The sequence below is a fragment of the Psychrobacter sp. W2-37-MNA-CIBAN-0211 genome, from assembly GCF_040309405.1.
Classification (GTDB): domain Bacteria; phylum Pseudomonadota; class Gammaproteobacteria; order Pseudomonadales; family Moraxellaceae; genus Psychrobacter; species Psychrobacter glaciei.
Genome location: NZ_JBEOOU010000005.1, coordinates 57,672 through 173,014, shown reverse-complemented (window position 1 = coordinate 173,014; position 115,343 = coordinate 57,672). Strand labels below are relative to the sequence as shown.

82 protein-coding genes, 1 tRNA gene and 2 pseudogenes (2 of these 85 cut by a window edge) are annotated in these 115,343 nt (G+C 42.6%); 54 read left to right on the top strand and 31 right to left on the bottom strand.

The window, feature by feature from the left end; genetic code table 11:
• The 4 genes from AAEY72_RS07605 to AAEY72_RS07590 form a co-directional block, all read right to left on the bottom strand.
• A protein-coding gene (locus AAEY72_RS07605; RefSeq protein ID WP_352310088.1) for an esterase/lipase family protein crosses the window boundary here: on the bottom strand, positions 1–2,467 show its 5' portion. Its footprint begins 8 nt before the window's first position; 2,467 of the gene's 2,475 nt are visible here — the first part of the coding sequence; the start codon lies at positions 2,465–2,467; the stop codon falls past the left edge of the window.
• Between the two features lie 542 nt (positions 2,468–3,009).
• Positions 3,010–4,143: a hypothetical protein gene (locus AAEY72_RS07600; protein WP_352310087.1), complete on the bottom strand. Its 1,134-nt coding sequence runs from the start codon at positions 4,141–4,143 to the stop codon at positions 3,010–3,012.
• A gap of 220 nt (positions 4,144–4,363) precedes the next feature.
• Complete coding sequence (coq7, locus tag AAEY72_RS07595; protein ID WP_026037258.1) at positions 4,364–5,002, bottom strand: 2-polyprenyl-3-methyl-6-methoxy-1,4-benzoquinone monooxygenase; 639 nt, start codon at positions 5,000–5,002, stop codon at positions 4,364–4,366.
• A gap of 196 nt (positions 5,003–5,198) precedes the next feature.
• Positions 5,199–6,539: an MFS transporter gene (locus tag AAEY72_RS07590; protein WP_352310086.1), complete on the bottom strand. Its 1,341-nt coding sequence runs from the start codon at positions 6,537–6,539 to the stop codon at positions 5,199–5,201.
• A 481-nt stretch (positions 6,540–7,020) separates the two neighbouring features.
• On the opposite strand from AAEY72_RS07590, the gene AAEY72_RS07585 reads away from it, so the two are divergent.
• Entirely contained in the window at positions 7,021–10,650 is a 3,630-nt protein-coding gene (locus tag AAEY72_RS07585) for an autotransporter assembly complex protein TamA (protein WP_352310085.1), read from the top strand.
• Between the two features lie 61 nt (positions 10,651–10,711).
• Positions 10,712–15,706: a translocation/assembly module TamB domain-containing protein gene (locus AAEY72_RS07580; protein ID WP_352310102.1), complete on the top strand. Its 4,995-nt coding sequence runs from the start codon at positions 10,712–10,714 to the stop codon at positions 15,704–15,706.
• A gap of 149 nt (positions 15,707–15,855) precedes the next feature.
• Here the strand turns inward: AAEY72_RS07580 and hemP are convergent, their stop codons facing one another.
• Positions 15,856–16,014, bottom strand: coding sequence for a hemin uptake protein HemP (hemP, locus tag AAEY72_RS07575; RefSeq protein WP_227672156.1), 159 nt, complete (start codon positions 16,012–16,014; stop codon positions 15,856–15,858).
• 273 nt (positions 16,015–16,287) lie between these two features.
• Here hemP and AAEY72_RS07570 point away from each other — a divergent pair, with 273 nt between their 5' ends.
• The 19 genes and pseudogenes from AAEY72_RS07570 to AAEY72_RS07480 all read left to right on the top strand — a co-directional run bounded on the left by AAEY72_RS07570 (position 16,288) and on the right by AAEY72_RS07480 (position 40,084).
• The gene (locus tag AAEY72_RS07570) at positions 16,288–17,370 is read left to right on the top strand and encodes an NUDIX domain-containing protein (protein WP_201590981.1); all 1,083 of its coding nucleotides are present in this window, start codon (positions 16,288–16,290) and stop codon (positions 17,368–17,370) included.
• A gap of 455 nt (positions 17,371–17,825) precedes the next feature.
• A complete protein-coding gene (locus AAEY72_RS07565; RefSeq protein WP_352310084.1) occupies positions 17,826–19,064 on the top strand; it encodes a lipocalin family protein in 1,239 nt (412 codons plus the stop codon).
• Between the two features lie 275 nt (positions 19,065–19,339).
• The gene (locus AAEY72_RS07560) at positions 19,340–20,782 is read left to right on the top strand and encodes a glyceraldehyde-3-phosphate dehydrogenase (RefSeq protein WP_352310083.1); all 1,443 of its coding nucleotides are present in this window, start codon (positions 19,340–19,342) and stop codon (positions 20,780–20,782) included.
• A gap of 312 nt (positions 20,783–21,094) precedes the next feature.
• Positions 21,095–22,306, top strand: coding sequence for an Obg family GTPase CgtA (gene cgtA / locus AAEY72_RS07555; RefSeq protein WP_010200157.1), 1,212 nt, complete (start codon positions 21,095–21,097; stop codon positions 22,304–22,306).
• 83 nt (positions 22,307–22,389) lie between these two features.
• Positions 22,390–23,562, top strand: coding sequence for a glutamate 5-kinase (gene proB, locus AAEY72_RS07550; RefSeq protein ID WP_201590950.1), 1,173 nt, complete (start codon positions 22,390–22,392; stop codon positions 23,560–23,562).
• Positions 23,563–24,027: 465 nt separating this feature from the next.
• Positions 24,028–25,164, top strand: a complete 1,137-nt coding sequence (hemE, locus tag AAEY72_RS07545; protein WP_352310082.1) for a uroporphyrinogen decarboxylase — start codon at positions 24,028–24,030, stop codon at positions 25,162–25,164.
• Positions 25,165–25,315: 151 nt separating this feature from the next.
• Positions 25,316–26,383 (top strand): N-acetyl-gamma-glutamyl-phosphate reductase, encoded by a 1,068-nt coding sequence (gene argC, locus AAEY72_RS07540; protein ID WP_352310081.1) that lies wholly within the window; start codon positions 25,316–25,318, stop codon positions 26,381–26,383.
• 174 nt (positions 26,384–26,557) lie between these two features.
• Positions 26,558–27,433 (top strand): hypothetical protein, encoded by an 876-nt coding sequence (locus AAEY72_RS07535; protein ID WP_201590941.1) that lies wholly within the window; start codon positions 26,558–26,560, stop codon positions 27,431–27,433.
• 199 nt (positions 27,434–27,632) lie between these two features.
• A complete protein-coding gene (locus tag AAEY72_RS07530) occupies positions 27,633–28,028 on the top strand; it encodes an ATP-dependent Clp protease adaptor ClpS (RefSeq protein WP_240215470.1) in 396 nt (131 codons plus the stop codon).
• A gap of 682 nt (positions 28,029–28,710) precedes the next feature.
• A pseudogene (locus AAEY72_RS07525) lies at positions 28,711–31,132 on the top strand (AAA family ATPase); the annotation flags it as partial.
• Positions 31,133–31,584: 452 nt separating this feature from the next.
• Positions 31,585–32,322, top strand: a complete 738-nt coding sequence (locus tag AAEY72_RS07520; protein WP_010200131.1) for a uracil-DNA glycosylase — start codon at positions 31,585–31,587, stop codon at positions 32,320–32,322.
• 15 nt (positions 32,323–32,337) lie between these two features.
• Entirely contained in the window at positions 32,338–32,916 is a 579-nt protein-coding gene (tadA, locus tag AAEY72_RS07515) for a tRNA adenosine(34) deaminase TadA (protein ID WP_352310080.1), read from the top strand.
• A 493-nt stretch (positions 32,917–33,409) separates the two neighbouring features.
• Entirely contained in the window at positions 33,410–34,162 is a 753-nt protein-coding gene (gene cmk, locus AAEY72_RS07510) for a (d)CMP kinase (protein ID WP_352310079.1), read from the top strand.
• 288 nt (positions 34,163–34,450) lie between these two features.
• On the top strand, positions 34,451–36,139 hold the full coding sequence (gene rpsA, locus AAEY72_RS07505; protein WP_189580689.1) for a 30S ribosomal protein S1: 1,689 nt from the start codon (positions 34,451–34,453) through the stop codon (positions 36,137–36,139).
• Positions 36,140–36,474: 335 nt separating this feature from the next.
• Positions 36,475–36,780 carry an integration host factor subunit beta gene (locus tag AAEY72_RS07500; protein WP_010200120.1) on the top strand — a complete coding sequence of 102 codons (306 nt, stop codon included), beginning with the start codon at positions 36,475–36,477 and terminating at the stop codon, positions 36,778–36,780.
• Positions 36,781–36,881: 101 nt separating this feature from the next.
• Positions 36,882–37,286, top strand: a complete 405-nt coding sequence (locus AAEY72_RS07495) for a lipopolysaccharide assembly protein LapA domain-containing protein (protein WP_352310078.1) — start codon at positions 36,882–36,884, stop codon at positions 37,284–37,286.
• Between the two features lie 72 nt (positions 37,287–37,358).
• On the top strand, positions 37,359–38,057 hold the full coding sequence (pyrF, locus tag AAEY72_RS07490; protein ID WP_352310077.1) for an orotidine-5'-phosphate decarboxylase: 699 nt from the start codon (positions 37,359–37,361) through the stop codon (positions 38,055–38,057).
• Positions 38,058–38,282: 225 nt separating this feature from the next.
• Positions 38,283–39,080, top strand: a complete 798-nt coding sequence (locus AAEY72_RS07485; protein WP_352310076.1) for a metallophosphoesterase — start codon at positions 38,283–38,285, stop codon at positions 39,078–39,080.
• A gap of 167 nt (positions 39,081–39,247) precedes the next feature.
• On the top strand, positions 39,248–40,084 hold the full coding sequence (locus AAEY72_RS07480; RefSeq protein WP_352310075.1) for a histidine phosphatase family protein: 837 nt from the start codon (positions 39,248–39,250) through the stop codon (positions 40,082–40,084).
• Positions 40,085–40,165: 81 nt separating this feature from the next.
• Here AAEY72_RS07480 and AAEY72_RS07475 read toward each other — a convergent pair whose 3' ends face one another.
• Both AAEY72_RS07475 and rpsT read right to left on the bottom strand, forming a co-directional pair.
• On the bottom strand, positions 40,166–41,308 hold the full coding sequence (locus AAEY72_RS07475; RefSeq protein ID WP_352310101.1) for an FAD binding domain-containing protein: 1,143 nt from the start codon (positions 41,306–41,308) through the stop codon (positions 40,166–40,168).
• A 122-nt stretch (positions 41,309–41,430) separates the two neighbouring features.
• Entirely contained in the window at positions 41,431–41,697 is a 267-nt protein-coding gene (gene rpsT / locus AAEY72_RS07470; protein ID WP_010200097.1) for a 30S ribosomal protein S20, read from the bottom strand.
• Between the two features lie 467 nt (positions 41,698–42,164).
• Between rpsT and AAEY72_RS07465 the strand changes: the two genes are divergently transcribed.
• The 4 genes from AAEY72_RS07465 (at position 42,165) to AAEY72_RS07450 (ending at position 48,182) form a co-directional block, all read left to right on the top strand.
• Entirely contained in the window at positions 42,165–42,866 is a 702-nt protein-coding gene (locus tag AAEY72_RS07465) for an NAD-dependent epimerase/dehydratase family protein (RefSeq protein WP_189580705.1), read from the top strand.
• Positions 42,867–42,954: 88 nt separating this feature from the next.
• Positions 42,955–43,470: a ribonuclease E activity regulator RraA gene (gene rraA / locus AAEY72_RS07460; protein ID WP_352310100.1), complete on the top strand. Its 516-nt coding sequence runs from the start codon at positions 42,955–42,957 to the stop codon at positions 43,468–43,470.
• Between the two features lie 238 nt (positions 43,471–43,708).
• Positions 43,709–47,464: a transcription-repair coupling factor gene (gene mfd, locus AAEY72_RS07455; RefSeq protein WP_352310074.1), complete on the top strand. Its 3,756-nt coding sequence runs from the start codon at positions 43,709–43,711 to the stop codon at positions 47,462–47,464.
• A 283-nt stretch (positions 47,465–47,747) separates the two neighbouring features.
• Positions 47,748–48,182 (top strand): HIT domain-containing protein, encoded by a 435-nt coding sequence (locus tag AAEY72_RS07450; protein WP_189580711.1) that lies wholly within the window; start codon positions 47,748–47,750, stop codon positions 48,180–48,182.
• Between the two features lie 349 nt (positions 48,183–48,531).
• Here AAEY72_RS07450 and AAEY72_RS07445 read toward each other — a convergent pair whose 3' ends face one another.
• Positions 48,532–48,975, bottom strand: a complete 444-nt coding sequence (locus tag AAEY72_RS07445; protein WP_352310073.1) for a hypothetical protein — start codon at positions 48,973–48,975, stop codon at positions 48,532–48,534.
• A gap of 298 nt (positions 48,976–49,273) precedes the next feature.
• Between AAEY72_RS07445 and AAEY72_RS07440 the strand changes: the two are divergent.
• Positions 49,274–49,432: pseudogene (locus AAEY72_RS07440) on the top strand (IS630 transposase-related protein); the annotation flags it as partial.
• A 31-nt stretch (positions 49,433–49,463) separates the two neighbouring features.
• Here AAEY72_RS07440 and AAEY72_RS07435 read toward each other — a convergent pair.
• From AAEY72_RS07435 to AAEY72_RS07390, 10 genes are all read right to left on the bottom strand, one after another.
• Entirely contained in the window at positions 49,464–49,919 is a 456-nt protein-coding gene (locus tag AAEY72_RS07435) for a hypothetical protein (protein ID WP_352310072.1), read from the bottom strand.
• A gap of 78 nt (positions 49,920–49,997) precedes the next feature.
• Positions 49,998–50,987, bottom strand: a complete 990-nt coding sequence (locus AAEY72_RS07430; protein ID WP_194619007.1) for a hypothetical protein — start codon at positions 50,985–50,987, stop codon at positions 49,998–50,000.
• Positions 50,987–51,685 carry a DUF2345 domain-containing protein gene (locus tag AAEY72_RS07425; protein WP_352310099.1) on the bottom strand — a complete coding sequence of 233 codons (699 nt, stop codon included), beginning with the start codon at positions 51,683–51,685 and terminating at the stop codon, positions 50,987–50,989. The genes AAEY72_RS07430 and AAEY72_RS07425 overlap by 1 nt, the downstream gene beginning before the upstream one ends.
• Before the next feature lie 231 nt (positions 51,686–51,916).
• Entirely contained in the window at positions 51,917–53,143 is a 1,227-nt protein-coding gene (locus AAEY72_RS07420; RefSeq protein ID WP_352310071.1) for a type 1 periplasmic-binding domain-containing protein, read from the bottom strand.
• Positions 53,144–53,151: 8 nt separating this feature from the next.
• A complete protein-coding gene (locus AAEY72_RS07415; RefSeq protein WP_352310070.1) occupies positions 53,152–54,240 on the bottom strand; it encodes a DUF2515 family protein in 1,089 nt (362 codons plus the stop codon).
• Positions 54,241–54,250: 10 nt separating this feature from the next.
• Positions 54,251–56,923 (bottom strand): DUF2345 domain-containing protein, encoded by a 2,673-nt coding sequence (locus tag AAEY72_RS07410; protein WP_352310069.1) that lies wholly within the window; start codon positions 56,921–56,923, stop codon positions 54,251–54,253.
• Between the two features lie 78 nt (positions 56,924–57,001).
• Positions 57,002–57,835 carry an OmpA family protein gene (locus tag AAEY72_RS07405; protein ID WP_189580729.1) on the bottom strand — a complete coding sequence of 278 codons (834 nt, stop codon included), beginning with the start codon at positions 57,833–57,835 and terminating at the stop codon, positions 57,002–57,004.
• 65 nt (positions 57,836–57,900) lie between these two features.
• On the bottom strand, positions 57,901–58,890 hold the full coding sequence (gene tagF / locus AAEY72_RS07400; protein ID WP_352310068.1) for a type VI secretion system-associated protein TagF: 990 nt from the start codon (positions 58,888–58,890) through the stop codon (positions 57,901–57,903).
• Positions 58,887–62,969, bottom strand: coding sequence for a type VI secretion system membrane subunit TssM (gene tssM / locus AAEY72_RS07395; RefSeq protein ID WP_352310067.1), 4,083 nt, complete (start codon positions 62,967–62,969; stop codon positions 58,887–58,889). Before tssM ends, tagF begins: the two co-directional genes overlap by 4 nt.
• A 106-nt stretch (positions 62,970–63,075) precedes the next feature.
• Positions 63,076–64,521 carry a hypothetical protein gene (locus tag AAEY72_RS07390; protein WP_352310066.1) on the bottom strand — a complete coding sequence of 482 codons (1,446 nt, stop codon included), beginning with the start codon at positions 64,519–64,521 and terminating at the stop codon, positions 63,076–63,078.
• 613 nt (positions 64,522–65,134) lie between these two features.
• Between AAEY72_RS07390 and AAEY72_RS07385 the strand changes: the two genes are divergently transcribed.
• Genes AAEY72_RS07385 through icmH form a run of 4 tightly spaced genes read left to right on the top strand, consistent with a single transcriptional unit; the run spans position 65,135 to position 69,059 of the window.
• The gene (locus tag AAEY72_RS07385) at positions 65,135–66,091 is read left to right on the top strand and encodes a M15 family metallopeptidase (protein ID WP_352310065.1); all 957 of its coding nucleotides are present in this window, start codon (positions 65,135–65,137) and stop codon (positions 66,089–66,091) included.
• A 43-nt stretch (positions 66,092–66,134) separates the two neighbouring features.
• Positions 66,135–66,833, top strand: coding sequence for a hypothetical protein (locus AAEY72_RS07380; RefSeq protein ID WP_352310064.1), 699 nt, complete (start codon positions 66,135–66,137; stop codon positions 66,831–66,833).
• 9 nt (positions 66,834–66,842) lie between these two features.
• Positions 66,843–68,189, top strand: a complete 1,347-nt coding sequence (tssK, locus tag AAEY72_RS07375; protein WP_352310063.1) for a type VI secretion system baseplate subunit TssK — start codon at positions 66,843–66,845, stop codon at positions 68,187–68,189.
• Positions 68,190–68,246: 57 nt separating this feature from the next.
• Positions 68,247–69,059 (top strand): type IVB secretion system protein IcmH/DotU, encoded by an 813-nt coding sequence (gene icmH, locus AAEY72_RS07370; RefSeq protein ID WP_352310062.1) that lies wholly within the window; start codon positions 68,247–68,249, stop codon positions 69,057–69,059.
• A 407-nt stretch (positions 69,060–69,466) separates the two neighbouring features.
• Here the strand turns inward: icmH and AAEY72_RS07365 are convergent.
• Positions 69,467–69,542, bottom strand: a tRNA-Asn gene (locus AAEY72_RS07365).
• A gap of 290 nt (positions 69,543–69,832) precedes the next feature.
• The gene (locus tag AAEY72_RS07360) at positions 69,833–71,035 is read right to left on the bottom strand and encodes a pyridoxal phosphate-dependent aminotransferase (RefSeq protein ID WP_352310061.1); all 1,203 of its coding nucleotides are present in this window, start codon (positions 71,033–71,035) and stop codon (positions 69,833–69,835) included.
• A gap of 519 nt (positions 71,036–71,554) precedes the next feature.
• On the opposite strand from AAEY72_RS07360, the gene AAEY72_RS07355 reads away from it, so the two are divergent.
• From AAEY72_RS07355 to truC, 6 genes are all read left to right on the top strand, one after another.
• The gene (locus tag AAEY72_RS07355) at positions 71,555–72,292 is read left to right on the top strand and encodes an SDR family NAD(P)-dependent oxidoreductase (protein ID WP_240215487.1); all 738 of its coding nucleotides are present in this window, start codon (positions 71,555–71,557) and stop codon (positions 72,290–72,292) included.
• Between the two features lie 70 nt (positions 72,293–72,362).
• Entirely contained in the window at positions 72,363–74,126 is a 1,764-nt protein-coding gene (locus tag AAEY72_RS07350; protein WP_352310060.1) for an NAD(P)/FAD-dependent oxidoreductase, read from the top strand.
• Between the two features lie 16 nt (positions 74,127–74,142).
• On the top strand, positions 74,143–75,186 hold the full coding sequence (locus tag AAEY72_RS07345) for a DUF1365 domain-containing protein (protein ID WP_352310059.1): 1,044 nt from the start codon (positions 74,143–74,145) through the stop codon (positions 75,184–75,186).
• A 132-nt stretch (positions 75,187–75,318) separates the two neighbouring features.
• A complete protein-coding gene (locus AAEY72_RS07340; protein ID WP_352310058.1) occupies positions 75,319–76,713 on the top strand; it encodes a class I SAM-dependent methyltransferase in 1,395 nt (464 codons plus the stop codon).
• A gap of 76 nt (positions 76,714–76,789) precedes the next feature.
• Positions 76,790–77,200 (top strand): DUF2177 family protein, encoded by a 411-nt coding sequence (locus AAEY72_RS07335; protein WP_025652090.1) that lies wholly within the window; start codon positions 76,790–76,792, stop codon positions 77,198–77,200.
• Positions 77,201–77,334: 134 nt separating this feature from the next.
• The gene (truC, locus tag AAEY72_RS07330) at positions 77,335–78,114 is read left to right on the top strand and encodes a tRNA pseudouridine(65) synthase TruC (protein WP_352310057.1); all 780 of its coding nucleotides are present in this window, start codon (positions 77,335–77,337) and stop codon (positions 78,112–78,114) included.
• Between the two features lie 217 nt (positions 78,115–78,331).
• Here the strand turns inward: truC and AAEY72_RS07325 are convergent, their stop codons facing one another.
• Positions 78,332–78,577, bottom strand: a complete 246-nt coding sequence (locus tag AAEY72_RS07325) for a hypothetical protein (RefSeq protein ID WP_352310056.1) — start codon at positions 78,575–78,577, stop codon at positions 78,332–78,334.
• Between the two features lie 665 nt (positions 78,578–79,242).
• Between AAEY72_RS07325 and AAEY72_RS07320 the strand changes: the two genes are divergently transcribed.
• The 3 genes from AAEY72_RS07320 (at position 79,243) to AAEY72_RS07310 (ending at position 81,931) form a co-directional block, all read left to right on the top strand.
• The gene (locus AAEY72_RS07320) at positions 79,243–79,797 is read left to right on the top strand and encodes an acyl-CoA thioesterase (RefSeq protein ID WP_010200010.1); all 555 of its coding nucleotides are present in this window, start codon (positions 79,243–79,245) and stop codon (positions 79,795–79,797) included.
• Between the two features lie 65 nt (positions 79,798–79,862).
• Positions 79,863–80,996, top strand: coding sequence for a cation diffusion facilitator family transporter (locus AAEY72_RS07315; protein WP_352310055.1), 1,134 nt, complete (start codon positions 79,863–79,865; stop codon positions 80,994–80,996).
• A 380-nt stretch (positions 80,997–81,376) separates the two neighbouring features.
• Complete coding sequence (locus tag AAEY72_RS07310) at positions 81,377–81,931, top strand: DUF2059 domain-containing protein (RefSeq protein ID WP_352310054.1); 555 nt, start codon at positions 81,377–81,379, stop codon at positions 81,929–81,931.
• Positions 81,932–82,056: 125 nt separating this feature from the next.
• Here the strand turns inward: AAEY72_RS07310 and dps are convergent, their stop codons facing one another.
• Positions 82,057–82,539, bottom strand: a complete 483-nt coding sequence (gene dps, locus AAEY72_RS07305) for a DNA starvation/stationary phase protection protein Dps (protein WP_352310053.1) — start codon at positions 82,537–82,539, stop codon at positions 82,057–82,059.
• A 422-nt stretch (positions 82,540–82,961) separates the two neighbouring features.
• Between dps and uvrB the strand changes: the two genes are divergently transcribed.
• The gene (gene uvrB, locus AAEY72_RS07300; RefSeq protein WP_352310052.1) at positions 82,962–85,073 is read left to right on the top strand and encodes an excinuclease ABC subunit UvrB; all 2,112 of its coding nucleotides are present in this window, start codon (positions 82,962–82,964) and stop codon (positions 85,071–85,073) included.
• A gap of 248 nt (positions 85,074–85,321) precedes the next feature.
• Complete coding sequence (locus AAEY72_RS07295) at positions 85,322–86,374, top strand: pyridoxal phosphate-dependent aminotransferase (protein ID WP_189580814.1); 1,053 nt, start codon at positions 85,322–85,324, stop codon at positions 86,372–86,374.
• Positions 86,375–86,523: 149 nt separating this feature from the next.
• On the opposite strand, the gene AAEY72_RS07290 is transcribed toward AAEY72_RS07295, so the two are convergent.
• Both AAEY72_RS07290 and AAEY72_RS07285 read right to left on the bottom strand, forming a co-directional pair.
• A complete protein-coding gene (locus tag AAEY72_RS07290) occupies positions 86,524–87,450 on the bottom strand; it encodes a hypothetical protein (RefSeq protein ID WP_189580816.1) in 927 nt (308 codons plus the stop codon).
• Positions 87,451–87,600: 150 nt separating this feature from the next.
• Positions 87,601–88,194, bottom strand: coding sequence for a hypothetical protein (locus AAEY72_RS07285; RefSeq protein ID WP_189580818.1), 594 nt, complete (start codon positions 88,192–88,194; stop codon positions 87,601–87,603).
• A gap of 67 nt (positions 88,195–88,261) precedes the next feature.
• Between AAEY72_RS07285 and AAEY72_RS07280 the strand changes: the two genes are divergently transcribed.
• On the top strand, positions 88,262–88,558 hold the full coding sequence (locus AAEY72_RS07280; RefSeq protein WP_352310051.1) for an IS630 transposase-related protein: 297 nt from the start codon (positions 88,262–88,264) through the stop codon (positions 88,556–88,558).
• Positions 88,485–88,988 carry an IS630 family transposase gene (locus AAEY72_RS07275; RefSeq protein WP_352310050.1) on the top strand — a complete coding sequence of 168 codons (504 nt, stop codon included), beginning with the start codon at positions 88,485–88,487 and terminating at the stop codon, positions 88,986–88,988. Before AAEY72_RS07280 ends, AAEY72_RS07275 begins: the two co-directional genes overlap by 74 nt.
• A 96-nt stretch (positions 88,989–89,084) precedes the next feature.
• Here AAEY72_RS07275 and AAEY72_RS07270 read toward each other — a convergent pair whose 3' ends face one another.
• The 7 genes from AAEY72_RS07270 to AAEY72_RS07240 all read right to left on the bottom strand — a co-directional run bounded on the left by AAEY72_RS07270 (position 89,085) and on the right by AAEY72_RS07240 (position 101,129).
• Positions 89,085–90,065 carry a hypothetical protein gene (locus AAEY72_RS07270; RefSeq protein ID WP_189580821.1) on the bottom strand — a complete coding sequence of 327 codons (981 nt, stop codon included), beginning with the start codon at positions 90,063–90,065 and terminating at the stop codon, positions 89,085–89,087.
• 1 nt (position 90,066) lies between these two features.
• Positions 90,067–92,214, bottom strand: a complete 2,148-nt coding sequence (locus tag AAEY72_RS07265) for a LysM peptidoglycan-binding domain-containing protein (protein ID WP_352310049.1) — start codon at positions 92,212–92,214, stop codon at positions 90,067–90,069.
• 13 nt (positions 92,215–92,227) lie between these two features.
• Positions 92,228–93,775 carry a DUF2345 domain-containing protein gene (locus tag AAEY72_RS07260; RefSeq protein WP_352310048.1) on the bottom strand — a complete coding sequence of 516 codons (1,548 nt, stop codon included), beginning with the start codon at positions 93,773–93,775 and terminating at the stop codon, positions 92,228–92,230.
• 285 nt (positions 93,776–94,060) lie between these two features.
• Entirely contained in the window at positions 94,061–94,903 is an 843-nt protein-coding gene (locus AAEY72_RS07255; RefSeq protein ID WP_352310047.1) for a hypothetical protein, read from the bottom strand.
• 4 nt (positions 94,904–94,907) lie between these two features.
• Positions 94,908–97,394, bottom strand: a complete 2,487-nt coding sequence (locus AAEY72_RS07250) for a M23 family metallopeptidase (RefSeq protein ID WP_352310046.1) — start codon at positions 97,392–97,394, stop codon at positions 94,908–94,910.
• Position 97,395: 1 nt separating this feature from the next.
• A complete protein-coding gene (locus tag AAEY72_RS07245; RefSeq protein WP_352310045.1) occupies positions 97,396–98,142 on the bottom strand; it encodes a hypothetical protein in 747 nt (248 codons plus the stop codon).
• A gap of 20 nt (positions 98,143–98,162) precedes the next feature.
• Positions 98,163–101,129 (bottom strand): contractile injection system protein, VgrG/Pvc8 family, encoded by a 2,967-nt coding sequence (locus AAEY72_RS07240; RefSeq protein WP_352310044.1) that lies wholly within the window; start codon positions 101,127–101,129, stop codon positions 98,163–98,165.
• A 227-nt stretch (positions 101,130–101,356) separates the two neighbouring features.
• Between AAEY72_RS07240 and AAEY72_RS07235 the strand changes: the two genes are divergently transcribed.
• From AAEY72_RS07235 to AAEY72_RS07185, 11 genes are all read left to right on the top strand, one after another.
• On the top strand, positions 101,357–101,827 hold the full coding sequence (locus AAEY72_RS07235; protein WP_352310043.1) for a hypothetical protein: 471 nt from the start codon (positions 101,357–101,359) through the stop codon (positions 101,825–101,827).
• A gap of 144 nt (positions 101,828–101,971) precedes the next feature.
• Positions 101,972–102,634, top strand: coding sequence for a tetratricopeptide repeat protein (locus tag AAEY72_RS07230; protein WP_352310042.1), 663 nt, complete (start codon positions 101,972–101,974; stop codon positions 102,632–102,634).
• Positions 102,635–102,661: 27 nt separating this feature from the next.
• The gene (gene tssB / locus AAEY72_RS07225; protein WP_010199981.1) at positions 102,662–103,174 is read left to right on the top strand and encodes a type VI secretion system contractile sheath small subunit; all 513 of its coding nucleotides are present in this window, start codon (positions 102,662–102,664) and stop codon (positions 103,172–103,174) included.
• 3 nt (positions 103,175–103,177) lie between these two features.
• Positions 103,178–104,668 (top strand): type VI secretion system contractile sheath large subunit, encoded by a 1,491-nt coding sequence (gene tssC, locus AAEY72_RS07220; RefSeq protein ID WP_010199976.1) that lies wholly within the window; start codon positions 103,178–103,180, stop codon positions 104,666–104,668.
• A 54-nt stretch (positions 104,669–104,722) separates the two neighbouring features.
• Complete coding sequence (locus AAEY72_RS07215) at positions 104,723–105,226, top strand: Hcp family type VI secretion system effector (RefSeq protein ID WP_025651832.1); 504 nt, start codon at positions 104,723–104,725, stop codon at positions 105,224–105,226.
• A 96-nt stretch (positions 105,227–105,322) separates the two neighbouring features.
• Complete coding sequence (gene tssE / locus AAEY72_RS07210; protein WP_352310041.1) at positions 105,323–105,814, top strand: type VI secretion system baseplate subunit TssE; 492 nt, start codon at positions 105,323–105,325, stop codon at positions 105,812–105,814.
• A gap of 77 nt (positions 105,815–105,891) precedes the next feature.
• Complete coding sequence (tssF, locus tag AAEY72_RS07205) at positions 105,892–107,715, top strand: type VI secretion system baseplate subunit TssF (RefSeq protein ID WP_352310040.1); 1,824 nt, start codon at positions 105,892–105,894, stop codon at positions 107,713–107,715.
• A complete protein-coding gene (tssG, locus tag AAEY72_RS07200) occupies positions 107,679–108,734 on the top strand; it encodes a type VI secretion system baseplate subunit TssG (RefSeq protein ID WP_352310039.1) in 1,056 nt (351 codons plus the stop codon). The genes tssF and tssG overlap by 37 nt, the downstream gene beginning before the upstream one ends.
• Before the next feature lie 153 nt (positions 108,735–108,887).
• Positions 108,888–111,869, top strand: a complete 2,982-nt coding sequence (gene tssH, locus AAEY72_RS07195) for a type VI secretion system ATPase TssH (RefSeq protein WP_352310038.1) — start codon at positions 108,888–108,890, stop codon at positions 111,867–111,869.
• Positions 111,869–113,023 (top strand): type VI secretion system protein TssA, encoded by a 1,155-nt coding sequence (gene tssA, locus AAEY72_RS07190; protein WP_352310037.1) that lies wholly within the window; start codon positions 111,869–111,871, stop codon positions 113,021–113,023. The genes tssH and tssA overlap by 1 nt, the downstream gene beginning before the upstream one ends.
• 103 nt (positions 113,024–113,126) lie before the next feature.
• On the top strand, positions 113,127–115,343 hold the 5' portion of the coding sequence (locus AAEY72_RS07185; RefSeq protein WP_352310036.1) for a contractile injection system protein, VgrG/Pvc8 family. The gene runs 654 nt beyond the window's last position; 2,217 of the gene's 2,871 nt are visible here — the first part of the coding sequence; it begins with the start codon at positions 113,127–113,129; its stop codon lies beyond the right edge, outside the window.

Sequence of the window (115,343 nt, the reverse complement as noted above, 5' to 3'; positions counted from 1 at the left end):
GTAATTGTTCATGCAAAATCTGTCGCAGCGTTAGTACGGTTTGTGGATTTTCTTGGATGCTATGGCCACCATTAATGACGGTTTCAGAGGCCGCACCTTCGAGATGGGCGCTGGTGTAAGGGACGATACCATCTGACAAGCGTTCGGTCAGTGCTTGGCTGATATCTTCATCGACAGTCACAGCGGCCACGATTGGTTCACTGATTGACTCAGATTCAGATGCATGGTCATTACTTGCATTCTCGCTATTGTCCTCTTCTGATATTTCTTGGGATAAGTCAATTCTTGCACCACCGGGTTGCATTAGCGCCAAGCCGTTAGTGATATCGGCATCGTTATTAGCGATAATTGAATGATAAGTAATGCGATCATTGATGCTGATGTCTTTGGTTAGCTGAATAAAAGACGATTTATCGCTTAGTTGGCTGGCACCATTCTGCAAATACAGAGCACCTAAGGGGTTTTGCGCCAAGTCGCCCTGAATGGCGAGGGTGGCCACGTTATCGGTGACAGTCTTGACCAATCCCACAGGTAAATACACGATGCGCCTTAGCGCCCGAGTAAACCAACGATCGGCATAGTCGGTGCCTTGAAAGGGTGAGGACAAGAAGATGGCAGTATCGACTTGTGGCAGAGTGTGTAACTCAAAACGGTTACGCAGATCGTCGTTAGCAAAGGCTTTTTTCAGTATTTCATCGACTCGTCGTTTACTGCTGTTTTCGAGTAAATTTTTATCCTCTAAAGCGTCTAAGTTGTTGGCCAAATTGTCATCAGACAGCATCATGCGGGAGATGATACCACCCATGCTATGACTGATAATCACGCTGTTTTTGCTGGCGCGATTTTGTCCTTCAGGATCGGTCTGTTGATACGTACTATTGATCAATTCCTGAATTTGATAACGGTTCTCTAAAATAGGTAAGTTGGTCGGATAAAAAATCTGCCATACCTGATAGTTATCACGTAACTTATCATCATTAAAAATATCGTTGGTCAAATTTACCCACGTGGCGGGACTAGACGCCAAGCCATGTACCATAATGATTACCCGCTTATCAGGATCGTAAGGCTCTAGCATAAACAGCTTGGGTAAGCTGGCCTGTTTTTGGCGGGTGATTAGGTTTAAGTAACCGACGCCATCGAGCTGGTTCTCTGCCAGCCATAGTCCATAGCCAGCAGAGAAGTTCGCTGCCAGTGGATAGTCATCACCTAAAATATTGGCGCTCTCGCTGCGATAAGGGTTGTATAAATGAATATCGAGCTGATGACTGCTGAGCGTATCAAGGACGCTATCTCCAGCGGGCTTAATTAAGCCCGTCATCAACAAATGCCCTGTAGGATAGATGCGTGAGCTGGGCGCGCTATCATCTTTTTTTCCGTCAACGGTATCTTTGTTGAGCTGCCCCGATAGTGAGGAAACCAACAGCTGTCGGACGGTCGTGGTATAGCGATCATCCAATGAAGCGACTAAGCTAATACCCAGTCCTGGACGTTTGCTGATTGAGTTAAGGCCTGAGAGACGCAGCTCATAAGTGGACACCAAGTCGGCGAGCGCTGAGGTTTGTTTTTGTGCATTTTTTAGATAGTTACTTTCGTTGGGCATAAATATATTGAGATTATAACGGTCTACTTGCACCTTCATCACTTCGATCTGGTCAGTAGGTTTGCCATTTAACGATGCTCGGTTTGCGATCGCTTCTTGTTTGCTCGTATCTTGAGACACCGTGCTCATTGGTAGATAGTCCACTTCGGTCTTACCCATCAATTTATTTGTGCCATCTACTGATTGATATAGTTGGGTAATGACGTCATTGCTGGCTGCGTTATAAATATCTTGAGTTTGGATGTCAATATCGCTTGGAATACGGTTTTTTGCCTGAGATTGACTTTTTACTTTATCTGCTCCTTCAAAGTCATGTGCCAAACTGTCATAAAACAGATAGGTATAGCTGGATTTGATGGCATCAAACAGTTGACTTTGGTAGTTGATCAAGCATTCGTCTGTATTCTTCTGCTGACTATCGGCTTCAGTATCACTCAGAGGCGCGTTGGCATAATAAGGATCAAGCGGCGGACGAGTGAGGGCATTTTGACACTCTTTGGAGTCGGCAAGCTGACGAGCTCTGGCATAATGTAATTCTGAAAACACAGCCAGCGCTGGACGGTAATTTTCATTGAGCATGCTGTCAGTGAGCTGCATTAGGCACAAATCAAACTGTTGAAAACAGGCCTGTTCGTTGAGTCCTGCTGATAACAAGGCTGACGCTGTGTCAGTACTGAGCTCATTGTCTGTGACGATATTGCCGCGCTGTGCAGAAATGGTCTTCGCTGATGCTTGCTTTTCAACCGATACGGTACTACAAGCTGTTAGTAGCGCCATTGCCGTTATGAGCCCTGATAGGATGACAGGCTTTATTTTTATAGTAGCGTGTGTTGCCGGATTACTGACAGGGCGAGTGAAGGTCATAGGTAATTCCAATAAATAATAGTCATGCCTATAGTCATCATAGGTCGTCAATATAATAAAACGAGTGTAGCGCAACTTTTTGGATTTCACTATTTTATTTGAAACTTCAGGTGTAATGGACAAAATTAATAGTAAAATTTTGTTTAATAATATTTAGAATAAAATGAGTGTGACGATAACGTATCAAATTTTTAACCTGCATGGCTAAATAGGTTATTTGAATAAGCAAAAGAAAAAGAAAAAGCAACAATGACTAGGGCGTGTCTTCATTTCAAAAATGGTGATAAAAATGAGATAAATTGCCGTCAAACAAGAAAAATAGCGCAGATAATATCGGGATATTAACCAGCTATTTGACGATGTTTGGCAAGATTTAGCCATTTTTAGCCCATTTAGATGACTATCGAGTGAATTGAAGACAGGCCCTAGCATTGAGCCAAAAAAAACCTTCTTTTTATATTGATATCAAACCAATACAAAAAGAAGGCGTTACGTACTTTAGTTTTAAATCAGATACTAATAATTGAGATTAATATCTGGATTTATGCCCCTGGCTTCACGTCGATATCAGGCGCTGGTATGTCCCAAATATAAAACTTGCCATCTTCAACGAGCTTAATTTGTTGACGAATAACCGCATTATTAGGGACTTGTTGCTCGAGACGACGCAAACGCTCTAGAGCATTATCGCGACGATCACTTAACAAGTCTGACTGTGCCAAGCTCTGCTCCGCTTCGGTGTAGCCCAAAGAGACGGCTCGGTCTAGATATTTTTGACCTTCTTTGAAGCCACCGCCTTCTGATAACATCATACCGTATAAGAAGTTGGCTTCACCACTATCAGATTTGATCTTGATGGCACGGTCGACATATTTGCCGCCACGTACCGTATAGTCTGAGCCTAAGTCCAAATTACGTCCCATACCATTGAGTTTGGCCGCCCGAAGTAGCACGTCATAAGAAGCATTTGGCGATTGGGCATAAGGCTCAATCCATTCGGTCAATACTTTGATTTTTTCACGAGTATAGTGACGTTGTGAGCGATTAGGAAAGTTCGGTGGATAATGACGGGCGTTAGGAGAGACGTCTTCAATAAAGTCATCTAGCAAGCTAACGTCAAGCTTATCAGTACCTAAACCTTGCTGCTGTGGAACCAACACTGTCGGTACAAAGCTGACGCTTGAAAGTTGCACTTGCGGCGTTGGAATATTAGATAGCTGACCACCACGAAGGTCAATGCCGGTTGCTGTCATTGGTCCACGCTCGTACACACGAGTCGTCCCTGTCAATTCCGGAGTTGCTACTGCTGGTGCTTGCGGTACTGCCGCTGACTGTACAGCGTTTAATGGCGGCTGACTTTGCTGGGTGCTAGTTGGTAGGGCATTGTTCTGCTGAGTACTATTTGCCGTTGCCATATTTGCCGCTACGTCGGTTTGAGCCGTACTGGCAGCAGCGTTAGCATTTGGTTTAGCAAGACGAATGACGCGTCTGCTTGAATCCATGGCACTAGGGACAGCAGCGATTGTGCTAGCGCTAGCTGTGCTGTCAGTTTCTGCCGCATTAACAGGGACAGACAACATCATGGCACAGGCAGCCGCTAAGGCGGTCAAGGTCGCAAACTTAGGCGCTTTAGTAGATGAGTCGGTAGACAAGCTAGAGTGGTTGATGGCTTTCATAAAAGTCGTTACCTTGTGTATTAAGTCGTTATTTACAATCGATTGATAGTTGTTTTGTATTATCGAAGCTATTTTGTATTGTCTAAAATGTTTTGTATTATTGGCGCGCAATCTTGCACATTTCTAATACCCTAGCAAATTAAGCTGAATGCTATCAGTAGTAGGATTGTTAAATTAAATAATTCAGTCAGCTCTATGAGAGGCGCTAATCACTATGCATTTACAGATGATAAGCCGTGGCTTTCATCCGATTTGCCATCCAACGCATGGTCTGACGCACTGGTGGTGATAAGGCCGCGCCGCCACTTGCTAGTGCCAGCTCGCGATGGTGCAATTCTTCAATATCCATTTGCGCCAGTATCTCTCTTGAGCGCTGATCATGGACGGGTAATTGCCCAATATGCTCTTGCAGATGCTCGCTGACTTGCGCCTCGGTTTCGGCGACAAACCCCAAACTAAACTCGTTGGAGATAGTGCCTGCTACTGCGCCAAGACCGAAAGACATGCCGTACCATAATGGGGTAAAAAGGCTGGCATGACTGCCTAACTCCTTTAAACGTGTCTCGCACCACACCAAATGATCGACTTCTTCTTCGGCTGAATGCTGCATGGCTTGCTTGACGCCATTGTCTTTGGCAGCAAAGGCTTGACCGTGATATAGACCTTGCGCACATACTTCGCCAGTATGATTGATGCGCATCAGTCCTGCCACGTGACGCGCCTCCGTAATGGTCAGCTCAGGAATATCGTCATTACTGACGGGCAATGGACGGGTACTGGGGTTTGAGTGCGGAACAACCGCTCGCAATGCCTTGTCAACCCCAAGTAATAACTGGTCAATTTTGGATAAGGGACGCAGGGCCATGATTCACTCCTGATGGCTTTATTTTTTATCAATAAAATGCTTTTATTAAGGCTATTTGCTTTTTAAGGCAGTCATATTCTGTTCATGCACATTACTATAGCAAACAATACAAATTATCGGCACCACTATTATCGGCTGTATGATTCAGCAAACACCAACTCTACTAATGCTCGTTAGATCTTCTAAGTATTTAATCCTGTCGGCTAAGCTCGTCATCATGAGTTTGGATGACCGCATGCTTCGCGTGTTTGTTCAGCTTAATATATAAAAACGCACCAAAAGCGATGTTTAGCAGACCAGTGACCAAGAATAATTGCGGTAGCGTCAATCCTAAGGTGTTGAGCACCACAATCGCAAAAATCGCTGAGCTGACCATAAAGATGGCATTAAAAATGTTGTTGGCACCAACGATACGTGCACGGTGGCTTTTGGGCGCGTAAGCCTGCATAGACGCATATAAAGGAACAATATATAAGCCGCCACTAAACCCTAAAAAGAACAAATCGACAAACACGCGCCAACTGCCACTCACGCCAAACAAATCACCAATACCCAATAACGTCTCAGTATTCACGTCAATGTTTAATCCTGACAAGGAAAAATACAAATCGATAGCAAAAATACTTAAACCAGCAATACCAAAAGGCAGTAAGTGTAAACTGACTTGGTTTTTGGTCAAGGTTTTACATAACAAAGACCCGATCGACACACCAACAGAAAATAACGTTAATAGAAAAATAACCACTGACTCATCGCCATGCAAAATGACTTTGCTGAATTCTGGTACTTGGGTCAAAAACGTCGCGCCATAAAACCAAAACCAGCTGTTGCCAAGAATGACAAAGAATAAAAACGGCAGCGAGTATAAATAGCGTACCGTCGACCAGCTGGTGGTAAAAATATTCCAATTAATCTTGAGCGTCGGCTGCATGGCTGGCATCGTAGGGATGTATCGGGCTGCTAGATAACCCAAAACAGCGACGACCAATACGGTGGCGCTAATCCAATAAAGGGATTGCGATAGCTGGGTCAGAACACCAGCGACAATCATACCAATGAGGATAGCCAGTGAGGTGCCCATCTGAAACAAACCATTGGCACCGACGAGCTCATCTTCCTTCATCGCTTGCGGCAAGTAAGCGTATTTAATCGGGCCAAAAAAAGTTGAATGTGTGCCCATCAAAAACAACGCCACAAATAATAAGCCGTACCACTCAAAGACAAAGCCTACAGCAGCAATCGCCATAATGACCAGCTCAAGCATTTTAATGAAGCGCGTGAGCTTTGACTTTTCAAACTTATCAGCTATTTGTCCCGCCAATGCCGAAAATAGAAAGTAGGGTAGTATAAATAGCATTGCCGCTAAGTTATTTAAAATACTAACTTCCATGCCCAACTGACTGGCAGCGGTATAAGTCAGTACTAATATGAGTGCTTGTTTAAAGATATTGTCATTGAACGCCCCCAAAAACTGGGTAAAAAACATGGCGCTAAAACGGCGGCGCTTAAATAACTGAAACTGATTGGCCATGAAGATTCCTACAGATGGATCGCGGCTGATAGATGAAAAATAAGGGCTGCGCGCAGCTTTTGAGGTGCCAGCAATTATCAATATTATCAAAAACTTATCGAAATATAGCATAGGTTTTATCAATATTAAGCCGTATAATAGCAAGGCTTTGATAAAAATACATGCGCCCGATGCTATGATTTCATAATTAACTAAGTTATGATTTGTAAATTTTACATGGTTGTCTTTTGAAGGGTTACCTTGTGAAAGCATCAATGAGGTGAAGGTATCAATGAGACTCAAGACTCGGTATCACTTAAAACGACCTATTTTATGCTAGCAAGTTTAGATGATAGACGTTCAGCGCTAAAACTTAGCAATAAAAAAGTACGGTAGTCCATAGAGCATCTCAGTTAACTGTTATAAGTTTATTCACCGGTAATACCTGATGAGTCTATCGTCAGTGACTTGTGCCGCGTGAGGTGATAGGAAATAAGTATACATGGAACAGCAGCCTTCAACTCTAGCGCGCCACTTGTCAGTTACGCAGTGTAATGCGTTAACCAGTCATGATGGGAACAATATCAAACCCTCTAAATATGCCGCGATTGATGAGTTGCAGCCGGCATTGTCGCGTACTTATTTTACACGCTCAGCGATTTTTAGTGCATTAGCGACCAGTTTGGTGGGCTTTGGCATCGCGCCTATGGCATTGGCTGAGACCACAACAGGTATCGATACTAGCAGTCAAATCATTGATAGTCAGAACGCTGGTTCTCAGAATGATGACACGCAAAATACAGCCAGCCGGTCAACCGCCAGTACTGCGACACTAGCCCAACCACCAACACCCTCACAGCCCCCAACCCCTCGTGAGCCATCTTCTACTGAAGACACTCAGCTCGATATCGCATTGGATGCCTTGCGACTAAAAAGAGCCGTGGAACAAGGTATCATTGATAAGTCGGTATTAGATGATTATAGAGAACAAAACCTAAGTAATAGGCCGCCTAATAGTAAAGAGACAGACGCGCAAAATTCACTATCTAAGCAAGCATCTGCAAATCAGCAAGGTGTTGATGATAATGTCGACAATGCCAATACCAATGACAATGATTTGGATAATGAGCTTTATGATGTAGACGACTTGAGTGACGCGCAGGCGAACGTTGCCAATAAGGATTTGTTGCAGCAAGCCGAGACAGTTCAGCAGCAAGGCTATCAGATGATGACGCCTGAGGAGATTGATCGCGAGCTGGCAGCGCTAGATAGGCAAAATGCGCAAGACATTGACAGTATCAATAATGGTAGCGCCGCTACTAGCACTGATATTAATGGCATGAATGGTATTAGCAATAACGACAGCGACTTTGATGCGCCTATCGCGACGTTAAACGATACCAACCCGCCTATCGGTTTAGATGTGAGTCTCGACGCCACCAACTTGCCAGCACCGAACAACCTTGATACGTTAGGAAGAAATGAGACGGCGGCTGAACAGGCTAAGACCGCTGAAATCATGGCACGACCCATTAACGTAAGCGATGCTGTCAGTAGTGGAAGCGCTGATGACGATAATAATATTATCGATGACCAGATGTCAGTCAGTGCAGATAATGTGATAGGAGAGGAAGGCGAACAATCAGATATCATCAATCCAAATGATTATTTGCCAGATTATCAGTCCGAAACCCAAGCCGTCAATCAAAGTATCCTGCAGGCCAAAAAGCCTAAGGCGCTGTCTCGCAAAAAAACCAATATCGTTAAGCGGCTCTATGATAGGTTGTTTAATGATGGTGCTCTAGCGCTACCACATGTAGAGACAACGGTTTACTTGCAGCAAGTCGCTGCTGACGATGCGACTAACGCTCAACCAAAAGTTATCGAAGCAGACGAAGACACGCAACCGATTAAGAATATTAAGGCAGCGCTTGATGACACGACCGTCCAATCTGTCGTTGACTTTACGGCAGCTTTACCGCGTCTGCGTCAAACGGCATTAGATGCCGCAAAAGCCGTTGGTTATTACGATGTGACCTTACGTCTGCGCCAACCCAATAGCGACATCATTGAGGTGGTTATTGAGGATTTAGGCGAGCCGGTCACTGTTGACAGTCGTATTGTCGAGATTCGTGGCGAAGGTAGCGCGCAAGAAGAATATCAAGCGTTAGAAAAAGAGCTGCCACCGCAAGAAGGCGATGTATTTAATCATCGCGTCTACAAAAACAGTAAAGCAGCGCTTGAGTCACTCAGCAATACTTATGGCTATTTCGACCAATATTGGTTAAACAAATCAGTCGATATTATTTTGCCAGACAACACCGCTGATATATCGCTGGTTTATAACACGGGCGACCGTTATGAATACGATGATGTGGTGTTTTTTACTTATGATGCAGCGACCAATACTCTGACCCGCGACCCTGATAAGCTACCTGTCGAACTGTCTTTATTGCAGCAGTTGTTTGATTTTAAACCTGGCGATCCATTCTATCGCCCCGATATTACCAAATTTAGTAACGATTTATCGGCGACGCGTTATTTCAACACTGTGAATGTCGAATCCATTTTGCCACCCAATGAAAGCAGCGAAAACAGTACTTTAGCTTTTGATAATGCACCCGCCAATACTCTTGACAACGATGTTGATGGTGAGGTCAATGCTTCAGAAATTATCGATGGCGTAGCGGCAGCAAATAATGGGGCAGAGAGTAGTAATACGAATGGTACTGTTCAAAATGGCACTGTCCAAAACAGTGATGAGGCAAATGGCAGTGAAGGCACCAACACTGCCAACAGTGGAGAAACAGTCAATCCGGCTGATATCGCTGCCATTGAGTTTGAGGCAGACGAGCAAACACTGGAAAAACTTCAAGCCATTAAACAAAAAGCCAATCGTTTAAGTCGCCTACCAGATGATCGGGTATTAGATGAAAAAGACCAAGAGACAGACACGATTTTAGGTAAAATCAGTGACTCTATTAGCAACGTGGCACAAAAAATATTTCCGGATGAAAAAAGCATTCTTGCGGATGAAAACTTTGTACCACCAACGCTGGCAGGACGTAAAACGCCGCAACAAGTACGAGAAAGTAAAAAAGTCCCACTATATGTCTTTGTCTCTGCCAGTAAGCCACGCGATGCCCAAGTAGGTATTGGTTATGGTACCGATACTGGCGTACGTGCCACGGCGAAGATAGATTACAATCTACTCAATCGTCAAGGCTATCAGGCAGGGGCAGAAACAGAAGTCTCTAGAATTACTAAGAATGTTTCGGTCTATGCCAGCCGACCGTGGAAGCATCCGCTTAATGATAAGTTAGATGCTCGCCTGACTTATGAAGAGGAAGTCATCGATCAAGGCGAAGGCAACTTTGATCTGTCTACCCGAACGCTAAAAGCGGCATTGGCACGTAATATTCGCCGTGACAGTGGCTGGAATCGTAGCTACTCTGTGCGTTACCGTTTAGATGAGTTAGAGACGGGGGTGGATGAAGCCAACTTAGAAGATCTGCCCATACGTTTTACGTCTTCTAGCCCGCAGCAACAAGCGCTGTTATTGGGTTATGGTATGAATAAAACGGATGTGGATAGTGCAACCAATCCGACACGCGGTATCCGTCAGTATTACTCTATTGAAGCAGGAACTGAAAAGGCATTAAGCGATACGGATTTGGCGATTGTGCGTGCGGGTGTCAGCGGTATATATAGTTTTGGTAATGATAATAAACACCAAGTTCTTGGTAGCCTCAATACCGGCTACATTTGGGCCGATGACTTTTATGACGTGCCTTACAAGTTGCGCTTCTTCGCGGGTGGCGACCAAAGTATTCGCGGCTATGATTATGAAAGCTTATCGCCAATTGACAAAGGCTATCTGACGGGTGGACAAATCCTCGCCGTTGGTAGCGCCGAATATAACTATGAATTTAGACCTGGCTTCCGTGGTGCGTTGTTTACCGATGTGGGTAATGCCTATGACAAAGACTTCGAGACTGAAACCAAAGTCGGCGTCGGCGTTGGTATTCGCTGGGCATCGCCAGTCGGTGTGGTGCGGGTTGATGTCGCTGCTGGTGTGACAGAAGAGAGTATTCCGGTTCGATTGCACTTCTTTATCGGATCGCCTTTATAAGAGCCTCGTCAATCGTTTTTTAGCGATTGTTGACAATTATTTTTTAACGTAGTTGAGTGTGATGTTGACCGAAAATACCCCGCCTAATGATTCATCGGATGAAGATCCGGCGCAACGAGATGCCCGTGCTGTAAGACGTTGGTATCCGCTGTCTTTTTTGCTCAAACTACTGGTGCTCATACTAATTGTGCTAGCAATTATGTTCGCCGTATTTTTTTATGCGGCTGGTACTGAATCAGGTACCAAGTTCTTATTAGAAAAGATCAGTGCCGAGACGGGTATTAAATTCAAATATGGGCGCGGTAATTTACGTGATGGTTTGTTGGTCACGGATATCGATATCGAGGCGACCGAAGACCTTGAAGTACGGGTAGATAAAGCCTATGTCAAAATAGGCTGGCGTGCAGTATTTGCAAAAGAAGTCCATCTACGGGATGCAGACATTCAACGTATTGAGATTATCAATAAAAAACCACCAACGGGTGAGGCTTTCGATTATAAAACGCTCAAGCTACCGGTGAACCTGCGTTTTGATCAAGCAAAAATAAAAACGATTGTCTATAAGCAAGTGACGAAAGACCCTATCATCGTCCATGACATCAGAGCTCGTGACTTGACATGGGTTGGCAGCATGGTCACGGTAGGTCGTGGTGACTTACGCTATGCGGACATTGTCAAAGTCAGTGCTTTACAAGGCGAGATTGATCTTCAAGGTGACTATCCGTTAGATTTGAGTGCTATTGCTGAAGTGAGTGCTTTAGACAAAGCCTATATCGATCCGCTAAATATCACTGCCAAAGGCAGTTTAAAGCGTACTGTCGGCAAAGTGCGTAGTCGCTATAATGATAGCGATGTCAGCGGTGATTTTGTCGTACAGGCATTGGACAAGGATTTGCCACTTCAAGCAAAACTGCAATGGGATGATATTTTGATTCCTTATGCTGAAAGCCAAAATATTCGTTTAAAAAGCGGCACGGCCACTGCCTCAGGTGTCATCTCTGAGATACGCCTGCGTATCAATACCGAACTGACTGCCAAAGATATCCCTTCAGGGCATTATCAAGGGCGGGCAGTGATTGCCAATAGCCAACTGCGCATTGATCGTTTGGATGCTCAGGTTCCAGCTGGAAACTTAATACTACAAGGTATTTTAGACTGGAAAAATAGCTTCGATGCAAAAGTACGAGTGACCGGTAGCAATTTCGATATTCGCCGTGTCATTCCTGACGACTATGCTGACTTCAAAGCCTATGCCCCGCAAAAACTAAACGGTCGACTATCGCTACATTATCAACAACAGAACAGCGCGGGTAACTTAGAAGTTGACGCAGATTTCCGTCAGCGTGATGGCGAGCATATTAATGCCAATATTACCCAAGGTAAGACCTCTGCGAAGATCAAACAGGCAGCGCCTTTATATATCGATGCCACTTGGCAAAATCTGACCCGTCGTAACGTCCCTAACATCGGTAATATCGATAGCCCAAGCGGTCAAGCGGATGTCATCGTGCGCGGTTCGACCCTCTCTATCGATGCCAATGCGGTGATCAATGAGCTGAATGCCGCTCCCAAAGGCAACTACGATGTACGTGTCCGCAAAGTGGGTAATGTCATTGATATCAATCGCCTTAATTATGATGGCATCGTCGGTGACCTATCGGGTACAGGGCAAATCCAACTGGCGAGCAAGCAGCGCCCATTGACGTGGCAAATTGATGCCCGTACCAATGGCTTACTGCCCAAAGAGTATCGTAGTGACTTACCGCTTGAGCGTCTAACGGGCAGCATTAGTGCCAGTGGTCGCTTAGTGAATATCACCAAAAGCGGGGTCAAGGGTCAGCGTCATATTATTAATTTAAACAATACCGATTTGCAGGCGCAGCTTGATGCCACGCAAGACGGTCGTGCTATCGGTATCACTGGTGGCGGTGACGCCAAAGTCGATATCGTTGGTGGCGAGCTGTCTATGTTCGATGCGCGTTTTGATGGGCAGGTCGATACTGCGGATGTACCAAAGGGTCGTCTGTCTATCGATGCGGCTGGCACGCCAAGACTGATCAGTATTCGCAAGCTCAATTATAACGGTGAGGCTGGCGCAGTGAATGCAAAAGGTGTCATCGATTTGCGTAAAAATATTGGTTGGACAGTTGACGGTCGCTTTGATAACTTCAATTTGGGTTATTTTTTACCCAATAATCCCGCCATTATTACTGGTGATCTAAAAACCAATGGTGAGTGGCAAACTGCATCCAAGAACAACGCGAATGCTAAAAGTAAATTGAATAGCTTTGCAGTAAATTTTAACGGTGTATTAGATGCCGAACAATTACCAGCAGGCAAACTCACCATTGATGCCAGTGGCGATGCTCAACTTATCCGTATCAAACGCTTCCGTCATGTCGGCGCTGCAGGTAGTATCGATGCTAGCGGCACTGTCGATGTACGTAAAGGTATCGCTTGGGATATCAAGGCGGTAATGAATCGCTTTAATTTGGGTTATTTCCTCAAAAGTACGCCAAGCGCTATCACTGGTACTATAGATACCGACGGTCGCTGGAGTGACACCCAGCAAACCATTAATATCAAACAAATCAACTTGACTGGCATGTTAAAAGGTCAGCCGCTTAGTGCAAAAGGCAGTTTAGCCGCGAAAATGCGTCTGCCAAAAGACTTGGCGAGCTACTTTAAGCGTCTGCAAACGCAAGATGCACAAGCGCAATATAAGCAAGTGAATGCCTTAATCGACAGTTTAAATGCCAATAACCTCGTCTTACGTTGGGGTGATAATTATATAACTGCTAATGGCAATGCCAAGCAATTACAAACCAAGATTAATATCACCAGTCTTGATCAGCTCTCCAATAAGCTGACTGGTAAAGTGACCGGCGGTGCGACCTTATCGCAGCCTGCGGGACAAGCCTTGCCCACTATTTATATTGATTTAGTCGGTGAGCGTATTGCGCTCCCAGGTTTTATATTGCGTCAAGGTCGTATTCGCGGCAAAATCGTCAACTTAGCAAATAGCCCAAGTCAGCTGATTGTCAGCGCTGAAGGCTTAGATGCTGCGGGACAGAGTTTTAAAAGCGTTAATGCGTCTTTCAATGGTACTGAAAAGTCGCACGTGGTCGATCTAAACGTCGCGAATGAGCAACTTGATATTGCGGCAAGACTCAAAGGTGGCTTTAATCGCGACACACTCAGTTGGTCTGGGGTGATTGGTAAAGGTCGCGTCAAGTCTAGATATGCCACGTTGAACCAACTACAGCCAGCGCAATTAATCGTCAATTTGCCCAACAATCAGAACGGCAATAGCCGTGAGCTTAAAGTGCAACTTGCCGCACACTGTTGGCAGGCGGCAGATCAAACTGGCAAGCTGTGTTTACGTGAAAAATTAATCGCTTCGCCATCTGGTGGTCAGGTTGACATAGTGCTACAAAAGCTGGATACCTCGCTATTTTCAGTATTTCTACCTAAAGATATTGATTGGCATGGTCAGATCAATGGTAAAGCCGTTGTCGGTTGGCAACGCGGTCGTCCACCGACTATTAATACCACTTTATATTCTGACAATGGCAAAATCGGCTTGCTACAAGACGGTGATAGCGCTCCTATAAGTCTGTCATATAAGCGTGTATCACTGATTGCCTTGTCAGTACCTGAGGGTCTTAAATTACGTACAGACATCAATACTGGTCGCGGGGCACGTGGTTATGCGGAAGTTATTGTCGATCCTTATAAAGATCCTAAACCCATCTCGGGCGCATTGGTGCTTAATGAGCTCAATTTAGCGATTTTCAAACCTTTCTTCCCCGGTATGCGCGTACTCGAAGGTAATATCACCATGGCGGGTGGTGTGGGTGGCACATTGGATAAACCACAGTTCTATGGCGATGTTAAATTGGCCAATGGTCGTATCGCGATGCTGGATCTGCCTGTCAATTTAAGAAAAGTTAATGTCGATGCTAAAATTCGTGGCACGCAAGCGACTGTTGATGGAACCTTTAATAGTGGTACGGGCAGCGGCACGCTAACCGGAACGGTAAACTGGCAGCAAAAACTACAAGCCAAACTGAGTATCGCTGGTGAGCGTCTAGTACTGACCCAGCCACCATTGCTATTGGCTGAGATTAATCCTGATATCGATATCATCGTGCGTCCAGGCGACCGTTACGTCAACATTACAGGTGCTATCAGTGTGCCGTCGGCAACCATTCGTCCGCCAGAAGCCAGTGAAGACATCATTACGCAAACTGAAGATGTGGTCGTCCTTGATCGTCGTCTTATTGGTAATATCGACGAAGTTTTAGCTATCTCAAAACCTTGGTCGATCAATGCCGATATTGGCGTAGATTTAGGGGATGATATTAATTTCCGTGGATTTGGTGCCGTTATTCCTTTGGCAGGTGCTATCAATATCACTCAAAACGGCACGGGCATTATGCGCGCTACAGGGGTGGTACAAGTATCACGCCGTACCAATATCAATGCCTTTGGTCAGAGTTTAGAGCTTAACTATGGTCAGGTACGCTTCAATGGTGATGTCATGAAGCCTAACTTGAGTATTGAGGCCGCCAAAACCATTAGTGGAAAAACAGTTGGCGTGCGTGTTAAAGGCAGTACTGAGAGCCCAAATATTATTGTCTTTAACAATGCTGGTCTTACTCAGCAGCAAGCAATGAATGCCTTGGTAACGGGTCGTATCGATAATAAGAGCGCCACACAAATCAGTGAGCAAGGATTTAAGTCACAAGTGACTAATAATCTAGCCGCTGCTGGTCTGAGCTTTGGGCTCAGTGGTACACGCAACTTGACCAATCAAATCGGTCAAGCTTTTGGTCTACAAAGCCTGACCGTTGATGCTTCTGGCGGTAGTGAAGATACCAACGTCAATGTCACCGGTTACGTGACTCCTGACTTATATATTCGCTACGGTGTGGGTGTTTTTAATGCGCAGAATAGCTTATCTGTCCGTTACCAATTGACCCGTCGCATTTACGTCGAGGCAACGTCAGCGGCAGAGAACGCAGTTGATGTGGTCTATAGTTGGCAGTTTTAGGTAACGCTGTCATCCGTTGATTATTCATCAATGAATTGCAACAATTGCAACAGTGGCTCGATAGCACTTACCATGTTCTACCTAATAAAACGCTATCCAATAAAAAACGCCTTCATCGAAAGGCGTTTTTTATTGAGGTGTAATTTTAACTATTTGGTCAAAATTAAACGATTGTTGCGGGTTAAGCGTAAGCGGTATTCCTCACCTTCGTGTTCAATACGTACTTCTTTGGTCAAGGCAAACAGATGCTGTGACTGTAAAGTTGGTAGACGGTTTTCGCGGCAGTTCAAGTAACGAGAGATAACCATGCTCATAGTAAATTCCTTTTGATAAAACAGTTGAGTAGTCGACATCAGAGAGTAACAATTATTAACGATAATAATTATCATTTAGATTGAGTTTTTTTGCAAGGTAATTGATAAAATAAAATGCAGTTATTATGTAAACTTATATGAAGCAGTAGTGATAAAGCCCATCTCAAGTGCATTTTCACCAGTTTTGTCTACCTTTTGATTCCATAGCAGACCGCCATTTCAAGTTATTATCAGCAAACAATGAAATAAGCACTTAAGGACAGTATTATGCCAAACTCCTCAAAAATCCCAGCAACGAGTCATCAAAAGATTGTAAATGTCGCTGTCGCTGTTATTCATTATCAAGCACAGTATTTGCTTGGATTCCGCGATGCGGCTCAACATCAGGGTAATCGTTATGAGTTTGTAGGTGGCAAGATTGATGCGGATGAAACCGCAAAACAGGCATTAATACGCGAAGTCGCTGAAGAAACTGGGATCGATATCCATGACAATACTGTCGTCAAACTTGGACGACTGCATCATGATTACGGGGATAAGCAAGTAAGCTTGCAGGTCTATAATATTGAGCTGACAGCGCTACAGTACGAACAGCATCGCCATCTTCGCTATGGCTTAGAAGGGCAGGCGCTAAAATGGGTCAATAAATCTGCGCTATTGGCGGGAGAGTATCACTTGCCTGCTGCCAATAAAACGATTCTTGAATGGTTGCGACTACCCACGCAGTTAGCGATTACTTATCCTTTGGCACACTTTAGTGATCAGCCCAATCCAGCAGCAGAATGGTTGACTTACCACGAGGAAAAGGTAGCGTCTCATGCTTGGCTATACATTCGAGTTAAGGAGTCAGGCTTTGATAACAGCGTAAAGCAACTGATGACTTTGCGTCCAGATATTCAGGTGATTCTGCCTTTTGATTATCACATGCAATCTGTGCAACCCGACTATCAAATCGTTGTTCATCAAGTCGTTGCTCATCAAATCTCTCAGACTGCGCTCATGACATGGTTTAATAATGGGGAGCACGTTTCTGTAGGTGAGCAGACGTCATTTAACGATCGACCATTGATAGTCAGTTGTCATGATGCGGTTAGTATTTATGCTGCCAATAAGCTTGCTAATGCTCGTTTACAGCAGCAGCTACCACCAGTTATCGGTGTTTTTCTGTCACCGTTATTAGCGACCCAAACTCACCCTGATACTGCACCATTAGGTTGGTCAGATTGGTCAGCTCTGGCACAGTTGGCTGATATGCCTGTCATCGGCTTAGGTGGATTGTCACCAGCCATGATTGGGCGAGTCGCTCAGTTCGGTGGTATCAGCGTGGCAGGTATTCGTCAGTTTATTTAGCAATTTGTTTAGGACGTATCTTTATTTTTATCGGGTATTTGTCATAAAAGGTTCATTCAATTAATGGATCTTCTCTATATTTATCCAGCCAGTAACTCTGTGTTTATTCTTTAGCACAAACATAGAATTACTTACAAACCGTTGCGTTTTCCTACATTGCAACACTGTTTTAATCGTAGTGCTGCCATTAAGATAAGCTATCAAATTAGAAAGTGTCCATTAGATAGTGCCGATTAGAAAGTGCCCATTAAAAAGTACCCACGCTATCTTTTATAAATAACGATTTTAGTGTTTATAAGCCAACAATCGGGTCAAGCTGTTTTCACTACTTCTAATAACATTTAATTTTACTCGTATTATTTTTCACATTAGCAGTGTGTTTGAGCAAGAAATTAAATGGTAATCATTTGATAATTGATCAATTTTAACCATCACCACTAATTAATGGTACCTCTATGAAAACCAATAAGTTACCTCAGTCAGCATGGTCTGATTCACAGGCAGCCGGTTCTCAAGCGCAGCAACTCAGCCAATCAAAGGCTCGCTATCCTCATGATAGTGGGCAACATGCCAATAGTGCTAGCAACGATGCTAGCTATGACAGTTATGACAGTTATGACGATGAACGTTCAGACCATTTGGCAAGAGATACGTCTCTGCAAGACAGCTATTTTGGATACAAGAGTATCGACAAAAGCCTTACACAGGCAAAAGAGTTTGCTATGATTGAAAACGGTAGTACCGGCAGTAACGATCCAAAAAAGAGTGATCCAGAAGATTTTGACACAGCCAATGGCTACAAAAAAGCCAGTGGCTCTCAAAAAATCAGCGGTTATAAAAAAACCAGCAGTTATAAAAAAGTGCAGAAGAAACAAGCACAAAAAATCAGTGAATTAGACACACTTATGTCAGAAGATTACGCTGATACTTCAACAGAAAAACCTCAAAAAACCGATGATTTATCATTGACTACCACTTCATACAAAAAAATACCGGAGCGTATATTCATGAACGGGCTTATCAAGCATACCGGCATTGCCTTAGCGATTATTATACCGTTAGCAGCGTTTTCGGCATATGCCGCACCGTTGCCGGCTACAATGTCTGCCAATAAAACCTCTGCTACGGCGACGACTGATAAAGCGACAACAGAGACATTGTTGGTGAAGCCTAGCAGTATCATGCATAGTTCTGCCAATGTACCGACGACCGTCGATAGTGTGGATCTCAAACAATATGCAGGTACGTGGTATGAGATAGGTCGATTGCCGATGTATTTTCAGCGCAATTGTGCCAGTGATGTCACTGCCAATTACACCGAAAAAACAGATGGCTCAGGAATTATAGTTACTAATAAGTGTCAGGCTGAAGACGGTTCAGGCATTATAGCTAAGGGATTGGCAAAACCTGCTGACGATACGGGTAGCAAATTGAAAGTCACATTCTTGCCTTCATGGATTCGCTGGTTGCCAGTTGGTCGCGCTGATTATTGGGTGTTGGCACGGGATCCGGATTACAAGACAGCTTTGGTCGGTACACCCGATAAAGGTAGTTTATGGTTGTTGGCACGGTCGCCCAATATCAGTCAGGAAACTTACGCAAAGTATCGCCAAATTGCCCAACAACAAGGGTATGATTTAAAAGAATTTAAGCTGACAGCGCACAGTAATCAAACGGTTACTCTGGTGCCATAACCGTCTAAAATATTTGTGTTTATCAAAAGGTAGCGTAATAAGCTGCCTTTGTTTTTATAATCTATTAAATATACCCTCAAAACGCCTTATAAGTGCTTGCTGATCGGTTAGCACTGGCAAAATAGAGCGTTTTAAGCTAAAATCTAGGCGATCTAAACACTCTGATGAAAATGATTGACATGAATATTCTTCTGTCATTTTATTTGAGTAGCTACTTAGACTAAATTTAATCTATCTATTTGATACTTTTTCATAATACTTTACTGATCATAAGGATGTTTCTCGTGAGCAATGCTGATACCTTACGCCAACTACATCAAGAGCACTTGAGCAATTACAACAACCAAGAGCAACAAGCGATCGAGCTTATGGGGCTATTGAACAAGCTCTATAATGAGCAAGATGTACAAGTAACATTGTTCGGTGAAACGCTAGGTACTACCTCAGTTGGTCAGATATTAGCACTACACCAAAAAGTAGCACTGCGCGACCATGGCGCTAAGGCTATCGATATCGCTGACACGTTAGCAATGGTAAAAGTCATCGCAGAGAGCAAAGACATTCAAGCCACTCGTATCGACGTTGGTCAATTGATTGCTAATGACACTGACGTACAAGCTGCACTAAAATCTGTCAATAATGCAGGTGCCGTGAATGGTGCGACGGACGTTGTATTGTATGGTTTTGGCCGTATTGGTCGTATTTTGACCCGTCTGCTACTGTCACAAGCATCAAGTGCAAAAGGTCTGCAACTAAAAGCCATCGTTGTACGTCCAGCTGCTGCTGGTGATTTGGCTAAGCGTATTTCATTGCTTGAGCGTGACTCGATTCATGGTAGGTTTTTGGGTGGCATTAGTATCGATGATGACAATAACGGTATGATTATTAACGGTCGTTTTGTGCAAGTGATTTATGCCAAAGACCCTAGTGAAATCGATTACAATGCTTATGGTATCGACAACGCTTTGGTCATCGATAATACAGGTATCTGGAAAGATGAAGCAGGCCTTGGCAAGCACCTACAATCTACTGGTGTGAAAAAAGTTCTGTTAACTGCACCTGCTGGCGGCGATATCAAAAATGTGGTCTATGGTGTGAATAACAATACGGTTGGCGAAGATACTATCGTTAGTGCTGCTAGCTGTACGACCAATGCCATTACACCAACGCTTAATGTGCTGAACGATGAGTATGGCATCGAAAACGGTCACGTAGAGACTATCCACTCATTCACCAATGATCAAAACTTAGTTGATAATTATCACAAAGCAGACCGCCGTGGTCGCAGTGCTGTGATGAACATGGTTATCACGAGCACAGGCGCGGCAAAAGCAGTTGGCAAAGCATTGCCAGAACTAAGTGGTAAATTAACGGGTAATGCTATCCGTGTACCAACGCCAAATGTCAGTTTAGCTATTTTAAATTTGAACCTTAAAACGGCACCAAAAAGCGCTGATGCATTAAATGAATTTTTGCGCAAGATGGCCAACAGCAGTACTTGGCAGTCGCAAATTGCTTATACTGACTCTACAGAAGCCGTATCAACGGATTTTGTTGGCACGACTCATGTCGGTATCATCGATGCTCAAGCGACTATTTTGACGGATAATCATGCCATTGTTTACATTTGGTATGACAATGAAGTTGGCTACAGTACGCAAGTATTGCGTTTGGCAACGCAAATGGCTGGAATCAGCTACACTCAGATTCCAGCATAAAAAGTCTAAGGTGACATCATTTATGCGGTAGTATTTATGCGGTAGTACCTTGCAATCCGTATAGATTCGTCGGTTTTTAGATGCGCTAGTTTTTAGATGCAGTACTTAAGCACCCGATAGTCCGATTGGTTATCGGGTGTTATTGTCATAATGACTACCAAGGGCGGCTTCACACACGGGTCGCAAATATTTTTTAAATCAGTTTTTAAAATTATTGGTTTTTATAACCACACAAACACATAGCTATACCCTAAAATACAGTCGCTGACTGTAACCAGTTGATAAACTGGATGGTAAATTAAGGAACGTAAGATGCGATTTATTGATGAAGCCGTCGTAACGGTAAAAGCAGGTGACGGTGGTAACGGAATCGCCAGTTTTCGCCGAGAAAAATATGTCCCACGTGGTGGACCTGATGGTGGAGATGGTGGCAAGGGCGGAGATATTTACGTCATTGCAGAGGATAACACCAACACCCTAGTGGACTATCGTTATACCCGTCGTCACGATGCTATGCGAGCAGAGAATGGCCACAGTAGAAACTGTTCAGGCAAGGGCTCTGATGATTTGTTTTTACCAGTACCTATCGGTACCACGGTAGTTGATACCGAAACTGACGAAGTGTTGGGTGACTTGGTTGAACTTGATCAGACGTTACTGATTGCCAAAGGTGGCGATGGTGGTTTGGGTAATACCCATTTCAAAAGCTCGACCAACCAAGCACCACGTAAGGCTACGTCTGGTTTTGAAGGTGAGTTAAAAGTTCTTAAATTTGAGCTAAAAGTTGTGGCTGATGTTGGCTTGATTGGTTTGCCTAATGCTGGTAAATCTACCTTTATTCGTCAAGTCTCTGCTGCTAGACCAAAAGTTGCTGACTATCCGTTTACCACCCTCGTTCCGAATCTAGGTGTGGTTGATATCGGTCGTCATCGCTCATTTGTGATGGCAGATATTCCAGGTTTGATCGAAGGTGCTTCAGAAGGTGCTGGACTTGGCATTCGTTTCTTAAAACATGTGGCTCGTACTCGTCGTCTGTTACATGTGGTTGATGTAAAGCCAATTGATGGCAGCGATCCGGTAGCCAACGCTTGTGTTATCTTGAATGAACTTGAGCGTTTTTCGCCTGAGTTATCCAACTTGCCCCAGATTTTGATATTAAACAAAATTGATCAGGTGCCTGACGAAGAGTTAGATGAGCTTTGTACTCATATTGTCGCCGAGCTTGAGTGGACAGGCGATGTATTTCGCACGTCAACCTTAATGGGTGAAGGGACTGATGCAGTTAAATATCATTTAATGAATGAGATTGAGCGTGAGCGTGAGCGTGAACTAGAAGATCCTATCTTCGCTGAAGCACAAAAGGCGCGTTTTGAGCGTTTAGAAGCAGAAGTGCGTCTCAATACTGAAGCTCAGCGTGAAGCATATCGTGCGGCTCGCAAAGCGGCGCGTGAAGGCACAGACTTAGTCAACGAAGACGAACTGGATGATGATGACGATGGCGTTGAAGTCGTATACGTTCCCTAAGTTATTTCGTTTGAGTTGATATATTTGAGCTGATTTTTTAAATTAACCCCCGTAATTAATCCATAAAAGAAACAGGAGTTTATATGGCAGGTGACATAGAAAACACGACCGAAGAGGCAAGGTTTATTAAGCAAACTCGCAACTTTGATATTCAGCGCGTTATTGTCAAGATTGGTTCATCGTTATTAACTAATAACGGTCGAGGGCTAGATCGTACTGCCATATATGAGTGGGCAAAACAGATTGCTAAGCTGCACAAAAAAGGTGTGGAGGTGCTACTGGTATCGTCAGGTGCCGTTGCTGAAGGTGTGGTACGTATGAACCTTGAGGAGCGCCCTAAGAAACTAGCTGCACTACAGGCCTGCGCTTCTATTGGTCAAATGGGTCTGATTGAAACGTGGTGGTCAGCATTGATCCAGCATGGTATTCAAAGCTCGCAGCTACTATTGACTCATGATGATTTGTCCAACCGTAGCCGTTACCTCAATACGACGGGTGCGCTGACGCAATTACTAGAATGGCGCGTACTACCTGTCATTAATGAAAACGATACCATCACTATTGATGAGATCAAATTTGGTGATAATGACACGTTAGGTGCAATGGCAGCAGCGATGGTCAATGCTGACTTGTATATTATCCTAACCGATCAAGACGGTGTGTTTACTGATAACCCACGTGACAATCCTGATGCCAAAATGATACGTCAAGAGCGGGCGATGGCTGATTACTTGTTTGATATCGCAGGGGATGGTGGCAAGCTCGGACGCGGTGGTATGTTGACCAAAATCCGTGCTGGTCGTCTTGCAGCGATGGGTGGGTGTCCAACCGTTATCGTAAGCGGTGCTATTGATGATGTTATCACTCGTGTCGTTTCAGGTGAGGCAGTGGGTACATTACTGACTACCAACGAAGAAGACAAAATCATTGCTCGCAAACAATGGCTTGCAGCGCATCTGCGCATGTCAGGCAGCTTGATTGTCGATGCTGGTGCAGCTAGAGCGCTGACTGAACACAATAGAAGCTTGCTGCCAGTTGGGGTCGTAGAAGTGCGCGGCGGTTTTGATGAAGGCGATGTGGTAGAGATTATTCATCAAGATACAAACGAACGTATAGCCGTCGGGCAAGTGAATTTTTCATCGCATGATGCGCGACGTGTGGCTCGTGAGCGTACCGAAAGCTTTGATAAAATTTTCGGTAGTAATGAAGAGCGCGTTGTCATGGTACATCGTGACAACTTAGCATTGACGGTATAGTCAATCCTATATAAATTGGATACGCTGTCAGTCTCGCTTAGTCTACTATTTACAGCACTTTTTATAGCACTTTCGCTCCACTTTCTTATATCCAAATTATATTGAACCAACTATATAATTTGGATATGGCCTGTTTGCAGGTGCTGATGAGTCATAGTGATGTGTCGGTTGATAGCTTATATACGTCATAGCATGACTTATCAACGTTTGAAAACTGTCAACATGTAGGCATTTATCAGTATTTAGCAGTAACGAGCACTCAAAAATCTAAGAACCAGTATTACTTAATGATACGAGACGTTTTTGGATTCAAAGACAGCGTTGACTAAAATGTGTCTTTGAATGAAAGCTTAATTATCCAACGTGCAACGCGTTTTATATCCTTTATATTCAACTTATTTTATCCAGCACGGTATTCATTGAAAATAGTAACAATGAATACCGTGCTGCTTTGGAGATTTGTACATGAGTGCTTCAGACCATAGCAACTCGCTTCAGCAAGAATTTGCCCCTTTAAAAAACGACAGATTGCTCCGCGCATTTCGTTTTGAGACGATAGACACCACCCCAGTGTGGATGATGCGTCAAGCAGGTCGTTATTTACCAGAGTACAAAGCCACCCGCGCTGAAGCAGGTGATTTTATGAGCTTGTGCCGAGATACTGACCGCGCAACTGAAGTCACTTTGCAGCCCTTACGTCGTTATGATTTGGACGCCGCTATTTTATTCAGTGATATTCTGACCATTCCTGATGCTATGGGATTGGGTTTGTATTTTGAAGCTGGAGAAGGGCCGAAGTTTAAACACCCTATTCGTACGCAAGCAGATTTAGATAGATTGCCTGTGCTTGATGTGAATGATTCTCTTGATTATGTCATGCGTGCGGTGACAAGTATTCGCAAAGCGCTTAATGGCCAAGTCCCCTTGTTTGGCTTTTCTGGCAGCCCGTGGACACTAGCGACTTATATGATTGAAGGCGCTAGCTCAAAGGATTATCGTTATACCAAAGGCTTTTTGTATAGCAACCCTGCTTTTTTGCATCAATTATTAGATAAGCTTGCTACGTCTGTTATTGACTATTTAGACGCGCAAGTCGTTGCTGGTGCTCAGGTGCTACAGATTTTTGATAGCTGGGGCGGCGCGCTTGGTCATCGTCAGTTTATCGATTTTTCACACGCTTATAATAAGCGCATCGTCGCTGAGCTAAAAGTGCGTCACCCTGATATACCAGTGGTATTATTCACCAAGGGCGGCGGACTATGGCTAGATATCCAAGCAGATAGTGAAGCGGATGCCTTAGGTCTAGATTGGACGATGCCGCTTGATCGTGCGCGTCAGGCGTTGACTGAGAGTCAGCGTCAATTGACTAAGCAGCATAAAAAACTACAAGCTAGCAAAGCGCTTCAAGGTAATTTGGACCCAGCAACCTTGTATGGTTCTCCTGAAACCATCCGCTCAGAAGTAAAATTAATGCTTGATGATGCCTATGCTAACGGCGAAAAAACCGGCTACGTGGCGAATTTAGGTCATGGTATTACGCAGTGGGTCAACCCTGATAATGCCAAAGTATTTATTGATGCCGTGCATGATTATAAAATCTAGCCACTGTTTTATTTAATCACCGTTTTATTTAACTACTCTGCTATTTAGCCACTGGGGTATTTAAATGCTATGATAAATTTGACTTATAAAGTTAAAATCCAGTGTTAGCTATAGCCTAGCAATTACATTATTGAGTAAAAGGGGATATCTTATGATTTCAGCAGCAATCGTCGGTGGCACAGGGTATACAGGTATTGAGCTGATTCGCTTACTATCCGCTCATCCTGAGGTTTCTATTGATTTGCTAACGTCACGTAGCGAAGCTGGTACACGTGCTGATGAGATATTCCCAAGCTTACGCGGTATCTCAGACATCGTCTTTAGTGACTTGGGTGATGATACACTTGCAACGTTGCAAAAATGTGATGTGGTATTTTTTGCCACGCCACACGGTGTCGCGATGAAGCAAGCGGAAGCGTTGACTCAAGCAGGTGTGCGAGTCATCGATCTGGCTGCTGATTTTCGTCTCCAGTCATTGACGGAGTTTGAGCATTGGTATCAACAGTCGCATGCCTGCCCTGAGTTATTGAAGACAGCTGTTTATGGTCTACCTGAAGTCAATCGCCACAAGCTTGCAAACGCCTTAGTAGTAGGGAACCCTGGCTGTTATCCAACCACGGCTATTTTGGGACTAAAACCCATTATTGACGCACAAAACAAGCAAGCAGCACGCTTGATCGACGCACGTATCGTTATTGATGCCAAATCTGGTGTTTCAGGGGCGGGACGTCAGGCAAGTTTGGCGCTTAATTATGCGGAAACGACAGACAATTTTAAAACTTATAGCGTTGCAGGTCATCGCCATTTGCCAGAGATTGAGCAAGGAGTTTCGCAGCTATTAGACAGTCAGTTTAGCCATCGTATTCGTTTTTTACCGCATCTAGTGCCAATGATTCGTGGGATGCTGAGCTCCATCCATATAGAGATGACTGAGGAAGGCGCGGCTATCGATTGGCAACAAGTATTTGAAGAGTGCTATGCGTCAGAGTTGTTCGTTGATGTCATGCCAAAAGGTATTTATCCTGATACGCGCAGTGTACGTGCCAGCAACCGTCTGCGGATTGCGGTACATCAAGACAATGACCGAGCTGAACTGACGGTTATCGTGGTACAAGATAACTTAGTAAAGGGCGCGGCAGGGCAGGCGGTACAAAATATGAATGTGATGTTTGGTCTTGATGAATCACTGGGATTGAATTTCGCGCCTATTGTTCCTTAATATTGAGGCGTGTTGAACGTTCATAAATAAGCACTGTCATGGTCGAGGGATCAAACATAACCTATTAAGTTACCTCATTTTTTTATTGTCACATCGTTCATATTGATGGTGCTAGGTATTGATTATAAATTCCGCTATAATAACCTGCCCTTACTGTTAAGAGATACTGTCTAAATGCGTGTTAAGATTGTACTACGCTTTTGCTCACAGCCAGCACGTCTATCGTGCCAAGACGCTATTTCATATAAATTGGAGCGTAGCCGACATTCTTTACAAGTCAGTAATGGCACTATCGATAGTCGGAACAGTCTCAGTGCGAGCCAAACAGGTGCTTCGACACTGGTACTGGCGCTTTTTGTCGTGGCCATATTAGCGACAGCTATCGTTGGGTTGGTGTTTGGTCACAAGCTTGGTTATCAGCGCGGCTTTCATGCGATGCAAACTGAAACCAAACAAGCGATTATCAACAGCACTGAGGCAACTAAAGAGCTGAAAGATCTACGTGTTAGCAATAAGATTGCCACGAGTGAAGCCGCCACTGCCAAGCAAGAGCTGGCGATAAGTTTGACAAATTTAGAAGAGTTACGCGCCACACAAAAAGAATTAACCATTGAAAACAAACAAGTTACCCAGCTTAATGAGCTTTATACTGAGGTGATTAGTGATAATGGTGGCATGCCACTACAGATAATTGGCGCTAATATTAAGCCGTTACCTGAGAACGCTTTCGAATATGGTTTTGATGTTGGTATGCTGAGTAAAGATGGCACTGCCAAGCGTTTAACACCAATTTTGACATTAATTGACAATGATGACTTTGTGGAAGTGCCACTAGATCCTGCCAGTTATTCGATCAAAGGTATTGTACGTATTCGTGGTCGCTTTATGATGCCATCAGGATTTAAGCCTTTACAGGCTAAACTGACTTTAAGAGCTGGTGGGCAACAAAAAGAACAGCTGTATGATTGGAGGCTTGGCGATAGGGTCGACAATATGCCGCTCTCCCTTTTAGACTTGCCAGAAGTAGATGAAAGTCCTATTGAACCTTGATTATTACTCAAATTTTAATAAGCACTTGAAATTTAGTGGTATGAGCCAAAGTTAGTTAAACATAATGGCTACTGATAGCAGCTAAGTGAAAGCAAAGGTGCTTTGTTACATGCCAACTATGCACCAAATAGCCTCTCTGTATAACCTCCTTTTTATTTAGAATTTACCTTATAATTATATTTTTATTATGATAAAACCTATGACTCTACAAGCTAGGCCAACCGTTTTCGATTGGCATTTTCCCAACATACCTGCACAGCGTGCTCAAGACAGTGTGCCAGAGGATGAGACGTCGCCGCAAGCAGACGTGCTCGTGGCCGAGCCAGAAGTGGCGAAGCCGCCGATGTATGCGGTCGTGATGTATAATGACAATTACACGCCGATGGAATTTGTCGTCTATGTTTTACAGTCGGAATTTCGCCACAGTGTTGATTCTGCCGTTGAAGTGATGTTGACGATTCACAACAGCAGTAAAGGTATTGCTGGTATCTATCCCAAAGATATCGCTGAAACCAAAGCCAAAAAGGTAAACAGTTTGGCTCATCGCGAAGGCTATCCTTTATTGACTCAAATTGAGCCACATCAGGGTGAATAGCCGTCACAACGGTTTTATTTTTTCGCAGCTTTTCACCTTGTTTGATATTATTTAATCAGCTATTTAATACTGCCACTTCCAAGAGTATATACCCGTAATATTTTTTAAAAGCCTTTTTACTAGGCAGTTCAACTATTACTTCACCGCAAATCAGCCCTCATACCTCTCCTAAGTAATCAGTCTTCTTTCTGCTTTGATCTTGATTTTTATCTCAAATAGCCTTATATACTAAACATAACGTCGTGTGATAAATGGATGTCTTGCGCTCAGTTTTTTAGCATTTCGCTATGTTCCTAATACCCTGATTATTTACGCCCTTATTTTGATAAGATCTTTTTTATTCTCAACTTCTCATTTGTGTAATTCGTTATTTTCTGACTTTCTCGTTTCCAACATCCCCTCATAAAGTATGCTTAGATACATTTTAGTATGCGTTAATAGATTGACTATGTTTGAGTATCATGTTGAGATAAAGAAAAGCGAATATGAATTATCACAATCATTGCTAGATAGGTCGAAACACTCACTAACTGATACACGGTACACTTCAATCATCGTTTGGTCGTGTCTCTTAATAATACTAACATTGCCCTTGAACAATACATCTATCGCCCTGATTTACTACCTAACTCATTCATAAAGCTATCAATTTATAAGATAGGTACAACCGTAGGAAGTCCTTATGTTAAGTCGTCATCTTGAAGTTTCTTTGCGTTTAGCAATGACACTTGCGCGCCAAAAATCGCATGAGTATCTCACTGTTGAACATTTATTGTTGGCACTGTTAGAGAACACGCATGCTGCCAACACATTAACGGCGTGCAATGCAAATGTTTCAACGCTACGTACCGAGCTCGAGGCTTATATCAATAAGCATACGCCAACGGTAGATGCAGAAACGGAGCAATCACCACAGCCAACCCAAAGCTTTGATCGCATCCTGCAACGTGCTATTTTTCATGTGCAGTCTATTGGTGGTGGTCGTTTGGTCGAAGGCTCAGATATCTTGGTATCTATGTTTTCCGAGCACGATACTTACGCTGTTTATTTGCTCAAAAAACAAGGCATCAGTCGTCTTGAGCTGACCCAGTATTTATCACATGGTCAAGATAAAGATGAGCCATCAGAGCCTCGTGCTTCTACGACTGGAGAACGTCGTAGTGCTTCTGAAAAAACCAGCAAAGATCCGTTGGTTGAGTTCGCTACTAACCTAAACCAGCGTGCGGCAGAAGGTAAAACTGATCCATTAATTGGACGTACTTCTGAGATTGAGCGTGCGGCGCAAGTACTCTGTCGTCGCCGCAAAAATAACCCATTGTTGGTTGGTGAGCCAGGGGTTGGTAAAACGTCTATCGCTGAAGGTTTGGCATGGTTAATTATCAATGATAAAGCACCAAAGCCGCTTAACGGCTGTGTGATTTATAGCTTAGATATTGGCTCACTCATTGCTGGTACTAAGTACCGTGGTGATTTTGAAAAGCGTATGAAATCGCTCCTTGATGCAATGAAGAAAAAGCCCAATGCCATCTTGTTTATCGATGAGATTCACATGATTATTGGTGCAGGCTCTTCAATGAGTAGCAACATGGATGTGTCTAACCTAATCAAACCGGCGCTTGCCAACGGTGAATTGCGTTGTATTGGTTCAACGACCTTCACTGAGTATCGTCAGGTGTTTGAAAAAGACCATGCACTCTCGCGTCGTTTTCAAAAAATTGATGTGAAAGAGCCAAGTGTCGATGACAGTATCGATATTTTACGGGGTCTCAAACCGCGTTACGAAGAGTTTCACAACGTTGAATATACAGATGAAGCATTAGTCACCGCTGTACAGTTATCGGCCAAGCATATTCACGAGCGCTTTTTACCTGATAAGGCAATTGATGTTATCGATGAAGCTGGTGCTTATAAGCGTTTAGGCGTGATTCCGGATACCGATGATATCGAAGCAGAAGAAAGCTTCATTGCTGATTTGGAGCAAGACTTCGATGCGCAGATTGATGCCGATGTTGAAGCTCTTGAGAGCGATATTCATAATGACATAACCAGTAATGACGACGATAATGAAATGCAGGATGAAGCCAATACTGCAAAAGCCAATGATCGTGCTAAATCATCTGATGAGTCAAAAGCGGCGAAGGCCAAGAAAAAACCACCGATGAAAATCGATGTGGCAGACATTGAAGCCATCGTGGCCAAGCTTGCGCGTATTCCGCCCAAGTCGGTATCAAGCGATGATAAGAGTATTCTTGAGCATTTAGATCGTGATCTTAAGCATTTAGTATTTGGTCAAGACGAAGCGATTGAGACCTTGGCAGATGCCATTAAATTGTCTCGTGCGGGTCTAAAAGCGCCAGATAAGCCAATTGGGTCATTTATGTTTGCCGGTCCGACAGGGGTTGGTAAGACAGAAGTATCGCGTCAGTTGGCAAAATTATTAGGCGTAGAATTGGTGCGCTTCGATATGTCAGAATATATGGAAGCCCATACCGCATCACGTCTGATTGGTGCGCCTCCCGGCTATGTCGGTTTTGATCAAGGTGGACTGCTTACTGAAAAAATCAATCAGCATCCGCATTGTGTCTTATTGCTTGATGAGATTGAAAAAGCGCATCCTGATGTATTCAACTTGTTATTACAAGTGATGGATCATGGTACGTTGACGGATAATAACGGTCGTGTCGCTATCTTTAAGCAAGTGATCGTCATTATGACCACCAACGTGGGTGCTGATAGTATTAGCCGCTCTTCGATGGGCTTTACCCAGCAAGATCATAGCCGTGATAATACAGAATCGCTCAAACGTGTCTTTACCCCTGAATTCCGCAACCGCTTAGATGCTACCATTCAGTTCAATTCACTAGATACATCAGTGGTGGTGTCAGTGGTAGATAAATTCTTGGTCGAGCTACAAGTACAGCTTGATGATAAGCAAGTCACGCTAGAGATTGATGATGAAGTACGTGATTACTTGGCTGTAAAAGGATATGACCGTTTGATGGGTGCGCGTCCGATGCAGCGTCTGATTCAAGACGAAATCAAAAAACCATTGGCAAGTATGATTTTGTTTGGAGATTTGGTTAACGGTGGGGTTGTTCATCTTACCTTAGAGCCTGAAGCGGGCGATGAGCAAGATGGCGCTACCATGAAACTGGATAAGGTATCGGATAAAGGTTCAGCGAATAGTCGGATTATCTTAACAGTCGTTGAGACCCATGAGCCGCGCTCAGACTCTGAATCATTGGCCAGCTAAACGGTTTTACATTAGCTTTATAAAAACGGCTACCATATTGCTGTGGTAGCCGTTTTTTTATTGCTATAATTTATCAACAAACCTCATATCGTTTTTTGTTACCATCAACTTTTAAACCACGCTATAGTCAGTGAAAAGTAATATCGAACCATCACGCACTGCTGATACCAATTTTTCTTGTTTGCTGTGCTTGCGCAGACAGAGGCTACAAAAAATTAATATCAGCAATACCGTCGCGTTTCTAGGATATTTTAACTATAGTTGCGAAGTAATTATTCATAACAAATATAATAAGGATGTACCATGGAACTGTTTGACGAACAGCCGACGAAGACCCCAGAGCAAAGGCAAGCGATTTTAGACAATGTACGTTTACCAGCAGACTGGAAAACGGCACTAGCAGATGAATTAACCTCTGATAATATGGATAACCTACGAGCTTTTTTAAAGGAAGCCTATCAATCAGATGAGAGTGTTTACCCACCTGCACCGCTGATGTTCAATGCCTTTAACCTAACCCCTTTATCGAAGGTCAAAGTCGTTATCTTGGGACAAGACCCTTATCATCGTCCAGGTCAGGCAATGGGGCTATCTTTTTCTGTGCCTAAAGCGATTCCCAAGCCGCCGTCACTTAATAACTTACTCAAAGAAATGGCCAATGATATCGGCACCAGTTACTCAGCGCATGGTGATTTAACGTATTGGGCGCAGCAAGGAGTTTTACTCTTGAACAGCTCATTAACGGTGCGAGAAGGTGAGCCGAATAGTCATCAAAATAAAGGTTGGGAGCAGTTTACCGATGCCGTGATTGATGTGGTCAATCAACAAACGGAGCACACGATATTTATATTGTGGGGCAGTAAAGCGCAGAAAAAAGGCAAGTATATCGATACTGAAAAACATCTGATTTTAACGGCTGTGCATCCTTCACCATTGGCTGCTAATCGTGGTGGATTTTTTGGTTCCAAGCCATTTTCTAAAACCAATGATTACTTGGTACAGTATGGACAAACACCAATTGACTGGCAATTACCACAATAGATAACAAATAATCTAATGATAAATTTACAATCTCATCCGTTAATACCTAGCCAATTGGCCGATATTGAAGTAGAGATGCCACTTGCAAGCAGTACATTTTGGTCGCTGCAAGACGTTAAATGGATGCAAAAAGCATTGCTACTGGCTAAACAAGGGGCGGCACTCGGAGAAGTGCCAGTAGGCGCAGTGTTGGTACACAATCAGCAGATCATCGGGCAAGGCTTCAATGAGCCAATTGGACGCCATGATGCGACTGCTCATGCTGAGATAGTTGCACTAAGGGATGCGTGCGCGCGTTTAAAAAACTACCGCCTGCCATTACAGACAACTTTGTACGTGACTTTAGAGCCCTGTACGATGTGTGTTGGCGCACTCGTTCATGGCCGTGTGGATAGACTGGTCTATGCGGCGAGCGAACCTCGAGCGGGCATGGTTGGTAGTCAAATGAACTTAGCCATGCAGCCTTTCTATAATCATAGTATTCAAGTTGATAAAGGTTTATGCCGTGAGCATAGTAGTCAGATGCTAAAGCATTTTTTTCGTGAACGTCGCCGCGCAGCCAAAAAAAGTAAAAACACTGTCATTAACAATTAGGGTCTGTTGAACATTAAAATATTAGGACTGCTGATCGCTAAAATCTTCCCAAACTAGGCGTAAACCGACGATAATGTCGAGACCTTAGCTAGGGTCTACAACAACGTTTGGGGTGGTTTTAGCATCAGCCTTTCAGGGCAGGGCTATTTTTGCCAATACATGGCGAAATTGTCTAACCTAGAATGACTAGGCGTCAAAAATTTCACTGCGTATTGTCTACAAAATAGCCACTGCCAGTGCCACATTTGAATGTTCAGCAGACCCTAAAACAGACATTCAACAAGATATCAGTCTTGTGGCTAGTGATAGCGTGGTTTTTTTGCTATAATATCGCCCTATTTGATTGCTAATAAGTTAGTGATCTAACAAACAGTTGATAATTATGTAAATATTGCGTTGTTAATGTTGCATAAGTAGCATTCTAGCTAATATGCTTTTTAATATAAAAGCAGCCATATAAGCAGTGCCTACTATTAAGTGATAAGTGAGTCCTATGACCGTCTCTACACCTACTAATGATAATAGCCAAGCGCAGCCAGTGCGTTATCCTGTTATTTGTATTGACGGTCCAAGTGGCGCAGGCAAAGGCACAGTAACTTGGCGTCTGGCACAAGCATTGGGTTATCAGCTGTTAGATTCAGGCGCTTTATATCGCATCGTTGGTCTAAAGGCGTTTGAAGCAGGATTGATTACTGCCGATGCTAGCAAAGCGATTGATGAGATGGCTGTATTGCATCTGACACAAAGCTTAGATATTGCTTTTGTGCCTAACAATGAGTCAGGTCGTGTCGATATCATCGTGAATGGCGAAGCAGTAGGTGAGCAAGTACGTAACGAAACGATTGGTGGTTACGCCTCACAAGTGGCTGTCTATCCAAAGGTTCGTAATGCCTTGCTAACGCTACAACAAGACATGGCAACTCGTTCAGGCCTAGTGGCTGATGGTCGCGATATGGGTACGGTGGTGTTCCCAGATGCTGACGTTAAAGTATTTTTGACTGCCAGCGCGGAAGCACGTGCCAAGCGCCGTGTCACACAGCTAATGGAAGCGGGACAAGTAGCAGATTTTGAGGCAATATTAACGACGATTAAAGCCCGTGATGATCGGGATGAAAATCGTACGACAGCACCATCAAAGCCAGCAGACGATGCCTTAGTATTGGATAGCTCAATGCTAGATGCAAATGCGGTTTATGAGCAGATAAAAAAACACTGCCAGAATCAGGGTGTCTGCTTTAATAGCTAATAGAAACAACATATTGAGCACTAAATAGTTTCCTATATCTTTGATTTTAGTATAAAATTATAGGATGTCGGATAAGCAGTGATTAGAACAACGTTGTCGTTTTAATAACACAAGACAGTTGTTGCTAATGAGCTCTATAAACATTGTGTTTATGAACAATGCGCTTATTAGCAACAAACGTTTTTTTATATGACTATGTAGGATATAAAACCAGTATTCCGTTTTATATAGTCATAAATTTGATCCGTACTGTGCTGGACAGGATACGGCTATACAAAGGTAGACATAATGGAATCATTTGCTGAACTATTTGAAGCGAGCATCGAAGAAACAGGTCTTGATATCGAGCGTGGCTCGGTTATCACAGGTACTGTTGTAGCCATCGATAGTGATTGGATTACAGTAGATACTGGTCTTAAGTCTGAAGGTATCGTCGCTCGTGAAGAGTTTTTAAGCGAAGAAGGCGAACTTGAAGTTGAAGTTGGCGATAGTGTCGATGTTGTGGTTGAAGCGGTTGATAACGGTATGGGTCAAACCTTGCTGTCACGCGAAAAAGCCAAACGCGTTGAGACTTGGAATTTCCTTGAGAAAATCTCTGACAATGATGAGATCGTTAAAGGTATTATTTCTAGCAAAGTTAAAGGCGGCTTTACCGTAGATATCGGTTCAGTACGCGCGTTTTTGCCAGGTTCATTGGTAGATGTACGTCCTATCCGTGATACCACGCATCTTGAAGGCAAAGAGCTAGAATTCAAAGTCATCAAACTTGATCAAAAACGCAACAACGTTGTGGTTAGCCGTCGTGCAGTTATGGAAGCTGAAAACTCAGCTGAGCGCGAAGAGCTATTGAACAAGCTTGAAGAAGGTATCGAGATTGAAGGTATCGTTAAGAACCTTACTGATTACGGTGCATTCGTTGACCTAGGTGGTATCGATGGTCTATTGCACATCACTGACATGGCATGGCGCCGTATCAAGCACCCATCTGAGGTGGTTGAAGTTGGTCAAGACCTAAAAGTTAAAGTATTGAAGTTTGACCGTGAGCGCAATCGCGTTAGCCTAGGTCTAAAACAACTTGGTACTGATCCTTGGGATAACGTTGGCGGCACATACCCAGTGGGTAGCGTTGTTAAAGCACGCGTTACTAACCTAACTGATTATGGTTGTTTTGCTGAGATTTCTGAAGGCATCGAAGGTCTAGTACACGTGTCAGAGATGGATCATACCAACAAAAACATTCACCCATCAAAAGTTGTTCAAGTGGGCGATGAAGTTGAAGTAATGATTCTTGATATCGATGAAGAACGTCGTCGTATCAGCTTAGGTATCAAACAAACTCTAGCCAATCCATGGGATGAGTTTGATAAGAAACATGAGCGCGGTGATAAAATCACTGGCACGATCAAATCAATCACTGACTTCGGTATCTTTATCGGTCTAGACGGTGGTATTGATGGTCTGGTTCATCTATCTGATATCTCTTGGAACGAAACTGGCGAAGATGCTATCCGTAACTACAATAAAGGTGACACCGTTGAAGCAATGGTATTGTCTGTAGATGCAGAAGCTAACCGTATCAGCCTAGGCGTTAAGCAGTTAAGCTCTGATCCATTCAACGAATACCTAGTCAACAATGACCGCGGTGCTATCGTTAATGGTAAAGTGAAAGAAGTGGACGCTAAAGGTGCTACTATCGAACTTGCTGACGAAGTAGAAGCTTATCTACGTGCCTCTGAGATCCAACGTGACCGCGTTGAAGATGCTACTAAGCATCTAACGGTTGGTGATGATGTTGAAGCTAAAATCATCAGTGTTGATCGTAAAACACGCAACATCAACTTGTCTATCAAAGCGAAAGACGAAGCTGAAGAGCGTCAAGCGATTAAAGATCTTGGTAGCACTAGCACGACTGCTGCTCCAGGAACTGATGCACAGCCAAAAACAATTGGTGACTTGATCAAAGAACAAATGCAGTAAGTTGCTAAGCTATTGATATAAAAGTAATGTAAAAAAAGCGACTCCGGTCGCTTTTTTTTATGATTAAATTTGTATAACGTGGTCAGTAATAGAAGTTTTTGCTCAAACAGACAAACTCTTATTTCCATTTATCCTAATATCCGCTATCATTTGCAACATTGAGTAACAATATATCAGTCAGATCTAGTTTTATATAAATAATATCGGCTTATAGAAGCAGCTGTGACTTTAGATGTTTCTAAGTTAATTCAGTATAATGCTATAAATAGTCACCGTAAAAACCAGATTTTGACTGACAATCATTTTATCCATTAATCAACAGGGCAAGCGTCATAATGCAGCAAGCGATTAACAAATCCGAATTTATCAGTAATTTGAGTGCGAATTGTGAAAATATAACTGACACAGTTGTAGATGATGCAGTACGTGAAATATTAAATTTGATGACCCATACTTTAGCCAATGATGGTCGGGTAGAGGTTCGTGGGTTTGGTAGTTTTTGTCTACATCATCGCCGCGCTCGTATGGGGCGTAACCCAAAAACAGGAGAAAGCGTGCCTGTACCTGCCAAAGCTATTCCGCATTTTAAGCCGGGTAAAGCACTACGTGAAGCCGTAAATGATAAAGTAGCAAATAACTAGTAGTGGCTCTATTAGTATTGGTCATAGATGTGTTAATTGATGATGCACTCTAGAATGCTATCTTTAAACTGTTAGCTCCATTCAAAACTGAGGTATCTTTCATGCGCTTTTTACTGTTTGTATTACTGTTTTTAAGCTTTGCTTATTCGCTTGGCTTGGTATTGGCAAATAATACTGAGGTTGGCGTAAACTTGCTGTTCTCACAAGCACCGACGATGAATTTGGGGTTGCTACTGATACTCTGTTTAATACTCGGTATAATTATCGGTATTTTGCTAGCATTGCTTATCTTCCGTGTCTTACAAAATAAGTGGGAAATCTCACGCCTTAACAAGGCCAACAATCATTTGCAAGAGCAATTGACCCAAGCCAATGTCGTTATTGATCGTCAAGCAAATGCACCAACAGTAGAAGATGCGGTCTACGGGACAACGGCGACTCAGACTCAAGATACAGCAGTTAATATAGATGAAGGTTCTACTTTGATTAAGCATAAGCGAGAATAAGTGGCTTGATAATGGCGGCGCGGCTAATTTTAAAAATATAATGCTTTGATAACTCTGATATATGGCAAAACCATGAATAATATAACTAACTCTCCAGTCATCGTTGCTTTAGATAACATGACTTTAGATGCATCCTTGGCGCTAGCTGACCAATTAGACCCAACGTTATGTCGATTAAAAGTGGGTAAAGAGCTATTTACTCGTTGTGGCCCTGATATCGTCAAGGCATTGCATCAGCGTGACTTTGAGGTATTCTTGGACTTAAAGTTTCACGATATTCCCAATACCACGGCTCAAGCGGTATTGGCGGCAGCTGAGCTTGGCGTATGGATGGTTAATGTCCATGCAAGCGCGGGCTTAGAGGCGATGTCATTGGCCAAACAACGCCTATTAGACGGTAATTTCGAGACCTTGTTGATTGCCGTCACTGTGCTGACTTCTATGGACAATCAAGCATTGATGCAAACGGGCATCACGGACGGTTTAGATGCGCAAGTAAGCCGACTAGCACAATTGACCAAGCAAGCTGGTCTAGATGGTGTGGTGTGTTCTGCCCAAGAAGCAAAAGCGCTTAAGGCTCTATGTGGTAAAGACTTTAAGCTGGTCACGCCTGGCATCCGACTCGCTGAGGACAGCGCGGATGATCAAAAGCGTATTTGTACGCCGAGTCAAGCATTGATGGAGGGTTCTGATTATCTGGTCATTGGACGCTCTATTACCCAAGCACAAAATCCTACCGCTAAACTACAAAAGATACTTCAAAGTATTTGAGTTTGAATAGATGTTAAGAAAAAAAGACAGCCTAAATGGCTGTCTTTTTACTTTTTGATGGACAAGGAAAAGCTGCTACACTACTTAAATTTATGCTTACAACCTTTCTGAAATATAATGGCCATATCAAAAATGTTCATCTAACTAAATATGAATATTACTATTATGAGCGTTTATCGCTAATTAGATTTTTAATAATAACGCCACTAAATGATGTTGGATAATATGAAATTACAGATATTAAGTGACTTACACATTGACAGCTATGCCCGGCAATTGCATCCGATGGGGCATATTCCTAAGACCGATGCAGACATTGTATTGGTCGCTGGTGACACCGCTAATAGTGATAGCGGCATGCCGTGGCTACAAGAGCAAGCTGCACGTTTACAGGTACCGCTTATTACCATCGCGGGAAATCATGAGTACTTCAAAGAAGATGTGCTAAATTTCGATCAGAAGTTAGCAACATGGGATAATTACGATGAAACCTTAGCCAAAGGCATGCGCGTGCTCCAGTGTCAGCATATTGACATCGGAGAAGTACGCATCTTAGGGTGTACGCTGTGGACTGATTATCAGTACCAAGCGAATGAGGACACTATGGTCGCTGCTAAACGCTTTATGCGGGACTATACGCAAATATATGCTGGTGATCAGCTATTCTCACCTGAGCTGTCTATGCAATTGCATGCTGAGCAGCGTCAATGGTTACAACAAGCCTTGATAACCGCGAAAAAACTGGGCAAAAAAACGATAGTGATGAGTCATCATAGCATCAGTGCGTTATCAGTGTCTGAGAAGTATGCTAGCCTACCCAGTAATGCAGCGTTCGTCAGTGATTTATCTGGCTGGATGCATGAAACTTGGGCGCCTACGCTGTGGGTGCATGGACATACGCACGAAGCATTTGACTATCGTATTGGTAATACCCGAGTGATTGTCAATCCACGCGCTTATCCAAATGAGGTGAGTAGTACAGCATTAGCCTTTGCTTGGGATAAAGTCATTGATATTGGTTGAGCCGTTTTTCATATAAATACGTTGGATCGCTAGCAATGGCTTAGCGCATTCTGAAATAGTCTATCATTCATCATTAGTTTTAAAAGTCCGTTCATTCTCGCTGCTTATATTGCAACTGGATTTATATTTTGTTCATTCCTGATAAAAAATCTGCTAGGCTTGCTAGCATGAGCAAATATCCTATTAATACCCAGTCAAAACTATCCGCAGATAAGCTTGCGAGTCACACGCCAAGTGCGCCTGCGCCGTCACACTTACCTGATAGCATGATCTCTTCGGTCAGCTTATTACCTGATAATAAGCGACTGATTTTATTTACTAGGCACTCTCTACGCGAGCGTTCTGATGGTAACGGTTTTGCCAGTTATCAGTTGCCACTCACGCCTAAAGGTCGCATATTGGCCAAGTCCTGGGGACGTTGGCTAGCAGGACACCTGCCGTATTCGCTTGATGTCGATAGCATCTCAAGTCCGATTGGGCGCTGCATTGATACGGCACAATTGATGCAAGAAGGGGCGGGGTTACAGCGTCATATTGCTCATCAATCATTGCTGGTGGAGCCGGGCAGTCTAGTTACTGAACCTGAGATTGCCAATGTCGTATTCAAAGAAATTGGTGTGCTCAACTTTATTAATCGTTTTTTACAAGGCAATCTTGAAGGGACTAAAAATGCCTATCAAGGTGGTCTTGATATTTTATCGCTCTTTTATCAACATCAGCCGCAGCATGGGCATCTGATGCTCGCTGTTAGTCATGATACTTTGTTATCAGCTTTTTTGGCGGTAATGCTTGATGTGACCGAAATCGATTGGAATGATTGGCCTAAGATGATGGAAGGGGTGTTTTTATGGTTCGATGATAAGCCCTTTGATCAGGCAAATGCTTATTTTGTCTGGCGTGGTGAGGTTTATATACGTCCTGTTAGTACTTTGTTAGACGGTTACCGTGCTGCTGGCTTTCATCCTAGCAAATTGTTGCTGCCACCAAAAGTGAAGTGGACTTAATTTTTTAAGGGGTTTTATGCTTATTGAGCATAAATTTGACCCATTCATCTCAAAAATAGAAAATCAGTCGAATTTTATTTTTTATCCCTCTGTTCGGCTTTTACCATAAGAAAACTGAGAACGATTACCCACACTGCGACCATGTTTCCATAATTGCATGCCATGTGATAGCTGGTTGCTCTCCCATGCTTGTAAGGCTTTAGGAACGTTATGACTATGGTCAACGAGTGCCTCTACCAACGAAATAGCGTTTGCTGCTGCTTTTGCTGTACCCGCTGCTGTATGAGGCCGAGGAATAAAAGCGGCATCTCCTATCAGTGCCATTCTATCGAAAGCCATCTGCGGCACTGTTAAGTCTAAAATCGACTGTACAAAAGGCTCTTTAGTCGCGGCTACTAATTTTTTGAAGGGGTTAGCGAGTACAAGATCTGCGTAGCTTCGCATTGCTCGATCAACAGCAGGCGACATCATTCCTGGCGGCACAGAATGTATTCTAAATTTACTGTTTTTGTCGGTAAGTATATGAGCTAACTCCGTTTTCTCATCATAGTTAACGTACCAAACCCAGTTAAATCGGCGTTTTCCTGGAACCAGCGATTCGTTTTCACCAGGAATGACGTAGGCCAAAATATGCGAGTTTGGAAAATCATAAAATACAAACCGTTCAGTAAATATCTTAGCCACTTCTGGCGCTAAGTCAGCTTCGTCGATCAAACCTCTATAAGCCACGTAACCTGCGTATTGAGGCTCATAAGTGGGCAAAAGCTGTTGGCGCACAGTTGAATTTGGCCCGTCAGCACCAATCAATAAATCTCCAGTTTCACAAGAGCCATCAACAAAAACAGCTGTTACCTTAGCGCCTTTTGATTGTACCTGCGCTAATACTTTACCTTGATGATAATGCTTATCTGGAAAGTGTCTTCGCATCGAGCGATAGAGAATATTCCAAGAGGTGAGCGTCTGACGCATGGCCATTTTTTCAATTGAGCCATTTTTTTGCAGATAATAGCGCTCAAGAGCATCGACGCCTAGCTTGTCTGTCGCAATTCCCGCCTTTTTAAGAGCAGTCACGACATCAGCTTGCAAAACAACACCACCGCCTCTGCTATCCAAATCATGAGCAGAACGCTCGTAAATATCTACTTGCCAGCCAATAGAACGTAATAGCGTCCCTGAAAACAGCCCAGCTAACGAACCACCGATCACGATTGCACGCTTAGTCATTGATTCCACTGAGCCTCTCCTAAATATCTATGTACAAAAAAGAATAGCATAAAAAAACCTTGCCCCAGTATTAGAACTAGTGACAAGGTTTTTTTATGCTTACGGTCTAAACAGGACAAATCTTAAGCTTGAAGGCCTTTGATTGTTTTGTTTAGGCGGCTCTTACGACGAGCAGCTTTATTCTTATGAATAATACCTTTGTCAGCCATACGATCAAGAACCGGTACCGCTTTTTTGTAAGCTTCGGTAGCCGCGTCATAATCTTTAGCTGCGATTGCCGCATCAACACGTTTTAAGTAAGTACGAACCATAGAGCGTTGTGACGCAGAGTTCTGACGACGTTTGGTGTTTTGACGGGCGCGTTTACGAGCTTGTGCAGTATTAGCCACGCGTATCTCCTTGATAAAGACAGATAAAAATATGAATGTTGATTGCAATAATGGGTTTAACAATCATCGGTGACGAGCAGCCTCTCGCCAAACATGATGTCGATGTCTGATATTAATAGGGTATCTAATATCAATAGATCATCGCAAGCGTCAGAACTGTTTGGAATAATTAAACAGCGTTGACGTGTAAAGCCGGTTATCTTAGCAAATTATTGCGCTTAGAACAATATATTTGATGGTTAATGCTCAAAGTAGTTAGACTATTTGCTAATATTTTACTTTATTAGGCTATTAAGAGCAAAGTCAGTTGCCAAGTCATACCTATCACTGACAAAATCTCTTACAATAAACTGTGCTTAATGAGCTCAGTTATCTGTTAATTTAGGTATGATAGAGGAGCAATCTGTCTTTACGGATATGTCTTCTCATAATCATGGATTTTCTAACATTATATAAATGGATAAGGTATGCAGCGAAAAGCAATTATGATTGGCGCGACAGGATTGGTGGGGGAACACCTTGTCAAACAGTTGAGTGAGCTTTACGACACGTTGATTGTGATTGCACGGCATCCGCCACGCTACATCAATGCCAGTATGCGCTTTTATCAGGTCAATGACTTTGACAATCTAAGCGAAATATTTGTCAGTGTGGGTGTTGATCGAACGACAGATGCCTTTAGTTGCCTCGGCACCACAAAAAAGCAGGCTGGCAGTGACGAAGCGTTTCGAAAAGTCGATCATGATTATAATATGAACTTTGCCAAACTATGCCGCGATAAAGGCGTCGAAAATTTCTTTTTATTGTCTTCAATGAATGCCGATATCGACAGTCGGTTTTTGTACAATCGAGTAAAGGCTGAAACTGAACAGTCAATTAGCGCATTAGATTTTGCGCAGCTAGTGATTTTTCGTCCGTCATTGTTACTTGGCAAACACAAGGGACGTCCCCTTGAAAGCCTTGGTCAAAAAGCCTTTAAACTTATTTCACCGTTATTGTCAGAGTCTTTATCGTTGCATCCCATTTCTGCCAAACGCGTCGCTAGTGCAATGGCGATGAGCGCCAATGATATTTATCAGCGTAGTAAATACCGTACGGAACCGCTAATTAAGCATACTAATATTATCGAAAATAAGCAGATGCTGGCGATGACCAGAGTGAAAAAATAGCCTAAGTAGTATATCAAAAAAAGTTAAAATCAATCATAAGTAGTTAGGGAGCTTGATCATGTCAGACACGATGCCAGAATCAACCGCGATGAATAAAGAGAACTTTGTGACCTGTGATTTATTGGATGCCAATCCTGAGTCGCAGGTATGTCTGCCTAATATCGAAGGCAAGTCGTTTCATCGTTTTGGTGGCAAAGACAGATTTTGCGGTGAAATCGTGACGGTGAAATGCTTTGAAGACAATAGCCGTGTAAAGTCATTACTGAACAGCGATGGCAAAGACAAAGACGGTAATGGCAAAGTATTGGTGGTCGACGGTGGTGGCTCAATGCGTTGCGCGCTGTTAGGCGATATGATTGCGCAGTCAGCGATTGATAATGATTGGGCAGGGGTCGTGGTATACGGCTGTGTTCGTGATGTCGATGATATGGCAGCAATGGACATCGGGGTCATGGCGCTTGGTTGTATCCCTCGTAAATCAAATCGCCGCGATGAAGGCCAGACCGACATTGAAATTAGCTTTGGTGATTTGACACTAAACTCTGGTATGTTTGTCTACGCAGATAATAATGGCATTATCGCTAGCGACAAGCCATTAATTTAAAAACAGCTTATAATTTAAAAACAGCTTAATGAATATAACTTAAAAACCTCAGGTTAACCGTTGAGGTTTTTACATTTAATCATCCTGTCTTTATGTACGAATATGATTTTTATCAACTATTTAGCTGTTGGTTTTTTAATAAAAATGCTAAGTGACAAACCGTTACGGCATAAATTTTGGTAATTGCTGAAATATTCGTATAATAGCTTTCTGACTCTTAACATTGATCCTATCCTTTATGCCTATCACTGCTTTGACTGACGCCTTTGACCCGATTAACCAGCAGTTGTTTCCTATCCAGAATGCCCAGCGGCGTTGGCTGGCTCCTGTGCATGGGGCCGTCAGCAGTTTATGGTTGGCAAGTCTAGTACAAACACCGTTATGGAATGTTGCTGACCGTTTGAAGGTTGTGGTAACCCGTGACCAAAACCAGCTCAATCAGATAGAGACGGAATTGGCATTTTGCGGGGTCGATGCTTATGTGTTCCCCGATTGGGAGACACTGACTTATGATGAGCTGTCACCGCATCAAGATATCGTCAGCGAACGTATCAATCTATTAACCGATATGCCAGCGTCAGGCGTGCTGCTCATCTCGGTACAGGCGTTGATGCATCGGGTCGCCCCGCCAAGTTGGCTGATTGGGCAGCATTTTGATTTGAGTGTGGGTGATCGATTTGATATCAACACTCAACGTGGTCTATTGGCAAAGGCAGGTTACCGTGCGGTTGAGAATGTCTTTGAGCCGGGCGAATTTGCCGTACGCGGTAGCATCATTGATATCTTTGCGATGGGTCAGCCGTTTCCACTACGCCTAGACCTATTTGACGATGAAATCGACACTATTCGCTTTTTTAATCCGCAGACCCAGCGGACGTTGACCGTTGATGACCTTAAAACGATGATGAGTGGTAATGACAGTAGCATGGGCAAAGAGTCACTATCGCTACTGCATAAACTACCAGATATCTCAAAGCCTATTGAGCAATTCCAAATCCTACCGGCGAAAGAGTTTCCGCTCGATGAAGGGCGTGAGACTTTCCGCACCAACTTTGCTGCCATGTTCCCTAGTGCCAGCAGCCGTAAGTTTGAGCTGCATAAAGATGTGATGGCAGGTATCGCCAGTAGCGGATTAGAATACTACCAACCATTATTTTTTGATTTAAAGGATTGGGAGGCGGAGAGTAGCTTATTTGCCTATTTACCAAGCGATACGCTATTTATAACAGATGAGCTAATTAACGAAAAGCAAGCAGATTACTGGTCACAGATTCAGCGCCGTTATGAAGAGCGTCGTCATGATATTGACAAGCCTATTGTCGCCCCTGAATTGTTGTATTTATTATCAAATACTTTAAACGAGCACCTCAACCACTATCCACGCGTGATTTTAAGTGCGCGCAATGAGCTGGCTACCATGACGGATGTCGCTGCGATTGATAGCGATGATGCGTTATTAGAAGATGATTCATTGTTAGAGGTTGAACAACAGTCAGATTCACAGTCACAACTGCCACTTGTGGCAAATAAACAGCAAGGATTGGTGACGTTAAGCGCGCTAGAGCCGCCGCAATTATCAGTGAATCATCAAAAAGCTGAACCTCTCACAGAGTTATTAGAATTTTTAGCGCTACAAGCGCAAACGGCGACACCAGTATTAATCGTTGCCGAAACAGCAGGTCGCCGTGAGATTCTGATTGAGCTGTTTAAAGGTAAAATAGACATCAAAGCTTATGATAGCTTTGAGGCATTTTTAGCAGCTGATAAAACTACTGGGCTTAATGCTAAAAAGCTACCACAGGTTGGGCTAACCGTTGCACCCATTGAACGCGGGGTATATGTCCCTGAGCGTTTGGTATTGATTAGTGAGACACAATTATTTGGTCGGCAAGTACTGCAAACGCGTCGTCGTCGTCAAAGCGGTGTGTCAGAAGAGTTTTTGGTTAAGAGTGTCACCGAGATAACCGAAGGCAGCCCTGTGGTGCATATTGAGCACGGTATCGGTCGCTATAATGGTCTGATTACACTAGATGTGGGTGATGGCGAGCAAGAGTTTATTCATTTGAAATACGCTGATGATGCCAGTATTTATGTGCCAGTCGCCAATCTACAAATGATCAGTCGTTATAGTGGCGGTGATCCTGCCTTAGCACCGCTACATAAAATCGGTAGCGGCAAATGGGACAAAGCCAAGCAAAAAGCTTTGGAGCAAATTCATGATGTCGCTGCTGAACTGCTCAATATGCAAGCAAGGCGTGAAGCTAAAGTCGGTATTCATTTTAAAATCGACTCATCACAGTATGAGCTGTTTGCCAGTCAATTTGCTTTTGAAGAAACACCCGATCAAGCTAATGCTATCCATGCCGTTATGGAGGACATGAGGCAAAACCAACCAATGGATCGCCTTATCTGCGGTGATGTGGGTTTTGGTAAAACTGAAGTCGCTATGCGCGCTGCGTTCATTGCGGTTAGTGCTGGCTATCAAGTAGCCGTATTGGTACCGACGACTTTGCTGGCAGGTCAGCATGAAGACAATTTTCGTGATCGCTTTGCTGATTGGCCGGTACGAGTCGAAACGCTGTCGCGTTTTGGCGGTAAAAAGCATCAAGATACGGTATTGGCTGACTTGACGGCTGGTAAAGTTGATATTGTTATCGGCACTCATAAATTATTACAGCCCGATGTGAAGTTTTCTAATTTGGGCCTGATGATTGTCGATGAAGAGCATCGCTTCGGTGTGCGTCATAAGGAGCGTATCAAGGCGATTCAGACCGATGTAGATAGTATGTCGATGACAGCGACACCAATCCCTAGAACGCTTAATATGGCGCTCTCTGGTATGCGTGATATGTCGATTATTGCTACGCCACCTGCTCGTCGTCTGGCGATTAAAACCTTTGTCATGCAAAAAACAGAAGCATTAATGAAAGAGGCTATTTTGCGCGAGTTACTGCGTGGGGGACAGGTGTATTTGCTTCACAACGATGTTGCCAGTATAGAGCGTATGGCTGAGACCATTCGAGAGCTAGTACCAGAGGCGCGAGTAGGGGTCGCTCATGGTCAAATGCAAGAGCGCCAACTTGAACAGGTAATGCAGCAGTATTATCATAAAAAATTCAACGTCCTGATATGCTCGACCATTATTGAAACCGGTATTGACGTGCCGAATGCCAATACCATTATTATTGAGCGCGCTGACAAGTTTGGCTTGGCGCAATTGCATCAGCTGCGTGGTCGTGTAGGTCGTAGCCATCATCAAGCGTATTGTTACTTACTTGTACCGTCTATTAAAGGTCTCAAAGGTGATGCCAAGCGACGCTTACATGCCATTGAACGCGCCAATACACTGGGTGCAGGTTTTATGCTGGCAAGTGAAGATTTGGAGATTCGCGGTGCTGGTGAGATACTTGGTAAGCAGCAAAGCGGTAATATGCAAGCGATTGGCTTCAGTTTATATATGGACATGCTGGAGCGCGCGACAAAAGCGATTAAAGCGGGTAAAGAGCCCGATTTGAGTACGCCATTGTCACTGACCAGCGAGATTAATCTGCATAGCTCGGCATTGATACCAGAAGAGTATTTACACGATGTGCATCAGCGTTTGTTGTTTTATAAACGTATCAGTAATGCCGATGATAAAGAAGCGCTCACTGATATCCGTACCGAAATGATTGACCGCTTTGGCATATTACCCGATCAAACCAAGCAGCTTTTTGCCATTCACGGACTGCGTATACAAGCCGAGCCACTGAAGATTAATAAAATTGATGCCAATAGTAATAGTATGACGTTGGAATTTGCGCCTGATACACCCGTTGATGCGTTAGCGATTATTAAATTGATTCAGAGCAATGGTCAGCGCTATCGTATGAATGGTGCTTCTGGTATTCGTTACCAAGATGCCGATAAACTGGCAACACCGCAGCAGCGCGTCACTGTGATCCAAGAGCTATTACGCTACTTTAGTGAGCATATGGTGACAGAGCCTGTTTAGCTTTGTTCTAAGCAATTGCTTAGCAGGTACAGGCGTCAACTATGCTACGCCAAACGAACATTCCAAGGCAATCAGTCAGGGTGCTATTTTATCAACTGGATAACTGATAAAATAGCGACATTCTATATTTAGCCTATTATCTTTATACAGTCGATTCACTCTAAAAATCATCCCAGCTGGATGCTTTATTTGTCGTATCTTTTTCATATTGAACTGGCTATAACCCATTAAGTTTTTAATTCATTTCCTTTTATTCAAGCGTCATAACAAGAGAACCGTCATTATGTTCCAACTTCATCATAAACTTGCTGCTGATAGTTTCTTAGTGGGGGATTTCCCTTTATCGACTTGTCGTCTAATTAATGATTGCCAGTTTCCTTGGTTGATATTGGTGCCACGAGTATCAGGCATCAAAGAGTTATATGAGCTGTCTGAGGCAGACCAAGTGCAGTTTTTGCGTGAGTCGAGCTGGTTATCAAGCCAACTGGCCAAGACCTTCCAAGCCGACAAAATGAACGTGGCAGCACTGGGCAATCAAGTACCGCAGCTACATTTCCATCATATTGTTCGCTATCAGAACGACATGCAATGGCCAAATCCAGTATGGGGTGTCCCTGCTATACCGTATACCAACGAAGTATTGGCGCAGATGCAACAGACGCTAATGATGGCGTTACGTGGTCATCATCAAATGCCATTTGATTGGCAAATGCAGTAAAACTTAAATGGCGTTTCAAAAAGCATGAGGGTGGATCAAACGAAAGGGGTTAGACCACCCAATGCGGTTTGAGTCAGAGTAGGATTTTTTAGGGGCAGTCTTATAAAGTGATGAGCATAGCTGCTTATCGCTTTACCAACACTAACTGAGACCATAACAGCAATGTCCCTAACATCACAACTTCTAACCATCATTAGCCGTATGATATTTTCTATTTTGAAAAGATAGCCGTGATAGGTTAAGGTGTTATCGACAATGAACTGATGCTTGCAGTCACATTGGTAATTCTGCTTCGGCGGTCACTCTCCTTTATTCCCCTAGTATACTTTTTGATACACCATCGAAAATTTTAATTAATTGAAACTGTGTATCCTACACTTGTACCTGTTTTTTCATCGTAATTTCTAAATGGCAAAAACCAGATGTTAGTGGTTTTATTCTGTTTCCAAAACTCAAAGGTTGCTTCCTGTTCGATAGTATGAGATGTGCTATCTTTTTTATCTACTATTGATATAACTAAAGAATCAATCCCACTGTCTTCAAATAATAGATCGTGTATAGGAAAGCTAAGAGTAGATTCGTAGGGGCCAATATATAGATAGTTGGAGACTTTGTGAGAATATATTTCGATATTAGACGTATTTGGCGAAATAATATTATGGAATTTCATTGTCACTTCGGTACTAGGTTTTTTTTTGATACTTTCTTTGTATGATATGTATTGACTATTCAAGTCTTCTTGAATATATATAAAGTCAGCTTGACTAAATTTCTGAGAATTAAATGCATTCATTGATTTTGCCATATGAATGTAAGTAAAAATTAGTATTAATAAAAACACTAACGTGACCACGGTATATTTTAAATAATGTCTTTTCATATATAGTCTAATCCAAATAAAACCGATACAATATTATTAACAATCGCATTTAGTGAAATAAACGATGCCTTATTCAATAGACTATCGCAAGCAGGTATTTTCTAGCATCGTTGATGGCATGACCATACGAGAAGCGGCTCTGTTTTAAGGACTTAGTACCAGCAGTATTCATAGCTGGCAGTAGAGCTTAGCCCCTAAAACAAAGAGAAATAAAGCACCGACTAAAATACCTGATGACGCATTGATTGAAGACGTAAAAAGATACCCTGATGATTATAATTACGAAAGAGCTCGTCGCTTGAACTGTAGTAAAAAGGGTATCTTTAATGCTCTAAAACGCCTTGGTATCAGTCTGTATTGGCATAATTAACTTTAGACAACTTATAAGAAGTTATGAGTATTTATTCTATTTCTACAATATATGAGATGTTTTGCCCCGTTTTTGCATCAGGTTGTCTAGAAGGTAGAAAGCTTACTACTGTTTTTTTTCCTTCAACCCAAGTAGGAGAAAACTTCTCTTGTTCAGCTGTATACCCTGTTAATGTTTCATCGTCATAAATATAGAAAGCTAGAGAGTCATTTATTTCAGAATAAAAGACATCACTAATATTAGTCTCTATAACTTTAGAAAATGAACCAGCATATATAAAAGAATCATTAATTCTTGAGTAGATATATAGACTTGAGTTTCTAGGAGGATTTACTCCTTTCAAAGTGATAGGATGCTGTAAATAATTAGTATGATTGAGGCTTTCAAAGTACTTTTTCTTGTGTAATTTATTCTCTGCATTAATTATTTTATAAACTTCTTTATTGAACTGATTGGTACTAAACGAAGACATTGAGTTAGCATTCATATTAATTCCTAGTAATGTGAGAAGAAAAATAGTAGATATAGAAAAGATTATGATAATTTTTTTTATAGATAATATCCGCTATTTAGGTTTGAATATATGAATACCCGTAGGTAGACCTAAAGGAGTTTCTGCTGTAGATGGGAGGTTCATGCCACCTCCTTTTCTCCAGAGAGAATAGTCTTCTACTCCTTCACCTACATTTCCTCTAGGAATAAGATCAAAAAAGTTAGGCATCTTAATAGGAGATTTTATTACTATGGTATGACCTAATCCTACATGCTTTAAAGCTTCATAATTAGTTAATAAATTAAATGAACTTAAGTCTCCATTATTACTTCTTTTTGTTCTAAGTTCTTTAGAGATAGAAGAAGATTCTTTAGGCATGAATAATATATTGCGGTATAGAGAGCGTTTATAAAAAGCATGAAAATTTATACCATTATGCGTAGAAAAATTTTGTGCAAAACTTAAGCTTGGTTCAGCTGAAGACAGCTTAGTAAATTCGTCATCACTTTTCGAAATTCCGGTTCTACAGGCGTATGAATAAGCTGTGCCATTAGAAAGAAATATATTAGGATTTAATGATTTAATTTGAGAAGTGGTAAGATTTATAGGAGGTGAGCTGTAATAATTTAGTGCAATTACACTATTGAGGCCATGACAGAAGAATGCTAAATCTTGTATTTTGTAAGTTGCTCTCTGCTCATTGAAAATATCGATAACTTGCGACTGCATATAAATAGGAATAAATCTAATATCACAAGGGAAGTTAATTTCTTCTTTTAATCCTTCAATTGCTAGCTTCTCTAGACGGGTATAGCCGTAGTCTACATAAGCGATTGTTACTTTGTCACATGCTCTAAATTTCTTTCTATCTTTTATAAAAGGATAAGCAGATGCGATGAACATATTTTTCAACCAAAAGCTATCGTAATCATACTCAGAACCGATGAATACAATATTTTCAGTTTTTGGTACTTTTGTACTTACTACTGCTCTATTAGTATTACTTTTTGGACTAGTTGATGACTGCCCGATTCTTTGCCAGTTATCAGTGGTGTTTGCCATTAGAATTTTACCTCGATTTCTAGTTCTTCAATATTGTAACCTTCGATTATATGCGTTTTACCTGTTTTGTCCGTGATACCTGTTTCAAAACTACGATCTGGTTTTATGATTTTATAATGGCAGCTTTGGATAGGTAATTGAGTATCTTCGTCGATTATAATAAATCCTTCGTCATATACAATTCGTAAATTATTATCCGTTTCAAGCATCTTACTGGGTAGTTTTTCTAATCCCAACCCATCCGTTCCACCCCCAGCCTTACTATGCTTCCCAGCCTTCTCCGTAAACTGCTTAGCCGCAATCGTAATATCTGCGCCATCAAGCGTAATACTCGCACCACCAGCCGTCAGCGTAATCTTATTGGTCGCCACTATCTCAACGGCTTTAGTTGAGGAGGCGATATTCACATCTTGCTTAGCCGTCGCTTCCAGTTTTCCTGTATGCGCTGAGAGGGTGATATTTTCTTTTGCATTGGTCATACTAAACTGACCATCGGCTACTATATTGAGTGATTCGCTACTGACTTGGTTATGACTATCGCCACTACTGATCATCATATCTTGCTGAGTGGTATTAATCATTTCGCCCATGCTTCTGTGAATCAGCGTATCTTCGCTGACATAACTTGTGTCTGCTGCGCTGTCGATTAGCGTGAATGGCGTTGTTTGATGGGTTTTAGTGTCTTGTTCCTTGGCGATACTCTCTAACTGAGTCTTAATATTGGCATGGTCTTTAACGTTTCTGCCCAGTCCTGTAGCCAGCTGGGTTAAACGCTCAGTTAAGTGCTGACCACCTAATGCAGTTTGGGTCAGAGTCGGGGTATGCTGCTGATAGTTATGCTGTCCAGATTGAGCGTGGGTTTGCGGTTGAGTGGAGAGTAGTAAATATAAAAAACCACCCGAAGGTGGTTTAAGTAAAATAATAACAAACTAACCTTTTTTACCCTCAAACTGCCAAATAACCTGACCCCATTGGTTATTAGGATAATCTGGCATGATGTCGCCTTGCTTAAAGTAGGCTCGGCTGTCTGCATTAGCAAACGTACGCCAGTAGCCTGATTTGGGGCAGGGCTGACCAGCTAGGCAACGTCCTCTTGCTTGACTGGTAATTTCGGGTTTATTAGGTTTGGTTTTATTTTCATAATAAGGAGTCATGTCTTCGCCAGCTTCTTTACGCTGCATAAACTCTTCATAAGTTATTTTATAAGGGTCAATCGATACAAACTTACTGGTATCGATGCCTGTTTTTTCTAATACAAGGGGGAGGGTATAGTCAGGTTGATCTTGCTGGATTTTTAGACCTGTTTCTAAAGCTTGGGTTTCAGCGTATAACCTAGACGTAGGTAAGTCTGGATAAGCCTTTGTAAAGAGTGTTTCCATAGTATCATCTGGATTTTCGTATTCAACATAACTATTAAGAAAGCTCTGCTCAGACATAAAATCTAAACTGATCATATAGACATAATTATTGATCTCTTCTTCAAAGTTGTATTGCATAGTAATATCTAAAAAAACATCATTACCATTTCGTAGATCCCAAAATTGCAAGCTAGGTAGTTTCTTGAACTGATCTAAGGTTAAAGGGTATTGATAGTTTATAAAGTTATCTGAGACATTTTCACTAGTACCGTAAGTATAACTATCTTGAACAGATATACGAGGGTCATCAATTCGATGATCATCCTGCCAACCTTGCTCTTCTAGCTGTTTGAACAACTTTTGCATGGCGACATAGGCATCTTTTTTTGTAACACCATAACTACCTTGCGCATTTTCGATAAAGAAACGAACTGCAGAAGACTCTATGCCTCGTTCTGGTCTATCGTGACTGTAGAATCCTGAAGTACTACTAACATTTTGGATAGTAAACGACGGAACATCAGGGTAAGTAAACGTAACAGTGGCATAATTATCGCTAGGAAAACGTAATTTATAAAAAGTAACGCCTAAGCTACCAATATTGAGAGGATTATCATCAAAACTCCAATACTGTTTAATGCCCTCATTATTTTTCTTAAAGGTTTCAGGACTTTCTTCTACTGAAACATAAGCATGAGGCGGCATAATATTTCCTTTATTATTTTCACTGCAAGCTACTGTAGATAGTGATAGCGAGACTGCTAGCAATGCTGTTTTAAAAAATCTATATTTAAACATAATTGTTCCTAAGTCTTATTAATCCACCCTGCTATTTTGACAATCTCTGTCTCTACTTTTACTTTCGTAATATCATTGTTCATAAGTTTGATAAATTGTTCAGCGACATCTTCAATCCAATCCATTCTCTTAGTAATGTCAGCCAATTTAATATCATCTGGTGCTACGTTCTTTAGATCGGGATCATCACTATCTGCTCCAGAGGTATAGACCATTTGTAGCTCAGGAATATCAACTTTAAAGTTAGAAGGAAGAGTAAGGAGCACAGGCATCGCGGTCAAAGGAACTGCTCCACGAGGATCTGCTGAGGATTTGATTAAACTGGCTTTAGTTACAGTAAGTCCTCGAAAGGTTTCTGCTAGGAATAGACCTATTTTAAAATTAGTCTTTTGATAGATTATCTTTTGTAGGACTTCACGTTGTTCATGATTGGCAAGTTGCATAAGATTTGTTTTTTGCTGTGCTTTTCTTTTGATTGTTCTATTAGAAGGAATTTTTTCAAATTCTTTAGTCGCATCAAAAGCAGGCCTAATATATTGGCTTGCCCCAAGGTTGCGTATCTGAGGTAATACGTTGTATGCGCCATGCGAATCATAAACCATCGTTTTGATTTCTGGGATATAGTTGTTCGTATTGCGTTGGCTTATACAACTACTAAAGTTAGTACTACATTGATTATATTCAAAGTGCCATCCAGCGATATCTTGATATAGCCAAAAGTTACCGAGCTTAAAGTTATAGACGACACCAAAAACTCCACCATCTGCTGCACTTGACCAATGTCCCAACGCATCAGCCACAGTCTTACTAGCAAATGCGCCAAGACCCATCCAAAAATGTCGCCCTTTATATTGTGAATTACCATTAACATCACTGTGTTCTAGGTAGAACTTAGCATACACAGCGGCTATTCGCCGCGCTCTTGCTTCGCCATCTTGCACGACTCTCAAATGAATAGTAGAAGACTTTTTATCATCACTTGTCGTTAGCTTTTCAAAGCAATGATATTGAGCTATTGACCATGTGTAGCTACACGGCATTGTTTTAGTGGTACAGCTATTTTTTACTGTATTAGTATCGAACTTAAGTGTTGCCATTTCATACTCGCTATAAGTCTTTTAAACCCTCGATAGATTTAAATAGTATTTTAGTTTCTAGCTTTTCTGATTTGGTATCCGTATCTGCTCTAACGGTCTTACCTGCGTCGTCTACCTTAGCTTTCATATTTAGATTCTTACCAAGTAAATGGTAATCAATATTTTTTATAGGTAGTCCTGCCGTGTTTAGAAACTGCACCTGCTCATCAAAGAATTCTTTTTTCATTAGCTTATCAACAGGTAAGCGCGATAAATAACTACTATCAACCCCACCCCCAGCCTTACTATGCTTACCCGCCTTCTCCGTAAACTGCTTAGCCGATATCGTAATATTTGCGCCATCCAGAGTGATATTCGCACCACCAGCCGTCAGCGTAATCTTATTCGTCGCTACTATCTCAACCTCTTTGGTCGAGGAAGCGATATTTACATCTTGCTTTGCCGTGGCTTCAAGCTTGCCTGTATGGGCGGAGAGGATAATATTCTCTTTCGCATTGGTCATACTAAACTGACCATCGGTTACTATATTGAGTGACTCGCTACTGACTTGACTATGACTATCGCCACTACTGATATTCATATTTTGCTGAGTAGTGCTAATCATCTCACCCATTGACCGCTGGATTAGCGTATCGTCACTGATATAAGCGCTATCCGCTGCGCTGTCGATTAGCGTGAATGGCGTTGTTTGATGGTTTTTAGTGTCTTGTTCCTTGGCGATACTCTCTAACTGAGTCTTAGTATTGGCATGGTCTTTGACGTTTCTGCCTAGTCCTGTAGCCAGCTGGGTTAAACGCTCAGTTAAGTGCTGACCACCTAATGCAGTTTGGGTCAGAGTCGGGGTATGCTGTTGATAGTTGTGCTGTCCAGATTGTGCGTGGGTTTGCGGTTGAGTGGAGAGAACGAGTGCTTCACCTGATTTTATATTGATTTGAGCGTTAGTAGCCGCATTGATGCCTTGACGTTTGGCGGTATCTGATGGATTGATAATGCCCATTTTTAGACTGGCAGATATCCCAGCACTGTCTACTTTTAGCTGAGAGTACGCTTTTTCTGTACGGTGATCAGTGATCCATTCCGATAAACCGTTGTCCGTGTTGCGATAGCCGCTTTCAATGGCTTGTTCGTTGTCCGTGGCAAATAAGCTAGGGCGACTCGATGACAGTAGACTGCCAGTATTGATCAGATGCTCGCCGTCACCGATAGATTGCATCAGGGTTTGGTCGTCCGCTCGATGGGTGAAGTGTGTGCCATAGTTAGCGCCAGCTTGTGCCTCAAGGCGATTGATAGATTGGGCTGGACTATCCAATAAGTAGTTTTTGGTCGGGGTCATATGATTGCGACTGTCTGTATCGCTTTGACTGTCCGTAATGCCTGTCATCGGCGGTAGAGCTTGTCTGCTGTATAGAGGACCGACCCATGGAGTATCAGCGGTAATGAGGCGCAGCTGGGTTAAGTGAATGCCAGCTTCTAAACTGGAAGCATGACGCTGATGATGGCGGCGGCTTATGGTGAGTCCAGTCACATGCGCCAGACTATTGCGTGCCAAATGAACGATATGGGTAGCACGGTAGTGTTGATTGAGCGCACTGTGATCAATAAGCATAAAAGTATCAGCAACACACAAATCCGTAGCATGGGCGAGGGCGTGATAGACGCTATATCTGCTTTGATGGCTGTTAGCGACTATGCTTGCCTCATCTATAGTTTCGGTATCGGTTACTGGTGCAAAGGCGGCTGGGCTGTCTAAAGTGAGTGAATGACTACTCGTTTGATTGTTTTCTTTATCCCCATTATTGCTCGTCGCAATATCGGCTGACTGGGTTGGATGTGCGACATTTGCTGCATTGAAACGCTGCATCGTTACTGAGTTTGGTTGGGTGATGACCTGCTCACTGATGGCCAAGACAGGCGCATGGACACGGTCGTGTAATATTTGTTGATAGCGTAATGCGCCAATGTTCACACTGATACCATCGCTATCGCTGGGATGAGCGGAGGTGATAATGAGCTTTGGCGGGCTGTGATCGTCCGTTTGCTCATGGCGCAGATAAGCCGTCAGCCCTTGACGCGCGAGTCGCTCACAAATATGCGACCAGTGACTCATTTGCCACTGAGTCATACGAGCGGGTATCCAGTTCGTATCATTTTCACCGTTGCTGCTGTCATCGACCACGTCCACATCTAGTGTGCTGAGGCGCTTTGAGACCATATTAAAAACAGATAGGTTGGTGTCTATTTGACTATGTAGATGCTGATGCAAGCGATAGGTAATCGGCTGTGCCAGCAGACGGTAATAGCCATAACTGCCATCATGATCCAATTGACGAATGGCTGTGATATGGAGATGACGATAGGTCAATCCGCTTGGAGTATCAAAGCTCAAGGTTAATGGGCTACCGATTAAAGCCGTTAACGGTGTGAAAGGGGGATGATGGCGCTCATGGATATAGACGTGTAATAAATAGGTATCAATACCGTGCTGCTCGTGCTGGTGACAGCCGTTCGGGTTTAGCTGAGCGATGATGTGCGCTTCCTCATGAGCGTGAGTCAGTTTCTGAAGCCACGCTTGGTGAGCAGCCATATCTTGTCGAGCACTGGCGTAATGGGCTTGGCTATTGCCTTCAATCGCATACAGCCTATCAGGGTGCATCGGAAGCACGGTGTTGGTCAAGCGTAACATAGGGGTAGTCCCTCTTGTGTCAGAGACGGCATCATAAGCATCAGTGCTTAGCTGCCACAATCAACGTATATAGCAGCGTTATTCACCAAGGGTAAATTCGATCCGGCGGTTACGAGTGCGTCCTTCTTCATTGTCATTACTCGCGATAGGATCAGCGTCACCTTTACCAGCGGTACTTAGACGGGCCGCATCAATGTTACGACCGATGAGGTACTGCTTAACTGCTTCGGCACGCTTGTTAGATAAGACCAGATTGGCGCTTGGGTTGCCCACATTATCAGTATGTCCAATGATGGTCACTGGCTTATCGCCAACTCGCTGCAGGACGCCAGCCATATCGTCTAAGATACCAAGACCCATTGAGGTCAATTTCGCGCTGCCGGATTCAAACTCGACAATACGGTTGCCCAAGGTGTCATCGATAAGTCGCTGCTCACCTTCTACGACGACCAATTGATTTTCTAATTGGTAAAGATCGGTGAGACGCGTGTGTATCCGGTTTTGGATGGCTTGCTTTTGCTCAATGCTGCTCACCTTGCCATGCAAGCTAATGGTAGTCCCATGAATATCAATACGACCCTGACGGATATTGGAGATATCACTATCGATAATAGCGGTCGCTACCTGTTGCCAGTTGGTCGGTATGCTAATGTTAGAACGCACTTCGATCTCATCTCTGACGGGCTTGTTAGGGTATTGCGCCTTTAGCTTTTCAAGGAGTTGCTGCTTATCCGAGCTGGTAGCCACGACACCTTTAATGACCACAGGCACATCTTCAGGGCTATTATTAATATGAGCATCATTATGAGCCGCAAACACCGCAGCACTCATAGACAAAGTAACAGCAGCGAATAATAGGCTTTTTTTACGACGTGTTAATTTAGGTATTGTGGTTGAGACTTGGGCTAGCATAAAAATACCTTTTCTAATCTTACTGTTATTGAGAGCATGCTTGTTAACGACCAATTATCGAATAGCTACTGTGCCAAGAAGGTTTTTTTAAACAGTTGTCTAGTATCGTATAAATAAAGGTCATCTTGCAACAATACTTTGTTAAACCGAGTCAAGCCGATATCTTCATCGATATAGCTTTGTGTCCAGTCACTATGAGCAATGATTACCCAATCATCGGGATGACTGTCCTCACTACTTGCCAGCTGGCTAAGCATGCGACCGTCCGGCTTGGTAAAGCTCAGTAGTAGGCGGTAGCAGCTCGAAACTCGGTACAGATACGTATTCAGATAGAGCTGGTGTGGCTGATAAAAACCGCTAATAAGATCATGCCAAAAAGTCGCCATATGTATGGCGTTTTCTCTATCGGAGGTCAGAGTCCAGTATATGGCTTTATTCAGACCGCTAAAGCCTTTGCTATAAGTCGGTAAGAATAACAAGCCTGTGGCTATGATTTGTTGTATCAGTTGTGATTTACTGATGTTCATCAATATCGCGATGTCGTGCAATGTGGTGGTATTGATAAAATCGTAATAGTGGGTACTGGCGTTTTTATTGACGGTAAGCTGACCGTCGTTCAGACCCGCCATAACCTCAGCGCTATCGATTTTAGATTTAGCCACGCTCAGGACTTCATAAGTCTCATTCCACAGCGTTAATGACTTAACGGGTAGGTAGTTCATCCAGCTTTTTGGTTTATCGAGATGAAGCACACCAAAACCGATAAGCGGATAGTTTCTATGGCTACTGTCATGACTAGGAAGCAGGACGCCAGTAATAATCTCGTTAGATACCGTATCTACGTGACTAAAGTTCAAAAAAGCAATGTTGTTCGTCGGTGGGCTGTCTATCAACGAGTCACTCGCGTCACTGAATAAGTTTTCTGATATCGCCAAGGCTTGACTGACCCATTGATCAATCGCATTGGTCTCAGCGATATGAGCACGCGCCCTGATAAAATCTCCACGAGCTGGCAATTTGCCAAAATAAACTAAGGGTAGTGATTCAGGAGTCATGGCGTTGGCTCCTGCGGCGCAGAGGTAGCCGTAGTTGGAGACGAGGCAGTTTGTGTGCCATTGCCACTATTGTCCTCAGTGTTCTGAGCGTTACTCGTGGTAGCACTGGTGTTGACATCTGTATTGACACCTGTATTGGCGTCTGTACTAGGAGCCAAGTTCAACACGCCTGCTACTGGAGGGGCTGTGCTCGTTTGCTCAGTATTTTGACCGGTTGATTCACGAGCATTATTGCTATTAGGGGTATTAGCCGCTGCACTGTTGTCCGCAACAGGTCTTGCCGTACGTGTGACCCCAAGGGCAATCACCTCGTTAGGGAGTTTCATACTAGTAAAGGGGTTGTTAGAGCGCCCTTGACTGGCTGTGCTACTGCTACCACTGATGATTCTAAAACGTACCGGAATAGTGATGCCATCACCTGACCATGCCATCTCAAAGATATTGTCGCCAAGCTCAGTGCGGCGAGCACTATTGATCAGTCTTTCAACGCCAAAGCTACCAGCTTCTTCAAATATGGTGTAATCCTTGCCATCGTAGTTTTTGGCTCTGATACTGGCCCCTGGTTGACTACTTGGATTTGGCCATACAAACGTCGTCCATGCTTGCGTACCCATACGATAACGCAGCTGCTGTCCATCAACGACGATCGTATATTCGGTCAAACCGCTAACCGGTAAAGGCATGATTTGGAATGTGGTTTGATTAGCCGTCGCAGTGCCAGCACTGGCACCTGTCGAACTTCCAGCATTGCCACCGGTATAGTTGACAAAATATCTGCCAAAATCAGCGACGAACTTAGGATTCAGACCTAAGCCTGCACTATTCCAAATTTTACTTGAGATTTGGTCGCCTCGGCGGATGATAAAAGGCGATAAGGTTTCGTTGACGAACTTGGCGACATAGCCATCTTCCCCGAAGAATTGTCCAATCTCAGCAGGGGTTGCCTCCAAGTTAGCATTGGCGGTAAATGGATATTTATTGCCCAAGTTATCCAAGAAGGGCTTGTATACTTGTGCTTGCCAGACTTTATTAATCTCAGCCTTAGTCGGGGTGAGGAGCATCGTAAATGAGCGAGTTAGTGGTTCACTTAGCAATGGACGTACCAGCTGTTTTATTTCAGAGTTGGCTTGGCTAAGTATTTGCTCATCTAATATCTGCAAGGACTTGGTCATCTCTGAGCCTTCAGTGCTGAGAGTTTGCGAAGCAAATAACAAGGCATCAGGACCGATATCATCGCTACGGGCTATGTTATTGAACCGCGTTCTAATATCTCCTAAGCTTGCCAAATAGTTGTCTAATAGCGATAAGTCTTGATTGTCCTCTCTTGGGGTGACTAGGTTGTGTATTGAGGAGAACTCCTGCGCTACCATGCCGGTGCTGGCAGGGATGGCCGCCGCCTCATTAGTACTGTTATTATTACCATTATTCATTGCCGCTTCTGCTTGACGAAGCTCAGCTGGGCTTTGACGCAGGATCGTTTGCTTGAACCAATTGACAAATGAGCGCCGAGAGTTGGAGCCATTCGCTGCGGGTTGGTTTGCGGCTTTATTGTCCCACTGGGTCTGACGATCTACCGTCTCAAATAGTGTTTTTAGCGGTGATTCGGTGGTGTTAGACAGCTGATTTAATAAGAGCGCATGATCGTCGAAGCCTTTACTATCACGGATGTAGACCTGTGATAAAAAGCGCTTCCACTCAATGATGTACTCTTGCTTGTAGCGATTGACCAGATATTGACGTATTTGCTCAGGGCTGCCTGTCAGCGTCAAATCATCTTTGCTACTGGTCGCAAGTACCCAGTCGTCGGCAACCACTCTATTGGTAGCAGCTCTATCGATCTCATCACTCACGAACGATTCCCATGCTTGCTTGGTAAAGGTACCGGAGATCACATAACTGCCTAGCAGTACTTCATTGGCACTGTCTTGGGTAATTTGTGCGACAGTCACCGATGGAAAGCGAGCAGAGGAGCGCATTTTAATCTCAGAATAGACACGCTCACGGGCAGGCTGGCCTTTACTGGCTTTAGACAACGTCGTACGGGTTTTATCCACCAGCCCCAAGTCATTTTGAATCAATGGAAAGGCGGGGTCGTCGACATGAGCAAGCGTAAAGCTTAAGATGCGCTCAGCCTGACGAATCATCTTGTCACGTGGCATATCAGCACGGTTGGACTCAAGCCAAGTGCGCCAAAAACGTGTCATCTGATCGCTCAAATGGCTGGTTTCTAAGTGCTCATGATTGCCCAGCATCAGATAAGCTTTCAGCGCATTATAAGCATCCTCTACGTCGGTAGGGTCAGATTGTATATAAGCGTCGTTACTCACGGTTTCGGATTCGACTGCTGAGGTTGCTGCCTCCTGTACTTTTAGATCTGCCGCATTCGTATTGACGTCGGTCAGAAACCTTTCAATGTTTTGTTTGGTAGGCGCTAACACGATAATGTCTACACCATTATAGTATTCAGATAGCAGTTTTTTCTTGAGCTTATCTCCTTGATATAACCCAAAGCTCAGCGACAACGGACGATCCTCGTCGTAGCCTTCGAGTTGCTCTATTCGGCTTTGCAGGATAGTAAGCGACTCAAGTTGCGACTGCAAATCACCATTAGCATTTTTTTGCATCAGCGCGACTTGCTGTAAGTCAGCCTCTACACGTTCAGTCAATTGCTTGTTATTGGCATAAGACCAAGTCCATAAACCAACCGCTGTACATAACACCACCACAGAGGCTAGGGTGGCTAGCGCGCGATGGCTACGCTTGTTGCGGTTTTTATGTTGTTTGACCAAATGCTTGTCTTTTAAGATGACTTTAGAAAATAAATCATGCAAGAAGTAAGGCTTGTCAGCAGCTTCTTGCTGAGCACTTAAAGGCACTGCAGGTGGTTGCAAGTCGTAATTTTGCACCATCTGCAAGGTCATTTGACTGCTGACTTGCCCTTCTTGTAAGGCACTGGTGAAATAAAATCCGCGTAGTATGGGCTTAAACTGAAAAGGGTTGTCTTCGAATAAGGCGTGCATCAGTGTTCTAATCATCGGACGCAGTGACTGGAACTCCATGGGAAAAGTCATCAGACTCGGAGACACCGTACGTTGGTGACGCAGAGACAACTTAGTGGTGCTAAGATCTTTTAGACCGTTGACCAGCACGCCAAAATGCTCTTCAAACACATCGCTGATATTGATGCTATCAGGGTCTTCGGGGTAGGGAATCGTCGCGCCCCATACTTGCCCGCGTTCTTCTTGCTCGTAATCATTAAAAAAGTCACGGAAGCCTGATACCAAATCCATTTTTGTGAAAACCACATAAACGGGGGCATAAACTTCTAATTGCTCTGTTAAGTCTTGCACACGGCTACGCAGGTTTTTAGCCAAGTCCAGCGCGTAACTGGGGTCATTTTTGGTAAGCTCAGCGATACTAACGGCGATAATAATACCGTTGATAGGCGCTTTGGGGCGGTTCTTCTTCAATAGGTTTAAAAATGACAGCCATTCTGAGCGGTCATCTTCGTAGGCAGAGTAGCGTCCTGCGGTATCGAGTAGTATGCCTTCGGTAGAAAAAAACCAATCACAGTTACGAGTACCGCCGACACCTTGTACCGACAGCTTGTTGGTTTTGTCCATAAATGGAAATTTTAGCCCAGAGTGAAGTACCGCCGAGCTTTTACCCGCTGCTGGGTTACCAATGACCATATACCATGGCAACTCGTACAATGCAGCTTTGCCAGTTTGATCGCCAATTTTTGACTTGCGAATGGTCTTAATGGCGTCTTGCATTTGCTGACGTAAGGCCTGTACTTCCTGTGCATTCTCGTCTTTAGCGGCACTATTATTGACACTATTAGCGCCTTCATCGTTATTGTCTTCTACTAAATCTGCGAGCTCAGCGGCCGCCTTCTTACGCTTTTTCCACCAGTAGTAGCCAAACCATGCTAGTAGCAGACAGGTTATGGAGACACCGATAATGACGAAGAAGGTTTGTAGCGCGACATAATCATAGAGTAAGACCAGAGCGACTATGATAGCTAAGACCAATAACACTCTTGGATTGTAGATGAGATGAAAAAACCTTGAGAACATGCCTGCTACCTAATGTGATCTTGAAATAATAGAGAGTCATCATTTCATCATAAACAATGACTGATATAAGTGATAAAACGAGCAATATTAACTGAACTAAAAGTGGCTAAAGTGTTTGGTTGGATTCCGCAAGCCATACTACGCAGCAGCGCTTATGTTGGGTAATAAGGAGTTTAATGTCAGACTCCTGTGGCTGGTCTTTGGCGGCGCTGACCAACAGTGCGAGACTTAAAAAAGGCTGTAACCACGAGTTCAGAGGCATATAATGCCCTAAATGGTGGTCATTTACTAGCGCCCCTTGCGCTATAAATTCATCGATAAATGTCATAAGTATGGATAAGTCATAAGGTTGTGATGCTGGATTAATGTCTGACAAGAGGGTGATGCTATTTTCGCTTAACGCATCTGTCATTGTTGTTTTATTGTCAATGGCCTGCGCTGACTTTTTTTCTTCTGCCTTGGTTTTGTCGTCATGGCGATCTAATAGAGCAAATGAATTATCTAGTAACAGCTGTTTTATCGTCTTTAAATTTGCTAAATAATGCTGGCGAGTATTGCTATTAGCCTGCTTCGGCACCTCAGCGGCCATACTACTGGCGTCATTGGGTAGCGCCTCGCCAATTTCAGTCATGGAAAAACGGACCTTGTGATCTAGATCGAGAAGGTCTTTGGCGGCTTTGTTGTAAAAAATCAGCAATATACTGGCTTCGGTAGGCAAGAGATTGGAGGCGTTGTCTGCATATAAATTTGTTTCAAGCCATTGCTCATTAATCTGCGAGTCGACAGTGATAAAAAGACAAATCTCGGGGGTCGCAGCTTTGGTTAGGGTAATAAGCTGCTCATGAATAAATTGCAGCGGCTGATAGGACTCGCTATCAGCACCGTCATGGCTATTATGAAAAGAGTCTGTATGACGAGCATTCTTATTAGGAAGATTTGGGTCTTCATCAGCGATGATGGTCTGAATAGTGAGTAGCTGCTCGGGAATGCCATAGGTTGCCAATTGCTGTTTTAGCTTTTCAACCAGATAATTAGCATCAGCCAGTTCAGGAATAGACAAATAAACAGACAGCGTAGACAATGAAATAATGGGGAGGCTATCCTCTGCAGAAGGGTCTTCCTGTGCGCTCGCGATATAGTGTTGCTGCCATTCTGGGTGGATACTGAGAGCGGAATCTGGCTCATGGATATTTTGTTGCATAATGCGCTCGAAATGCTGAGCCAGTACACTTAGTGCATCATCACTTGCGGTAAGTTGATTATCAATCAATGCCCATAGACGCACTGTTAGCTCATTTAGGCTTTCAGCCGCATCTCCAGGATATGCCTCGTTATCTAGCTCATCCTCATGAGCGTAGAGCGCTACTTGCTCGGTGATGACCCCCTCAATCGGCTTGGTTAATATTGGTAAGCCGTCAAAGTCTGATAGCGCCTCACTCAATACTGTGAGATCGTCATCATTGTCTGTGATCTCAGACCAATCAGTCCCTTCGGGTAGACAGATACTGCTATCTATAAACAATTGATAGGAATCGATAGGTGGAACCTTCATTTTTTTGCTTATTTTCTGAGTTGGCGCTAGTTCTTCTGCTTCTGATTTTTTTTGTCGCCATCTGATAAACATGATAAAGCCAAACAAAGTTATTGGAATAATCACAAACCATAAGAGAAGTCTTGCAGAGGTAAGTTGCAGCGTATTATCTTTAAAGTACATCCAAATCAATAACAGATAAATGACTAAAAAAAGTGCAAGAGCATAGCGCCCGTAAGTTATTAGCTTTTTTACGCCCACTTGCCATACCCCTTATCTACATAATTTTATTAGAGGTAGTTTATGGTATTTGAAGATTTCTCGCTACCATGTATCATTACTTTGCTTGGTTAATTAGCATAAGATGGTCTTTATTCTCGATTTTTGCTCATCGCCATGCTATAGCGCTAGTCAATATAGCCAGTTAATAAAAAATACAATTAAGTTGGGTTTTTTATAAAAAAACATCTCATCTGTCTATATAATAGCCAGCTACGACATGCTGATGGCTGAACATTAGTATTTTCCAATACTTTGCCCGCTGTTTTTCTTTATGCCTCACTGTGCCATTGTTTTCCTTATGATTTATTTGGTCGTTATCCTTTTTACGCTTGTCTCCATTACAGTGATTATCATGCTTTTTGATCGTCAGCTGTATGAGCGACTGTTTAATAAGGTGAGCACTGCTTGGCAAGGCGTCTCAGCGATTAAATTTCGACGCCCCACGCTCAAGCTGCCAGTTGTGCCACGTATCTCGTATCACAGCATTCCTATCGTTCCTGTTTTATCTGTCTTAGCCATTCTCACGACGACAGCGGGGTGTTATTTTCTGATTACGCATAACTCTCTTGAGGTTTATCATGCTCAAGATGACTCATTGAATACCGCCAATTCGCAAATCAGTCAACTACTGGTCGGGGAGCGTTTGCGACCGCCACCTGAGCCGCCCGCCGAGCTTTTCGCTGAGCTAGAAGCAGAGATTGCCAGCTATCAAGCCACGCAAACTGACGAGGGCTATTGGCCAGAGGTGGCGACGGACGCGTCACCAGTACAAAGGCCTTTAATGCTACCTGAACCTGACCTGTCTGATTTAAATACTCAAGACCATAGTACGGGCTACTCGGGTGATATTTTGGCATCGCATATCAGCAATGGGCACATTAACATCAGAAATGCTGACCGTAATTGGAATAAGATGAACTCTGATTTTGTCCAACGGCTGTTGACTGTCTATAAGGTGATGAGTGATCAGTATGGTTATGACATGGTGCTGTTAGAGGGCTATCGTAGTCCGGGAAGGCAAGCACGCTTGCTCAAAAAAGGCCCAAATGTCACCAAGGCAGGATCTTATAAGAGCTATCATCAGTTTGGTCTAGCAGGCGATAGCGCCTTTATTAGAAATGGTAAAATTGTGATTACTGAAAAGGATCCATGGGCGATGCAGGGCTACAAGTTATATGGTAAAGTAGCAAAATCGGCTGGACTAGTGTGGGGTGGTGACTGGCGTATGATGGATTTGGGCCATGTTGAGCTGCGCAAAAAAGGCGTGCTTGGTCGCCCGCAAATGGCAGAAATTTTGACCAGTCAATAACGACAATAACAAAGCAAAATACAGAAATAATATGGACAAATGTATGAAATTATCTATAGCGGCAGTGGCTCTTGGTTGGGTATTAACGACCACGCTATCAGGATGTAGCCTCAGTGGCGCTAGTAAGTCTGATAGTACTGTGTCTGTACTGGCAGGCAAGTCAGGCAACAATAACGAAGCCTCCGTCATCGATAGCATGAAAGACGTTATTAGCCATAAAAGCACGGCAATGAATGAAGATTTGCAAAACCTAAAAGCGCAACTAGAGCAGCAGCAGCAACGGCTTGAGTCAATGAATGACGAACAAAAAGCATTACAAGAACAGCTAAAACGTCAAAGTATTACTCTGCAAATTCTTCCTGCGGCTAATGCCAATGCTGGACGTGCCAAACAAGGCACCGCGAGCACGGCTTATATTGGATTTTTAGAAGAAGAGAATCAATTCGCCGAGGTAGAGGAGCGGGCTGCTAAAGAAGTTAGCGTCATTCCCAATCGTGCCACGAGTCTTAAGCTAAGTATTCCACAGGATGCGCAGTTTATTGCCATCAAAGTTGGACTGAGACATACGCAAAAACGCTCGCAGGTATTGATACCACTTGATAGTATCGATTTTGACCAAGCACTGGTTTTAAATGTTGGCGCTTGTGATATCAATATCAAAGAAGGCGTCGATCCAGAGTTAGTGCCTGACTTTACCACCAAACTTAAATATTATCAGCAACCGCTGGTTAGCTGCCTGTAGGAGATAGCCTTGAGTAAACATAGAGTATTATGGGGAGAGGGGCTGTTTTTAAGACCCCAGCATTTTCAGATTCAAGACAGCTATCATAACTCGCAACGTGCACTAAGTATGACACTGATGCACCCTTATGCTTATGGCATAGCAGACGTGCAAATTGATAAGCAATTACTAGAGAGCAATTTATTAAGCTTCCAAAGCATCTACGGTGTGCTACCAGACGGCACTATCTATCAAGCGCCACGTACCGATGCGCTGCCAAAGCCAATCACGCTTGATACTCACAGTAACGACGATGAGATATTCGTGTTTTTGAGCCTTGAGATTGTTCATAGTGGCGGTAGCAATATACAGACAGAACAAAGCGATAACCCAGCACGCTATGTGAGAAATACGGTCGAGGCACAAGATCTGTACAGTCAAGCTGCCGAAGCGATGATCGATGTTATTCAACTGTCGCCAAGCTTGCAGCTGAGCCATTCTGCTCAAGCGCCCAGTCAAGATACCGTCTCTTTACTAGTTGCTAAGTTGCTGCGTACCACCCAAGGTGTCTACCAAGTGGACGAGGATTATATTGTACCTAGCGTCCATATCACCAGTAATCCTGCATTGGTCAACCAAGTCTATCGCTTGATGACGATGATTAATACCAAGTCCACCTCTCTCTATGACCATCATCGTCAATCTAACAATGATTTGCTAGAGTTTCGCTCATCAGACATTGCGTCTTTTTGGCTTTTACATACGCTGAATACCGCATACTCTCAGCTCAGCCATTTATACAATAATGCCAAGCTACATCCAGAACGGCTTTATGAGGCGCTATTGAATGTTGCCAGTCAATTGGCGACCTTTAGCTCATTATATAAAGTGGGTGATTTGCCCTCTTATCAGCATAACAGTGCCAATGAGTCTTTTATTAATATCATTTTGATCATTCGTGAGCTGCTCAATACAGTGATTGCTAGCAACTTTATCTCTATTCCTCTACGTCAGAATAAACCGTCTTACTACACAGGGGAGCTAAGCAGTGACAAGATTACTCGTAGCTCACAGCTGTATCTGTCTGTTAGCTCATCGCTACCGATGCACGAACTCATTGATATCGTGCCACGCCGCTTCAAGGTTGCCACCCCTGACTCAGTAGAAAAACGTGTACTCTCTGCGTTGCCGGGGTCACCAGTCTCGCATGTCACCCAAGTACCTAGTGCGATACCGGTAAGACCAGGCTTTAGCTACTTCACTATTGAACCGGTCGGGGAGCTGTATGATGAGATGATTAAGTCTGAGTCTATCTGTATTTATGTACCGAACGGCTTTGATGACTTAAAAATAGAGCTGATGGCCATCGTGCAGTAGCGTTGTGTATTACTTGTATCAAATAGCATTTTTAACTAATAAGTATTAGGAACCATCATGTCAGTAAACAATTCAATGGGTTCTGCGCCTTCATTGCTAGATTCAGGCGAGGTGGCATCAAAAGTATCAACGAATGGCCTTGATAGACGCATCAACAGCCAGTCGCTGGTTGATATTATGTATGACGGCTTTTACTTGGTTTTTTTATTGCGTAATCATTATTTTAGTACCGAACCGCGTAAGTTCCGTCAAAAAATATACGAGTTTTTAGATAAGTTCGAAATGAACGCTCGTAAAAAAGGCTTTTTGTCAGAAGATATTCACGAAGCCAAGTACGCTTATTGTGCGCTGATTGATGAAACAATCATGACGTCGCAAGAGCTAGAGTTTCAAACGTTAAAGGACGCTTGGGAGCTAAACCCTTTACAGTTAGATTTGTTTGGTTCGCAAATCGCTGGCAATGAGTTCTTTGAGCGTTTAGATGGTCTGCGTGAACAAGGGGAGAGGCGTCTGCCTGCTCTGGAGGTCTATCACTATGCGATGTTGCTTGGCTTTCAAGGAAAGTATCGTTTAGAGGCGCCAGAAAAGATTCGCTATCTTATCTCGCGTTTGGGTGATGAGATTGAGCATTTGCGTGGTAATAAAAACGAGTTTTCGCCATTTTGGGCGATTCCTGATCAGATTAAGCACACACTGACCAGTGAGACACCGCTATGGATCATCGTTGCCGTAATGGCAGTGCTATTGACCGCGATATTCACGACCATGTGGTATCTGACCAATAGCTTCACGGATCATCAACTCTCAGCTTATGATAACGTCATCCAAGAAAATAAAGAACAAGCGCATATTTCAATTTTCTTGCCGTAACTGCTTGTATTTACCGAGAGATATTTAATGAGGGATATTTACCTTATATCTACCGAGAGATAGTTACCGATAATAATTTAAAATACGGCCGTTAGTTATAGTTAATATTAAGTAAATGGATACGTTGTTTAATAACGCGAAACTGGGATGAATTTTTCTGGCTTGCTGTGCCTATGCCGACAGAGGCTGCAAAAAATTCATCCCAGTCCAGCTGTATCTTTTTAATATTGGACTGACTATAAGTACTGACGGTCGTTTTCATGAGTCGGTAGTAAAATATTTTTAGTAATATCTAAAACATAAAGCAATAAATAACAACCATAAAAAAACCCCCATCAAAGTGATGAGGGTCTTGGCAAATGCCATAATCGAATCAAAGATGACTCAAAAAATTTACTACTAAAATATGGCTCTCCAACCTGGGCTCGAACCAGGGACACACGGATTAACAGTCCGTTGCTCTACCAACTGAGCTATTGGAGAATAAGCTGTAAGTGTTTAATGGCTTACAACGAGCTTAGAAAGTCTCTAACGAGTTCTTGCTAAGTGGGGCGTATTCTAGCAAAGATAAAAAATACGTCAAGCTTTTTTTGCATAATTAACAACATTAATGATTTTTAATAGGATGATGAAGGCTTTTAAGACGTTTTTCATTACCGATAGTGGTTAAAACCACAGTAAAAAAGACGCCCACATATTTTTTATGCGGGCGTCTTTTTTATTTACATATTTCTAATGCTTATTACTGTTTATAGTAGATTTAACTATAATCGTTATTCAGCAACGTCTAAATCAGCAACCGCTTTTTCGATACGCGATAAGGCGTCTTTTAGCGTCGCTTCATCAGTGGCGTAAGAGATGCGCATATAACCACCCAGACCGAAGGCATCGCCAGGAACGACCGCAACGCCAACTTTCTCTAACAACCATTCTGAGAATTCAGTACATGACGATAGACCAACGGCTTTGATGAGTGGTTTGATGTCAGGATAGACATAAAATGCGCCATCAGGACGTAGGCAAGTAATACCTTTGATCGCGTTTAGACCATCAACGACCAAATCACAACGCTTTTCAAATGCCGCGACCATAGGCTCTAGTACGCTTTGATCACCACTGATAGCGGCTTCGGCAGCGACTTGACTGATAGAGGTTGGGCATGAGGTTGATTGTGATTGTACTTTTTTCATCGCACCGATCAATTTAGCAGGGCCACCAGCATAGCCGATACGCCAGCCAGTCATCGCATATGCTTTTGACACGCCATTTAGGATAATCGCGCGGTCTTTAAGCTCAGGCGCGGCATTCAAGATATTGTAGAACTTATCACCCGTCCAGCGAATGTGCTCGTACATGTCGTCAGAGGCCACATAGACTTGTGGGTGCTTTTTAAGCACTTCAGCAAGGGCTTTTAGCTCATCTAACGTATAAATCATACCCGTTGGGTTAGAAGGACTGTTCAATACCAGCATTTTGGTTTTGTCAGTGATGGCAGCTTCTAATTGCTCTGGGGTAATTTTGAAGTCCTGCTCAGCTGGGCATTTAACAATAACTGGCACGCCTTCTGCGATGATGACCATGTCAGGATAGCTGACCCAGTATGGTGCTGGAATGATCACTTCATCACCAGGATTGATAAAAGCTTGGGCAAGGTTAAAGAAGGACTGCTTACCACCGACCGATACCAAGATTTCGTTTGGCTCATAGCTGATGTCGTTATCACGCTTGAATTTCTCAATGATGGCTTTTTTGAGCTCTGGGGTGCCATCGACAGCAGTGTACTTGGTGAAGCCGTCATTGATGGCATCGATTGCTGCTTTTTTGACATGTTCTGGTGTATCAAAATCAGGTTCGCCAGCACCTAGACCAATAATGTCTTTGCCTGAGGCTTTTAGCTCTTTGGCTTTATTGGTGATTGCTAAGGTAGGGGATGGTTTGATGTTGTTGACACGGTCAGACAATTGCAATTCGCTCATGAGAGCTCCTTTTTGTATGGGAGTGGGTTGGTGAAAATCTGCTGGTAATTATATAACGTTTTAAGCGTTATCAGGACACGTTATAAGATGGTTTAAGCGTTTTTAGCGTCATTTTATTATGCATATCATGCATCGCCGAATAATACATGGCTATTACTGAATAATAAGTCGTTAGCGCTCAGTATAAAGGTTGCCAGTTTTGGCATTGTAGCATGCTGCTATTATGCTGTCTCATAGAGGCGGTAACAGAAAATGACGCTTTTGCAGAGAGTATTAACCTTTGTTTTATCAAGTATATGTCACATTGATACCATGACTTGTGCGTCATTGATTGCGAAGTCACAACAATAGAGATGCAGCCTTATACTATAATTATTTAGATTTGGTAAATAAGCGCTATGCTTGGTTAATGTAAATTCTACTAATACTCACTATCAATAAACATAAAAAATGAGCGATTAATGCATCATGGCGGTTAAGATTTCTATATGATAAAACTGGTTAAAAAGGATATTAACGATGACAAACGCTCCCGAAAAACAACACATACTTATCACTGGCGCGACCTCAGGCATTGGTAAGCAGCTGGTCAAAGATTATCTGTTAGACGGTCATCATGTCCATGCCGTTGGACGTGATGATGAAGCGCTGGCTGAGCTGAAAGCACTAGGGGCAGAGACGATCGATTTGGATCTCATGGATCGAGAAAAAGTCATTGCAGCCTTTGACAAGATTAGCCAGATTGATGTGGCGATTTGCGGTGCTGGCATGTGTGAATATTTAGACATGCCAAACTTTGACAGTAGTGTGTTTATGAAAGTCATGTCAGTCAATATGGGCACGTTATCGCACGCCATCGAAGGCGTATTGCCAAAGCTGATTGCCTCAAAAGGTCGCTTGGTCGGTATTGGCTCAGCCTCTGCTTATGTGCCTTTTGCTCGTGCCGAAGCCTATGGTAGCTCAAAGGCTGCTATCCATTATTTAATGAAAACCTTGCAGATTAGTCTCGCACCGCAGGATGTATCGGTGAGCTTAGTGGTTCCGGGCTTTGTCGAAACACCGATGACCAAACAAAATGATTTTCCTATGCCATTTATACAGACACCAAAGCAGGCAAGCCAAGCGATACGCGATGGTATTGCCAGTGGGCATGATGTAATCGAATTTCCCAAAAAACTTACCTTGCCATTAAAAGTGCTGGGTACATTGCCAGATCTAGTCTGGCAACGGGTCAGTGAAAAAATGAATAAAAAATAAGACTTTGAGATTTATAAAATATCGCTTATCCAAAAATAGCAAAAATAAAAATATAGAAAGGAATGCTTTTATGCTGTTCAATCGTCGTAAGCGTGCTAGTACGAATACAGTGTCAACCAATAAAAAACAACTTAATGCCTTCAAAGATTCAGCTAATGTGCCTGTGAAAAAGCGTATCGCTATTATCGGATCGGGGGTATCAGGACTGACTTGTGCTCATTATCTGATAGCAGAGCATGATGTGACGATATTTGAGGCCAATGATTATATTGGTGGGCATGTAAACACCATCGATGTGGCGCTACAAGATGGCAAAAAAGCAAAAAACAGTAAAGTAGAAAACAGCGCGATAGACACCGGCTTTATTGTCTTTAACGAGCGTACTTATCCCAACTTTTTTCGCTTGCTTCATGAGTTACAAGTGCCGTTTCAAGCAACGGATATGAGCTTTTCAGTAAAAAATACCGCGCGCCATTTTGAGTATAACGGTCACACGCTCAACACATTATTATCGCAGCGCAAAAATGTCCTTAACCCTAAATTTTGGCAATTTATCAAAGATATCCTACAGTTTAATAAGCATATCAAGCAGCTGCGCCAAGATTATGATGCGGCGCGCACACAGGGGCAAGATGTCAGCGGCTTTACTGCGCAAACATTGGGCGATTATCTAGCGCAAAAACGCTATGGTCAGCTGTTTACCGATAACTATCTACTGCCGATGGTGTCTGCTATTTGGTCAACCAGTCTGGACGAAGTACAAGATTTTCCATTGGTGTTTTTTGCCCAGTTTTTTGACAATCACGGCCTGCTCGATGTGGTTAACCGCCCGCAATGGTTCACCATCAAAGGTGGCTCTAAGCAGTATGTTAATAAATTGATTCCACGCTTCGTTAAAGCTGGCGGCAAGGTAAGGGTAAATTGCCCGGTGCAGTCTGTGGTTCGTGATGGTGATAAAGTATTATTGACGGTTCAGAACAAAGATAATGCTGATAACCGTATCGGTAATTTTGTGTTTGATGAGGTTATTTTTGCTTGTCATGCAGATACCGCGTTCAAGATTCTAAAAGATGCCAGTACGGATGAAGCTGACGTGTTGAGTCATTTCCGCTTTACCAAAAATACGGCTGTCCTGCATACCGATACCCAAGTGTTGCCCAAAAAACCTCTAGCGTGGGCAAGCTGGAATTATCTGATAGATGATAAGACTGATTCTACAAAGACTGAGCGCGTAGAGGCCGCCTCGAAACCTGTACTAACTTATCATATGAATATTCTGCAACGTCTGACCAAAAAGCATAATTATTTGGTCACACTGAATCCAACCGCAGCTAATGAAAATATTGACGATAGGCAGGTTGTTAAACGCATTGATTACAGCCACCCCGTGTTTGATCTAGCGATGATTGATGCTCAAAGTAACTGGTCAGACATCTCTGGCAGTGGTCTCCATACGCATTTTTGCGGCGCGTATTGGTTCAATGGCTTTCATGAAGATGGTGTACGCAGTGGTCTACGTGTGTGTCAGGCGCTCGGTCATAATGTTACTATAAAAGATGAAGTTGACCCAAGTCACTTGCCGGATAGCGATAGCGCACACACGCCGTTTCGTTACAAAGACTTGCCAGTAAAAGCGGATAAACAGTCACGTAAACTGACGAAGCGTCAGGTAGTGACAGCGACGACCAATCAGGAATTGGTTGATTACGTTCACCGTTTACAGTCTGCCGCTATTGACTCGACACAAAAGAAAAAACGTGGCTTATTTGGTCGACGTAAAGCCGAACAGCATAGTACTAAGCAACATAGTACCAAGCAGCATAGTAATGAGTGAAATAAAAGAGAGTCTTATGACGACCCCAGCGCATCCGTCTAACGCAATGCCAGAGCATGAGTTACCTTGTACCTCTGACAGCTTGCCGCACCAGTTATTTCATGGGACTACGTGGCACAGTCGGCTACTGCCAAATGTGCATAAGTTTGTGTATCCGTATCGCTATTGGGGTGTCAATATTAGCGCGTTAGCAGCAGGGCAGGCACTTCCTAAAGTCGATACAGCAGGCTTTGGTAAACGTAAGCACTTAAAAGGACTGCCATTATTTTCCACAGGAAAAAAGGCATTACAGCAGTTTTATCCTGATGATTATTTACAAGGCATATCACAAGAATTAACTTCGCAAGAGCCAAATAGCCTAAGTAAAAGTAATGATCCAAATGATGCCAAAAAATCGCTGGATGTAAACGCTAAAACCAGTGAAAAATCTAACAATAGAGTACCTAATTTAACTAGCTACCAAGACCTTGAGCAAAGACTGCATCAGGCTTTTATGACCCATGCTGGTAGCGCGCCAAGTGGTGACATGCTGGGCTTGGTCGTTTGCCGCAATGCTGGCCTATACTTTAGCCCCGTAAATTTTTATCTGGGCTTTAATGAGCAGCAACAGCCAACGCATTTATTGGCTGAGGTCTCTAATACACCATGGAATAAACGTCACTATTATGGGTTTTTATTAGATGGGACAGATACTGAATTCTGCCATGACAAAGACTTTCATGTCTCGCCATTTAATCCTATCGACCAGCTCTATCGCTGGCAGGTTAAAGTTAAACAACAGCCAGATAACTGCTTACAAGTGCGCATTGCCATCGATATTAGCGACGAGCGGGGAGAGGTGCTAAGGACTGGGATAAAAGTGTCTGGTGTACCAATGACCGAGGCAACGGTGCGTGATAGCTTGTGCAAAAATCCGCTGATGAATATGACGTCGCTAACGCGTATTTATTCGCATGCTTTTAAGCTCTATGCGATTAAAAAAGTGCCTTATATTAATTATGATGAAAAGCTAGCCGATAGCAAACAGCAGCAAGCGGCTAATAAAAAAGACAGTGTTTAACCAGCGCAAAGTTAATATTCAGTATAAATGTAAAACTCAGTACAGAATTGAAATCAATTTTAAAAATTAAGCCACGCGACTTCAAGAGCCTAATGTCCAAACATAAGGCCTTTAGATAAGGATAAGTAGACGATGTCAGCACGACCGACCAACAGAAATCCAGCTTCGACATTAGGAAGATTTACCGCACGTATCAATAAAACCGTCAATGACAGTGCCATATTGCGACCAGTCAATGACCGTATTAATAATTTGGCAAGAAAGTTAATCTTTCGCGCGTTAAAGCACGTGCAGTTCGGCAGTATTACGTTGATCGAAGCATTCGATGAGCACGCGCCTAAAGAGCAAAGCTTTGGTAGCAAAGCCGCTGAAGGGATGAGCAGCTCAGCAGTGGGTCGCCATCCTTTAAATGTGACGTTGATGATTCATGATAGTGCCGTCTATCGTCAGCTGCTATTTGGTGGCTCGATTGCCCTAGCGGACAGTTATATCAATGGTGAGTGGGATACGGACGATCTGACTGGCCTGATTCGGTTGGCAGCGCGCAACTTAGCCGTGCTTAACCAGTTAGAAAACCGCTTCGCTGCGGTCAGCAAAACTTTTGAAAAAGCCAAGCACCGACTGCGTAGTAATGATAAATCTGGCTCAAAATCTAACATCTTAGCGCATTATGATTTGGGCAATGATATGTATGAGCGGTTTTTAGACGATACTATGATGTATTCGTCGGCAGTATATCAGTCGCCTGATACGACATTGAGCGATGCCCAGCAGCATAAGCTGGCGCTTATCTGTCAGCGTCTACAACTGAGTGCTGACGACCATGTCATTGAAATCGGTACTGGCTGGGGCGGTTTCGCTATTTATGCCGCCAAGCATTACGGCTGTCATATAACGACAACGACCATTTCAGATGCGCAGTATAACGAGGCGCAGCAGCGGGTCGAAGCTGCTGGACTATCTGATAAAATTACCCTTCTCAAGCAGGATTATCGTGAGCTGACTGGGCAGTATGACAAATTGGTCAGTATCGAGATGATTGAAGCGGTCGGGCATGAATTCTTGCCGACGTTTTTTGCTAAGTGTAATAGCTTGCTTAAGCCAACAGGGCTGATGGTGCTGCAAGCGATTACCTTTAATGATCAGAACTATCAAGATTATATCGATTCGGTCGACTTTATCCAGACCCATATTTTTCCAGGTGGTTGTCTGTTGTCCAACCAAGAGCTCAATACCCAGTTTACTGAGCAGACCGATATGGTTATCAAGCAATTGCATGATTATGGTTTTGATTATGCTTATACCCTGCGTGATTGGCGCACAGCTTTTATGGCGCAGCGCAACGAAATCAAAGCACTTGGTTACGATGAAGCCTTTATCCGCTTGTGGGAGTTTTATTTCTGCTACTGTGAAGGCGGCTTTTTGGAGCGCACCATCGGCGTGGTACAAGTAACAGCGGTCAAACCAAATAACATCGATACGCTGCATTTTTCTGATTTGCCAGCGGCAGACAAGGTATCCGCTTAACGCATTGTTTGACCTGAGGTTGCGTGTTGGTGCAAAAGCGTCTAATGCTGAGCAACCCTTATAAAAGGATATTATTATGGCTTACGTATTTATCTATCTGGCTGCTGTTGTCATATTTTTGGGCGTTGATGCGGTTTGGCTTACGACCATGAAAGGGGCTTTTTATGAGTCACGTATCGGTCATCTATTGGCTGATGAGCCCAATATGATGGCCGCTGGCGTGTTTTATATGTTTTATATATTGGCACTCTGTATATTGGTTCTGTATCCGCAAATCAAAGCACAGGCATCGGTCGGCCATATCTTCTTACTGGGTGGTCTGATAGGACTGATGGCATATGGAACTTATGACTTTACCAACTTAGCTTTGTATAAAGGGTTTACCTTAGATACCGCGTTAGTAGATTTTGCGTGGGGTGGAATTTTAACTGGCTCAGTGAGCGCTATCGTTGCTTGGTTGGCGTACCGTTTTCATTGGTTGAGCTAACCATCATTTATATACATCCTATCTCTCTAAAATACAGTCCAAATTTATTAGGCTAGTCAAAGGGCAATAAAAAGGGTATATATAAAAGACAGTAGATATATAATTACCATATTTAAAACAATAGTAACTAAAGTATGAGCATTGAAAACATAGATATCGAAAGTGACACCGCCAATCAAATCGCTAACCCAATAGAAATTATCTATGAAGATGAATTTCTGGTGGCAATCAATAAAGAGGCGGGTCTATTGGTGCATCGCAGTTGGCTGGATAAAGGCGAGACCCGCTTTGCCATGCAACTCACCCGTGATGCGGTAGGTTGCCATGTATTTCCGGTACATAGGTTAGACAAGCCGACATCAGGCGTGTTGTTGTTTGCCAAGAGCTCAGCCGTGGCACGCAGCCTTACTGAGGCTTTTACTGCCCACAACGTTACCAAGCAGTATTTAGCTGTGGTGCGCGGTTTTATGTCAGAGCAGGGTACTGTTGATTATGCGTTGAGTTTTAAGCCCGACGCCATTGCCGATAAGTTTGCCAACTTGGACAAACCCGCTCAAGAGGCGGTGACTCATTGGCAAAGTTTGGCACGAGTTGAGCTGCCATTCGCGGTATCAAAAAAGCATGATACGAGCCGCTACAGTCTAGTGCGCCTAACACCTGAGACTGGTCGCAAGCATCAGCTGCGTCGACACATGAGACATTTATTTCATCACATAGTGGGTGATACGAGCCACGGCGACGGACGGCACAACCGATTTTTTCGTACTCAATACGACTGTACGCGCATGCTGTTGCATGCTCAGACTTTAGCGCTTAGTCATCCAGTCACCGGTGAGCCATTATTGATAAAAGCAGGATTAGACGATCAATGGCTGCGTATCATGGAAGAGTTTTCTTGGGTAGAGAGCGCCTAATACTCAAGTCCCTAGTGAGGACTCGAAGTCAGCACGTAAGTTATTTACTTGTAAAGTAATTTTACTTTATAGGTTCGCTCAGTGTACTTGTGGGTGTACTTGGTACCACTAACTCGAAGATTTTTTGACTTGATTTAATCCTTAATGGGGTTGTTTGCGATACATCGCTAATCAGAATTTTTAGGCAATAAAAAACCCACCGTAATTAGCAGGTTTATTAATATATTGTTTCATGCTGAAAGATCTCTTTTATCTTAATTGGAACAGCATATAGCCATTGCATACCACCTGTACAGTAGAAAAAACCGTCTTCAAACGCTACGATATGCGCCATAAAATCATTGCCGTTTAGGTCGGTCATCGCTTGTTCGTCGCTCTCATCAGCAATAGCACACCATACCTTCTCGTCCCCACGCGCTAGCATTGCGCGCGTTAGGTCACTGCCTCTCAATTCGTTATACATTTTATGTTTCATCCATTCCTAGGTTATATACATATAAACGAATATATATCATACAGTATGCAATAAAATTAATATATAAACAGTTTTTTACTAGACCTCTTGCATAAGTCATCGCTAGCCCTTGTGACTCCGTCATTGGATGTCAATGAACTGGTGCTTTTGTAAGAGGTCTACTACGTCGACGCGAATAGCAAATTTTAATTTTTCTTGCAGTTTTTATAAAAGAAGTAGGCTAAAACCTTACTTCCTGTTGTGTGACTTCTACTTTTTTAACGGGCACTGCCTATTGCGATGGTGTTCCGTCTTCACAAAGAAAATAGGTACAGCTTCGTTTGAATGAGTCATCTATTAAGGCAAAGAGTAAATTCGATACATGATACGGTGAGTAATCTAAAACAATATTCTCTTTATTATTTTTAAATGAAATAATTTTTAATAGATTCTTTGTTTGTAGTAGTCAAATAATTTAGGGTATACCCTAAGGGAACCAGTTATTTCACCCTTTAATCCTATTTGTAAACCACCTAAAATAGACTGCTATAATGGAACCAGTTCTAATAGACTATGAAAATGGTTATGTTTATAAAAAATTACTTAGCGTCTATTATCAGAACCTGCTGAGTCGCTTAAAACCAATAAATTTTTAGAAAACCGTAAGGAATGTTATGCCCCAGTACAATACTACCTCAACTGCCAAAAAAGCCCCTTTAAACCATGAGCTTTATATGACGGTGCTAATGACCCCTGATATGGCAAATTTCATCGGCAATGTACACGGTGGTGATTTACTCAAAATGCTCGATCAGGTCGCTTATGCCTGTGCCAGTCGCTATAGCGGCAACTATGTGGTGACGCTATCGGTTGATCAGGTGATGTTCCGTGAGCCAATCTATGTGGGTGAGCTAGTGACCTTTGCCGCGAGCGTCAACTACGTGGGTAGAACGTCGATGGAAGTGGGCATACGTGTCGAAGCAGAAGATGTGCGGGCGCGTACAGTTCGTCATACCAATAGCTGCTACTTTACGATGGTCGCCATCGATGACAATGGCAAGCCAACTCCTGCGCCGCCACTTGATATCAAAAATTTGATGCAGCAGTGTCGTTTTGATGCAGGCTTAGAACGTAAGAACCTACGTATGCAAAGCTCACACCGTCCTAGCTGTGATATTGAGAATATGATTGGTGAGCTAGCCAGCAGTCATGACAATCAAGCTAAGTAACATGACACAGTAGCTAAGGGTTTCCAGCTTAGTGGTTAAATATTCGCTATTTTACTGAGACTATTATGAGTTTGAAGCCATCAAAAACCCATTCAAATATTCCTACTCCTAATCAGTCAGTACGCCGCAATAGTCGTGCTCGAGGTGCTGGTATGCCCATTAACGACGCCACTTCTGATGGTAATTCTCGTTCTGGCTTCGATGGTTCTTCTAAGTCAGCAACCAACAAAGAAGAACAGCATTCTGCCTCATTGACGACGGTTTTGATTGCCGTCGGGGCCAACCTCATCATTGCTATTGCCAAAACTGTAGCGGCGTTTATGACAGGTTCTGCTTCTATGATTGCAGAGTCAGCACATTCTTGGGCAGATGCAGGTAACGGCACCTTATTAATTGTCGCCGAAAAAAAATCCGTCAAACCTGCTGATGAAAGTCATCCGCTCGGCTACGGTAAAGAGTCATACGTCTGGTCGATGATTGCGGCATTTGGCGTCTTTATGGCGGGTTCCATTGTGTCCATTTATACTGGTATCACCGAGTGGAATGCGGCTGAGAGCGAGACCGACTATACCATCGGTTTTATTATATTAGCAGTCGCCTTCGTGCTAGAAGGCTTTTCGTTGGTGCAGGCGTACCTGCAAAGTAAAAAACATGGTGAAGCGATTAATGTCAGCGCTATTGGTTATGTGGTCGATACGTCGAACCCCACTTTACGCGGTGTATTTTTCGAAGATTTAGCGGCTGTGATTGGCTTGGTTATCGCTGCGGCTGCGATGGGTATGCATGCTTATACCGGACAGCCCTTTTGGGATGCGCTAGGTTCTATCGTCGTCGGGCTATTATTAGGCGTGGTCGCTATCTTTTTGATCAGCCGTAATCGGGATTTTTTGATTGGCTACAAGGTGTCTGATAGGATGCATTCCTATGCGTTGAGCGAGCTGCTTAATCATGCAGATATTGATAGTGTTTCTTACTTACACCTAGAGTGGGTGGGACCCAAGAAAATATTTATGGTGGCGGCAGTAGACATCGCTGGCAATCAAAAAGAAAAAGAAATCGCGCAAAAATTTGAAGACATTGAAAACTTGTTTCGATGTAATCCTATCTTTCAAGAAGCTATTTTGACACTGTCTGTACCCAATGCCAAAACGCTATCTTTGCCGGAAAATTATTTGGCTAATGAACAAGATTTCGCATGACAGTCTAGATGACGGTGCTATTAACAACTACTATGGCTAAATCTTGCCAAACTGCGTCAAATAGCTGGTCAATATCCTGATATTATCAGCGCTCTTTTCCTTGTTTAGCTGCAATTTATCTCATTTGCATCACCATTTTCAAACTGAGGACACGTCCTAGTCATTCTAGGTTAGTCATTCTAGGTTAGACATTATCGTCGGTGGATGCCTAGTTTGGTAAGATTTTATCTATCAGCAGTCCTAATATTTGAAGGTTCAATAGACTCCAGTTACTATTAATTATACGGGTCTAATAACTATACGGATCTAATTCTAAAAATTAGGCTAAGATAACAACGATAATTAGCAGTAAAAACTAGATACTAAAATAAGGTGATAATATGACATATATTTTGAAAAATACCCTGGTGTCCCTGACGTTTGGTCTAAGCGTCGCTACTATGCTGGCAGTACCGACGCTGTTTGCACAGGCTGCGGTACCTACTGACAAGTCAGTGAGAGAGTTAGTAAATGTCACACATTTGAATGAAACAATTAAACAGATGTCCTCGAAAGATAGTTTACAAAAGATAGTTAATGACTCTATGTTGTCTAGCCTTGTGACTGATGACATGAGTGCTGCCCAACGTCAAAAACTAATCAAAGTTTTTTCTAATTATAGTAGTAGTATATTTGATGATGAGTATATTGAAACTATCAATGAGGCACAAATTCAAGCTTACGTTAGTGCTGTAAAAAAGTATTTTACTCAAGAAGAAGTTGACGCTCAAATCGATTTTTACGAAAGCGACTTAGGGGCTAGCATAATAGAAAAACAGCCTATTATGATGCAAGAATATGCGAAAGATGTCAGAGCTATTATGACACAGAATGTTTCAGCCGAGCTAAAGAAAGCTTTACCCATTATGATAGAAGAACTAAAAGCCCTGAAATAGAAAATAATAGAATATGCGTGCATAAAAAAAGGTCACCCAATCAGGTGACCTTTTCTGTTTTTACTTCATATAATACTTTGCACTTAATATAATAACGTTAATAATCAACTAAATTTGTAACGGTATTATTTCTTTGGCGCATTTGCACCGATGAACCATGCATCTTTATCAATAATACGGCTGGCTTCTGTAAATAGATCAGCTGTGTCTTCATCGCCTGCATCACCAGCAGTAGCGATCGCTTCTCTCAAAGCTTCCGCGACTTTCTTGTAGCGGCTCGTCAGCTCGCGAACATGTTGATCTACTTCGGTAATGTCAGTAGGGTAATCGTCTAAAATAGATTCTTTTACCACGCGACTGGCCAATCCATTTGGCTGACCACCTAAGATTACGATACGTTCGGCGATAGTATCTGATACTTCAAGGAGACGATCTGACGTGTCATCTAATAGTTGATGCACACCGATAAAGCCAGTACCTTGTAAATTCCAATGGCATTGTTTGCCATCTAAAGTTAAATCAATGACATTTGCTAAGTTAGCGTTTAACACATTGATCATTTTTTTGGCGGTTTCATCGGAAATTCCACTTGCGTAACGTTCTCTCATATCTTACTCCATTGTGTATTTTGTTTTATTGAATTAAATAGGTCACTTGTTCTTATTTGGTTTTTGTATTGGTAGTGCTCGTTGATTCGTTATGAATAATAGCAGCTTAAATCTGTGATGGAACCCTTCAGTGTTAGGCTTTATGAGGTGGTCGTGTAAGGAGTTTGTTAACCATGAAAATCTTTGTAAATTTATTCAAGATTGTGTGAGTTTTTTATAACAAAATAAGATTTATCACCTGATAAAAAGTTGATTCTTTGATAAAAAATATCTTTATACACTTGCATTTCGGGCTGTGGAATATCGCTGTAATCATAAGATAAGCCTCGTCACTATCCGTTAAAAAGCCTTTAAAAACCGCTACTCAGACCCCATATTGTTTTAAACCTTACCTCATTATAAAAATTAGGAAGAAAGCCATTATGCGTATGCCCGAACCGCGCTCATCGCGTCAGTTAAACCAATTGGCCACTCAGCTCCAAGGCGAAGCTGAAATTAGTGGTGTTAATGCGTCAGGGACGCAAATATCGAGTCGTGCCTTTGAGATGGTCACCGATTTTGAACCAGCAGGGGATCAGCCACAAGCGATCAAAAAGCTGGTCAATGGTATTAATTCTGGTATGAATGAGCAGTTGCTATTGGGGGTAACGGGTTCTGGTAAGACTTATACCATGGCCAAGGTTATCTCTGAGACTCAGCGTCCGACGATTATCATGGCGCACAACAAAACCCTTGCCGCTCAGCTGTATGGTGAATTTAAGTCGTTTTTTCCTAACAACGCGGTGGAATACTTCGTCAGTTATTATGACTATTACCAACCTGAAGCTTATGTCGCAGCGAGTGATACCTTTATCGAAAAAGACAGCGCCATCAATGATCATATCGATCAGATGCGTCTGTCAGCGACGCGTGCTCTATTAGAGCGTCGTGATGCGATTATTGTAGCTTCTGTATCGTGTATCTATGGTTTGGGTGATCCTGAAAGTTATCTAAAAATGCTACTGCACGTCGTCGTTGGTGACAAAATCGATCGTACTGCTACCATCAAGCGTTTGGTTGAAATGCAATATACGCGCAATGAGTTAGACTTTGGCCGTGGGACGTATCGCTTGCGTGGCGAGCTGCTCGATATTTATCCTGCTGAGTCTGAGCAATTAGCCGTTCGTGTGCATTTATTTGATAATGAAGTGGAGAAGATCACGTGGTTTGATCCATTGACAGGTAAGACGGTACGTAGCGTGCCGCGTATTACTATTTATCCAAAATCGCACTATGTGACGCCGCGCAATAAACTAGAAGCTGCCAGTCATACGATTCGCGCTGAGCTAGAGCCGCGTTTAGAATACTTCCGTGATAACAATAAGCTGATAGAAGCGCAACGTCTCAAAGAGCGTACCCAGTATGATCTTGAGATGATTCAACAGCTGGGTTACTGTAATGGTATCGAGAACTACTCACAGCATCTCTCTGGTCGTCCATCAGGGGAAGCACCACCGACGTTGTTTGATTATATTCCAGAAGATGCCTTGTTATTTCTTGATGAGTCGCACGTGACGGTATCGCAAATTGGCGCGATGTATAAAGGCGATAGATCACGTAAAGAGAACTTGGTCAATTATGGCTTTCGTTTGCCAAGTGCCATGAATAATCGCCCGATGAAGTTTGAAGAGTGGGAGCGTATCAAGCCTAAGACCATTTATGTCAGTGCCACGCCTGCATTGTATGAGCTTGAGCATAGCGAGCAAGTCGTTGAGCAGGTCGTACGCCCGACGGGTTTGATTGATCCTGAGATTGAAATTCGTCCTGTATTGACGCAGGTCGATGATGTGTTATCAGAGATTACTAAGCGCCGAGAAAAAGATGAGCGCGTATTAATTACCACATTGACCAAACGCATGTCAGAGGATTTGACCAGTTATCTTAAAGAGTACGATGTCAAAGTCGCGTATTTGCATTCTGACATTGATACCGTTGAGCGTATGCAGATTATCCATGAGTTGCGTACAGGCGTGCATGATGTGTTGGTCGGCATTAATCTATTGCGTGAAGGGTTAGATATGCCAGAAGTATCATTGGTCGCGATATTTGATGCCGATAAAGAAGGCTTTTTGCGTTCTGAGCGTGCGCTTATTCAGACCATTGGTCGTGCTGCGCGTCATATCAATGGTAAAGCCATTCTTTACGCAGATCGCATTACCAACAGTATGCAAAAGGCGATAGACGAGACGGATCGTCGCCGTGAAAAACAAGTGGCATTTAACCTTGAGCACAACATCACACCAAAAGGGGCACGTCGCAGTATCACCGATAAAATCGATACGGGTGACGATCAGAATGCCAATGACAATCAAGTGATTCCCATCAAGAGCAATCTGCCTGATGTGGATATTAGCATCTTACGCAGTCCTGATTTGCTGGCCAAAGAAATCAATCGTCTTGAAAAGCTTATGAAACAGATGTCTCGTGACTTGAAGTTTGAAGATGCCGCGAAAACGCGTGATAAAGTGCTTGAATTAAAGGCGCATTTGATCTAGTGTTCAACTTGAACGTGATTGAATGATGTGTGTTGAATACGTATGTTGGACAAAAAGGTGAGTTGCAAGTAGGGCAGCTCACCTTTTTTTATGGTTTTTAGAGCTGCAAAAAGATGGTTTTTATATATTGCTATTAATAACTAAAATTTGGTTGTAACAAAACTTGTGTTTATACCAAATGCCCCTTAATATGATATCAATGAGCAATATGAACTTATAACAACGGACGTTGAGGCACATAATCCATCATGCAAAATAACAAATTCTTAGAATTAAATGCGAATGAAAACTCACTAGGCATGTCAGACTCTGCCAAACAAGCCATTATAGAGTCTTTAGGTGAGGGCTTTCGTTATCCAGATAATCCACGCGCTGCGCTCATTAGCAAAATTGCCACCATCCATGGTGTGGCAGAAAACCAAATCTCATTAGGCAATGGCTCGACTGAAAATATGCGAGCGGTCATACAAATGCTGCAACACAAAGCCTTAAAAGAAGGTAAAGCATTCCAGATGGTCATTCCGGTACCAACGTTTGATTGTGCAGAGATGTATGCAAATTCTATTGGCGTGCCGGTAGTTAAGATACCATTGACCGCTGAAAACTATGATTATGATTTTGATGAACTACAAAGGGCTGCTGACGATTTTGATGGCATCAGCCTACTTTATATTTGCAATCCAAATAATCCAACTGGCATCATTACATCAACGGAAAAACTCAAAAATTGGGTAAGTAATGCACCAGATAACCATTACTTTTTATTAGATCAAGCTTATTTAGAGTACGTGACAGATCCAAGCTTCGAGAGTGGGATTGAGTGGTTAAAACAAGGAATATCCGACAACCTCATTGTTATTCATACTTTTTCAAAGTTATGTGCCTTAGCCGGTATGCGAGTGGGCTACGCGATTTCTAACCCGCAAGCTATTGAGACTGTCGAAGCGTTTATGTCTATGGACAATACCAACTTATCAGGTGCGGTTGCTGCCATTACGACGTTGAATGATGCAGCGTTTTTAGCGCTAAGTTTGCGCAATACCAATCAATCACGTCAAATGATCGAAACAGTGTTAGATGAACTTGGACTTCGCTACTTACCATCACAAACTAACTTTATCTTTCATGAAATAAAAGGCGATTTAAAAACTTATATCGATAGAATGCGAGAGAGTGGCATTAAGGTTGGTCGCGAGTTTCCACCTGTCATAGGCTTCAATCGCTTGACGCTTGGCACCCCTGATGAGATGGAGGTGTTTATAAAGGTGTTAAAAGAATTTCGTGAAAAAGGTTGGGTTTAGCGCCTGTATTGAAAGGTTGGTAAGTTTAAAGCCAGCTGAATTTGAAAGACGGTATTGTGAGAATTTGACTTTGTCAGGCATTGCAGCCTGACTCAAGTAAATCTGTCTCCGATATATTCGGGGCGGTTCAAGAAAAATAAGCTCTGAAATTAGAAGGGACAGTCAATCGGCTCTTCATTAGCTAAAAAAGCCATTTGGTAGTTATAGGTATCATTAACACATATCTCTGTTTCGTTAACAGTTTCAAACTGATCTGCGATCATATATATAGAATGGCTAAAGTCTATAACCTGTTGGGGCGAGCGCAAATCTGTGGCCAAGTTATCAGCAGTAAAGTGAATTTTAGCGATATTGTCCTCAATTTTGACTATGGAGCTATTGTTGCCAAAATTACTTGACTCAAATCCTAGTTTTTGTTCTTCTGGCGTTAAGCCGTTCAAATATTCTTGGATGCTGTTTTTGAGTGGCGATGCTTTATCTACATATCGAATAACATAGCTTGATTTATCTAAGTTTGAATTCTCAAAATAAACTTTTACAGCTAGTTTATTTTTGACTGATTTCTTATTCATTGTATCAAGATATTTTTTATAGTTTTCAACATGAGTTTTACCACTAATAGGTTCACGCAAATCTAAATGACGAGGCTCTAAATCAACTCCTCCTTCATCTTTGAAAGGAAATAGGAAGTATTGATCACAATCCTTTTCGTAACATCCAAAGCTGAATTTAGAGCCATTATTACATTCTGCATGACCGTAAGCTCCAGCATTTAAGGTAACATTACAAATGCTTTTATCTACTTCAATATCTTCAAATGTCATTTCGCAGGTTGTAATAGAATTCATGACGTAAATGTTTCGAGGTGACTCTTTGGTGAGCATTGGAATCAAATGTTTGATATCATCCTTAGCTAATGACCACAAGATACCCTTTTTAGGTATATCGTTCTTAATTGTAGTATCTGAGTCAACGCATAAGGTTTGGTAAACTTCTGTATCCTCCTGACATGCAGGTAAACACAGAGTGATTAATAATGCACTTACAGTCTTATAAATATTCTTTGATAAGTTCATAGACTGTTTTTCTTTTATCTTTAATTTAGTGAGAATTTTGGTTGATTCAGTATATCAATGCACTGCAAGTAGTTTAAAAATATGTTTAATAAAGAATTAACTATAGCTGCCTTATTGAGCTGTGCTAATATTCGAAAAAGATTTAATAGTTTAGATTCCTAAAATGTTTCCTGAATTGTTCACTTTATAATTTTTAGATTTGTCATTAAAATTAATTTCTATATTTTTATAATTTTCGCTAATAGAAAATCTTCTATCAGAATTATCAGCTGAACCTATCTTTCCGATCAATAGTTTATCAATTATTTTTTTATTATAAGTAACTATCGTATATTCTTCAACATCTGTCATATTTCTAGCTAAAATATAGACTTCTATGTCATTTATATTTGGAAGTTTTAATATAGTGTCTATATATTTGATATCAGCGTAGCCTTGCTTTAAATTAATAGGCAAAACCTTAATATCATAAGTTGGAAACCTATTTTTACAAAAAGTATTATCATTTTCCATATTGCAATTTGTGTAACTATTAAGCGTTAACGGAAGTTTTGTTTCTTTGATTATCTTACTTTCGTCCGAATTGGATGCTTCCATTTTAATATAACTAACTTCTTTATCTACTTCCTCTATGAGTTTTGAATATTTATTTTTATCTTCATTATTAACTATTGTCTTTCCACTAATTGCTTGAGGCTGTGAGATATCAAAGTTACATCCTACAATAAATAAAGAAAATGACATTATTATAAAGACCATGACTTACTCACTAGATTTTCGTAAACAAGTTCTTAAAAGTATAGATGACGGCATGACCTTTGCTGAAGCTGCTATTTTCTATAATCTCAGCCCAACCACCATACAAAACTGGAAGAGACTTGTTCATAGCAGAACGACTAGGCAAACCAAACCCTATAAAATACTAGATGACGTGCTACTTAATGATGTCAAAGAACATCCTGATGATTACCAGTATGAGCGAGCACGTCGTTTAAACTGTAGTAAAACAGGCATTTATCATGCCTTAAAGCGCCTTGGTATCAGCCAAAAAAAAGACCTTAGAAGATCCAAAAGCGTGTCTGATAAAAAGAGCGAAGTATCAGAGTAAGCTTAATAGCTTTACGCAGCAAGGCTACCCCATTGTGTACATGGATGAAAGTGGCTTTGAGGCTGAAACTATTCGTCCTTATGGCTATGCACCGATAGGCAAACCTTGTATTGATAGCTACAACTGGCAAGCAAAAAAACGAACCAACGTCATTGGTGCTCTGTATGAAAAGATGTTGTTTGCACTGAATTACTTTGAACAGAACATTAACAGCAATATATTTTATGATTGGTGCAAGTTCACACTTATTCCAAGCCTTAAAACCAAATGCGTGATCGTCATGGATAATGCCAAGTTTCATAAAAATAAACGCATTCAAAAGCTATTGAACAGGTATGGTTATCGTATTCTTTGGCTGCCGCCGTACAGCCCAGACTTGAACCCTATCGAAAAGAAATGGGCACAGGTGAAGTTTCTACGTCAAGGCTAGATGCAAAATGACTTATCTAAATTTTTTTATGATATTTGTCCTGGCCATAACAGTTTTATTTTGAACTGACTATAGTTAATTATAAGAAAATATAACTTACTCTAAATAATAATCGCATTCTCTATGTTCTTTCACCAGCTGATTATTTTTTTTATAACGATAGTCACAATCTACTAGTTGAAATTGAGTATTATCATTCTCTAAATCTAACTTAAACTTGTATGTTAGAATTTTTTCTTCACTAAAATTAAATTGAGAATTTTTTAATCTGGGTAAATTATTGAAACTTATTGTATAAATTCCATTTTTTACTTTTACTTCATCTAAATACACTTCATCTCTTTCATAATCATTTTTTTTCGTAACTCCAGTACGCTTGATATCTTGTCTGACGCAACCTTCAGGAAAAAATTCCACAAATTTATTTACCTTTTTATTATAAATAAACAAACAAGAACTCCATGCATATTCTTCAGGACGCAAAGTAGAACCCTCACTTTCAATATGGAGTAATGAGATATTAGTGTCAGAATAACTTGAGCTTATGTGAATATATTCTTTGTTCTTAAAACTAACGTTAAGTTTCTTTTTATTTTTCCCTGATAAAAAATATACATCGAAGTTATTATTAAATACTTTTCTAAGTTCTTTTTGGTCTTCGTTAATTGTAGGGACTTGAGTAACTTTAATATTATCTGAATTGGTTACAATGGCAATTGGTTTAGAGTTTTTATTTGAAGGATCTTCTGAATGTATTTTAACTAGTAGTTTCTTATTATATTGACTAAGAGGATAGTCTATTGCACGAATAAAAATGTCATCAGTTACTTCAAGATTAACATTATCTGATAAAGGATCAATATCAAGTATATTGGTAACTTCATTGCTAACAGTCTTGTGAACATCATTGTATGATTGTGCTATAGAGTTTTTATTCTGACTTTTATTCTGATTTATAAGATTACTTTCAGATTTTCTATCTGATAATTCTTCACTATTTTGCTTCGCTTCACCAAAACTACAAGCAGTGACGCTGAGGCAAATACTCATTGATAAAAAAAGTAATTTAATATTCATTTTATTGGACTCCGTTTTCAATAGTCGAACAATTATCTAATAAGGGAAAAGGATCATAACGATATTTAAGTCCTGTTGCGCCTAACGATTTACTTACTTCATCTCTGACTTCAAAGTGAAGGTGAGAACCCTTAGATATTGAGGTCATACTTCCTGCATTGCCTGAATTACCACTAAGACCAATCGGCTGGGAAATATCTTCAACTAACTCATCTTTGTCAACTTTAATTTTGTTTAAATGGCAATATATGAAATATACAATATCTTTTTTAAAATCGAGTTTATTTCTTAGTATATTCTTTTTACTTACTGGTAGATCATCAACATTACACTGTAAAATTATCGAATTACCATAGCTACTATATGAAGTGGCAAATACGATACGTCCCTTACAAACTGCGTATACGGGACTGTTGAGAGCTGCTTCTAAATCATTTCCCTGATGTAACTTTGAATGACGCTTGGAAGTTCTACCGTGTCTTGATATTTCATTTGTAGCTAATGCTAAATTTTCTTTGCTATATTTATTGCTTTTATAAGTTAATGGAGCAGAACCATAACCGAAACGTCTAACTTGGCAGGTATCAAGTGGATTTCGCCATTGATTCCCTCCACCCACATTAGTAGTGTTTTTTGCAGGAGCAGGAGCAGGAGCAGGAGCAGGAGCAGGAGCAGGAGCAGGAGCAGGAGCAGGAATACATTTTTCATTACTCTTACTTTTATATGAAACACCTTCCAAAATGACAATAATAGCGTCAAGACTATTTATACAGATATTATCAGGAATTTTATGCATAAAATTTTTAACATTTATGTACGAATCAATATAATCTCTAATCCAAGTTTGATAAGCTTTCACACCATTTTGATTAGCTTCTTTCATATACTTTTTAAACTTGTCTTTTTCCCCTATTTGTATAATGAGTTTTTTTCTCATTAAGCTACTACTTGTGTACTCATTTTTTATTAGTCTTTCAGAACCTGATGGTCCATCATGATGAGCAAGATAAGCTATCTTAGCTAAATCAGCTTTACTAGTGATTTTATTAATAGGTAAACGTTTTCCTAGAGTCTCAAGATTCATTTTAGCGTAGACCATTCCTGCATCAATCGAAAGTTCAGGATTATATTTAAGTTTTAGCAATTTCGCATCTGTAAGCTTAGGATGCTTTTGTTTGTACTTATAAAGCAGTGAGTCAGACCTTTTGGAAATGTCACGCCAAGTACCATCTAACATTTGAGTCATACCGCCTGCTGATGTTGTACTATTCTGAGAATCTGCTTTCCAACGACCTTTCAACGAACCACTGCCTATTTTTGCTGATTCTGCATTAATTATTGCAGCTGTAGTAGGAGCATCAAAGCCATGCCTTTTAGCTGCACTAATTATAAATTGACGATATATTTCATTATTTGGATGAAGTTTTAAATTTTCGTCATTATAAAAATCTGCTACTACATGGGTTGGAGTGCCGCCATCTGTACGAATTACTTCATTGTGATCTTTTACAGAAGAGTTTTGATTATTAGTCTTTGTTGGAGCTTTACTTGATGTTTTGGACTTATCAGTTTGAGTGCTTTTATTGCCATCCGACTGACTTTCAACTTCTTTTTGAACAGGAGGAGTTGGTTGTTGGTTTTCTTTTTCCAAGACTTTACTTAAGTCTTTGAGCTTTTCTAATTGATGCCCTTTTTCTGGAAGATTACTCCCAGAAACTTTCATCATTCTTGAAGTTAAAGTCAAACTTTTTTTTCCTAAAGGAAGAATAGTGTGATGAGCAATTAATTGAAACTTTTTATGGACATTTAAAAAATAGATCTTGATACCTGCATGTCTATCTTTGATCAAAATATCTTTTGTTATACTGTTAGTAATTGCGATAGTTTCGCATTTACTATCATATTCGAGTTGAAGAGTAGCTTCATTGATAGGTTTAAAAGCAGAGTCTAAAAGTTTTATTCTTAAAGTCGTATCATAACTTTCACTTTCGTCAAGGTGTAAAAATATTTTTTGACCAATACTTAATTGATGTATTTTCTTACCCTTAATATTATTCCAATCAGCTAACTGTTTGACACTAACGCCATAAAATTGACCTATGCCCCAGAGTGTGTCACCTTTTTTTACAATATGTGTTTTTTTAGTCATTATACAGCCTTAATTAGGATTCTTGAGAACCATGTTCACCTAAAATAATATCTTCATCCTCATCTTCGCCTTCACTATCTTCATCTTCAAAATGACTTGACCACTGATCAAATCCAATTAAGGAATCATATTGCATATGATTATCATCTTGTAATAGCATAGTCATACCTGAGTTGTCTGTTTCTGATTCAGAAATAATCTCATGAGTGTCTGGGTTAAAAAGAATAACTTTAGCTTGTTCAATCCCTTTACCTAGTAAACTCATAAAACTAAACTGAACTGCAAAAGGAGGAGAGTTTAAAAACTCTAAAGGCTTGTAATTAACTCTTGCCCCCGCCACCAAACTCTTCCTCACGGCCTTAACTTTAATCGTTCCCGGACACACCAGCTTAATACCACTTTCATCGATCGTAATGGATGCTCCTGCACTGGTTTGCAGCTTAATGCGTTTTGGACTCGATACATTCACCTGTCCTGACTCACTACCAATCGTCATGCTTTGTTGACTGTGCAGCTGCAACTCACCGCCTTGTGCCTGTATCGCTAGTGGTTTAGTGTTCGCACTCACATGTAATCCCGATGCGCTCGCTTCACCACCAACCCCAGAGAGCGAATCAATACTATCTGCCGTCAGCGTATAACTACCTGCCACCACATCCGACTGAGTAGCGCCTGATTGTCTGACGATTGTTTTCGCCGTCCATAGCGTATTGCTTGCTGATGCGAGGATGCTGTCTTTGCTAACCAGTAGCACATCGGCTGCGCCCAACACTTCGGTATTTAGCGTCTCATCGATAATTTGCGCACTGGTTTTAAAGGCTTCTATCGACTGTCGGGCATTACTAAGTGCCTCGGTTGATTGCAAGTGTGCCTGCTTTGCCTCTTTAAAGGTTTCACTCAGCTCAGTGCCCATTGTTAACTGGCGTTGTCCTGCATCATTGACCCAAGCCGATTCATGCTCTGACTGGCTGTGTCTGATACCAAAGGTGGAGAGTAGAACGCCTGTATCGCCGGTGATTTGCAAGCCATGGTCGGTTGCTAGATTGATCCCTTGACCACTATCTGATGATTGATGATTGCTAAAGCGATGCCGCAGCACGCCAAGCTCTAATACATGCTCATCAGGGGCAAAGGTCGCTTGATCTATAATCGTTGGCATATCAGCATTGGCTTTACTGCCCGTATTAACCGTCCACTGTAGACCGATCTTGTTTGGCGTGTCATCAAAGTTCATGGCCACTTCAGAGTCGCAGGTCAGCCCATACTGGGCGATACCTGATAACCAGCCACTGTGTCCATCATCTTCACTTATCTGTGAGTGACCCATACCACCGCCATGCCATCTAGGAGAGGCACCGCCTTGTAGGTTGTGTCTATTAGATAAGCCCGCATCGCAAGTAGTGATGTTTGTTGCGTCGACATCGCCCATACCGATACCGTCATAGAGCGATCTGCTAATCACTGGACTGTCGATATCGCCGTACCAATGGTTAAGCAGGACGGATTGTCCAAGCCGTGGGGCGAATTGCCAGCCATGACTGCTACCGGATGACAGTTGCAATGCGCGCAGGGGCGGGGTAGTGCCGTCGTCGTGAGGGCTGATGCCTGAGTAGACGGGGGTCGTGATGGTTTGTTGTAGGTTGTCATCGGTGACACTGGAGTCATAACTTGGTGCGGTAGCGCTGCCAGTACGCGCTTGGGTGAGACCTTGATAGGTGCTGCTTACTAGGGATAAGCTGCTTGGATAAGGGGTGTAGGCAATTGAGGCGTCAAGTAGCGTAGCTGATATATAAATGGCTATCTGCGGGTACTACTAAACCTTCTTATTATCAACTTTGTTTACTCGTTAATAAGTTCTAACCGATCTTGGATTAAGGTACATCTCCTGTGTATTACTTACACTGAATTCTGCTATATCTCTTATAGAGTGATATCTAGCATCTTGAATCGTTTTTTCAATAAATGGTTCAAAATCTTTGTTTGGTGAGAATATTAGAATAGGCAAGTTTACTTGATTTTCAGCCATCACAAAATTATCATCTCTTTCGATACGAGTAAATGAGCTATAAATTCCTTTCTGGTTATTGATTATGAGACTATCAATATCCCAAGCGTAACCCCAATAATATTTATCGTTACTATAAATAATAGGATTAAAATAAAATAGTGTATCTAACGACTTCTTATCAAAATTTATCTTTGCAATTTGTGCATCACTGCCGTCTTCATAACCTCTTATACTAATTAGTTCTTTTTGGTTGTCATTATCTACATCTATAAAAAAGTGATAGTTTTGGCTAGGTAGATCACTCAATGTGAGAAATAGTCGACCATTATCTTGAACCCAAAATTCTCTAAAATCTGATAGTTCTTCAGAGTAAGCAAGATATATATAGTCATCTATTAGGTTGTTGTTAAAATCTTCACGAATGGTTCTCTCAATAACAAAACCCTCCGGTAAGATAAAAGAATTACTTGATTTTTTATCATAAGTAATAAAGTGCGACTCCGTAGTGTCTGAAACGCTATTTACTTTTTTTTCAGAGGTACTAACAGATAAGACTACGCTCTCTGAAGAATTATTTACTCCCTTATAGGATGTACTAGTAGACGACGCTATACTATTTGTATCAACGTCTGTACAACCAACTAAAAGAAAGAAAAAAGCTGTTAAAAAAATCGTTCTCATATTACTACCTTTGTGAAGACTTGCTCGGAGATTTATTAATAGTTTTCAACTCTTTAATTGTGTAAGGGTTAATTCGTCCACCTACTCTATTAGGAGTAGTGCGGACTTCAAAATGAAGATGATGCCCTTTTGTTAATTTTTTATCTACATTACCAGTCTTACCAGTCTTACCTATAGGATTTCCAGCAGTTACTTCTTCATCTTCCTTAAACAATCTTTCCGATAAATGTGCATAGAAGAAATAATATGTTTTACCATTGTAATCTCCTTTTATGCCAATTACATGACCATAGGTATCTGATGTGTAGTATTCATAAACTATTCCACTAACACAAGCAAATAAGGTTGTACCTTCTGGTGCATATAAGTCTAAACCATCATGTTTACCGCCCGTTCTTCCTTTGTAGTCGCTTTTGTTTGGAGTCCACTGTGTATTAGAGTACCATCCTCTGAGTTCCATTCTTGACAAGGGATTATGCCATTTAGCTTTGGACTTCTTAGCCTTATAGATATAAGGAATATCATTTCGATCAGCACTTGCTGTAATAACATCTTTCTCAACTTCCTTACCGTCTTCATACACCAGTACGGTTATATCAATACCTACTAGCGAATCATGTGTTCGACCTCTTGTACCATCTTTTCCTGTCACAGAAGTGTTCTTACCATATTTAGTAGACTGAGTAATGTATGAAAGCCCTGATAGTGGCTTATTTGTTGCTTCATCAACGAACTTTATGGTAATTTTAGCCTCATCTGAGGAAACCTCAAGTGTCGGCCCTGTTTCTGTATCTTTTTCAACCTCAGTTACCTTTGGCTTTTCTACTTTGATAACAGGATCTTGCTCTGTTTGAGGTTGTGGTGTGTTATTTGGTTCACTGGTCTCTGGAGTAGTCGCTGCTTCTTGATTCAAAGCATCTGAGGCATCGCTAATATTTTCTTCAGTGATGTCTGTGCCTATGATCATAGCCCATTCTTTAGAGCCATAGGTAACAATGGCGGTTGTTTGCGCTCTACCTTGTCCATCAATAACAGTAAGCTTTTCACCAGCAAGGGCTTTTATAGTGCTAATACCTTGTCGGTTAGCTCTTTTTATAGCAGAGTGTCTGCCACGATACAGGGTTTTAAACTCGTAATGAGGTATGGGTTGATGATTATTATCGACAAACTTAATGTTAAAGGAGACAACAGGGACTTTGAGTACTTTGGTTTGTCCGTTTAAGTCTCCAGTAACAGGAAACGCCATGCTGTAAATAGATTGTTTTTTGCCACCGTCATCATCAAGATAAACGCCAATAGATTGACTCACATCAGCTGTTATACCTGATTCAACACCTGAGCTATCGGTTTTATGGGGTTTGATATTGTTCTTGTACTCAAGGTGATAGGTTGTGTTTGGTAAAGGCTTACCTGTGTCGCCTTCGACTAGTTTTATATTAAAAATTACTTCATCAATGGTAATATTAGTAGTACCGTCGTCCTTTTGTTCTGAACTACTTGTTTTATCATTATTGGTACTACTATTGCTATCATTAGGCTTTTGTGTAGCTTCCACTTTTTTATGTTCTGATAGTAAGGATGAGTAGTTATTTTCACCTAGATAAAGTATTTCATAACCTTGTATCTGATCTGCTTTTTGAATTATTGTTTCAACAAGATTCCCATTTATTTTTAACTGAATTTTCGCTTCTGGATGTCTGACTATTATGGGTAAATTACCGTTTTTATCTGTTTTATGAGTAACTACGATTCTGCCCAAATTAAATGTACCTTTATATTCAGAGCTGATTTCAACTTCTTTGTTGGGAATGCCAATTTTTTTGGCATCTACAATCTTTACGTATATCTTCCTTTTACAACAAGTTTGGACGTTGTAATGAGCAAATAAACTCATATATTTACCAACACTAGTCTTATTGCCATCAACTTCGTTAATCTTTCCATTCGATGTTAAAAAATCTTTTACTGCATCATCTCCTTTCAAGTGTCTAGCTGCAATGACTCCTGATTCTGTAACTTCGAAGGAACTAAGATCTTTTGCTCCTGTAATAGTCTTACCATAAAATTCATTTACATTTATATTCCTCATATAGCCACACAAACGATCAATCCAATATTGGATTGCTTTCATTTGTATTTCACCACTGTTTCTAAAAACATCAAACGATGAAGCACTATATTTGTTTGTCCAATATTTTTTATTTTTGTTTCCCCAATCCTGATGTTTCCTGTCTCTAGTTTCATCTTTTATATAACATCCTACGTCTTCTAATGCTATCTCAGAGAACTGGAATAGCCCTACATAGTCCCAAGGATTCAGTCTTCTAACAGATGCTGGATTGTCTACATATTCACCTTCTTTATTTTTTCCTTTATAGGTGTAAGAATATCGTAGATCTGAAGATGATTCTTGCCTAGAAACCGCTCCGATGTATCCTACTCTATCAGGGGTATACATTGCTCCTTTAACTGGCTTTATTAGTTGGCTCATATTATTTTTCCTTAACTATCGACAAGCGTTTTTTACAAGCACCAGGAGCATAGCTATAATGTAGAGGATTCTGTGTACTAATATATTTTTTTAACAGCTCTCTAGTACGCTGATTATTACCCGTTACGTTATCAATGATAAATGAACAACCATCATATAGCATACCTGTCATATCATAATCTTTTGGGTCAAAAATGTAGAATACTTGACCTATAGCACATTTATTATCAAAGCAAATTTTATTAAATACATATTTTTCATCAGTATTTATATCTTGTATATATACTCCTTCTCGCTGCGATCCTAAGGCATAAAGCTCCTTGTCAGCCAAATCGATAGGGCTGATAAGTTTAGAAATCATTTTTTGAAAGGCTTTATCATATCTACTGTCGTAATTAGGGTTACTACCTTCTATGGTTGGCAATACTTCATTCACTAGTTCAAATGGATAGGTGGTAAATTTTCCACTGCCGTATTCGTAGGTTAAATATCGAAAAGAAACGTTATCCAATGCCAGCTTGATATTAAGCTTATCTGTATAGCTTAAAGAATCTGAAGTATATGCTTGCTCTAAAGGTTCGTTCTCTTCATCTTGTGAACGACCAATCATTTTGAGCTGAACGCGTGGTATGCTATCTATATAACTTTGATAATCTTCTTCGTTTGTGGTTTGAGCTACACTGATGAATGGTGTCGTGAAGAGGAACATTGAAAAAAAGCATAGATTTTTATCTTTAAATAAGTACATAAATTATCCTATTAAGAAGTTTAACAGCCAAAGTCGTCTTCATCATGTGCATGATTATCACCACAATCTTCAAATAGATCTTCAATAGAGCAATGATCGCTCTTTATCTGATTTGATACGTCAATAGCTTTAATCTCTCCTTTATGGTTCACGTTGCCAATAAGTTCTAACTCAACTTTCTCAGCTTTATCACCAAACACTCTTAGCGTCTGACCATCTTCATCAAGCCTTCCTTTGATCTCTGTACCTCTTGTGTGGTTGATAAGCTTATAGCTGATACCTTGGTCTATTAAATCTTGCGGTAGCAATTTCTTGAGATCAAACGCTTTACTAAACAACCCTGAAGTCGGCAAAGCAATTACTGGCGCACTAACCTTCGCCCCCGCAACAAGCCCCTTCTTCACCGCCTGAATCTTAATCACCCCCGGGCACACCAGCTTAATCCCACTCTCATCGATCGTGATGGATGCTCCTGCACTGGTTTGCAGCTTAATCCGCTTCGGACTCGACACATTCACTTGTCCAGCCTCACTACCAATCGTCATGCTTTGTTGACTGTGCAATTGCAACTCACCACCTTGGGCTTGTATCGCTACCGGCTTTGTATTCGCACTGATATGTAAGCCCGATACGCTCGCTTGACCACCCACTCCTGAGAGCGAATCAATACTATCTGCCGTCAGCGTATAATTGCCCGCCACCACATCCGACTGCGTGCTGCCTGACTGTTTGACGATCGTTTTCGCCGTCCATAGCGTATTGCTTGCTGAGGCTAATATACTGTCTTTACTGACCAGTAGCACATCCGCCGCGCCTAAGACTTCCGTATTTAACGTCTCATCGATGATTTGTGCCGTACTCTTAAACCCTTCTATCGACTGTCGGGCATTACTAAGTGCTTCAGTTGATTGCAAGTGTGCTTGCTTTGCCTCTTTAAAGGTTTCACTCAGCTCAGTGCCCATTTTTAACTGACGTTGTCCTGCATCATTGACCCAAGCGGACTCGTGCTCTGACTGGCTGTGTCTTAGTCCGAAAGTGGAGAGTAATAAGCCTGTATCACCTGTGATTTGTAAACCATGGTCGGTTGCTAGATTGATCCCTTGACCACTATCGCTAGATTGATGATTGCTAAAGCGATGACGCAGCACGCCAAGCTCTAATACATGCTCATCAGGGGCAAAGGTCGCTTGATCTGTAATCGTTGGCATATCAGCATTGGCACGCGCCCCAGTATTCACCGTCCACTGTAGACCGATCTTGTTTGGCGTGTCATCAAAGCTCATGGTCACTTCAGAGTCGCAGGTCAGTCCATATTGAGCAATACCCGATAGCCAGCCGCTGTGTCCATCATCGTCATTGATCTGTGAGTGACCCATACCACCGCCATGCCATCTAGGAGAGGCACCGCCTTGTAGGTTGTGTCTATTAGATAAGCCTGCATCGCGAGTAGTGATGTCTGTTGCGTCCACATCGCCCATACCGATACCGTCATAGAGCGATCTGCTAATCACTGGACTGTCAATATCGCCGTACCAATGGTTAAGCAGGACGGATTGTCCAAGCCGTGGGGCAAATTGCCAGCCATGGGTTGCGCCTAAGGAGAGTTGCAATGCGCGCAGGGGCGGGGTAGTGCCATCGTCGTGAGGGCTGATGCCTGAGTAGACGGGGGTCGTGATGGTTTGTTGTAGGTTGTCATCGGTGACACTGGAGTCATAGCTGGGGGAGGCTGATAAACTGGTATCACCAGTGCGCGCTTGGGTGAGACCCGTGTAAGTGCTACTGGCAAAGGATAAAGAACTGGGATAAGGGCAATAAGGAATAGCAGCGTCAAGCAAAGTCGCTGATACCCAAATCCCAGTGTCACGAGCAATATCGTAGCCATGATCGGGGATGAACATTCCGCTCTGTTGCGTCGTATGTTGTAACCACGCTTTGATATAGGCTTGGTTGTGATAAGACACGCTGTCGCTGTCCGGCTCAATCCCAACCATCTGCGTACTGATACAGTAGCTAGTCAAACGACCGATAGTAGGTAAATTATGAATACTCACAGGACTACCGACCACCATGCCTCGCATCGCACCAGTCGCTTGGTAATGTTCACGCTGACAGCGATTGGCATTCACCCATTGCTGTGCCAACACCGTCGCTGCACTATCGCTATCGACGCGTGAAGGCGCACCTAAGAGCACAGTCGTGTCATCTGTTGCTAGTGCTGACTCATCAGCGGCTTGGCCTTCATAAATAGTATCCGCGCTTAAGCCATCTGCTCTTACCATCACCGTCTGACTACCCAGTTGCTGCGACCTCATTTGTAGCTCATTAACCGTATCTTGTCCTGACTGGATAGAAGACTGGGCATAACGATAGTCTAATGGTCGTAACTCTGTCTCATCAAAACTGCTTAGTAGCATCAGACAGCCTAAATTATCTAATGAATCACCCGATATCCATAGGGTACTGACACCACTATCAGCAAGTAGCCCGGTTATAAACTCCCAATCACTGACATCCGACTGGGTGCGTATAGGAAGCTGAGAAGACAAGCGCTCTGATGCCTGCAAAGTCTCAGATAACTGCCAATCAAATTCATAGTCGGCAAAGAGGGTAGTGACGATATCGAGCGTAGATTGATTGATGAAACTGCGGGTATGAATGCACTGGGTTAATTGCCAATCGGGGCTGACGATATCTAAAGTGTAAAAATGCATTGCCCCATCTGAATGCTGGTAGTTGACGGCTTTAATAAGCCCAGTGCGATGACTGGGTTCACGGGAAACCGAAAGGGTGTTTAAGCAGACAAATGTATTTACCAAAGATAAACAAGAGTTTAAATCTAAAAAAGCATGCGAGTAGAACAATAGCTGACTAGTATCCACTTTATCAATGGCGCTTGACCAAGAGAATGCAGCAGGATATAAGGTAGTAATGGGTATATTATTGGTTTCAACGGTAATCTGGTGTAGACGAGCGGTTTGCGAAGGCATAAGGGAGGTTCCCGTGACTGCAGATTTAAGGGTACAGTCGGTCGCTTAAAAATAAGCACTGCTAAAATATATACTAAGAAAAGTATAGAGTTTATTGAAATATTGTCAAGTATCTGTATAATCGATTTGCAATAAGTTTTTCATTAAAGAACTTTAGTTCTAAATATATTCTATTATAACGTCATACTTTCTCTTATTCTTTTTGTTTTAATGATGATGATTTGCTTATGAACTCTATTGATTGTACTAAGCTGAAAGGGGTAGGTCTGCTATCTGTGATTTTCAGTGCCAGTGTGTTACTGACGGCGTGCGGTGGCGCCGCGAAGAAGAACACACAGCCCTTAACGGTTTCTAAGCCAACAGTGGCTAAGCAGTTGGATGAGCCTTCACTCTCTTATCTTTCTGATGCCATAAAAGTCGATGATGGGCGTGCAGTGACAGCCCAGCAATGGCTGACCATTGCTCAAAGCAACTATCAATCAAAAAAGTACGCCCGTTCATTAAGAGCTGCAACCGAAGCATTGAGTCTCGATGATCAGCTGGTAGGAGCACGTCAACTTGCTATGCTCTCTGCGGTCAAAGTAACGGAGAGTAATATTGACGCTTATAGTGACAATGCGGTGATGAACGATAATGATAAAGCGAGATTCAAAGGTACTTTAACCAATATAACGACTTTGGTTAATACGGCTGATTAATCATTATCGAGTCAACAGATGCATACATCTCATATTAATAATAGCGAGCACCGATTTACGATGACAATTATTAAAAACGCTATCAAAGTCACTAATAAAATATCCAAGACGATCTTGACCGGTCTACTTATCATGGGATCGGTTATGAGTACAGCCCATAGTGAGCTTTCGATACAAGAGCAAGATCCAGGGTCAAGCATCATCAATCAATATGCTGCCCTTAAAAATGCGGATGCAAAATCACCGCAGTTGCATCAATTGATTGCCGACTTAAATCAGAGGCTAACTCGTAATCCGAAGGATTCTTTGGCTTGGGAGCTGTTGGCTCAGATTTACGCCAACAATGGCTATCATGCTTATGCTGTCTACGCCGCGAGCGAAGCAATTGATTTAGGTCAAAGCACCACCACGCTCAAAAGCATCCTTATAAATAGCAGTGCTCTTGTCTCACAGAGCCAATTACAGTCAGATTACTTGACGGATGATATGGATACGGCATTTTTAACTGAGTATCAGCACGCGCTTAGCAAGATATATGGTGAAGTCTACGGTTTTAACTATGATGAGTCTTTGCCAAAACCACCTGCGCCTGTGGTGAAGGCTCGATCGACTAGAAGCAAAAACGTGTCCAACGCGAAGCGCCGCGCAGCCGTCAAAAGACAAGCCGCCCCTGTTAAAAGAAAAGCAGCAGTGAAACAGAAGTCACGTCCATTGCCAAAAGCGAAGCCCGTTCAGAGACCGGCTAAACCATCATCCCCTAGAAGTAGCAACACCAAATCTACTGATCCATTCAGTATATTACGTTGAAACCAGAAACTGCTGAGGCAACTTATTATGGCTAATCAAGATAGTGTGCAAAAGAAACTCGCAAAAGTACGTGCGCCTCGGGTGCATTTGACTTATGACGTTGAAGTGGGCGATGCGATCGAAACGAAAGAAATTCCGTTTGTCGTTGGGGTGTTGGGAGAGTTTTCAGGAGATTCTACCCTTGAGCAACCACGCTTTAAAGACAAGAAATTTGTCGAAGTAGATTTGGATACCTTTGATGAGGTGATGTCAGGTCTAGCACCACGTGCGACGTTCCGAGTAAGCAATGACTTGAGTGACAAAGGCGGCGAGTTCGCGGTTGATTTGGCATTCAATAGTATCAACGATTTTCGCCCTGAAGCGGTTGCTGATCAAATTGAGCCATTAAAGCAACTGGTACAAGCACGAGATCGCTTGGCAGATTTACGCAACAAAATATCGGCCAACGAAAAACTTGAAGACCTATTGGATGATGTGCTTAAGAACACTGAACAAGTCAAGAAAATGGCGGAACAAAATCAAACTGACGGTGAGGATTAAACGATGAATGCTCAAGCCCAGCAGCAGATAGCAACGGATCCATTGAATAGTGAAAGCTATGACTTACTCGAAGAAATCGTCAATAAAAGTAATGTTGCCAAGTCCGATGATGAAAAAAACCGCGCGAAGTCGCAAATCGCCGAGCTGGCCAATGAAGTCATGCAAGGCACGGTGACATTATCAGACAATTTAGCCTCATCTATTGATGCACGAATTGCGCAAATTGATGCGCTGATCTCTAAGCAGCTGACGACGGTCATGCACGCACCTGAGTTTCAGAAGCTAGAATCTAGCTGGCGCGGTCTGCATTATCTATGTAGCCAAACCCCGTCTGAATCCATGCTTAAGATACGCATGATGAATACTACGAAGCGCGAGCTTACCAAAGACTTTCAATCTTCAATAGACTTTGACCAAAGCACGCTGTTCAAAAAAATATATGAAGAAGAGTTCGGTAGTTTCGGTGGTGAACCATATGCAGCAATCGTTGGCGACTTTGAATTTACTCGCCAAAACTCTGATATGTATCTGCTTGAGCAGTTGTCTCATGTTGCGGCCGCTTCCCATGCACCGTTTGTGTCGGCGGCTTCCGCTGAGATGTTCGGACTTGATTCCTTTACTGATATTGGTCGCCCACGCGATTTATCAAAGATATTTGAAACGGCTGAATATATACGCTGGCGCGCCTTTAGACAGTCAGAGGATGCTCGCTATGTGGCGCTGACAGTGCCTAGCTTTTTAGGTCGTCTGCCTTATGATCCCAAAGATGGCACAGTGGTAGAGGGTTTTAACTTCACTGAAGAAGTCTCTGGTAATGATCACAGTGATTATCTATGGGTGAATGCCGCTTATGCTTTTGCTTCACGATTGACTTCTGCCTTTTCTGACTATCGTTGGTGTGCGGCTATTCGCGGTGTGGAAGGTGGCGGCTTGGTTGAAGGTTTACCGGTCCATACCTTTAAGACTGATGAAGGGGACTTAGCGCTTAAATGCCCAACGGAAATCTCTATTACCGATCGCCGTGAAAAAGAGTTAAGTGACTTGGGTTTCATTCCATTAGTCCATTGCAAAAATACCAATTATGCAGCCTTCTTTGGTGCGCAATCAGTTCAAAAAGCCAAAACGTATCAAAACGATGATGCCAACGCCAATGCGGTACTGTCGACTCAGTTGCAATACATCATGGCAGTATCACGTATTGCCCATTATCTAAAGGCAATGATGCGCGATAAGGTAGGTAGTTTCTTAGCACCTGGTAATGTTGAGTCGTTCTTGAATGATTGGATTTCTCGCTATGTCTTGCTAGATGATGGAGCCTCACAAGAAGCAAAAGCCCAGTACCCACTGCGCGAAGCTTCTGTACAAGTTGTAGAAGTGCCAGGCAAACCTGGTGTCTACAAGTCCGTGGTCTTTTTGAGACCACACTTTCAGCTTGACGAATTGTCTGTTTCTTTGCGTCTGGTCACTCAACTGCCGCAGTCTAGCAACAGCTGATCGTTTATTAAAACCCAACGTTAAATTTAAATTTTTAAATATAAGGTGTGTGATATGAAAGATATTTATATTCAGTTCCGTGGTAAGTACAAAATTGACGGTGAGTCTCGTGACAGCGAGCATAAAGGTTGGCTTGAAGTAAATACTTGGGATCACTTGATTCGTCAGCCAAAATCAGCGACAGCCAGCAGCGTTGGTGGTCACACTTCTGAGCGCTGTGAACATGCCGATATGACCTTTATGAAAGATTTGGACTCGACCAGTCCTAAGCTATGGGAAGCATGTTCTGCTGGCTATACTTTTGATGAAATTCAAATTGACTTTTATCGTGCCAACGGTGATAAGCGCGTTAAATATCTTGAAGTAAAGCTTAAGCATGCGCTCATTGCTAGTGTTGAGCCAACTGTCCGCTCTGAAGGCGTACCAATCGAAAAAGTCGGTATCAAGTATGCTGCTGTTGAGTGGACTTACACCCAGCAAGATATCGATGGTACTGCTAAAGGTGCTGTGACGAAGAAGTGGTCATTAGCCAATAACACTGCTACTTATACTGCCTAAACTGGTGTTAAGTGTTATTCATTTATTGTGTCAATGAAGAAAGGTTTATATCTAGGCCTTTCTTTTTTATTTTTTTAAATGAGGATGACTATATCCATGAATTACGCCGCTAACGTCTCTAATCATAAAGTTGGGTTTCGCCCAAATTTATTTGAGCAACTATTCGATGACCAGCCTCGTCATTTAGCGCATGAACTCGTGGTTCGCAGGCTTAATATTGATGAGTTAAAGTCTTCAGTAGCCCAAGACCTAGAAGCGTTATTAAATACTCGCTGTGTGGTGTCGAGTAAGCTGCAAGCCTATCAACATGTACGCTCATCGATACTAAACTTTGGCATATTGGACTTTGTGGGACTGAGTAGTGCCAATCCTGCAGACTGTGATTATATCTGCCGACAAATCGCGCAGACAGTCGAGCAGCAAGACAGTCGTCTGCAGAATGTCAGAGTATCGCTAGATATTGGCGCTGTTGATGTCAATCAGCTGTGTTTTTCAATTGAAGCGTTACTGAAAGTTTATCCTGCCCAAGAGTTGGTCAGTTTCGATGCGTTCTTTGAGCCAAGCTCTCAGCGTTATTTAATAAAATAGTCATTATTAATTTAATGAAATAACCAGTGTTACCGCTCAATCTTTACAGTTAACAGCGATCACTATATTGAGGCATCATGGACAGTCTACTTCCTTATTTTGAGCATGAGCTTAGTTTATTTAATAAGCAATCAAAAGAATTTGCCAAAAAGTATCCCAAAATTGCCAATCGGTTATTGATGGGTCACGATACGGTAGATGATCCGCATATTGAGCGATTGATACAGGCTTTTTCACTGATTAGTGCGCGCATCAATAAAAAGCTAGACGATTCGTATGCCGACTTTACCGAATCTCTATTAGAAGTCGTTTATCCCGATTATCTTAAGCCTTTTCCATCAGTCTCTATTGCACAGTTTAACCTAGGCGTGCAGGGCAATGCGATGAGTGAGCCTGTTTTAGTGCCTAAAAAAAGTATGTTTGCTAGTCAAAAAATCAACGGCACGCCTTGCCAGTTTCAGTCAACCCAAGACGTGACGTTGCTACCGCTACAGATAGATAGCGTCGATTTTGAGACGCGCCAAGAAGTATACGATAATCAGCATGGACTGCTTAACGGCTGCATTAGCATTAAATTTAAAGGCCTTAATCCGAGCTTTGACTATCAGGCTTTGTTAAATCATCCGCTAGATTTATATATAGATGAGGATGCCAGTCAAGGCACCAGCTTGTGGGATCTGCTAGGGTGTGATGTGAAACAAACACACCTTCATGGTAGGCAGGTCAATAAGATAACGGGTAGTCCGTTTGAGATTATAGGCTTCGATCCGGAGCAGCAAATTCTTCCTAGTCATCGAGTGAGTAACGCTGCCTCTGCATTATTAAAAGAGTACTTTTATTTCCCTGAAAAATTCAATTTCTTACGCCTCAATCTTGGCCGTGTTTGTCCCAATTTAAAAATTGATAGCACTGGTTTTGAGATTCGCTGTTATTTTAAGTTTGATAAAAAAAACACCATCCATTTAAAAAACTTGCAGCAACTGAGTGCCAGCAGTATTAAGCTGTTTTGTACGCCCGTGGTCAATCTATTCAAGGCAGCCGCCAAGCCCATTCAAGTCACTCATCGCTCTATCTATTATGATTTGGTGCCCGATACTCGTGCGCTTTTTCAACATGAGATTTATGAGGTCAATAAAGTCATAGAGTCCAAGCAAAGTAATAATCGTTTGATACAACGTGAGTATCATCCGTTTTATGCGCTCAATCACTATGAGCAGCAAGATGATGGTCGTTATTATCATATCAAACGCGATAAGGATATGGCTGAATTTAAGCAGGGCTTTGAATATCAGATTATGTTTGTAGAAAAGCAGCGTGAGGATGTGTCAGGTGCGGTGAGCATAAGTGCTGCTCTGCTATGCACCAATAGAGACTTGCCCGCGCAAGTAGTGTTCGGTCAAAGCCGAGGTGATTTGTTTAGTGAGGGGATGACGGGCTTTAGTAGTCTGTCATTATTAAAGCAGCCTACCAGAACGGCACGTTTTGAATACACTGGTGAGGAGCGTTGGCGACTAATATCGCTGATCAGTTTGAATTTTTTATCACTTGCTGCCCAAGACGCTGAGCTGATGAAAGAGTATCTGTCGCTCTATGACATTACCCAGTCTGCCTCGAATAAACTGCTGGTAGAAGGCATCGTCTCTGTCACCACCAGTATCAAAGCTCAGCGAATTCAGCGCTTGCCGCAACCTGGGTTTGTACGCGGTACGGTCATTGATATTCAGATTAACCAAAAGAATTTTGCTGGAGTGAGTATCCGCCAATTTGCCCATTTATTGGCCCATGTTTTTGGCTATCACGCCAGCTTAAACAGCTTCGTTGAGGTTGCCATCAGTGATGCCGTTACCAAAGAGGAGATATACAGATGTCAGCCACGCAGCGGTCTCAGTCCTCTTATTTAACGGATTTACTGGCGGCACCGCAATCCTATGAGCTATTGCAAGCACTGCGTTTGGTTCAGCATGAATTCGGTATGGGGCATGCCCCTATTGAGGTGCGCTACCGTGCCTCGTTGTCATTGGCGTATCCGCAAGCTGAAATTGAGTCGATGGCGCTCATTGCTCAAGACAATATGGAAGACAGTGGCCGTTCAGTAAAGGATGACCAAATAAAGGACAATTCATTAAATGTCAGTTCGTTAATGGCCAGGCAGATAGAGGTTTGTCCAGCAGTTATCGGACTCACAGGCCCATTATCAGCTTTGCCCGCGATGTATACCGACCATTTAGCATCGCGAGTCAATCATGCAAAAGACAAAGCAGCCCCCGCTTTTTTGGACTTATTTAACCATCGATTGACGGATTTGTACGTACAAGCGAGCTGGTTTTATAATTTGCCATTACAGTATGAATTAAATAATAAGAAAGACAGCTACCTGTTGAGCTTGCGAGCGCTGGCACGGCAGCCGAAAAAGCTAACGGCAATCGATAGCTTGATTGCTTATGCTGGCATGATTGCCCCCGGACGTCTGACCGCTGATCAGTTAGCACATGTACTGTCGCACTTCTTAGATAGCACGGTCAGCGTTCAGCAGTTCGTGCCTGAGTGGTTTGATCTGCCCGCTAGCGAGCAGACCGCACTCGGTGGTCAGCATGCGGCACTTGGGATATCTACATTTTGCGGCGCGCGGGCTGTACAGTTCGATAGCAAAATTAGAATCGTCTTTCATCAGTTGGATGCCAAACGCTATTTAAGACTGTTGCCTGCAGGGGATATGTATCGCGTCATTATCGATTTTATTCGTAAATGGTGCGGTGTGAGCTTGGCGGTCGAAATGCAGCTGGAGCTAGACAAGCAATATATTACCCCTTTGTCATTATCAGAAAGCAGCTTTGGTGGCTTAGGGCAGGGTGGGTTTTTGGTATCGAAGCCTGCGACTCAGCATCATGATGACACCCGCTATGCGTTGCCTATTCAGTAAAGATTTTATGGTTAATAGATAGATAAGTTGCTTGCTCATTTATGAGAAATACTGAGTTTTATATATAGATAGGTTTTATCTATTACTAAGAGCCATACATCGGTTTTATAAAAATAATATTAAGTCTATTGAACATGCCAAAGGAAAAGATTTATGAGCCAGTTAAAAGCTGTAATTACCCGCTTAAGCCCAAGCTGTCGACAGTGTTTGCAGCAGGCAGCTAGGCTTTGTATCAATAACGGGCATCGTGAAGTTGATACTGTCCATCTGCTACGTGAACTGATTGCTACGCCGCACAATGATGTGGCTCAGATACTTAAGTTCAATAAGATTGCTCAGCCATCGCTTTTAGCAGACATGACCGATTTGCTGAATACCTTTGGTCAAGCAACAGGCTCTACCCCTGTGTTTAGTCAAGGATTGATGGCGTTGTTAGAGGACGCATGGGAGCTAGCCAGTAGCCAACATGGTCAGAGTGCTGATAATAATAGCGCACTAGAAATCCGCTCTGGGCACATATTGCTCGTGCTATTGGCATATGAGCGTTATCAGTCGCTACTCAAAACCCTTCCTGAGCAGCTACAGTATATCGATCGTTTTACCTTAAAAGATGACTATGAGCGCCAGTGTCTCGGTAGTACCGAGGGCAGTGGATCAAGCAGTAATAAAAGTACCAATAACAGAGGCATCAATAAAGACACTGAGGATAGTGCAGATAAGAATACAGCCAGTCAGGTGTCTTCAACAGAGCAACCCACGACTCAGTCGACCCCTGCGTTGGATAAATATACTTACGATTTGACTGCAAAGGCCAGTGCCGAGCAAATAGATCCGGTCATCGGCCGTGAGTTTGAGATTCATCAGCTGATCGATATTTTGGTTCGTCGTCGTCAAAACAACCCTATTTTGACGGGTGAAGCAGGTGTGGGTAAGACCGCTGTGGTAGAAGGCTTGGCGCAAAAAATAGTCGCCGGTCAAGTGCCAGATCAGCTAAAAGACGTGACGATACGGAGTCTCGACATGGGCTTACTACAAGCAGGGGCGAGCGTCAAAGGGGAGTTTGAGAATCGTCTCAAGCAAGTCATCGAAGAAGTACAAGCCTCGCTACAGCCGATTATTTTGTTCATTGATGAAGCACATACCCTTATCGGTGCTGGTGGGCAGGCAGGTCAAAACGATGCAGCGAATTTACTGAAACCGGCGCTGGCTCGTGGTGAGCTGAGAACCATTGCTGCGACGACGTGGTCAGAGTACAAAAAATACTTCGAAAAAGACGCGGCATTATCACGTCGCTTCCAAGTCGTCAAAGTCGATGAACCTGATATCGAGACGGCTGTAGCGATGATTCGTGGGTTGAGTGCCAAGATGCAGGCGCATTTCGGTATTTTAATAGACGATGATGCGCTACAAGCGGCGGTTGAATTATCCGCACGTTATATCAGTGATCGACAACTACCTGATAAAGCGGTCAGCGTATTAGATACGGCAGCGGCACGGGTGAGTTTATCAAAGACAGCCATGCCCAATCAGCTAGATAGGCTACAAGCCAAAGGTGTGCAATTAGAGCAGCATATCAACAATCTCAGTCAACAGCTTGAGCGTATCGGCGGTGTGGATGAAAAAGAGAAAGTCAGCCAAAAAATTGCCGTGCTTGATGAGCAGCGTCAGTCGAATCAACAAAGCATTATTGACATGACAGCTCGCTGGCAGGAGCAACGTCAGCTTAATGATCAGCTTGATGCACTCAATCAGCAGTTGAATGGTAAGGCTGATAATGCCTCTAATAAAAATATACTTAGTGCAAAAGAGCGCTTAGACAAACAGTCTGAATATCAAAGTATTGAGCAGTCACTAAAACAAGTACAAGAGACACATCGCCTCATTCATCCTGTATTAGACAGACAAGTGATTAAACAGATTATCTCGGATTGGACAGGGATTCCACTTAACGATATGGCAGGGAATGAGAAAGACCATATCTTAAATTTGGCTGATACCTTGCAAGCACGTGTCATTGGGCAAGATCATTCTGTGGCCGCTATCGTTAAGCGGATTCATACCGCAAAAGCGCGCCTAGATGACCCCAATCGCCCGCAAGGGGTGTTTATGCTAGTCGGGCCAAGCGGTGTGGGCAAGACGGAAACCGCATTGGCGCTATCAGAGGTACTGTATGGGGGTGAGCGTAACCTTATCACCATTAACTTGTCAGAGTATCAAGAAGCGCACAGCGTTGCCTCGTTAAAAGGCTCGCCGCCAGGTTATGTTGGCTATGGTGAAGGTGGTGTGTTGACCGAAGCGATTCGCCGTCGTCCTTACAGCGTGCTCTTGCTCGATGAAGTCGAAAAAGCCCATCCAGACGTGTTGGATTTGTTTTATCAGGTCTTTGATAAAGGGGTGATGGAAGACAGCGAGGGACGTTTGATTGACTTCAAAAACACCCTGATCTTATTGACCAGTAATGTTGGTTCGTCTGCGATTATGCAGGCATGCATCAATACTGATCCAGCCGTTACTGATTTTAGCCTGCCAGACAGTGATAGCCTAAAACAAGTTATTAATCCGCATTTGTATAAAGCCTTTAAACCCGCGTTTTTGGGTCGCTTAACGGTCATTCCTTATTATCCGTTAACGGATGACGCGCTCGCAGAAATCATTCGCCTGAAACTGGATAAAATCACTGGCCGTATTCATGACAATTATGATGTCCCTTGTGTCATTGATCCTGAAGTGATCGAGCTGATTTTATCACGTTGTCATGAGGTCGACTCTGGTGCACGTAACGCCGATGCTATTATCAGTCATACCTTGCTACCGCAGCTGGCAGGTCAATTATTGGCTCACGATGACAGTCAAAGTGTCCTCAAGAAAATTACTGTATTCGTCGATGATGAAGATAATTTTGCGTATCGTCTTGATACCGATGCGGTTGTGCCACTGAATCAGATGGCGCAATACAGTGAAAGTGAGACTGAGGATAAGGTTAAAAAGTCGGCAAGCAAACCAGTTTCAGCCAAAAAGCCAGCTACCAAAAAATCTTCTACTAAAAAAGAGCCTGCTACTAAAGAGGCTGCCGTGAAAAAGCCATCAGTAAAAAAAACCATCAGTAAAAAATCTGTTAAGAAGGATTTATTATAATGAATATGGGTAATTCCTTACTAACCGATATCAATGCCCTTATCGCTCCTATTGATGGCAGTCATCATGGTGTCGGCGAAGACCTGACTTTTGATTTACGTATCGATGCCATCGTTGCTGCTCGTCAAGAGGACGATCCACTGCTGGCACAAGGCAACTGGGTCACTGAATTAAAAGTCGCTGATTGGGATTTTGTCAAAAACCAGTGTGCAGAGTTGCTGAGCCATACCAGTAAGGACATGAAGTTGGCGCTTTGGTACGTTGATGCCTTGAGTCATACAGATCATCTGGCAGGTATTAGTCATGGGCTAAGCGTATTGCAAGCATTCAATGACGAGTACTGGCTCACCATGTATCCACCATTAGACGGTGAAGAAGACAGCATGGATATTAGGGCAGGGCTATTGTCATGGTTTGTAAAAGCGCTCACTGATGACCTAAAACAGCTATCACTCTCTGATACAAAAACAGAAAAATATAATTATAACTATTATCTAACCGCTCGTGACCATGACAAGCAGCGTCAGCAAAATCCTGATAGCGAATCGTCCAGCCAATTGACGCTTAGTGATTATAACCAAGCCATCAAGACCAGTAGTGAGACTTGGCAACAAGCACTGATGAGCAATCTGAATAAAGTCACTGAGCAGTGGCAGACACTGACCGATCAGCTCAATAATCTGATGGGTATGGATGCACCAGTCTTCGCACCAGTGACGGATTTATTGATTGCACTGACGCAGCATTTGCGTCCATTGATACCAGCATATTCTGATACTGCTCATAGTATGGGTCAAGAGAGCCAAGCCGATAATGTCGACCTGATTGATCCCAATGAACCTTTAATGTCGGATGGTAATGGACAATCAGCCAGCACAAATAATATTAGCTCAACCAGTTTTAATCCTAGTAACCGCGATCATCAAAGCAATCGTCGGCAAGCGCTTAAATTGCTAGCTCAAATTCAAGACTACTTTGCAACCAATGAGCCGCACAGCCCAGTGACTTTTTTACTCGGTCGGGCGATTGATTGGGCCGATATGCCACTGGATCAATGGCTCACTCATATCATCAAAAACGAAGATCAATTATCGATGCTGTCTGACATGATTGGTATTCAGCCCAAACGTGATTCCTCTGACGATGATCATTAAATTAAAGTTGGATTGATAGAACTGTTGGTTAAATTGCAATGCTTGCATTACTTTTTACTTTGCAATTTTGATCGCTAAACCTTTAGATAGAGAAGGGCTTGTCATGGTATGGACTCAAACAAAGCGGCATGTGCAACTTAGCAGTGCCCATCCTGATATTGCCACCAGTATTATTCAACAGGCTGACTTGGTTGAGAGTTTGTTAGGTATGCCATTACCTGACAGCGTTTGGCGTAAGCCCGCGCTGATGCCAGCGCCTGATGCCTACCCAAGCCCTTATCATCACGACCAACGCGCGCAGTCCTATCAGCAACGTCAGCTCGCTCTATTCAGTGGCTACCGTATTAGCATTACGTTACTGCACCCACAAGCAGAACTGGATATACAACAATGGTTAGGCCAAAAACTAGCCATGCACTGGCACACGGGTGACGCCATACTACCCAGCCAAATCCGTCACGGCATCATCACCGAAGCCGTTGCCCTTGGTAGCAACAGTGGTATGGCTGCCTACCGTATTATCTGCGAACCTATCTTAAGCCAATTACGCCTGAACAGTCATAACCGCCGTCATCATCATCTAAGTTTAAGCGAGCTTATCAAAGATATTATTAGCCCATATGATATAGACGTTGAGATTGACGAGCGTCTCAGTGATGACAGCAGCTATCATATTCAGCATAGCGTCCAATACAACCAAACCGATCTCGCTTACTTAACGCAGTATCTCACCCTTTACGGTATTACTGGCTACTACCGTCATGAAGCGGATAGTCACACGCTAGTGTTACTTCCTCATAATGGCGAAATACTGCGCCCTGATGCCAATGACATTCAAAGCATTCTCAGTCAAAACCCTGCCAATCTCGCTGATAGACAAGATCGCATCACCGCCATTCGTCCCCGTATTGCCCAGCATATTCAGCAAAGCGATCTACATCGTTATGACAGTCGCTTGATGAGTACCTATACCGGCAGTAGCAGTAGCGCGCAACCTATCGATTCATCAAGCAGCACGCATCAGCGCTTTTTGCACAGTCATAGTTATTTAAACGATGATGGACTCACCGCACTTGCCACCCGCTATCAGCAGAACGCTGAGCAGCTGGCCAATCTAGGCAGCCTAACCGGCAACATCCGTCATCTGAATTTGCCAAGTAGCCACTATATCGATGGCAACCCTTATTTGACTGATCCGATCAGTCTCGTCTCTATTCATCAGCACATTAACAATCATATACCAGCAGACTGGCTCGGCGCTGCGCCCTTTGATCCCATTACTTTACAGCCCAATGCGAAGCATTACAATGATGACGACAATGACAACAACGTCCATCATATCACTGCCTGCTACCTACCGTTTCCACATCATCACCACATTCCCTATGGGGAGCAGTTTGCTACACTTGGACAACCGCATCCCAGTCTGACAGGTCTCATGAGTGCCAGTATTATTGATACAGATAGCAGCGCCATCACCCATGACCGTAACCACCGTGCGCATATCAGATATCACTGGCAAAGCGAAGGAGACGATAGCGCGCACTGGATACCCATTGCTAGTCACCTCGTTGCCGACCACATGGGACAGACTCATCCTCTGCGTCATGGACAGCATGTCCTTATCGACTTCATCGGTGGTGACATCACTCATCCCATCATCATTGGCAGTACCCATAACGGGCAAGGCAATACTGATGCTCAGCATAATAGCATCGTCAGTGATACCGACACTATTGACGCCACCAGTCCCGCTTGGTTCATCAATCAAAGCCATACTTATCCCATAGATGGGATTAAGACTCAAAGTATCGACAGCAGTCGCACAGGCGATGCCACTAAAGACAGCCTTATTAACGGCTATAACCAGCTGATGTTTGACGCCCATCCTGACAGTCCACAGATTAACGTCTATAGCAGCAGCTTCCAGTCCAGCCTAACCATCGGTCATCTGTATCAGCATAGCGACCATACTCGTGGTCAAGCACGGGGCAAAGGTATCAGCATCGAGACTCAAGCCGCTGCCAACGTGCAAGGCAGTACAGGTATTCATATCAGTAGCAGTCAGTCAGACCCCTCATCAAAATCTCACATGAGTCATGACAGCCACGGCAAACTACAAACAGCCGATCAACACCAGCAAGCCTACACCCAGCTGGCTGATACCCATCAGCCAGTGGGACTAGAGGGTAGTACTAATAATAAGCAAAGCAAAGATAAGAGTAACAAGGAAGAATCCCAAACGCCATTTGCCCAATTTAGCAAAGACACTAACGATAGTACGCTTAGCGAAGCTGGACAATGGCAACAACCTAATCTG

Excerpts from the sequence above, each read along its gene's own strand:
- AAEY72_RS07600 (WP_352310087.1), bottom strand. The coding sequence starts at position 4,143 with ATGAAAGCCATCAACCACTCTAGCTTGTCTACCGACTCATCTACTAAA.
- AAEY72_RS07590 (WP_352310086.1), bottom strand. The coding sequence starts at position 6,539 with ATGGCCAATCAGTTTCAGTTATTTAAGCGCCGCCGTTTTAGCGCCATG.
- AAEY72_RS07585 (WP_352310085.1), top strand. The coding sequence starts at position 7,021 with ATGGAACAGCAGCCTTCAACTCTAGCGCGCCACTTGTCAGTTACGCAG.
- AAEY72_RS07580 (WP_352310102.1), top strand. The coding sequence starts at position 10,712 with ATGTTGACCGAAAATACCCCGCCTAATGATTCATCGGATGAAGATCCG.
- hemP (WP_227672156.1), bottom strand. The coding sequence starts at position 16,014 with ATGGTTATCTCTCGTTACTTGAACTGCCGCGAAAACCGTCTACCAACT.
- AAEY72_RS07570 (WP_201590981.1), top strand. The coding sequence starts at position 16,288 with ATGCCAAACTCCTCAAAAATCCCAGCAACGAGTCATCAAAAGATTGTA.
- AAEY72_RS07565 (WP_352310084.1), top strand. The coding sequence starts at position 17,826 with ATGAAAACCAATAAGTTACCTCAGTCAGCATGGTCTGATTCACAGGCA.
- AAEY72_RS07560 (WP_352310083.1), top strand. The coding sequence starts at position 19,340 with ATGTTTCTCGTGAGCAATGCTGATACCTTACGCCAACTACATCAAGAG.
- cgtA (WP_010200157.1), top strand. The coding sequence starts at position 21,095 with ATGCGATTTATTGATGAAGCCGTCGTAACGGTAAAAGCAGGTGACGGT.
- proB (WP_201590950.1), top strand. The coding sequence starts at position 22,390 with ATGGCAGGTGACATAGAAAACACGACCGAAGAGGCAAGGTTTATTAAG.
- hemE (WP_352310082.1), top strand. The coding sequence starts at position 24,028 with ATGAGTGCTTCAGACCATAGCAACTCGCTTCAGCAAGAATTTGCCCCT.
- argC (WP_352310081.1), top strand. The coding sequence starts at position 25,316 with ATGATTTCAGCAGCAATCGTCGGTGGCACAGGGTATACAGGTATTGAG.
- AAEY72_RS07535 (WP_201590941.1), top strand. The coding sequence starts at position 26,558 with ATGCGTGTTAAGATTGTACTACGCTTTTGCTCACAGCCAGCACGTCTA.
- AAEY72_RS07530 (WP_240215470.1), top strand. The coding sequence starts at position 27,633 with ATGACTCTACAAGCTAGGCCAACCGTTTTCGATTGGCATTTTCCCAAC.
- AAEY72_RS07520 (WP_010200131.1), top strand. The coding sequence starts at position 31,585 with ATGGAACTGTTTGACGAACAGCCGACGAAGACCCCAGAGCAAAGGCAA.
- tadA (WP_352310080.1), top strand. The coding sequence starts at position 32,338 with ATGATAAATTTACAATCTCATCCGTTAATACCTAGCCAATTGGCCGAT.
- cmk (WP_352310079.1), top strand. The coding sequence starts at position 33,410 with ATGACCGTCTCTACACCTACTAATGATAATAGCCAAGCGCAGCCAGTG.
- rpsA (WP_189580689.1), top strand. The coding sequence starts at position 34,451 with ATGGAATCATTTGCTGAACTATTTGAAGCGAGCATCGAAGAAACAGGT.
- AAEY72_RS07500 (WP_010200120.1), top strand. The coding sequence starts at position 36,475 with ATGCAGCAAGCGATTAACAAATCCGAATTTATCAGTAATTTGAGTGCG.
- AAEY72_RS07495 (WP_352310078.1), top strand. The coding sequence starts at position 36,882 with ATGCGCTTTTTACTGTTTGTATTACTGTTTTTAAGCTTTGCTTATTCG.
- pyrF (WP_352310077.1), top strand. The coding sequence starts at position 37,359 with ATGAATAATATAACTAACTCTCCAGTCATCGTTGCTTTAGATAACATG.
- AAEY72_RS07485 (WP_352310076.1), top strand. The coding sequence starts at position 38,283 with ATGAAATTACAGATATTAAGTGACTTACACATTGACAGCTATGCCCGG.
- AAEY72_RS07480 (WP_352310075.1), top strand. The coding sequence starts at position 39,248 with ATGAGCAAATATCCTATTAATACCCAGTCAAAACTATCCGCAGATAAG.
- AAEY72_RS07475 (WP_352310101.1), bottom strand. The coding sequence starts at position 41,308 with ATGACTAAGCGTGCAATCGTGATCGGTGGTTCGTTAGCTGGGCTGTTT.
- AAEY72_RS07465 (WP_189580705.1), top strand. The coding sequence starts at position 42,165 with ATGCAGCGAAAAGCAATTATGATTGGCGCGACAGGATTGGTGGGGGAA.
- rraA (WP_352310100.1), top strand. The coding sequence starts at position 42,955 with ATGAATAAAGAGAACTTTGTGACCTGTGATTTATTGGATGCCAATCCT.
- mfd (WP_352310074.1), top strand. The coding sequence starts at position 43,709 with ATGCCTATCACTGCTTTGACTGACGCCTTTGACCCGATTAACCAGCAG.
- AAEY72_RS07450 (WP_189580711.1), top strand. The coding sequence starts at position 47,748 with ATGTTCCAACTTCATCATAAACTTGCTGCTGATAGTTTCTTAGTGGGG.
- AAEY72_RS07445 (WP_352310073.1), bottom strand. The coding sequence starts at position 48,975 with ATGAATGCATTTAATTCTCAGAAATTTAGTCAAGCTGACTTTATATAT.
- AAEY72_RS07435 (WP_352310072.1), bottom strand. The coding sequence starts at position 49,919 with ATGAATGCTAACTCAATGTCTTCGTTTAGTACCAATCAGTTCAATAAA.
- AAEY72_RS07430 (WP_194619007.1), bottom strand. The coding sequence starts at position 50,987 with ATGGCAAACACCACTGATAACTGGCAAAGAATCGGGCAGTCATCAACT.
- AAEY72_RS07420 (WP_352310071.1), bottom strand. The coding sequence starts at position 53,143 with ATGTTTAAATATAGATTTTTTAAAACAGCATTGCTAGCAGTCTCGCTA.
- AAEY72_RS07415 (WP_352310070.1), bottom strand. The coding sequence starts at position 54,240 with ATGGCAACACTTAAGTTCGATACTAATACAGTAAAAAATAGCTGTACC.
- AAEY72_RS07410 (WP_352310069.1), bottom strand. The coding sequence starts at position 56,923 with ATGTTACGCTTGACCAACACCGTGCTTCCGATGCACCCTGATAGGCTG.
- AAEY72_RS07405 (WP_189580729.1), bottom strand. The coding sequence starts at position 57,835 with ATGCTAGCCCAAGTCTCAACCACAATACCTAAATTAACACGTCGTAAA.
- tagF (WP_352310068.1), bottom strand. The coding sequence starts at position 58,890 with ATGACTCCTGAATCACTACCCTTAGTTTATTTTGGCAAATTGCCAGCT.
- tssM (WP_352310067.1), bottom strand. The coding sequence starts at position 62,969 with ATGTTCTCAAGGTTTTTTCATCTCATCTACAATCCAAGAGTGTTATTG.
- AAEY72_RS07390 (WP_352310066.1), bottom strand. The coding sequence starts at position 64,521 with ATGAAGGTTCCACCTATCGATTCCTATCAATTGTTTATAGATAGCAGT.
- AAEY72_RS07385 (WP_352310065.1), top strand. The coding sequence starts at position 65,135 with ATGCTTTTTGATCGTCAGCTGTATGAGCGACTGTTTAATAAGGTGAGC.
- AAEY72_RS07380 (WP_352310064.1), top strand. The coding sequence starts at position 66,135 with ATGAAATTATCTATAGCGGCAGTGGCTCTTGGTTGGGTATTAACGACC.
- icmH (WP_352310062.1), top strand. The coding sequence starts at position 68,247 with ATGTCAGTAAACAATTCAATGGGTTCTGCGCCTTCATTGCTAGATTCA.
- AAEY72_RS07360 (WP_352310061.1), bottom strand. The coding sequence starts at position 71,035 with ATGAGCGAATTGCAATTGTCTGACCGTGTCAACAACATCAAACCATCC.
- AAEY72_RS07355 (WP_240215487.1), top strand. The coding sequence starts at position 71,555 with ATGACAAACGCTCCCGAAAAACAACACATACTTATCACTGGCGCGACC.
- AAEY72_RS07350 (WP_352310060.1), top strand. The coding sequence starts at position 72,363 with ATGCTGTTCAATCGTCGTAAGCGTGCTAGTACGAATACAGTGTCAACC.
- AAEY72_RS07345 (WP_352310059.1), top strand. The coding sequence starts at position 74,143 with ATGACGACCCCAGCGCATCCGTCTAACGCAATGCCAGAGCATGAGTTA.
- AAEY72_RS07340 (WP_352310058.1), top strand. The coding sequence starts at position 75,319 with ATGTCAGCACGACCGACCAACAGAAATCCAGCTTCGACATTAGGAAGA.
- AAEY72_RS07335 (WP_025652090.1), top strand. The coding sequence starts at position 76,790 with ATGGCTTACGTATTTATCTATCTGGCTGCTGTTGTCATATTTTTGGGC.
- truC (WP_352310057.1), top strand. The coding sequence starts at position 77,335 with ATGAGCATTGAAAACATAGATATCGAAAGTGACACCGCCAATCAAATC.
- AAEY72_RS07325 (WP_352310056.1), bottom strand. The coding sequence starts at position 78,577 with ATGTATAACGAATTGAGAGGCAGTGACCTAACGCGCGCAATGCTAGCG.
- AAEY72_RS07320 (WP_010200010.1), top strand. The coding sequence starts at position 79,243 with ATGCCCCAGTACAATACTACCTCAACTGCCAAAAAAGCCCCTTTAAAC.
- AAEY72_RS07315 (WP_352310055.1), top strand. The coding sequence starts at position 79,863 with ATGAGTTTGAAGCCATCAAAAACCCATTCAAATATTCCTACTCCTAAT.
- AAEY72_RS07310 (WP_352310054.1), top strand. The coding sequence starts at position 81,377 with ATGACATATATTTTGAAAAATACCCTGGTGTCCCTGACGTTTGGTCTA.
- dps (WP_352310053.1), bottom strand. The coding sequence starts at position 82,539 with ATGAGAGAACGTTACGCAAGTGGAATTTCCGATGAAACCGCCAAAAAA.
- uvrB (WP_352310052.1), top strand. The coding sequence starts at position 82,962 with ATGCGTATGCCCGAACCGCGCTCATCGCGTCAGTTAAACCAATTGGCC.
- AAEY72_RS07295 (WP_189580814.1), top strand. The coding sequence starts at position 85,322 with ATGCAAAATAACAAATTCTTAGAATTAAATGCGAATGAAAACTCACTA.
- AAEY72_RS07290 (WP_189580816.1), bottom strand. The coding sequence starts at position 87,450 with ATGAACTTATCAAAGAATATTTATAAGACTGTAAGTGCATTATTAATC.
- AAEY72_RS07285 (WP_189580818.1), bottom strand. The coding sequence starts at position 88,194 with ATGTCATTTTCTTTATTTATTGTAGGATGTAACTTTGATATCTCACAG.
- AAEY72_RS07280 (WP_352310051.1), top strand. The coding sequence starts at position 88,262 with ATGACCTTTGCTGAAGCTGCTATTTTCTATAATCTCAGCCCAACCACC.
- AAEY72_RS07270 (WP_189580821.1), bottom strand. The coding sequence starts at position 90,065 with ATGAATATTAAATTACTTTTTTTATCAATGAGTATTTGCCTCAGCGTC.
- AAEY72_RS07265 (WP_352310049.1), bottom strand. The coding sequence starts at position 92,214 with ATGACTAAAAAAACACATATTGTAAAAAAAGGTGACACACTCTGGGGC.
- AAEY72_RS07255 (WP_352310047.1), bottom strand. The coding sequence starts at position 94,903 with ATGAGAACGATTTTTTTAACAGCTTTTTTCTTTCTTTTAGTTGGTTGT.
- AAEY72_RS07250 (WP_352310046.1), bottom strand. The coding sequence starts at position 97,394 with ATGAGCCAACTAATAAAGCCAGTTAAAGGAGCAATGTATACCCCTGAT.
- AAEY72_RS07245 (WP_352310045.1), bottom strand. The coding sequence starts at position 98,142 with ATGTACTTATTTAAAGATAAAAATCTATGCTTTTTTTCAATGTTCCTC.
- AAEY72_RS07240 (WP_352310044.1), bottom strand. The coding sequence starts at position 101,129 with ATGCCTTCGCAAACCGCTCGTCTACACCAGATTACCGTTGAAACCAAT.
- AAEY72_RS07235 (WP_352310043.1), top strand. The coding sequence starts at position 101,357 with ATGAACTCTATTGATTGTACTAAGCTGAAAGGGGTAGGTCTGCTATCT.
- AAEY72_RS07230 (WP_352310042.1), top strand. The coding sequence starts at position 101,972 with ATGAGTACAGCCCATAGTGAGCTTTCGATACAAGAGCAAGATCCAGGG.
- tssB (WP_010199981.1), top strand. The coding sequence starts at position 102,662 with ATGGCTAATCAAGATAGTGTGCAAAAGAAACTCGCAAAAGTACGTGCG.
- tssC (WP_010199976.1), top strand. The coding sequence starts at position 103,178 with ATGAATGCTCAAGCCCAGCAGCAGATAGCAACGGATCCATTGAATAGT.
- AAEY72_RS07215 (WP_025651832.1), top strand. The coding sequence starts at position 104,723 with ATGAAAGATATTTATATTCAGTTCCGTGGTAAGTACAAAATTGACGGT.
- tssE (WP_352310041.1), top strand. The coding sequence starts at position 105,323 with ATGAATTACGCCGCTAACGTCTCTAATCATAAAGTTGGGTTTCGCCCA.
- tssF (WP_352310040.1), top strand. The coding sequence starts at position 105,892 with ATGGACAGTCTACTTCCTTATTTTGAGCATGAGCTTAGTTTATTTAAT.
- tssG (WP_352310039.1), top strand. The coding sequence starts at position 107,679 with ATGTCAGCCACGCAGCGGTCTCAGTCCTCTTATTTAACGGATTTACTG.
- tssH (WP_352310038.1), top strand. The coding sequence starts at position 108,888 with ATGAGCCAGTTAAAAGCTGTAATTACCCGCTTAAGCCCAAGCTGTCGA.
- tssA (WP_352310037.1), top strand. The coding sequence starts at position 111,869 with ATGAATATGGGTAATTCCTTACTAACCGATATCAATGCCCTTATCGCT.